This window comes from Oceanibaculum nanhaiense (assembly GCF_002148795.1).
GTDB lineage: Bacteria > Pseudomonadota > Alphaproteobacteria > Oceanibaculales > Oceanibaculaceae > Oceanibaculum > Oceanibaculum nanhaiense.
The window spans coordinates 1-115033 of sequence record NZ_MPOB01000006.1; the positions used below are offsets into that span (position 1 = coordinate 1).

Annotated in this window: 106 protein-coding genes and 2 tRNA genes (1 of these 108 cut by a window edge); 55 read left to right on the forward strand and 53 right to left on the reverse strand. The window is 65.1% G+C overall.

The features are described from left to right. On the forward strand, positions 1 to 210 hold a 210-nt coding region (locus BKM74_RS18855), incomplete at its 5' end, for a hypothetical protein (RefSeq protein WP_217895469.1). A gap of 225 nt (positions 211 to 435) precedes the next feature. On the opposite strand, the gene BKM74_RS11495 is transcribed toward BKM74_RS18855, so the two are convergent. From BKM74_RS11495 to hisG, 9 genes are all read right to left on the reverse strand, one after another. After that, a tRNA-Phe gene (locus tag BKM74_RS11495) sits at positions 436 to 511 on the reverse strand. A gap of 170 nt (positions 512 to 681) precedes the next feature. Further along, the gene (locus BKM74_RS11500; RefSeq protein ID WP_086465872.1) at positions 682 to 918 is read right to left on the reverse strand and encodes a DNA gyrase inhibitor YacG; all 237 of its coding nucleotides are present in this window, start codon (positions 916 to 918) and stop codon (positions 682 to 684) included. Between the two features lie 63 nt (positions 919 to 981). Beyond that, on the reverse strand, positions 982 to 2202 hold the full coding sequence (locus BKM74_RS11505; RefSeq protein WP_086465873.1) for a ribonuclease E/G: 1221 nt from the start codon (positions 2200 to 2202) through the stop codon (positions 982 to 984). Further along, positions 2184 to 2804 carry a Maf family protein gene (locus BKM74_RS11510; protein WP_086465874.1) on the reverse strand — a complete coding sequence of 207 codons (621 nt, stop codon included), beginning with the start codon at positions 2802 to 2804 and terminating at the stop codon, positions 2184 to 2186. Before BKM74_RS11510 ends, BKM74_RS11505 begins: the two co-directional genes overlap by 19 nt. 32 nt (positions 2805 to 2836) lie before the next feature. After that, the gene (infA, locus tag BKM74_RS11515; protein ID WP_086465875.1) at positions 2837 to 3055 is read right to left on the reverse strand and encodes a translation initiation factor IF-1; all 219 of its coding nucleotides are present in this window, start codon (positions 3053 to 3055) and stop codon (positions 2837 to 2839) included. A 152-nt stretch (positions 3056 to 3207) separates the two neighbouring features. Then, positions 3208 to 3651 (reverse strand): arsenate reductase ArsC, encoded by a 444-nt coding sequence (locus BKM74_RS11520; protein WP_086465876.1) that lies wholly within the window; start codon positions 3649 to 3651, stop codon positions 3208 to 3210. A 5-nt stretch (positions 3652 to 3656) separates the two neighbouring features. Further along, a complete protein-coding gene (locus tag BKM74_RS11525; protein ID WP_086465877.1) occupies positions 3657 to 4142 on the reverse strand; it encodes a UPF0262 family protein in 486 nt (161 codons plus the stop codon). Continuing rightward, the gene (gene hisD, locus BKM74_RS11530; RefSeq protein ID WP_086465878.1) at positions 4139 to 5446 is read right to left on the reverse strand and encodes a histidinol dehydrogenase; all 1308 of its coding nucleotides are present in this window, start codon (positions 5444 to 5446) and stop codon (positions 4139 to 4141) included. Before hisD ends, BKM74_RS11525 begins: the two co-directional genes overlap by 4 nt. Continuing rightward, a complete protein-coding gene (gene hisG / locus BKM74_RS11535; RefSeq protein ID WP_086465879.1) occupies positions 5436 to 6116 on the reverse strand; it encodes an ATP phosphoribosyltransferase in 681 nt (226 codons plus the stop codon). Before hisG ends, hisD begins: the two co-directional genes overlap by 11 nt. A 204-nt stretch (positions 6117 to 6320) precedes the next feature. Between hisG and BKM74_RS11540 the strand changes: the two genes are divergently transcribed. Further along, complete coding sequence (locus tag BKM74_RS11540; protein WP_086465880.1) at positions 6321 to 7934, forward strand: gamma-glutamyltransferase family protein; 1614 nt, start codon at positions 6321 to 6323, stop codon at positions 7932 to 7934. Between the two features lie 126 nt (positions 7935 to 8060). Further along, on the forward strand, positions 8061 to 9260 hold the full coding sequence (locus BKM74_RS11545; protein WP_086465881.1) for a PAS domain-containing sensor histidine kinase: 1200 nt from the start codon (positions 8061 to 8063) through the stop codon (positions 9258 to 9260). Positions 9261 to 9263: 3 nt separating this feature from the next. Here BKM74_RS11545 and BKM74_RS11550 read toward each other — a convergent pair whose 3' ends face one another. The 4 genes from BKM74_RS11550 to BKM74_RS11565 all read right to left on the reverse strand — a co-directional run bounded on the left by BKM74_RS11550 (position 9264) and on the right by BKM74_RS11565 (position 12555). After that, complete coding sequence (locus BKM74_RS11550; protein ID WP_086466163.1) at positions 9264 to 10475, reverse strand: MFS transporter; 1212 nt, start codon at positions 10473 to 10475, stop codon at positions 9264 to 9266. A gap of 16 nt (positions 10476 to 10491) precedes the next feature. After that, positions 10492 to 10965, reverse strand: a complete 474-nt coding sequence (locus BKM74_RS11555; protein WP_245825917.1) for a DUF2948 family protein — start codon at positions 10963 to 10965, stop codon at positions 10492 to 10494. A 39-nt stretch (positions 10966 to 11004) separates the two neighbouring features. After that, the gene (gene murA / locus BKM74_RS11560; protein WP_086465882.1) at positions 11005 to 12279 is read right to left on the reverse strand and encodes a UDP-N-acetylglucosamine 1-carboxyvinyltransferase; all 1275 of its coding nucleotides are present in this window, start codon (positions 12277 to 12279) and stop codon (positions 11005 to 11007) included. 72 nt (positions 12280 to 12351) lie between these two features. After that, entirely contained in the window at positions 12352 to 12555 is a 204-nt protein-coding gene (locus BKM74_RS11565; protein WP_086465883.1) for a hypothetical protein, read from the reverse strand. Between the two features lie 142 nt (positions 12556 to 12697). On the opposite strand from BKM74_RS11565, the gene BKM74_RS19095 reads away from it, so the two are divergent. Both BKM74_RS19095 and BKM74_RS11570 read left to right on the forward strand, forming a co-directional pair. After that, positions 12698 to 12832, forward strand: coding sequence for a hypothetical protein (locus BKM74_RS19095; protein WP_281251458.1), 135 nt, complete (start codon positions 12698 to 12700; stop codon positions 12830 to 12832). Positions 12833 to 12989: 157 nt separating this feature from the next. After that, positions 12990 to 13064: transfer RNA gene (locus BKM74_RS11570), tRNA-Thr, on the forward strand. 76 nt (positions 13065 to 13140) lie between these two features. Here the strand turns inward: BKM74_RS11570 and BKM74_RS11575 are convergent. Then, on the reverse strand, positions 13141 to 14076 hold the full coding sequence (locus BKM74_RS11575) for a fumarylacetoacetate hydrolase family protein (protein WP_086465884.1): 936 nt from the start codon (positions 14074 to 14076) through the stop codon (positions 13141 to 13143). 162 nt (positions 14077 to 14238) lie between these two features. On the opposite strand from BKM74_RS11575, the gene BKM74_RS11580 reads away from it, so the two are divergent. Further along, entirely contained in the window at positions 14239 to 16287 is a 2049-nt protein-coding gene (locus BKM74_RS11580; RefSeq protein WP_176342505.1) for a TonB-dependent receptor, read from the forward strand. Here the strand turns inward: BKM74_RS11580 and BKM74_RS11585 are convergent. From BKM74_RS11585 to BKM74_RS11615, 7 genes are all read right to left on the reverse strand, one after another. Beyond that, on the reverse strand, positions 16277 to 16984 hold the full coding sequence (locus BKM74_RS11585) for a DUF6064 family protein (protein ID WP_176342506.1): 708 nt from the start codon (positions 16982 to 16984) through the stop codon (positions 16277 to 16279). The two genes, BKM74_RS11580 and BKM74_RS11585, sit on opposite strands and share 11 nt — an antisense overlap. After that, positions 16984 to 17904, reverse strand: a complete 921-nt coding sequence (locus BKM74_RS11590; protein ID WP_086465886.1) for an aldo/keto reductase — start codon at positions 17902 to 17904, stop codon at positions 16984 to 16986. The genes BKM74_RS11585 and BKM74_RS11590 overlap by 1 nt, the downstream gene beginning before the upstream one ends. 299 nt (positions 17905 to 18203) lie before the next feature. Beyond that, positions 18204 to 19097 carry a helix-turn-helix transcriptional regulator gene (locus tag BKM74_RS11595; protein WP_086465887.1) on the reverse strand — a complete coding sequence of 298 codons (894 nt, stop codon included), beginning with the start codon at positions 19095 to 19097 and terminating at the stop codon, positions 18204 to 18206. 111 nt (positions 19098 to 19208) lie between these two features. Continuing rightward, positions 19209 to 20012, reverse strand: coding sequence for an enoyl-ACP reductase FabI (gene fabI, locus BKM74_RS11600; RefSeq protein ID WP_086465888.1), 804 nt, complete (start codon positions 20010 to 20012; stop codon positions 19209 to 19211). 73 nt (positions 20013 to 20085) lie between these two features. After that, positions 20086 to 21141 carry an HD domain-containing phosphohydrolase gene (locus BKM74_RS11605; protein WP_086465889.1) on the reverse strand — a complete coding sequence of 352 codons (1056 nt, stop codon included), beginning with the start codon at positions 21139 to 21141 and terminating at the stop codon, positions 20086 to 20088. Between the two features lie 2 nt (positions 21142 to 21143). Beyond that, a complete protein-coding gene (locus tag BKM74_RS11610) occupies positions 21144 to 22211 on the reverse strand; it encodes a hybrid sensor histidine kinase/response regulator (RefSeq protein WP_086465890.1) in 1068 nt (355 codons plus the stop codon). Continuing rightward, a complete protein-coding gene (locus tag BKM74_RS11615) occupies positions 22180 to 23763 on the reverse strand; it encodes a PAS domain-containing protein (protein ID WP_140056074.1) in 1584 nt (527 codons plus the stop codon). Before BKM74_RS11615 ends, BKM74_RS11610 begins: the two co-directional genes overlap by 32 nt. A 269-nt stretch (positions 23764 to 24032) precedes the next feature. Here BKM74_RS11615 and BKM74_RS11620 point away from each other — a divergent pair, with 269 nt between their 5' ends. From BKM74_RS11620 to BKM74_RS11685, 14 genes are all read left to right on the forward strand, one after another. Further along, a complete protein-coding gene (locus tag BKM74_RS11620; RefSeq protein ID WP_086465892.1) occupies positions 24033 to 24461 on the forward strand; it encodes a DUF2946 family protein in 429 nt (142 codons plus the stop codon). Between the two features lie 78 nt (positions 24462 to 24539). Continuing rightward, complete coding sequence (locus BKM74_RS11625) at positions 24540 to 25076, forward strand: YcnI family protein (RefSeq protein ID WP_176342507.1); 537 nt, start codon at positions 24540 to 24542, stop codon at positions 25074 to 25076. A 4-nt stretch (positions 25077 to 25080) separates the two neighbouring features. Next, positions 25081 to 27159 carry a TonB-dependent receptor family protein gene (locus BKM74_RS11630; protein ID WP_086465894.1) on the forward strand — a complete coding sequence of 693 codons (2079 nt, stop codon included), beginning with the start codon at positions 25081 to 25083 and terminating at the stop codon, positions 27157 to 27159. A gap of 87 nt (positions 27160 to 27246) precedes the next feature. Then, entirely contained in the window at positions 27247 to 28005 is a 759-nt protein-coding gene (locus tag BKM74_RS11635) for a sulfite exporter TauE/SafE family protein (protein WP_086465895.1), read from the forward strand. Positions 28006 to 28049: 44 nt separating this feature from the next. After that, on the forward strand, positions 28050 to 29039 hold the full coding sequence (locus BKM74_RS11640; protein ID WP_086465896.1) for an amidoligase family protein: 990 nt from the start codon (positions 28050 to 28052) through the stop codon (positions 29037 to 29039). Beyond that, positions 29012 to 29725, forward strand: a complete 714-nt coding sequence (locus tag BKM74_RS11645; protein ID WP_086465897.1) for a gamma-glutamyl-gamma-aminobutyrate hydrolase family protein — start codon at positions 29012 to 29014, stop codon at positions 29723 to 29725. The genes BKM74_RS11640 and BKM74_RS11645 overlap by 28 nt, the downstream gene beginning before the upstream one ends. A gap of 61 nt (positions 29726 to 29786) precedes the next feature. After that, complete coding sequence (locus BKM74_RS11650; RefSeq protein WP_086465898.1) at positions 29787 to 30494, forward strand: SDR family NAD(P)-dependent oxidoreductase; 708 nt, start codon at positions 29787 to 29789, stop codon at positions 30492 to 30494. Positions 30495 to 30507: 13 nt separating this feature from the next. Next, positions 30508 to 30657, forward strand: coding sequence for a DUF2256 domain-containing protein (locus BKM74_RS11655; protein ID WP_322096659.1), 150 nt, complete (start codon positions 30508 to 30510; stop codon positions 30655 to 30657). Then, positions 30654 to 32189 (forward strand): cryptochrome/photolyase family protein, encoded by a 1536-nt coding sequence (locus tag BKM74_RS11660; protein ID WP_086465900.1) that lies wholly within the window; start codon positions 30654 to 30656, stop codon positions 32187 to 32189. The genes BKM74_RS11655 and BKM74_RS11660 overlap by 4 nt, the downstream gene beginning before the upstream one ends. Positions 32190 to 32246: 57 nt before the next feature. Continuing rightward, on the forward strand, positions 32247 to 32453 hold the full coding sequence (locus BKM74_RS11665) for a cation transporter (RefSeq protein ID WP_086465901.1): 207 nt from the start codon (positions 32247 to 32249) through the stop codon (positions 32451 to 32453). 2 nt (positions 32454 to 32455) lie between these two features. After that, positions 32456 to 32935 carry a c-type cytochrome gene (locus tag BKM74_RS11670; protein WP_086465902.1) on the forward strand — a complete coding sequence of 160 codons (480 nt, stop codon included), beginning with the start codon at positions 32456 to 32458 and terminating at the stop codon, positions 32933 to 32935. A 388-nt stretch (positions 32936 to 33323) separates the two neighbouring features. Further along, the gene (locus tag BKM74_RS11675; RefSeq protein ID WP_086465903.1) at positions 33324 to 34943 is read left to right on the forward strand and encodes a BCCT family transporter; all 1620 of its coding nucleotides are present in this window, start codon (positions 33324 to 33326) and stop codon (positions 34941 to 34943) included. 100 nt (positions 34944 to 35043) lie between these two features. Then, positions 35044 to 35790 carry an FkbM family methyltransferase gene (locus BKM74_RS11680; protein ID WP_086465904.1) on the forward strand — a complete coding sequence of 249 codons (747 nt, stop codon included), beginning with the start codon at positions 35044 to 35046 and terminating at the stop codon, positions 35788 to 35790. A 102-nt stretch (positions 35791 to 35892) separates the two neighbouring features. Further along, a complete protein-coding gene (locus BKM74_RS11685; RefSeq protein ID WP_086465905.1) occupies positions 35893 to 36321 on the forward strand; it encodes an FKBP-type peptidyl-prolyl cis-trans isomerase in 429 nt (142 codons plus the stop codon). A 68-nt stretch (positions 36322 to 36389) separates the two neighbouring features. Here BKM74_RS11685 and BKM74_RS11690 read toward each other — a convergent pair whose 3' ends face one another. The 3 genes from BKM74_RS11690 to fsa are packed head-to-tail and all read right to left on the reverse strand — an operon-like array spanning position 36390 to position 38817. Next, positions 36390 to 37379, reverse strand: a complete 990-nt coding sequence (locus BKM74_RS11690; protein WP_086465906.1) for a tyrosine recombinase XerC — start codon at positions 37377 to 37379, stop codon at positions 36390 to 36392. Next, positions 37355 to 38107 (reverse strand): DUF484 family protein, encoded by a 753-nt coding sequence (locus tag BKM74_RS11695; protein ID WP_086465907.1) that lies wholly within the window; start codon positions 38105 to 38107, stop codon positions 37355 to 37357. The genes BKM74_RS11690 and BKM74_RS11695 overlap by 25 nt, the downstream gene beginning before the upstream one ends. A gap of 53 nt (positions 38108 to 38160) precedes the next feature. After that, positions 38161 to 38817, reverse strand: a complete 657-nt coding sequence (fsa, locus tag BKM74_RS11700; protein WP_086465908.1) for a fructose-6-phosphate aldolase — start codon at positions 38815 to 38817, stop codon at positions 38161 to 38163. A gap of 86 nt (positions 38818 to 38903) precedes the next feature. On the opposite strand from fsa, the gene BKM74_RS11705 reads away from it, so the two are divergent. The 8 genes from BKM74_RS11705 (at position 38904) to BKM74_RS11740 (ending at position 48044) form a co-directional block, all read left to right on the forward strand. Further along, positions 38904 to 41165, forward strand: coding sequence for a primosomal protein N' (locus BKM74_RS11705; protein WP_086465909.1), 2262 nt, complete (start codon positions 38904 to 38906; stop codon positions 41163 to 41165). Between the two features lie 261 nt (positions 41166 to 41426). Further along, entirely contained in the window at positions 41427 to 41975 is a 549-nt protein-coding gene (locus BKM74_RS11710) for a F0F1 ATP synthase subunit delta (protein ID WP_086465910.1), read from the forward strand. Then, the gene (atpA, locus tag BKM74_RS11715) at positions 41975 to 43504 is read left to right on the forward strand and encodes a F0F1 ATP synthase subunit alpha (protein WP_086465911.1); all 1530 of its coding nucleotides are present in this window, start codon (positions 41975 to 41977) and stop codon (positions 43502 to 43504) included. Before BKM74_RS11710 ends, atpA begins: the two co-directional genes overlap by 1 nt. A 38-nt stretch (positions 43505 to 43542) precedes the next feature. Next, positions 43543 to 44430, forward strand: a complete 888-nt coding sequence (locus BKM74_RS11720; RefSeq protein WP_086465912.1) for a F0F1 ATP synthase subunit gamma — start codon at positions 43543 to 43545, stop codon at positions 44428 to 44430. Positions 44431 to 44472: 42 nt separating this feature from the next. Next, the gene (atpD, locus tag BKM74_RS11725) at positions 44473 to 45900 is read left to right on the forward strand and encodes a F0F1 ATP synthase subunit beta (protein ID WP_086465913.1); all 1428 of its coding nucleotides are present in this window, start codon (positions 44473 to 44475) and stop codon (positions 45898 to 45900) included. A 52-nt stretch (positions 45901 to 45952) separates the two neighbouring features. Then, a complete protein-coding gene (locus BKM74_RS11730; protein WP_086465914.1) occupies positions 45953 to 46363 on the forward strand; it encodes a F0F1 ATP synthase subunit epsilon in 411 nt (136 codons plus the stop codon). Between the two features lie 255 nt (positions 46364 to 46618). Next, positions 46619 to 47455 (forward strand): acyl-ACP desaturase, encoded by an 837-nt coding sequence (locus tag BKM74_RS11735; protein ID WP_086465915.1) that lies wholly within the window; start codon positions 46619 to 46621, stop codon positions 47453 to 47455. A 124-nt stretch (positions 47456 to 47579) separates the two neighbouring features. Continuing rightward, positions 47580 to 48044 (forward strand): DUF3237 domain-containing protein, encoded by a 465-nt coding sequence (locus tag BKM74_RS11740; protein ID WP_086465916.1) that lies wholly within the window; start codon positions 47580 to 47582, stop codon positions 48042 to 48044. Positions 48045 to 48260: 216 nt separating this feature from the next. On the opposite strand, the gene BKM74_RS11745 is transcribed toward BKM74_RS11740, so the two are convergent. The 11 genes from BKM74_RS11745 to BKM74_RS11795 all read right to left on the reverse strand — a co-directional run bounded on the left by BKM74_RS11745 (position 48261) and on the right by BKM74_RS11795 (position 61796). Further along, complete coding sequence (locus BKM74_RS11745; protein ID WP_086465917.1) at positions 48261 to 49439, reverse strand: acyl-CoA dehydrogenase family protein; 1179 nt, start codon at positions 49437 to 49439, stop codon at positions 48261 to 48263. A gap of 2 nt (positions 49440 to 49441) precedes the next feature. Then, complete coding sequence (locus tag BKM74_RS11750) at positions 49442 to 50578, reverse strand: acyl-CoA dehydrogenase family protein (protein WP_086465918.1); 1137 nt, start codon at positions 50576 to 50578, stop codon at positions 49442 to 49444. Continuing rightward, positions 50575 to 52338, reverse strand: coding sequence for an acyl-CoA dehydrogenase family protein (locus BKM74_RS11755; protein WP_086465919.1), 1764 nt, complete (start codon positions 52336 to 52338; stop codon positions 50575 to 50577). The genes BKM74_RS11750 and BKM74_RS11755 overlap by 4 nt, the downstream gene beginning before the upstream one ends. After that, entirely contained in the window at positions 52335 to 54281 is a 1947-nt protein-coding gene (locus tag BKM74_RS11760) for a TRAP transporter permease (protein ID WP_086465920.1), read from the reverse strand. The genes BKM74_RS11755 and BKM74_RS11760 overlap by 4 nt, the downstream gene beginning before the upstream one ends. 79 nt (positions 54282 to 54360) lie before the next feature. After that, entirely contained in the window at positions 54361 to 55533 is a 1173-nt protein-coding gene (locus BKM74_RS11765) for a TAXI family TRAP transporter solute-binding subunit (protein ID WP_086465921.1), read from the reverse strand. Positions 55534 to 55603: 70 nt separating this feature from the next. Continuing rightward, on the reverse strand, positions 55604 to 56524 hold the full coding sequence (locus BKM74_RS11770) for an SDR family NAD(P)-dependent oxidoreductase (protein ID WP_217895470.1): 921 nt from the start codon (positions 56522 to 56524) through the stop codon (positions 55604 to 55606). A 25-nt stretch (positions 56525 to 56549) separates the two neighbouring features. Further along, positions 56550 to 57326, reverse strand: a complete 777-nt coding sequence (locus tag BKM74_RS11775; RefSeq protein WP_086465922.1) for an enoyl-CoA hydratase/isomerase family protein — start codon at positions 57324 to 57326, stop codon at positions 56550 to 56552. After that, a complete protein-coding gene (locus BKM74_RS11780; protein ID WP_086465923.1) occupies positions 57319 to 58170 on the reverse strand; it encodes a MaoC/PaaZ C-terminal domain-containing protein in 852 nt (283 codons plus the stop codon). The genes BKM74_RS11775 and BKM74_RS11780 overlap by 8 nt, the downstream gene beginning before the upstream one ends. Beyond that, positions 58160 to 60262 (reverse strand): acetate--CoA ligase family protein, encoded by a 2103-nt coding sequence (locus tag BKM74_RS11785; protein WP_086465924.1) that lies wholly within the window; start codon positions 60260 to 60262, stop codon positions 58160 to 58162. Before BKM74_RS11785 ends, BKM74_RS11780 begins: the two co-directional genes overlap by 11 nt. Beyond that, on the reverse strand, positions 60259 to 61413 hold the full coding sequence (locus BKM74_RS11790; protein ID WP_086465925.1) for a thiolase: 1155 nt from the start codon (positions 61411 to 61413) through the stop codon (positions 60259 to 60261). Before BKM74_RS11790 ends, BKM74_RS11785 begins: the two co-directional genes overlap by 4 nt. Further along, a complete protein-coding gene (locus BKM74_RS11795; RefSeq protein ID WP_086465926.1) occupies positions 61410 to 61796 on the reverse strand; it encodes a Zn-ribbon domain-containing OB-fold protein in 387 nt (128 codons plus the stop codon). The genes BKM74_RS11790 and BKM74_RS11795 overlap by 4 nt, the downstream gene beginning before the upstream one ends. 280 nt (positions 61797 to 62076) lie before the next feature. On the opposite strand from BKM74_RS11795, the gene BKM74_RS11800 reads away from it, so the two are divergent. Beyond that, positions 62077 to 62889, forward strand: coding sequence for an IclR family transcriptional regulator (locus BKM74_RS11800; protein ID WP_245825918.1), 813 nt, complete (start codon positions 62077 to 62079; stop codon positions 62887 to 62889). A gap of 1 nt (position 62890) precedes the next feature. Here BKM74_RS11800 and BKM74_RS11805 read toward each other — a convergent pair whose 3' ends face one another. After that, positions 62891 to 63904, reverse strand: a complete 1014-nt coding sequence (locus tag BKM74_RS11805) for an NAD(P)H-dependent flavin oxidoreductase (RefSeq protein ID WP_086465928.1) — start codon at positions 63902 to 63904, stop codon at positions 62891 to 62893. A 180-nt stretch (positions 63905 to 64084) separates the two neighbouring features. Between BKM74_RS11805 and BKM74_RS11810 the strand changes: the two genes are divergently transcribed. From BKM74_RS11810 to BKM74_RS11870, 14 genes are all read left to right on the forward strand, one after another. Further along, positions 64085 to 65134, forward strand: a complete 1050-nt coding sequence (locus tag BKM74_RS11810; RefSeq protein ID WP_086465929.1) for a zinc-dependent alcohol dehydrogenase family protein — start codon at positions 64085 to 64087, stop codon at positions 65132 to 65134. Between the two features lie 12 nt (positions 65135 to 65146). After that, positions 65147 to 67030, forward strand: a complete 1884-nt coding sequence (locus tag BKM74_RS18540) for a DUF4209 domain-containing protein (protein WP_140056075.1) — start codon at positions 65147 to 65149, stop codon at positions 67028 to 67030. A 123-nt stretch (positions 67031 to 67153) separates the two neighbouring features. Then, the gene (locus BKM74_RS11815; RefSeq protein ID WP_086465930.1) at positions 67154 to 67660 is read left to right on the forward strand and encodes a cupin domain-containing protein; all 507 of its coding nucleotides are present in this window, start codon (positions 67154 to 67156) and stop codon (positions 67658 to 67660) included. A 329-nt stretch (positions 67661 to 67989) separates the two neighbouring features. Beyond that, positions 67990 to 68967: a calcium/sodium antiporter gene (locus BKM74_RS11820; protein ID WP_086465931.1), complete on the forward strand. Its 978-nt coding sequence runs from the start codon at positions 67990 to 67992 to the stop codon at positions 68965 to 68967. A 140-nt stretch (positions 68968 to 69107) separates the two neighbouring features. Then, positions 69108 to 69764, forward strand: coding sequence for a PAS domain-containing protein (locus BKM74_RS11825; RefSeq protein WP_176342508.1), 657 nt, complete (start codon positions 69108 to 69110; stop codon positions 69762 to 69764). A 54-nt stretch (positions 69765 to 69818) separates the two neighbouring features. Next, positions 69819 to 70670, forward strand: a complete 852-nt coding sequence (locus BKM74_RS11830; RefSeq protein WP_176342509.1) for an aldo/keto reductase — start codon at positions 69819 to 69821, stop codon at positions 70668 to 70670. Positions 70671 to 70756: 86 nt separating this feature from the next. After that, a complete protein-coding gene (locus BKM74_RS11835; protein ID WP_086465933.1) occupies positions 70757 to 71302 on the forward strand; it encodes a PAS domain-containing protein in 546 nt (181 codons plus the stop codon). 123 nt (positions 71303 to 71425) lie between these two features. Beyond that, positions 71426 to 73237: an IlvD/Edd family dehydratase gene (locus tag BKM74_RS11840; protein WP_086465934.1), complete on the forward strand. Its 1812-nt coding sequence runs from the start codon at positions 71426 to 71428 to the stop codon at positions 73235 to 73237. A gap of 106 nt (positions 73238 to 73343) precedes the next feature. After that, complete coding sequence (denD, locus tag BKM74_RS11845) at positions 73344 to 74321, forward strand: D-erythronate dehydrogenase (protein WP_086465935.1); 978 nt, start codon at positions 73344 to 73346, stop codon at positions 74319 to 74321. Positions 74322 to 74478: 157 nt separating this feature from the next. Then, a complete protein-coding gene (locus BKM74_RS11850; RefSeq protein ID WP_086465936.1) occupies positions 74479 to 75540 on the forward strand; it encodes an ABC transporter ATP-binding protein in 1062 nt (353 codons plus the stop codon). Positions 75541 to 75777: 237 nt separating this feature from the next. Next, positions 75778 to 76959: an ABC transporter substrate-binding protein gene (locus BKM74_RS11855; RefSeq protein WP_217895471.1), complete on the forward strand. Its 1182-nt coding sequence runs from the start codon at positions 75778 to 75780 to the stop codon at positions 76957 to 76959. 93 nt (positions 76960 to 77052) lie between these two features. Beyond that, entirely contained in the window at positions 77053 to 78033 is a 981-nt protein-coding gene (locus tag BKM74_RS11860) for a carbohydrate ABC transporter permease (RefSeq protein WP_217895472.1), read from the forward strand. 25 nt (positions 78034 to 78058) lie between these two features. Continuing rightward, on the forward strand, positions 78059 to 79000 hold the full coding sequence (locus BKM74_RS11865) for a carbohydrate ABC transporter permease (RefSeq protein ID WP_217895473.1): 942 nt from the start codon (positions 78059 to 78061) through the stop codon (positions 78998 to 79000). Between the two features lie 28 nt (positions 79001 to 79028). After that, a complete protein-coding gene (locus BKM74_RS11870; protein WP_086465937.1) occupies positions 79029 to 79775 on the forward strand; it encodes an SDR family NAD(P)-dependent oxidoreductase in 747 nt (248 codons plus the stop codon). 7 nt (positions 79776 to 79782) lie between these two features. On the opposite strand, the gene BKM74_RS11875 is transcribed toward BKM74_RS11870, so the two are convergent. Together BKM74_RS11875 and BKM74_RS11880 are read right to left on the reverse strand one after the other, a co-directional pair. Continuing rightward, a complete protein-coding gene (locus BKM74_RS11875; protein WP_086465938.1) occupies positions 79783 to 80169 on the reverse strand; it encodes a hypothetical protein in 387 nt (128 codons plus the stop codon). 447 nt (positions 80170 to 80616) lie between these two features. Further along, entirely contained in the window at positions 80617 to 81471 is an 855-nt protein-coding gene (locus BKM74_RS11880; protein WP_086465939.1) for a TlpA family protein disulfide reductase, read from the reverse strand. A 211-nt stretch (positions 81472 to 81682) separates the two neighbouring features. Here BKM74_RS11880 and BKM74_RS11885 point away from each other — a divergent pair, with 211 nt between their 5' ends. Next, positions 81683 to 83116, forward strand: a complete 1434-nt coding sequence (locus BKM74_RS11885) for an NAD-dependent succinate-semialdehyde dehydrogenase (RefSeq protein WP_086465940.1) — start codon at positions 81683 to 81685, stop codon at positions 83114 to 83116. Positions 83117 to 83220: 104 nt separating this feature from the next. On the opposite strand, the gene prfB is transcribed toward BKM74_RS11885, so the two are convergent. From prfB to BKM74_RS11900, 3 genes are all read right to left on the reverse strand, one after another. Next, positions 83221 to 84340 (reverse strand): peptide chain release factor 2 gene (gene prfB, locus BKM74_RS11890; protein WP_099045578.1). Its coding sequence is split into 2 segments (ribosomal slippage): positions 83221 to 84270 and positions 84272 to 84340, totalling 1119 coding nucleotides; the frame shifts between segments, so codons are not numbered across the junction. Positions 84341 to 84394: 54 nt separating this feature from the next. Next, positions 84395 to 86806, reverse strand: a complete 2412-nt coding sequence (locus BKM74_RS11895) for a penicillin-binding protein 1A (protein ID WP_086465941.1) — start codon at positions 86804 to 86806, stop codon at positions 84395 to 84397. Between the two features lie 208 nt (positions 86807 to 87014). After that, positions 87015 to 88166 (reverse strand): N-acetylmuramoyl-L-alanine amidase, encoded by a 1152-nt coding sequence (locus BKM74_RS11900; protein WP_245825919.1) that lies wholly within the window; start codon positions 88164 to 88166, stop codon positions 87015 to 87017. Between the two features lie 654 nt (positions 88167 to 88820). Between BKM74_RS11900 and BKM74_RS11905 the strand changes: the two genes are divergently transcribed. Next, positions 88821 to 91565, forward strand: a complete 2745-nt coding sequence (locus BKM74_RS11905) for an Rne/Rng family ribonuclease (protein ID WP_086465943.1) — start codon at positions 88821 to 88823, stop codon at positions 91563 to 91565. 305 nt (positions 91566 to 91870) lie between these two features. After that, a complete protein-coding gene (locus BKM74_RS11910) occupies positions 91871 to 93880 on the forward strand; it encodes a methyl-accepting chemotaxis protein (RefSeq protein WP_086465944.1) in 2010 nt (669 codons plus the stop codon). Between the two features lie 53 nt (positions 93881 to 93933). On the opposite strand, the gene BKM74_RS11915 is transcribed toward BKM74_RS11910, so the two are convergent. Continuing rightward, positions 93934 to 95082 (reverse strand): pyridoxal phosphate-dependent aminotransferase, encoded by a 1149-nt coding sequence (locus BKM74_RS11915; RefSeq protein WP_086465945.1) that lies wholly within the window; start codon positions 95080 to 95082, stop codon positions 93934 to 93936. A 26-nt stretch (positions 95083 to 95108) separates the two neighbouring features. Continuing rightward, positions 95109 to 96701 carry a gamma-glutamyltransferase gene (locus BKM74_RS11920; protein ID WP_086465946.1) on the reverse strand — a complete coding sequence of 531 codons (1593 nt, stop codon included), beginning with the start codon at positions 96699 to 96701 and terminating at the stop codon, positions 95109 to 95111. Positions 96702 to 96776: 75 nt separating this feature from the next. On the opposite strand from BKM74_RS11920, the gene BKM74_RS11925 reads away from it, so the two are divergent. The 6 genes from BKM74_RS11925 to aat all read left to right on the forward strand — a co-directional run bounded on the left by BKM74_RS11925 (position 96777) and on the right by aat (position 102335). Continuing rightward, on the forward strand, positions 96777 to 98126 hold the full coding sequence (locus tag BKM74_RS11925) for a M48 family metalloprotease (protein WP_086465947.1): 1350 nt from the start codon (positions 96777 to 96779) through the stop codon (positions 98124 to 98126). 103 nt (positions 98127 to 98229) lie between these two features. Further along, on the forward strand, positions 98230 to 99042 hold the full coding sequence (locus BKM74_RS11930) for a DsbA family protein (RefSeq protein ID WP_245825920.1): 813 nt from the start codon (positions 98230 to 98232) through the stop codon (positions 99040 to 99042). Positions 99043 to 99126: 84 nt separating this feature from the next. Then, entirely contained in the window at positions 99127 to 99582 is a 456-nt protein-coding gene (gene aroQ / locus BKM74_RS11935; protein WP_430436788.1) for a type II 3-dehydroquinate dehydratase, read from the forward strand. Further along, a complete protein-coding gene (gene accB, locus BKM74_RS11940) occupies positions 99583 to 100038 on the forward strand; it encodes an acetyl-CoA carboxylase biotin carboxyl carrier protein (protein ID WP_086465948.1) in 456 nt (151 codons plus the stop codon). A gap of 23 nt (positions 100039 to 100061) precedes the next feature. Continuing rightward, a complete protein-coding gene (gene accC / locus BKM74_RS11945; RefSeq protein ID WP_086465949.1) occupies positions 100062 to 101411 on the forward strand; it encodes an acetyl-CoA carboxylase biotin carboxylase subunit in 1350 nt (449 codons plus the stop codon). Between the two features lie 264 nt (positions 101412 to 101675). Further along, positions 101676 to 102335 (forward strand): leucyl/phenylalanyl-tRNA--protein transferase, encoded by a 660-nt coding sequence (aat, locus tag BKM74_RS11950; protein ID WP_086465950.1) that lies wholly within the window; start codon positions 101676 to 101678, stop codon positions 102333 to 102335. On the opposite strand, the gene BKM74_RS11955 is transcribed toward aat, so the two are convergent. From BKM74_RS11955 to BKM74_RS11965, 3 genes are all read right to left on the reverse strand, one after another. Next, positions 102296 to 102670, reverse strand: a complete 375-nt coding sequence (locus tag BKM74_RS11955; RefSeq protein WP_245825921.1) for a DUF2155 domain-containing protein — start codon at positions 102668 to 102670, stop codon at positions 102296 to 102298. The genes aat and BKM74_RS11955 overlap by 40 nt on opposite strands. An 83-nt stretch (positions 102671 to 102753) precedes the next feature. Then, positions 102754 to 103275 carry an outer membrane lipid asymmetry maintenance protein MlaD gene (mlaD, locus tag BKM74_RS11960; protein WP_086465951.1) on the reverse strand — a complete coding sequence of 174 codons (522 nt, stop codon included), beginning with the start codon at positions 103273 to 103275 and terminating at the stop codon, positions 102754 to 102756. A 31-nt stretch (positions 103276 to 103306) separates the two neighbouring features. Then, positions 103307 to 103666, reverse strand: a complete 360-nt coding sequence (locus BKM74_RS11965; RefSeq protein ID WP_086465952.1) for an NADH:ubiquinone oxidoreductase subunit NDUFA12 — start codon at positions 103664 to 103666, stop codon at positions 103307 to 103309. A gap of 367 nt (positions 103667 to 104033) precedes the next feature. Here BKM74_RS11965 and BKM74_RS11970 point away from each other — a divergent pair, with 367 nt between their 5' ends. The 3 genes from BKM74_RS11970 (at position 104034) to BKM74_RS11980 (ending at position 109231) form a co-directional block, all read left to right on the forward strand. Further along, entirely contained in the window at positions 104034 to 107717 is a 3684-nt protein-coding gene (locus BKM74_RS11970; RefSeq protein ID WP_086465953.1) for a vitamin B12-dependent ribonucleotide reductase, read from the forward strand. Positions 107718 to 108099: 382 nt separating this feature from the next. After that, positions 108100 to 108687, forward strand: coding sequence for a DUF2062 domain-containing protein (locus tag BKM74_RS11975; RefSeq protein ID WP_245825936.1), 588 nt, complete (start codon positions 108100 to 108102; stop codon positions 108685 to 108687). 76 nt (positions 108688 to 108763) lie between these two features. Beyond that, positions 108764 to 109231: a RidA family protein gene (locus BKM74_RS11980; protein ID WP_086465955.1), complete on the forward strand. Its 468-nt coding sequence runs from the start codon at positions 108764 to 108766 to the stop codon at positions 109229 to 109231. A 10-nt stretch (positions 109232 to 109241) separates the two neighbouring features. Here the strand turns inward: BKM74_RS11980 and BKM74_RS11985 are convergent, their stop codons facing one another. The 7 genes in view from BKM74_RS11985 to gatA are tightly spaced (at most 52 nt apart) and all read right to left on the reverse strand, a layout consistent with a single transcriptional unit that may run on beyond the window. After that, positions 109242 to 109703 carry a hypothetical protein gene (locus tag BKM74_RS11985; RefSeq protein ID WP_140056076.1) on the reverse strand — a complete coding sequence of 154 codons (462 nt, stop codon included), beginning with the start codon at positions 109701 to 109703 and terminating at the stop codon, positions 109242 to 109244. 8 nt (positions 109704 to 109711) lie between these two features. Further along, positions 109712 to 109996: an acylphosphatase gene (locus tag BKM74_RS11990; protein WP_086465957.1), complete on the reverse strand. Its 285-nt coding sequence runs from the start codon at positions 109994 to 109996 to the stop codon at positions 109712 to 109714. Between the two features lie 31 nt (positions 109997 to 110027). Next, positions 110028 to 110726, reverse strand: a complete 699-nt coding sequence (locus BKM74_RS11995; protein ID WP_086465958.1) for an ATP12 family chaperone protein — start codon at positions 110724 to 110726, stop codon at positions 110028 to 110030. 12 nt (positions 110727 to 110738) lie between these two features. Further along, a complete protein-coding gene (locus BKM74_RS12000; RefSeq protein WP_086465959.1) occupies positions 110739 to 112739 on the reverse strand; it encodes an AsmA family protein in 2001 nt (666 codons plus the stop codon). A gap of 52 nt (positions 112740 to 112791) precedes the next feature. Continuing rightward, positions 112792 to 113469 carry an HAD-IA family hydrolase gene (locus BKM74_RS12005; RefSeq protein WP_086465960.1) on the reverse strand — a complete coding sequence of 226 codons (678 nt, stop codon included), beginning with the start codon at positions 113467 to 113469 and terminating at the stop codon, positions 112792 to 112794. Between the two features lie 5 nt (positions 113470 to 113474). Beyond that, positions 113475 to 114932: an Asp-tRNA(Asn)/Glu-tRNA(Gln) amidotransferase subunit GatB gene (gatB, locus tag BKM74_RS12010; RefSeq protein ID WP_086465961.1), complete on the reverse strand. Its 1458-nt coding sequence runs from the start codon at positions 114930 to 114932 to the stop codon at positions 113475 to 113477. Between the two features lie 4 nt (positions 114933 to 114936). Next, positions 114937 to 115033: the final stretch of an Asp-tRNA(Asn)/Glu-tRNA(Gln) amidotransferase subunit GatA gene (gene gatA / locus BKM74_RS12015; protein ID WP_086465962.1), read on the reverse strand. The gene runs 1382 nt beyond the window's last position; the window shows 97 of its 1479 coding nt (coding positions 1383-1479); the start codon falls outside the window, past its right edge; the stop codon is at positions 114937 to 114939.

Here is a 115033-nt window from a genome sequence, read left to right on the forward strand (position 1 = left end):
CTTTTTTCTGAAGCTGAAACAAAATACAACTCTCTTTATTTTACATCAATTAAAGAGGATGGAAAAATTAAAATCTCTGGGCTTGACCCTAAGGGCCCATCAAAAGAAATAAAAGAATACAAAGAAATAATAAATAACATTACAAATTCTTGTAATAATATTTCAAGAATTGTGTACTATCGCCTTAAATTAGTGCATATATCAAAATAAAACTACTATCAAACTGCGAATAACCATAGATTCGTCGCCTATCTCTAGGTCATATTGTTTAGATGGTCGTCCGTTCGTAGCGACAAGCTGACCGTCGCCTTGCAGTTAAATGCATGCAACTCCGCCAGCGGCGATTTCGCTGAACGGCCGTTCAGAGTGTCAAAATCAGTGTCAAAGGGAACAAAGGGGGTTCGCGTACGAACTATCAAACCCTTTGAAAGAAAATGGTGCCCAGGGACGGAGTCGAACCGCCGACACTGCGATTTTCAGTCGCATGCTCTACCAACTGAGCTACCTGGGCTTAGCGCCTCATCGACGCTGTGGCGATTACGCTCGCCGGGCGGGATTGGCTTATAGGAAATTCCCGGATGCCTGTCCAACATTTTCCGGCACCAATTGCCGCGAAATATCATATTTGCGTTCTTGGCCCGGCGTTCTTGACCCTAGGGGATGGGCCCGCCCTGCGCCGGATCACCCCTCGCCTTCGGGCCGGCCGCTCTCCATCATCTGCCGGGCCAGCGCCTCGATGTCGGCCTCGTCCGGCTCCTCCTCCGTCGGCAGCGCGTAATTGCCGCCGAGCCAGCGCCCGAGATCGATCTGCTGGCAGCGCTTCGAGCAGAACGGCCGGAAGGTCTCGACCGCCGGCTTCTTGCAGACCGGGCAGCCGGCCTTCTTGTGCCGGCGCGGCAGGTGGTGGATTTCGGCCATGTCTCTTCCCGTGGGCTGGTCTCGTGTTTATCCGTCCGCAGATAGGCCGGGCGGGCCGATACGTCAACCGGCCCGTAACTGTGCCAGCTGATGGGCCAGCTGATGGGCCAGCGTGTCGCGGTCGCGCGGGCGGATGATCTCGACAAGCCCGCCGCGCGTATAGCCCAGCAATTGCGTATTCACCCGGTCCCCGGCCAGGGCCGCGCGCAACTCCTCGATCAGCCGGTCGCGGTCGGCGCGGCGGTCGAGCCGGGGGAAATCCACCAGGATGAGGCCGGACAGGCTGCGCAGGCGGATCTGCCGCGCCACCTCATGCACGGCTGCGAAAGCGGCCTCGCGCGGGTCACGCTCCGCCCCGTTCACATCGATGGCGACCAGCGCCTCGACCGGGTCGATGGCCAGCGCCCCGCCGCCGGGCAGCGGCACGCTGCGCTCCAGCGCGGCGGCGATCTCCTCCTCCACCCCTTCGCGCTCGAACAGCGGATCCTGGCCGCGATAGCGCACGATATGGGGCAGCAATTCCGGCCGGTGCGCCTCGCACCAGCGGGTCACGCGCGTGTGGCCGGCGAGATCGGCGCAGAGGATGTCGGTGTCCGGCGCCAGATGCGGCAGCAGCTGCTCCAGCGCCCCCGCCGGCCGGTCGATCACGACGGGCGGCTTCGCCGGCGCCGCCCGCGCCTGGATAGCGCGCCAGCGTGCGGCCAGCGCCGCCAGCTCGGCCTGGATCGTCGCAGCATCGAGGCCGGCAGCAGCGGTGCGCAGCACGATGCCTTCCTGCGGCGGCAGGCCCAGCGCCTGGGCGGCATCCAGCGCAGCCCGGCGCAGCCGGGCGCGTTCCGCCTTGCCGGCGATGGCGCGCGAGACGGCCACGCCGGCCAAGCGCGGCGTCAGCACCAGATGGTCGCTGTGCAGGGCGATATCGGCGGACAGCACCGACCCCTTGCCGGCACTTTCGTCCTTTACCTGCTGCAAAAGATGCGTTTCGCCCTCTGCCAGCAGCCGGGCGATCGGCGTGCCGGCGGGCATCTCCGGTTTCAGCAGCCGGGCCGCGCGCGCCGGCAGGAATCCCGGCTCCGCCGCGCCAATATCGACGAAGGCGGCGTCCAGCCCATGCGAGACCTCGATAACGCGGCCCAGCAGAATCCAGCCGATGCGGCTTTCATGGCCGGCGGCCTCGACGATCAGGTCGATGAGGGCGCCGTCACGACGCAGCGCGATGCGGGTCAGGCCGGGGCCGACCTCCAGCAGCAGCGTGTCGATGCCGTCTAGCCCTGCCCGCGACATGATGCGGATTCCAGGCAGGGATAACCATTGCCGGAGAGCAGCCCGTAGGTCTCGTGCAGCGGCAGGCCCACCACATTGCTGTAGGAGCCGGTGATCTGCCGCGCGAACACGGCGGCGAAACCCTGGATGGCATAGCCGCCGGCCTTGCCCCGCCATTCGCCGGAGGACAGGTAGAAGGCGATTTCCTCCGCCGCCAGCCGCTTGAAGGCGACGGCGGTGGTGATGGCGCGCACGACATGCCGGCCCGACGGGGTGATCAGGCAGACCCCGCCGATCACCCGGTGCCGGCGGCCGGACAGCAGGGCCAGGCAGGCCCGCGCCTCGGCCTCCTGCTCCGCCTTCGGCAGGATGCGCCGGCCACAGGCGACCACCGTATCGGCGGCCAGCACGAAGCAGCCCGGATGGCGGGCGGCAACGGCCACGGCCTTTGCCTCGGCCAGGCGCTTTGCATGGTCGAGCGGCAATTCGCGGGAAAGCGGAGTCTCGTCGATCTCGGCAGGATCGACCGCGTCAGGGACGATTCCGATCTGCGCCAGAAGGTCGAGACGGCGCGGCGAGGCGGAGGCGAGTACCAGACGGGCCGATAGCGCGGGCGCGGTCATGCCCCTCCTCCCAAATCCGGCACGGGTGCCGGTTACTTGAAGCGGAAGGTGATGCGGCCCTTGGTCAGGTCATAGGGCGTCATTTCGACATTTACCCGGTCACCGGCCAGCACGCGGATCCGGTTCTTGCGCATCTTGCCGGAGGTGTGCGCGAGCACTTCGTGTTCATTGTCCAACTTCACGCGGAACATTGCGTTCGGAAGCAATTCGACGACCGTACCGGAAAATTCGATGACGTCTTCCTTTGCCATAGGCATCCCTTCTTGTGGAAAAAATCGCCCTGTTGTGGTGCCGAAACTGCCGCGAGGTCAACCTTTTTCAAGCACGGTACGCACAGGACCGCCATGAGGCCGGTGCATTTCTTGCTGCGCCCCTGTTCTGGCCCCCTGTTCTGGCCCCCTGTTCACACCGCCGGTCCGGGCGGCGGCGGGAAGCGCTCCTTGATGCGCTTCATCAGCTTGTCGCGCACATCGCGATAGGCGTTCAGCACCGCCTCGCGGCTGCCCTCGATGGCGGTGGCGTCCAGCGTAGGCCAATATTCCACATCGCAGGCCATGGTGCGGGTCATCTCCACCGCGCGATGATGCGCCTCGGGCGAGAGCGAGATCACCAGGTCGAAGGAGGTGTCGAGCAACTCGTCGAAGGTCTTGGCGCGGTGCCGCGAAATGTCGAGGCCGATCTCGCGCATCACCTCGACCGCGAAGGGATTCACCTCGGACCCGCGCACGCCGACCGAATCGACGTAGATCTGCTTGCCATGCAGCGATTTCAGCATCGCCTCGGCCATGGCGGAGCGCACCGCGTTCTGCGAGCAGGCGAACAGGACGGAGCCCGGCAGGTCACGCATCGCCCTCATCCCCTGATGTGCAGGACGCAGACGAGGGTGAACAGCCGCCGGGCGGTCTTGAAGTCGATATCGACCTTGCCGGCCAGCCGTTCGCGCAGCAGTTCGGAGCCTTCGTTGTGCAGGCCGCGGCGGCCCATGTCGATGGCCTCGATCTGCGAGGGCGAGGCGCGCCGGATCGCCTGGTAATAGCTTTCGCAGATCGTGAAATAATCCTTCACGATGCGCCGGAAGGAGCCGATGGAAAGCTGCACCTCGGCCACCCGCACCTCGTCGGTGGTGCGGATGTCCATGACCAGGCGGTTATCCTCGATAGACAGGCTCAGATGGTAGGGGCCGCCCTCGTGCCCGGCGGGCGCGAAGCTGTTTTCTTCCAGCAGATCGTAGATCGCGACCGCGCGCTCATGCTCGACCTCGGGGCTGCGCCGGACAACCGTACGCTCGTCAAGCGTGATCCTGACGAGCCGGCGCCGGTCCTGCCCCGTGTCGCTCACACCTCTGGCGCTCCGTTGCCCAGCCTGATCGAAACCGAGCGGGCATGGGCGTCCAGCCCCTCGGCCTCGGCCAGGGTTACGGCGGCGGGGCCGATCCGGCCCAGGCTGGCGGCGTCGCAGCGGATCAGCGTGCTGCGCTTCATGAAGTCGAGCACGCCAAGTCCGGAGGAAAACCGCGCCGTGCGCGAGGTCGGCAGCACATGGTTCGGCCCGGCAACATAATCGCCCACCGCTTCCGGCGTGTGCCGGCCGAGGAAGATGGCACCGGCATTGCGGATCTTCGCCGACAGCGCCTCGGGATCGGCGACCGCCAGTTCCAGATGCTCGGGCGCGATGCGGTCCACCAGCGGCACCGCGTCGGCCAGTGCCGGCACGGTGATGATGGCGCCGTGCTTCTCCCAGCTCTGGCGAGCGATGGCACCGCGCGGCAATACGGCAAGCTGGCGCTCGACGGCGGCGGCGACAGCGTCGGCGAAGCCGGCATCGTCGGTGATCAGCACCGATTGCGCATCGTCGGAATGTTCGGCCTGGCTCAGCAGGTCGGCGGCGATCCAGTCAGGATCATTGTCGCGGTCGGCGACCACCAGGATTTCCGACGGGCCGGCGATGGAATCGATGCCGACCGTGCCGAACACCTGGCGCTTGGCCTCCGCCACATAGGCGTTGCCAGGGCCGACGATCTTGTCCACCGGCTGGATGGTCTGCGTGCCATAGGCCAGCGCGCCGACCGCCTGCGCGCCGCCCAGGCGGTAGATTTCCGTGACGCCCGCCAGTTTGGCGGCGGCCAGCACCAGCGGGTTCAGCACGCCATCCGGCGTCGGCACGGTCATGACGATGCGCGGCACGCCCGCCACCTTGGCCGGCATGGCGTTCATCAGCACCGAACTGGGATAGGCGGCCAGCCCGCCCGGCACATAGAGGCCGACAGCCTCCACCGCGCTCCAGCGCAGGCCCAGCTCCACACCCTCGGGATCGGTATAGGCGAAGCCGTCGGGCATCTGCCGGCGATGAAAGGAATCGATTCGCGCGGCGGCAATCCTGAGTGCGTCGATCTGCTTCGGATCGCAGGCGGCGAAGGCTTCCTCCACCTCCGCCGGCGTCACCCGCATGGTTTCGGCGGTCAGGCTCACCCGGTCGAATTTGCGCGTATAATCCAGCACGGCGGCGTCGCCCTCGGCGCGCACGCGCTTCAGGATATCGCGCACCACGCCCATGACATCGACGCCATTGTCGCGATCCTCGGCAATGAAGCCGGCGAAATCCGCCGCGAAGCCGGCTGTGCCGGCATCCATCCTACGCGGCATCGGCCATACCCTCCGATGCCTCGCGGAACCGGTCGATCCAGTGCATCATCTGCTCCGGCCGTGTCTTCAGTGCCGCGCGGTTGACCGCCAGGCGGGAGCTGATCTCGGCGATCTGCTCCACCTCCACCAGCCCGTTGGCCTTCAGCGTCGCCCCGGTCGAGACCAGATCGACGATGCGGCGGCACAGGCCGAGGCTGGGGGCCAGCTCCATCGCGCCATTCAGCTTGATGCATTCGGCCTGCACGCCGCGCGCCGCGAAATGCCGGCGGGTGATGTCGGGATATTTCGTCGCCACGCGGACATGGCTCCAGCGGCGCGGATCGTCGCGCCCGGCCAGGTCGACCGGTTCCGCCACCGACAGCCGGCACTTGCCGATGCCGAGATCGAGCGGCGCATAGATTTCCGAATAGTTGAACTCCATCAGCACATCGCTGCCGGCCACGCCCAGATGCGCGGCGCCAAAGGCGACGAAGGTTGCCACGTCGAAGGAGCGCACGCGGATGATGCTGATCTCAGGATGGTTGGTCGCAAACGTAAGCTGGCGCGAATGCTCGTCCTCGAACGCAGCCTCCGGCTCGATGCCGGCCTTGCGCACCAGGGGCATGACCTCCTTCAGGATACGGCCCTTGGGCAAGGCCAGGACCAGCGCTTCGTTCGCGTTCGCGGGCATAATTCCGTCTTCCAGATAGGCGCTTTTCGCGCGCCGACGATACAGGATCGCTTCACCTAGGGCCAGACAGGCGAGGAGTCAACCGGCGGTTCGCCGCAGCCGGAGGCGAAGCCGCTGGCATTACAGGCAAAAAAGACTATCGTGATGCAATAACAACAGCTTCGCGCGGTTCCGCGCGGCATCATCCGAAACCGGGAGGGAAAAATGGCCGCAATCGGCAGAAGCGAACACACGCAGCGGGCCTCGGTGCGTGTGCTGGGCGGCATGGTGACGGCCGCGCATCCGCTGGCGGCCAATGCCGGGGCGGAGATGCTGCGCAGCGGCGGCAATGCCTTCGATGCCATCGTCGCCACGGCAGCCGCACTGAATGTGGTGGAACCCTACATGTCCGGCTTCGCCGGCCTCGGCATGGCGAATTGCTGGGTCGCCGCCGAAGGGCGCGCCCGCTCGCTGGATTTCCACACACCCTGCCCGGCCAATTTCCCCATCGACAGCGCCGACAAGGCGCGCATGGTGAATGGCCCGCTGGCCAGCGGCACGCCGGGCAATCTGGCCGGCTGGGCGACATTGCAGAAGACCCATGGCCGCAAGAGCCTGGCCGAGGCGCTGGCCCCGGCCATCGCGCTGGCGCGCAACGGCTACCCCATCACCGGCTTCTATCTCGACATGCTGAACGCGGTCAGCGCCCGGCCGATGAGCGATGAATGGGCCCGCGTCTATTCCTTCGGCGGTGGGGCGAAGCGCGGCATGATCCTGCGCCAGCCCGAGTTGGCGGACACGCTGGAAGCCATCGCCGCCGACGGCATTGCCCATCTCTATGGCGGCGCGCTGGGCAAGCGGCTGGCCGACCATATGGCAGGCAATGGCGGTTGCATCACACTGGCCGACCTGGAGACGGTGCAGCCGATCTGGGAAGAGACCATCCAGGCAGGCTATCGCGGCCTGACGCTGAACGTGCCGCCGCCGCCTGCCGAATCCTTCCAGTTTCCGCTGACCCTGCGACTGCTGGAGGAGACCGATTTCGCCGCCCTGCCGCACCTTGGCGCTGACCATCTGGACCGGGTGTTCCGCGCGGTGCGGATTGCCGCCGAGCTGCGCATCCGCAACAACAAGCGCACACCGGCGGACATTCTGGAACTGCTGTCGGAGGACAGCGTCGCCCCCTTGCGCGCGCTGGTCGCGGGCAAGGATCCCGTCTGGGGCCGCACCGAGCAGTTCGCCACCGGACCGCTGGCCGAGGGGCCGAAGCTGAACGAGCACACCACCTCCTTCTCCGCCATGGATAAAGAGGGCAACGCGGTGTGCCTGACACAGAGCCTCGGCTCGCCCTGGGGGTCCGGTGTCGTCATCCCCGGCACCGGCGTGTGCCTGAACAACTTCCTGAACTGGACCGACCTCGATCCGGCCTCGCCCAACCGGCTGGCGCCTGGCGCGCGCTACGCCATGTGCCTCGCCCCCACCATCGGCACGCGGGACGGCAAGCTGGCGCTGAGCCTTGGTACGCCGGGCAGCTATGGCATATTGCAGACGCAGAGCCAGGCGCTGGTGCACTGGCTGGATTACGGGCTGGAACTGCAGGCCGCCATCGACGCCCCGCGCGGCCGGCTGTTCGATGGTCGTACGGTCAATCTGGAAAGCCGCGTGGAGGCACCGGTGATGGAAGAACTGCGCAGCCGCGGGCACGATGTCACGCCGCTGGGCGCGTATTCCTGGTCCTGCGGCGGCATGCACGCGATTGCCCGTGACGCGGCCGGTGCGCTGGAAGGTGCCGCCGACAGCCGGCGCGATGGCGCCGCGATGCCGGTTCCGCTAAGGTGAGGCGCCGTTCCGCCACAGCCGCTTGGCGATAAAAAAATCGAACGCAATTTTAATAAAAGAATACTTTGTTAACAATTACTCTGGAATACTGTCGTCAGTGGACTAGCCAGAACAAGTGACAGCCGAATGGCCAGCGAACGATTGCCTATCAGCAGCATGATGACCGGTTCTTCCCCGGCGGCACCAGAGTCGCTGGCGCAGCGGCGGCAACGTAATGCCGACTACCAGTCAATCTTCGAGAATGCGACGGTCGGCCTCTATCGCTCCTCACCCGATGGAGTCGTGCTGCGCGCGAACCCGGCGCTCGTCGCCATGAATGGCTATGAGAGCGAAGCGCAGATGGTCGAGGATCTGCGCATCAACGGTAATGCCTGGTACGTCTCGCCGACCCGCCGGCACGAATTCCAGGAGGCGATGGCCGCCCACGATTCGGTGAAGGAGTTCGTCTCCGAAGTCTATCGCATGCACACGCGCGAGCGGATCTGGGTCTCAGAGAATGCCTGGACGGTTCGCGACGAGAACGGCACCGCCCTGTTCTACGAGGGCGTGGTTGAGGATATCACCAGCCGTGTGAAGGCGCAGGCGGAACTGGCCAAGGTACGGGTCGCCGCCGAGGCAGCCTCCGAAGCCAAGAGCACCTTCCTTGCCGTCATGAGCCATGAGCTGCGCTCGCCCCTGAACGCGATCATCGGCTTCTCCGAGATCATCGCCAACCGGCTCTATGGCGACAACGACCCGCGTTATTTCGATTATGCCGAGGATATCCGCGTCAGCGGCTCCCAGCTGCTGGCGCTGATCGAGGATATTCTCGACCTGTCGAAGATCGGCGCCGGCCACATGCATCTGCGCGAGGCCATCGTCGATGTCCCGAGCATCGCCATCGGCACCGTCCGGCTGTTCGCCGCCAGCGCCCAGAAGGCCGGCCTGCAGCTATCGGCCAGCTTTCCGGAAGGCTATCCGGCACTGAAAGCCGATGCCGTGCGGCTGAAGCAGGTGATGACCAACCTCGTCGCCAATGCCGTGAAGTTCACGCCCGATGGCGGCGAGGTAGCGATCGGCGGTCAGCAGACCGAGGATGGCTTATGCTTCTGGGTCGCCGATACCGGCTGCGGCATGACCGCGGAGGAAGCCGGCAGGGCGCTGGAACCCTTCGTGCAGATCGGCGACAACATGACCCGCAGCAAGGGCGGCACCGGCCTTGGCCTGCCGATCAGCAAGGATCTGGTCGAACTGCATGGCGGCCGGCTGACCATCGATAGCGAAAAGGGCAAGGGCACCCGCGTGCTGGTCTGGCTGCCGCGCGAACGGATCGTCGATCAGGATTGACGCTTACCTTGGCCTCGGGGGCCTCGGGGGCCGCGGGCTCCACAGATAGGGCAGCAGCGCCGCCAGCAGGGCGATAGCGGCGGCGGCGAAGATCCAGGCGAACACGCCAGCAGGTGCATAACCAGCCCCGGTCGCGGTCTCGGCGATCCAGCCGAAGCCTGCCGAGGCAATCGCATAGCCCAGGAACACGAAGCTGTTCAGCACGCCGAAGCCGCGCCCGCGCGCCGCTGCCGGCAGCACGCCCTTGCCCTGCGTCATCAGCAGCGGATGGATGTTGCCGATGGTGAACAGCAATGAGATCAGCCCGACGCTGACCAGCACATCGGCGGCCGGCAGCAGCGCCAGTGCCGCCGCGCCCAGAAAGGTCATCGCCAGCCAGACCGTGGCGATGGGCTTGGTGTTCCAGCGCCGCACCAGCAGCGGCACGGCGAAGGCCGACAGCAGCCCGCACAGGCTGGCAACCGTCATCGCCTCGCCGCGCGCCACCGCATCCAGCCCGAACACGTCGGACAGATACGGCCCGCCCCAGGCATTGCGGAAGGTGATGCCGGCGGCCAGCGCCAGGCAGGCCGGGATCAGCGTCCACAGGACCGGCAGGCGCAGCACAGCGAGGCAGGCCCGCGCGGTCTCCCCGGCGCTCTCCTGCGGGCCATCGCCGATCCGCCCGTCGCGCACGAAGCGCCACACCCCCAGCATCGCCAGCAGCGTCATTACCGCCGCCATCGCCAGGGCCGGGCGCCAGCCGAACAGATAGGTCGCCCAGCCCAGCGGCGCCGCCGCCATGAAGGCGCCCGCCGTGCCGATGGCGCTGGTCAGCGTCACGGTCTGCACGAAGCGCGGTTCCGGCAGATGGTTCGCGGAATAATACATCAGCGCCATGAAGATCGGCGCGCAGGCAAAGCCCAGCGCCACCTGCGCCAGCATCGCCAGCGCCGCATTCGGTGTCACCGCGAACAATGCCGCGCCGACCACGCCCACCCCGAGCAGGATTGTCGTCGGCCGGCCGACGCCATAGCGGTCGAAGGCGATGCCGACCGGAATCTGCGCCGCCCCGAACGCCAGGAAGAAGACCGAGGACAGCCAGCCGAACTGTGCCGGGGTGAGATCGAGATCGGTCATCAGCTCCGGCGCGATGACGGCAAGGAAGCTGCGGAAGAACTGGCTGAGAATATAGGCGAAGGTCAGCGCAAGGATGGCCTTGGTGCTGTTTTGCAAGGCCGGTACCGCCGCGTCAGCCGGCGGCCGGATGGCGCGGGCGGAAGATGGTTGGCCAGGGCAGGCCATAATCCTCCAGCGTGCAGTCCGGGCGCGCCACCTCCAGCCGGATCGCCTTGTCGCCGGCGAACACGAGGTCGATGCGGGCCGCCCCCTGCTCCTCCGTCGCCACGAGGGTGAGCAGGCTCAGCAGACCGTCGCGGTCGCCCTTGCGGTCGATGCCGGACAGCCTTGTGCGATGCACGCCCTGGAAGGTGATGCCGCACAGCACGCGCTCATAGCGGTCACCCTCGACCGGTTTCTCGTCCGGACCCAGCATCTCCCAGCGGAAACGCTGCGCCACCATGACGAACTCGCCGGGGGCATTCTCGCTGCCGGGCCGGAAGAGCATGTCCTCGACGGGCACCACGGCATCCTGCAGACAGGCGGCGATCACCGCCATATCCTCCGCATCCTCGCCCCGCAGCTTCAATGGCCGGAAATCCGTCACGGCCTGCCCCTTCCTTGTTTCTTCGTATGAGGTTACCGCTTATTCGCCGCCGATGCGCGCGATATCGGCACCGCAGGCGGCCAGCTTCTCTTCCAGCCGCTCATAGCCACGGTCCAGATGATAGACCCGGTTCACGATGGTCTCCCCTTCCGCCACCAGCCCGGCCAGCACCATCGAGACCGAGGCGCGCAGGTCGGTCGCCATCACCGGCGCGCCCTTCAGCCTTTCCACGCCGCGGATCATCGCCGAGGAATGGTGGACATTGATGTTCGCCCCCATGCGGCAGAGTTCCGGCACATGCATGAAGCGGTTCTCGAAGATCGTCTCGGTGATCATCGCGGCCCCCTTGGAGACCGTCATCAGCGCCATGATCTGCGCCTGCAGGTCGGTCGGGAAGCCGGGATAGGGCTCGGTCATCACATCGACGCCGTCCATCACGCCATTGGCGCGGCGGACGCGGAAACCGTCCTGCATCGTCTCGACCTTCGCCCCGGCCTCGCCCAGCAGCTTCAGCAGCGACTCCAGCAGCGTCGGGCAGATGCCGGCCAGCTCGAGATTGCCATCGGTCATGGCGGCGGCGATGGCGAAGGTGCCGGCCTCGATACGGTCGGCGACCACATGATGTTCCGCGCCATGCAGCGCCGCCACACCCTGAATATGCAGCGTGTCGGTGCCGATGCCCTCGATCTTCGCCCCCATCGCGTTCAGGCAATGGGCGAGATCGTTCACCTCCGGCTCGCGCGCGGCGTTCACCAGCGTCGTCTCGCCCTCGGCGAGGCAGGCCGCCATCAGCAGGTTTTCCGTGGCCCCGACGGAGACCTGCGGAAACACGAAGCGGCCGCCCTTCAGCCCCTTCGGCGCGGTGGCGTGGATATAGCCTTCCTCCAGCGTGATTTCCGCGCCCAGCGCGGTCAGCCCCTTCACATGCAGATCGACCGGCCGGTTGCCGATGGCGCAACCGCCGGGCAGCGACACCCGCGCCTCGCCGCAGCGCGCCAGGATCGGCCCCAGCACCAGCACCGAGGCGCGCATCTTGCGCACCAGATCATAGGGGGCGGTGGTGCTGGTGATCCGTGCCGCCGTCAGATGCCCCTTGCGCGCGGCACTCTCGCCCTCGATCCGCAGATCGACGCCATGCTGTTCCAGCAGCTTGCCCATGGTGGCGATGTCGGCCAGCGCCGGCAGGTTGGACAGGCTCAGCGTCTTGTCGGTCAGCAGCGCCGCCGCCATCAGCGGAAGGGCGGCATTCTTCGCGCCGCTGATCTGGATTCGGCCCTCTAGCGGGCGCCCTCCCCGGATACGGATTCTGTCCATCTGGTCTCTCGATATGCAGGAAGGAGGAAAGCCTTACGATACAGCCGTGTTTAACGCAGGCGAACGCCCGCCTCAACCCGACGCGGCATCAGGCTTTATCGGCAGCGTGGCTTTTTTGCGACCGGAATCGCCATTATCGGAAGTGCTGACATCGGGATCGCCGGCCTTCTCCGCCTCCGCATCGGCCACCATATCGGCCCGGCCGCGCGCCTGCTGCTTGCGGCGCAGCAGATTGTCGCGCAGTGCCTGGGCCAGCTTCTGCTTCTTGTCGTTCATTCCCGCCTCTCGGTTACGCGGCACGCCCCTCGTGCCCCCCTCATGACAGGAACAGGAAAAGGTCATGTCCGCGTCACAGGCCCGTCACGCCAGCGTCACAGGGCGGCAGTATAGTCCGCGCAATCTTACCGGAGAATGACTCATGGCCGTGATCATTACCCTTTCCCTCGCCGTTGCCGTCAGCGCCCTGATCGCCCCACCGGCGGTAAGGCTGTTCTGCCGCACCGTCGACCGTCATCTGGACGAGGCTTTCGACGCCGACCTGCGCTGGTTCTAGCGCCAGATCACACGCCCACGGTGGCGCATCTGCGCCATCGGAAAATTCCCTCACATCCCTGCTTGCATGCCCCGCCCCGCTGTGGCATGTTCCGCGCGCTTTCGGGGGGATGTCTCCCCTTCAGGGCCAGCCGGCACGTTGCCGCCGCCCTCCGGATGCTGCGGTAGCTCAGTGGTAGAGCACTCCATTGGTAATGGAGAGGTCGACAGTTCAATCCTGTCTCGCAGCACCATTCTTCCCCAAGGAAATCCAGATCGAACGAAACCGGCCCGACGTTTCCGGCAGGCCGATTATCGCGTTCGCTTCCCTCACCCCGCCTTGGAATATTTGCCGGTAAGCTGCGGCGTGTAGGGGCCATCCAGCCCCTTCTCCTTGTGTTCCAGGCGGGTGTCGCGGCCCCAGGTCCGCTTCAGCTCGTCCTGCACCTTGAAGGCGAGACGGCCCATGCCTTCCACCTCCAGCTCCACCTTGTCGCCATCCTGCAGCGAGGACAGGCCGCGATGGTTGGTGCCGGTGGCCAGGATGTCGCCCGGCTCCAGCGTCTGCACCGAACTCATCCATTCGATGCAGCGTGGAATATCGTGCGCCATGTCGCTGGTGTTGAAATCCTGCTTCACGGTGCCGTTCACCCACAGCCGCACGCGCAAATTCTGCGGATCGGGCACTTCGTCCGCCGTCACCAGGAACGGGCCGATGGGGGCGAAAGTGGCGCGCGACTTCACCTGGAAGAAGCTGTTGTTCGGCGCCGGCAGGCCACGCGCCGACCCGTCGATGAAATTCATATAGCCGAAGATATAGTCCTTCGCCTTCTCCGCCGGCACGTTGCTGGCGCGCTTGCCGATGACCAGCGCCAGCTCCGCCTCGCCCTCGAACACATGGGCCGGCACGTCCGGCAGCACCATCGTGTCGCCCTGGCCGATGATGGCGCTGGGTGTCTTCTGGAAGGCGTTGATGACCGGCTTCTCGGTCAGCGTGCCATCCTCCATGTAGTTCACCGCCATGCAGACGATGGCGCCGGGTCGCGGCAGCGGCGGCCGGATGCGCACGCTGGCCAGCGGGATGCCCTTGCCCTCTGCGGCGGCTTTTTCCAACTTCCCGCGATACTCCTCGAAGCGCTCGATCAGCCCGCGCATCACATCATTGGGGCCGGTGCGCGGAATATCCGCCAGCAGGTCGGTCACATCGACCACCGCGTCACCGCGCAGCACGCCCACGCGGAAATCGTCGAAATGCAGCAGCTTCATCCCATGCCTCGTCTGGTTTTTTCGGAAAGCCGCACAGCCGGGACCGGCCCGCAGCGTTAAGCAGATAGTACGCCTCCGCCCGATGCCCGCAATGGGTGTTGCATGATGCCGCCCGATTCTTTTATGTTACGTTATAACGTTATTAATCAGGGGCAATTTCCGATGAATATCCAAAGCCTGCGCACAGGCGTCAGCCTGCTGGCGCTGATGGCCGTGCCGTTTTCCGCATCTTCCCTTGCCGCCCAGCAGGCAGACCCCGTCACCCTACAGCCGGTGGTGGTGGAGATCGCGCCCCTGAAGAGCACGCAGGAGGAGCTGGTCGAAGGCTCCGCCGTCCTGACCGGCGACGATCTGGAGCGCCGCCGCGCGCCGACGCTGGGCGAGACGCTGGCGCGCACGCCGGGCGTCGCCAATTCCGATTTCGGCCCCGGCGCCGGGCGGCCGGTGATCCGCGGCCAAGGCGCGGCGCGGGTGCGCGTGCTGCAGAACGGGCTGGACACGTTCGACGCCTCCACCGCCAGCCCGGACCATGCCGTCGTCATCCCGATGGAATCGGCGGAGCGGGTGGAAGTGCTGCGCGGCCCGGCCTCGCTGCTTTATGGCAGTTCGGCGGTGGGCGGAGTGGTCAGCGTCACCGACGGGCGTATCCCGATGCGGCGGCCGAGGGATCTGGTCGAGGGCATGGCGCGCCTTGGCTTTTCCACCGGGTCGAGCGCACTGGAGGGTTTCGGCTCGGCCAGCCTGGCGGCGGGCAATAATGTCGTGCTGCATCTGGAAGGCTTCAGCAGCGACGCCAATGATTACCGGGTGAACGGCTATGCCAGCGACGAGGCGCGCGAGGAAGGGCTGAAGGGCAAGGTCGAGAACAGCGCGGTCGAGCGGTCGGGCGGTTCCGTCGGCGCCAGCTATCTGGGTGAGCACGGCTATGCCGGCTTCGCTGTCAGCGGCTATTCCAGCCTGTATGGCGTTCCGGGCGGCCACGCACATCATGAGGAAGAGGACCACGAAGAAGAGGACGAGGATCACGAGCACGAGCATGGCGGCGTGCGCATCGACATGCAGCAGACCCGCTATGACGCGCGCTTCGGCCTTTACGAACCGCTGCCCTTCCTGGAGGAGGCCACGCTGCGGCTCGGCCATGCCGATTACCGCCATCTGGAGCTGGAGGGCGACGAAGTCGGCACTCTGTTCGAAAATCGCGGCTGGGAAGGCCGGCTCGACCTCACGCACAAGCCGATCTTCGGGCTGAAGGGCGTGTTCGGCGTGCAGGCCAGCCGGCGCGATTTCCAGGCGGTCGGCGAGGAAGCCTTCGTGCCGCCAACGGTCACCGACAACGCCGCCCTGTTCCTGGTCGAGCGCTACGAGACCGGCCCCTGGCAGTTCACCGGCGGCGGCCGGCTGGAGACCCAGACGGTCGAGGCCGACGGGCTGCGCATGGAGCGCGATTTCACCGCCGTCAGCGTCTCCGCTGGCGCCAGCTACAAGCTGTCGCCCGACTATTCCGTCGGCCTGTCGCTGTCACGCACAGAGCGCGCGCCGAATGCGGAGGAACTGTTCTCCGACGGGCCGCATCTGGCCACCAATTCCTACGAGATCGGTAATACCGAACTCGGCAAGGAAGAGGCGCTGCACGCCGAACTGTCGCTGCGCAAGACACGCGGCCCGGTGACCGGCGGTATCAATCTGTTCGCCACGCGCTACCGCGACTACATCTTCCGCGACTTCACCGGCGGCGAGCGCGACGGGCTGGACGAATTGCGCTACCGCCAGACCGACGCCGACTTCCACGGCTTCGAGGTGGAGGCCGCCTGGGCCTTCCTGGAACGGCCGGGCCTTGCGCTCAGCCTGGATGGATCGCTCGACTATGTGCGGGCGGAAAACCGGGAGACCGGCGACGCGCTGCCGCTGATCCCGCCGCTGGGCTACAATATCGGCATCAACGCCTATACCAACCATGTCGATTACCGGCTGGAACTGGCGGGCGCCACCGAGCAGGACCGCACCGGCGCCAACGAGACATCGACGGACGGCTATGCCTTCCTGAACGCCTCACTGGCCTTCCGGCCGATTGCCGGCAGCGACGATTTCATCCTGCAGGTGCAGGGGCGCAACCTCACCGATTCGGAGGGGCGCAATCACATCTCCCTGCTGAAGGACGAAGCCCCCTTGCGTGGCCGTGAATTGCGGGTGGTCGGAACCGTCAGGTTCTGATCGGTCCAGCGTCAGCCTTGCCGCCACGCGGTGCCCCCCTTGGCGGCAAGGCCCAGGCCACTAGGCCGGCAAGCATCGCCGCCAGCGGCACCAGCGCCTGCCCCTCCCCCATCGCGTGCAGGGTGGCCGCACTCACAAGACACCAGAAGACCGGCACGGCTAGGGCGAGGCCGGACAGCAGAGTGCGCGGAAGCAGGCAGAGCAGGCCAAGCGTGGCGATGGCGGTGGGGTCCGGCGCCAGCCCAATCATCTCCGCCTGCGCCAGCGGCCGTCCAAAGACGAGCGGCAGCAGCGGATGGAGCGTCAGCGCATAGACGAACAGCCCGGCACCCGCCCCTTCCCGCAAGCGCCATCGAGCGGCGGCAGGCACGATCGCGCCGCGCCCCACCAGCAGCAGCAGGATCGCTTCCGCCAGAAACACCGGCATCAGATAGGGTGCCGCCCAGTTGATGCTGGCATAGCGCTGCCAGAAGAACAGCAGCCCCACCGCAACCCAGCCCGCCGCCAGCAGGGCGAGGCCAAGCCTGCCGGCCCTGGGCGCGCCGCGCAGCACCAGCGCCGCAACACCCAGCCCCAGCAGCAGGATGAAGGGCTGCGCCGGCCACAGCGCCGCATTGTGCAGCTCGAACAGCCGCCAATAGGCGCGCGGCGCGAACAGCAGGAAATCCTCCAGCCGGTAACTCGACCAGTCGGCCATCAGATATCCCGGATATGGGCGGCGATGCGCTCCCGCATTTTAGCATCTGGCAAAGGATCGGACGCCGCCCGCATATTCTCGCGCGCATGGTGCGGCTTGGTGGTCGCCGGGATAGCCACGGTGACAGTGGGGTGCGACAGGATAAATTTCAGGATCAGCTGCGCCCAGGTCTCCGCCCCCACCTCCGCCGCCCAGCCCGGCAGGGGCGCGCGTTCCAGCCGCCGGGTCAGCGCGCCCTGCCGGAACGGCCGGTTCACCATGACGCCGATGCCACGCTCCTTCGCCAGCGGCAGGATGCGTTGTTCCACTTCGCGGTCGAGCGGATTGTATGTCACCTGCACGAAATCGAGCTTCTGCGTGGCCATCACCCGCTCGAACAGATCATGCCGGCGGCCTTCCGAGGTGGTGATGCCGACATAGCGGATCTCCTTCGCCGCCTTCATCGCCTGCAGCGTCTCCAGATGCGCCTCCCAGCCCAGCAGATTATGCACCTGCATCAGGCTGAAGCGCGGCACGGTCCAGAGCCGCCGCGACCGGTTCATCTGCGCCCGCCCCTGATCGCCGTCGGATATCCACACCTTGTCGGCGGAGAACAGATTTTTCGGGCGGCCCAGCTTTTCCAGGCCGTGGCCGATCACCGCCTGAGCGGAGCCATACATCGGCGAGGAATCGATGACCCGCCCGCCAGCCTTGAAGAAGGACTCCATCACCGCCGCGCACTCGTCGCGCAGCACCGGGTCTTCCCCGACATTGAAGGTGATCCAGGTACCGAGGCCGACGGCGGGAATCATCTCCCCGGTCGAGGGGATCGGCCGCATCAACGGTTGCGCCTGCTGCCCCCAACTCAGGCGGGGCAGTCCAGCCGCCATCACGCCTGCCGCGGCGGCACCCTTCAGGATGCTGCGTCTGGAGGATGTCATGAGTGCTCCTTTCCTCATTGCATTTCCTCTCTATTCCCTAGATGGGGCAAGGAGACGGCAGGCAAAGGGCACATACGACGCGCAGAAACACGCCGCCTCCGATTCGCGGTTGATAGAGTGTGAAAAATTCCATACTGTGCGTTTGTCATTAAGTAATGCAGTTTTTCGACACAAAACGCATATCCGATTTGCGTCGATGCATTGCTTGGTGTCGTTTTGCTAACCAATTCCAACTCTGCTCGACCGCGATGTACCCATCCGGTCGAGTTTTTTTTATCCGAGTTTCAAAAAGTAGGGGCTTAGGGTCCGTTATAATGCACGCGCCCGAAACCGCTGACATCGTAACCGCCAAGCTGCGCCGCCCGGTCCGCGAAGTCCGGCGTACGGCAGAAGCTTAAGAAGGCCTGCACCGGCGCCGAAAACCAGCTGCGCCGCCAGACCGCGAGGTCGAAGCGTTCGCGCACCAGCGGCACGAAGCCCAGCCGGTACTGTGCCGCCACGGACGCAAGCCCGAGCCCGGCATCCGCCTGCCCTTCCAGCACGGCCAGCGCCACATCCTGTTCGCTGCGCGCCGGCCTCAGCCGCTCATAGGCGTCGGGCGCCAGCCCCGCCGCCGCCGCCAGCCGGTCGAACAGCAGCTGTGTGCCGGCCTCCGGCTGGCGCGGCACGGTACGGCAGCCTGCCAGGTCGGCGATGCCAGCGATCTTGCGGGGATTGCCAGCGGGCACGATCAGCCCGCGCTCGCGCCACGCCCATTCCATCAGCACCACCGGCATGGCCGGCATCCGCGCCTCGATCAGATGGCGATTCCAGCCCTCCGCTTCCGGCGCTGGCACATGCATGCCACACAGCACGCCCTCGCGCCGGGCAAAGCGGTCGAACCCGTCCAGACTGCCATCGAAGAAGGACGCCATACCGGAGCCCGATTCGCGCAAGGCCCAGTCCAGCAGCGGGTCATGGCTGCCCAGCGCCACCACCGGCGGGTCCGGCAGCGCCAGCCCGTCCTCGCCCAGCTCCGTCCGCCGGGACAGCCAGGAGATCACCAGCGCCTTCGGGAACAGCAGCTTGCCGGTCACCCGCGTGAAAGGCACCTCGTTGGCGGCCGCCATCTCGTAGATCTTGCGCTCCTTCACGCGCAGGATATCGGCCAGCTCCTTGGTGGTCAGGAATTCGAGCGGTTCGACGATCTTCATGCAGTCCTTCAGTTCAGACACCGGGTAGCCGCAACAGCCTTAGCCACCGACAGGCGTCGATGATCTTACCTGACCGCCAGATCGGCAAGCCAAACCGGTTCGCGCTGGACATCACCCCAGAATATTGAAGCCGCCATCGACATAATGGATGCCGCCGGTCATCGCCTTCGCACCGTCGCCGACCAGGAAGGCGGCCAGCGCACCGACATCCCCGATGGTCACCAGCGCATGCTGCGGCGCTTTCGCGGCGGCGCGCTCCAGCAACTCGTCGAACCGGTCGAGGCCGGAGGCCGCGCGCGTGCGCAGCGGGCCGGGCGACAGCGCATGCACGCGGATGCCTGACCGGCCCAGCTCCGCCGCCATATAGCGTGCCGACGATTCCAGCGCCGCCTTCACCGGCCCCATCATATTGTAATGTTCGACCACCTTCTCCGCCCCGAAGAAGCTGACGGTCAGCAGCGTGCCACCGTCGCGCATCAGCGGTTCGGCCAGACGGGCGCAGCGGATGAAGGAATGGCAGGAGACGTCCATCGCCATGGAGAAGCCGTCGCGTGAGCAGTCGGTGACACGGCCGTGCAGATCCTCGCGCGGCGCATAGGCGATGGAATGCAGTACAAAATCCAGCCCGCCCCAGCGCTGGCCGATAGCCTCGAACACCGCTTCAAGCTGGCCGTCCTCGCGCACGTCGCAGGGCAGGTAGATGTCGGCGCCCAGCGCCTCGGCCAGCGGTGCGGTGAAGTCGCGCGTGCGCTCGTTCAGATAGGTCAGGGCCAGGTCGGCGCCCGCCGCGCGGAAGGCTGCGGCGCAGCCATAGGCGATGGAACTGTCATTCGCCACGCCCAGCACCAGGCCACGCTTACCTGACAGTATATTTTCGGCGGGCAATGCGCCCGGATTGCCATTCTGCTCGGTCATCAGACCACCCTTCCGGTTCCGTTACCGAAGGCTAGCAGATTCATCCGACCGAAAAATGACGCAACGCAAAAAATTAAGGGAGAGGGTGTTCGGCGCGTATCTGCATGATCTCCGGCAGGGCATCCATGAACACGGCCAGCAATGCCGGATCGAAATGCGCCCCGGCCTGATTTTGCATGTAGTCCACAGCCGCCTCGACCGGCCATGCCTTCTTGTAGGGCCGTTCCGAGGTCAGGGCGTCGAACACATCCGCCATCGCCACGATGCGGCCTTCCATCGGGATCGCCTCCCCGGCAAGGCCATTGGGATAACCGGAACCGTCCCATTTCTCGTGATGGCTGAGCGCGATGGAGCGTCCCAGCACCAGCAGGTCGGTATCGCTGTCCGACAGGATATCGGCGCCGATATCGACATGGGTCTTCATGATCTCCCACTCCTCGGGCGTGAGCTTGCCCGGCTTTAGCAAAATCTGGTCGGGAATGCCGATCTTGCCGATATCGTGCATCGGGCTGGCATGCAGCATCAGCTCGCAATCCTCCGACGCCCAGCCGATCCGCTCAGCCAGCAGCGCCGATATCTTGCTCATCCTGAGGATATGATTGCCGGTCTCGTTGTCGCGGTACTCCGCGGCGCGGCCCAGCCGGCGCACCACCTGCAAGCGGATCTGATTCAGTTTCGTGGTGCGCTCCCGCACGATTTCCTGCAGCACGCGCTGCTGTTCGTGGGTAAAGCGAAGCGCGAGATGCGCCTCCATCAGGTTGCGCACCCGGGCCATCAGCTCGGCCCGCTCGAACGGTTTGGTCACATAGTCACGGGCGCCGGCCTTGAAGGCGCGCAGCATGAATTCCTGCGAGGATTGCGCGGTCAGCACGATGATCGGCGGCAGCAGCGGGTCTTTCAGCGCCTTCAGCGCCGCCATCACCGCATAACCATCCATGCTCGGCATGTTGATATCGAGCAGGATCAGCCCGGGACGGTTCGCCTTGTAGGCCGCCACCGCCTGCGTCGGGTCATCGAGCAGCACCAGCCCGCCATAACCCTCGCCGCGTAGCATTTTCTCCAGCAGCTTCAGGTTGGTCGGCTCATCGTCGATGGCCAGGATCGGCATCACCTTCAAATTAGAAAGCATCTTCACGACGCACTCTCCTTTTTTCCGAGCCAACGCCCGAGCGTTTCCAGCAATGAATTGATGTCGATAGGCTTCGTCAGATACTCCTCGAATCCAGCGCCTCTGCCACGCTGGACATCCTTCTCCATCGCCGCCGCCGACAGGGCCAGCACGGGAATATCCTGCGTCGCCGGGTCGGCCTTCAGCCGCGCCAGAACCTCCAGCCCGTTCATGCCGGGCATATTGATATCGAGCAGGATGACATCCGGCAGATGCACCTGCGCGAGATCGAGGCCGAGCGAGCCATTATAGGCCTCCAGCAGCGTCACCTGCGGATGCCGCACCAGCGCCTGGCGCACCAGCTTCAGATTGGCCGGATTATCCTCGACATAGAGCACCGTGCCTTCCGGCAAAGCCCATTGCCGGCGCGGACTTTCCTCCAGTGATTGCGCCGCCGGCGGCTGTGCCGCCGCCAGTTTCGCCCCGGGCAGTTCGAACCAGAAGGTCGAGCCTGCCCCCGCACGGCTTTCCACGCCGATGCGACCTCCCATGCCCTCGATCAGACGCTTGGCGATCACCAGCCCAATACCCGTGCCCTCGATCTCGGTATTCTCCGCGCCCAGCCGGTTGAAAGGCGTGAAAAGCTGGTCCAGCTTCTCCGCCGGAATGCCGGCACCGGTATCGGCAACGGCAATCCGGATCATGCCATCGCCACCCGGCAGCGCGGTCACCACGACGCTGCCCGAGCGGCGGTTATACTTCACCGCGTTGCTCAACAGATTGACCAGCACCTGATTCAGCCGCGTGCGGTCGCCGCGCACGGCGATGGCGGACGGCTTGCGCGCGAATTGCACCGCGACATCCCGGCCCGCCGCCAGCGGCGTGACCAGCGATCCGCTTTCCGCGAACAGCTCGGCAAGGCCGACATCCTCGATCGACAGTTCGAGACGCCCGGATTCGATCCGTGCCAGATCCAGTATCTCGTTAATAAGTTGCAGCAGATGCTGGCCGGACTTGCGGATCGTCCGCACGCTGTCCAGCTGATCCTCGGTCAGCCCTTCATCGATTTCCAGCACCTGGGCGAACCCCATGACCGCGTTCAGGGGGGGTACGCAACTCGTGGCTCATGCTCGACAGGAATTCGGACTTGGCGCGGCTGGCCGCCTCCGCCTGCTCTTTCGCGCGCACCATGTCGGTGACATCCTGGACGATGCCGACCGCAAACAAGGAGGTTCCATCCGGGGCAGGCTCGAAACGCGCCCGTTCGTGCACATGGCGTACCATGCCATCGGGCAGTACGATGCGGTGCACCATGTCGTAGGTGCCAGTTTCCCTTGCCCTGGCAATGTGCCGCTTCAGCGCCTCCAGATCGTCCGGATGGACCATCTCGTAGAAATTCTCGATGGTCGGCCGGAAGGTCCGCGGATCCTTGCCGAAAATCTCGTACACGACCGGCGACCAGTAGATCGATCCGTCATTGCTGGCGATCTCCCAATTGCCGAGGCGGGCGATCTCCTGCGCCTGGCGCAGCAGGCCGCGCTCCTTCTCAAGAATGCGCTGGGCGTCTTTCCGCTCGGTAATGTCCCGCAGCACGCCGACGAAGTGCGCTTCCTCGCCGATCCTGATCTCCGTCACCGTGATTTCCAGCGGGAAGACTGACCCATCCTTGCGCAATCCCGGCATTTCCAGGGAGCGGCCGATGATCTTTTCATGACCGGTTTCGGCATAGCGCCGCAGGTACCCATCATGGTGCTTGCCGTGCGCTTCCGGCATCAGCATTCTGACATTCCCGCCGAGCAGTTCCTCCTGCGCGTAGCCGAAAATCTGCTGCATCGCCGGGTTGATCTCGATGATGCATCCGCGCGCATCGATGACCACGACGCCGGAGACAACGGAATCCACGATATCCTTGAAAGACTTCAGCTTTTCCTGCAGCGCCCGGCGCCGGGTTATGTCCTGGATCGCCCCCATCAGCCGGCGCGGCTTGCCGGTGTCATCCCGCACCACATCCGCCTTGGCAAGAATCCAGCGAACGGTTCCGTCCGGCCAGATACAGCGATGCTCGATATACAGCGCCTCGCCCCTGGAAATGCAGTTCCGGACCGCCGCAAGCACCATCTCGCGGTCGTCGGGATGGATCGCCGTCAGAAGATTGTCGTAGTTCGCCTCGAGCGACCCGTAGGGATGGCCAAACAACTCCGATACATTGGGTGTCCAGAACATCTCGCCGGTTTCCAGGTCGCGGTCCCAGTTGCCGATATTCGCCTTTTCCAGGCCGGACTGTAGGCGCTGCACCGCCCATTTCAGATGGCTTATATCCGTTCCGACAGACAGAATGCGATGGCCCTGTTCCGGGTCGCCCTCGTAAGAGAGGATGGCGCAGTTCAGCCAGAGAGGGTTTCCATCCTTCTTTCGGATACAGATTTCGCCGTGCCAGCTTTCGCCGGCAGCGACCTTGTCCCGGATCTGCCGATACAGGGTTGGGTGTTCTCCGGATATGAACGTCTGGAAATTCCGCCCCAGCAGTTCCTCTTGGGCAAAGCCGCTCGCCGCGCAGAATCTGTCGTTTACGTCGATGATGACGCCATCACGGTCCGTAACGCTCACCAGCGCATGCATGTCCAGCACGTGGGATACTTGCACATGCTGCTGGTGCGCAAACGGGGATACCGCCAAAGCTGGAGACACTGCATCGCCCCCATCGCACCAATCGCTCTCACCAAGACGGGCCACGGCCACACCTCTTCAAATTTCATAAAAAGCAATATGATCTTTGGACATTAAAAATCGATTAAGCCCACAGCGGATTACCGCTGGCCCGAAAATGCATTGAGAAAATGCGTCGGGAATTTCGTTTGGCAAGGTGGACCACCACCTCTAGAGTGCGCCGGCGTTTGCGGGGAAAGACCGGCTTGAACAAGGGCTTGCAGAACAGAAAAGCACGTGCCGACCAGCCGTGGCGGTTGCTGACCGCCGCGCTGCTGGTGGTGACGCTGTTCACGCAGTCACTGCTGCCCTTCTTCTATGCCGCCGAGGCCAGGGCCAGCCAGCTGGAAGGGCGGGCAAGCGTCGCGGGACAGACGCTCATGGTCTGTACCGCCGAGGGCTACAAGCTCATCCGCGCCGGCGATGCGGCTGACCCCGGCGACAGCGGCAGCGTTCTGCACTGCCCGCTCTGCCTTGGCGCGCAGCACCTCGCCATTCTGCCGCCGCCGTCCCCGAACGCCCTTCCCGCGCTTAGCGAAACCGCGCTCCGGCTGCGCCCGGCCCCTGAGGCCGGCCGCCCTGCCGATATCGCGCTGCGTTGGCCGGAAGCCCGCGCCCCGCCCGCCATCGTCTGATCGACATGAACATCACAACAAGGCGCCGGCTTCGATAAAGCCGCGCGCCGTCGATCTCATACGATGGAGTTAATCCTCATGCGTAACGCATTCCGCGTCGCGGCACTCTGTGCTGCGACCGCCGCCGGTATTTCGGCGGCATCTGCTCATGCCGTGGTGGAGCCGAAACAGGCGCCCGCCGGCAGCTACCAGAAAGTCACTGTCCGCATCACCCATGGCTGTGACGGCGCCGCGACCAACAAGATCATCGTCGTGCTGCCCGAGGGCATCCTGACCGCCCGCCCGCAGGCCAAGCCGGGCTGGCAGGTCGAGTTCCTGAAGGAGAAGCTGGCCGAACCGGTGCCCGCCGGCCACGGCAAGATGCTATCCGAACGGATCGTGCAGGTGATCTGGAGCGGCAACAGCCTGCCGGACTGGCAGTTCGATGAGTTCGCCCTCTCCGTAAAGCTGCCGGCCGGTACAGCCGGCACCCCCCTGCCCTTCGTGACCGTCCAGGAATGCGATGGCGGCAAATCCTGGCACTGGAGCGCCGAGCCGGGCACCCACACCCATTCGCATGGCGAACACATGCAGATGGGCCCCGCCCCCGTGCTGCGCCTGACAGAAGGCAAGTAGGATCATGAACCGCACTTACCGCAGCCTCCTCCTGGCCGGCGCGATGGCGCTCGCCGGGACCGAAACGCTCGCCCAGACCCAGACGCAGACCCAGACCCTGTCGCCCATCCGCATCGAGGTTCCAGCACCTGCCCAGCGCCTGACCCAGCCGTCGGCGGAACAGGCAAGGCAGAAGATTGAGCAGGTACCCGGCGGTGTCGATCTGGTGCCCGCCGAGGAATTCCGCGAAGGCCGCGCCGCAACGCTGAAGGATGCGCTGGACTATGTGCCGGGTATCTTCATCCAACCCAAGTTCGGCGAGGATTCCCGCCTGTCGATCCGTGGCTCCGGCCTTGCCCGCAACTTCCACCTGCGCGGCGTGAAGCTCCTGCAGGACGGTGTGCCGGTGAGTCTGGCCGACGGCAGCGGCGACTTCCAGGAGATCGATCCGCTGAACATCGACTATATCGAGGTGTTCAAGGGCGCCAACGCGCTGCGCTACGGCTCGACGGCGCTGGGCGGGGCGATCAATGTCCACACCCCCACCGGCCGCGACCTGGCCAACACCAAGGGGGGTGTGCTGACCCGTGCCGAGATCGGCAGCGATGGCTATCGCCGGGGCCAGATTGCCGGCGGCAAGTACGGCGCGGACTGGGACGCCTATGCCACCCTCACCACCATCCAGCAGGATGGCTACCGCGACCATACCGAACAGAACAACATCCGCTTCAACAGCAATATCGGCCTGCGCCTGTCGGACCGCGCCGAGACCCGGTTCTTCATCGCCTATAACGATATCGACCAGCAGATCGCCGGCTCGGTCTCGCGCGACCAGGCGCTGAACGATCCCCGGCGTGCCGCCGCCGGCAATCTGGCGCTGGATTACAAGCGCGACATCGAATCGATCCGGCTGGGCAACCGGACGTCCATCGCGCTGGAGGACGGCACCGCCAGCTTCGGCGGCTACGTCGTCAGCCGCGAGCTGATCCACCCGATCTTCCAGGTACTGGACAACACTGTCCTGGATTACGGCGTGTTCGGCGAATACGAGACCGACGGCCAAGCCTTCGGCATGAAGCAGGAATATCTGGTCGGCCTGCAGCTCGGTCGGGGCACCAACGACAATCTGCGCTACGCCAACGTCTCCGGCCAGAAGGGCGCGCTGCGCTACCAGTCCGAGGATACGGCGCAAAATGCCGACCTGTATGGCGAGGCCCGCACCTGGGTGCGCTCCGACCTTGCCGTCATCCTGGCGGCGCAGGCCGGCTATGGCACGCGCGAGGTTGAGGACAAGTTCCTCTCCGACGGCGATGCCAGCTTCGACAAGAGCTTCACCAGCTTCAACCCGCGTCTCGGCCTGCTGTGGCAGGCAGCACCGGACTGGCAGCTCTTCGGCAATCTGTCGCGCAGCACGGAACTGCCGACGCTGAGCGACCTCAGCCCGACCGCCACCGCGCAGATCGGCGCTGTCGATCCGCAGACCGCCGTGACGCTGGAGATCGGCACCCGCGGCAGCCATGGTCGCCTCACCTGGGATGTGGCGGTCTATCGCGCCTGGATGAAGGATGAAATCCAGTATTTCACCGCACCGAACGGCCAGAGCTACGCCCAGAACGCCGACAGCACCATCCATCAGGGGCTGGAGCTGGGGCTGGATGTCCGCCTGCTGGACGATCTGTTCGCCCCCGCCGGCGGTGACAGCCTGACCCTGCGCCAGGCCTATACCTTCAGCGACTTCCACTTCGACGGCGACGCCGTCTATGGCGACAACAAGCTGCCGGGCGCGCCGCGCCATTATTATCGGGCGGAGCTGCGCTACGACCATCCGGCGGGATTCTATGTCGGGCCGAATGTCGAATGGGTGCCGGAAGCCTATTACGTCGATAACGCCAACACGACCGAGACCGTATCCTATGCGCTGCTCGGCCTGAAAGCGGGCTACAACGACCCGGCCGGCTGGTCGCTGTTCATCGATGGCCGCAACCTGACCGACGAACGCTATATCGCCTCGGCCAGCGTCTCGACCACCGCCACCCCCGCCTCGGCGGTGTTCGAGCCGGGCTTCGGCCGGGCCGTCTATGCCGGCGTGCAGGTGCGCTGGTAACTCGTCCATGCTTCGGCCGTCCCCGAACCATCGGGGGCGGCCAGGCCTCTATTGTAAGACGGATTTTGCCGCTACAGTCCGTCTCCCATGCTTTCCGATCTTTCGTCCCACGCCCCCGAAATCCTGATCGTCGCCGCCGTCTTCCTGCTGGCCGGCGCGGTGAAGGGCGTCATCGGCATGGGGCTGCCGACCATTGCCCTTGGCCTGCTGACCGCCGTGGTCGGGCTGGAATCGGCCATGGCGCTGATCCTGGCCCCGGCCATCATCACCAACATCTGGCAAGGCTTTGTCGGAACCCATGTGCGCGAGGTGTTCCGGCGGCTCTGGCCGTTTTTCGTGCCGGCGACCCTGACCATCTGGCTGGGCGTGGCGCTGGCGCAGATCTGGCCGGCGGCACTGCCGGTGGCGCTGCTGGGCGGCGTGCTGATCGCCTATGGCGTGCTCGGCCTCGCCAAGCCCACCCTGCACCTGCCGCCGCGCCAAGAAATCTGGGTGGGTCCGCTGGCCGGCGCGCTGAACGGAATCTTCTCCGGCCTGACCGCCACTTTCGTGATTCCGGGCCTGCTCTATCTGCAGGCGCTGAATCTGAACCGTGACCAGATGGTGCGGGCACTCGGCCAGCTGTTCGTGTTCTCCACCGCGATGCTGGCCCTGGCGCTCGCCTTCTTCGGGCGGCTGCCGCCCGAGGCCAGCCTCGCCTCGCTGCTCTCGGTGCTGCCGGCCATCGCCGGCATGGTCGCGGGCAGCTGGCTGCGTCGCCGCCTGTCGGAAGCCGCCTTCCGCCGCGTGTTTTTCACCGCGCTGATCGGCCTCGGCACCTATCTGCTGCTGCCGGTGCTGCTCTAGCAGCCGGTATGGACCCGGCTGGGCGGGACGGGTAGAACAGACCTATGACAGCCAGCAATGAACTCTTCCCGATGCCACCCGCGATGCACACCGACAAGGGCGATATCCGCCATGTCGGCGTCGAGCTGGAGATGAGCGACATCGACATCGACACGCTGTCCCGGCTGGTGGCGGACCATGTCGGCGGCACGGTCGAAAAGCGCAGCCGCTACGTCCATACCGTGACCGGCGACACCGCCGGCGACTGGGAGGTCGAGCTCGACTTCGCCTATCTGAAGAACAAGACGGAGGCGCCCGCCGACGAACTTGCGGAACTGGCTGAGGATATAGTGCGCTTCGGCGCGGAGCAGATCGTGCCGCTGGAGATCGTCAGCCCGCCGCTGCCGGTTGACCGCCTGCCGGAGGTGAACGAGCTGATCCGGAAGCTGCGCGAGGCCGGGGTAAGCGGCACCGGCGGCGGTCTTTCCTACGCCTTCGGCCTGCATCTGAACCCGGAATTGCCGGCAACCGACGCTGCAACGATCACCCGCCATCTGCAGGCCTTCCTGTGCCTCTATGAATGGCTGAAGAAGCGCGCGCGCGTCGATCTGACCCGGCGGCTGACCGCCTATATCGCCGCCTATCCAGCGGATTATGTGCGGCTGGTCGTCGATCCCGCCTACACGCCGGACATACCCGACCTGATCGACGATTACCTCGCCTTCAACCCGTCGCGGAACCGGGCGCTCGACATGTTGCCGCTGTTTGCGCATCTGGACGAAAAGCGGGTGCGCGCCAAGGTGCCCGACAAGCGCGTGAAAGGGCGGCCGACCTTTCATTACCGCCTGCCCAATTGCGAGATCGACCGGCCCGGCTGGGGCATTCACGAGAGCTGGACCGACTGGGTGATGCTGGAGCGGGTGGCCGCCGAGCCGGAAAAACTGGCCGCGCTGTGCGGCCTCTATCAGCGCTATCTCGACGAGCCTTTCGCCGTCTTCAACGATAGCTGGACAGAACGTGTGGACCGGTGGCTGAGCGAAAACTTTCCCCGCTGATCGCCGTTACCGGACCGCGGCGCGGCGGCAAGGCGCCACGCCTGATGGTGCATCTGGCGATCCGGCTGGCCGGCGGCCGGCCTGTACATCTGCGCCCGGGCGGCCCGCACAGCCATGACATGGCGGATTATGACGGCGTGGTCATCACCGGCGGGCATGACATCGACCCGGTGCTTTATGCCAGCCAGTCCGAAGTTGTGCCGAAATATGATGCGGAGCGCGACGCGCTGGAATCCGCCGTGATCGACGATGCGCTGATGCGCGGCCTGCCGTTGCTGGGCATCTGCCGGGGGGCGCAGCTGCTGAATGTCCGGCTGGGCGGCACACTGTTCCAGGAACTGCGCTCGCGCCGCAAGAACACCTCGAACCGCTGGACCATCCTGCCGCTGAAGACGCTGCTGGTCGAGGCGGAGAGCTGCCTGCGGGAATTGCTGGACGGGCAGCGCGTGAAGATCAACAGCCTGCACAATCAGGGCATCGACGAACTGGGCGGCGGCCTGATCGTCTCCGGCCGCGATCTCGACGGCATCGTGCAGGGCATCGAGGCGCCCGGCCACGCCTATCTGATCGGCGTGCAATGGCACCCGGAATTCCTGATCTTCCAGGCCCGCCAGCGCCGCCTGTTCAAGGCTCTGGTGGAGACGGCAAGACAGCGCAGGGAACGCACCACGAAGCGCCTGGGCTGAACCGCCAGGGCGGGCGTTACGTATAGAGAGCTGTTCCCCGCCCGCAGAAGACAGGCATATCATGTCCGAGGAGCTTCCCGAGAACGCTATCGCCGTGGTGATCGGCGCTGGCGGCGGCATTGGTGCCGCCGTGCTGGACCAGCTGCGCCAGCGCGGCAGCTTTGCCCTGGTGCTGGGCTTTGGCCGGCACAGCGATCCTGCGCTCGATTTGCTCGACGAGGCCAGCATCGAAAAGGCGGCCCGCCATGTCGCGACGCTTCCCGGCGAATTGCGGTTGCTGTTCGACGCCAGCGGCTTCCTGCATGGCCATGGCTTCCAGCCGGAGAAGAGCTGGCGCGATCTCGACCCGGCGCATCTGGCCCATAATTTCGCGGTGAACGCCATCGGCCCGGCGCTGCTGATGAAGCATTTCCTGCCGCTGCTGCCGCGCAACGGCAAGGCGGTCTTCGCCACCCTGTCGGCCAAGGTCGGCAGCATCGGCGACAACCAGCTGGGCGGCTGGTACGGCTATCGCGCAGCGAAGGCGGCACTGAACCAGCTTGTCCATACCGCCGCCATCGAGCTGAAGCGCAGCCGCCCGCAGGCAATCTGCGTGGCGCTGCATCCGGGCACGGTGGACACGCACCTTTCCGCCCCCTTCGCCAAATCCGGCCTTGCCGTCCGCCCGCCGGAAGAAGCCGCAGCCGACCTGCTGGCGGTGATCGACGGGCTGAAACCGGAACAGACCGGCAGCTTCTTCGATTATCGCGGCGCCCCCCTGCCCTGGTAGCACCATGCCGCGCATGCGTAAGAAAGCCGACCTGCCGTCGAAGCTCTGCCAGGCCTGCGGCTGCCCCTTCGCCTGGCGCAAGAAATGGCGCACGGTCTGGGACGAGGTGAAGACCTGCTCCGACCGCTGCAAGTCAGAACTTCGCCAGAAAGGCAGATCATGAGCGGAAGCCTGCGCCTCGTGCTGGGCGATCAGCTGAGCCGGGACCTCTCCGCGCTCGACGGGCTGGACCTCGCCCGCGACGTGGTGCTGCTCACCGAGGTGGCGGATGAGGCAACCTATGTCCCGCACCACAAGCAGAAGATCGCCCTCATCTTGTCGGCCATGCGGCATTTCGCGGCGGAACTGCGGGCAGAGGGGATCGCGGTCGATTATGTGACGCTCGACGATCCGCAGAACACCGGCAGCTTCACCGGCGAGGTGACGCGCGCGGCGGCGCGACACAAACCGGCGCGGATCATCGTGACGGAACCCGGCGAATGGCGCGTGCTGCAGGCCATGCGCGGCTGGGAGGCTGAGACGGGCATACCGGTCGAAATCCGCGAGGATACCCGCTTCTTCGCCAGCCGCCGGCGCTTCGCACGCTGGGCCGAGGACAGGCGGACCTACCGCATGGAGTTCTTCTACCGCGAGATGCGGCGCGAGACCGGCATCCTGCTGACATCGGACGGCGAGCCGGAAGGCGGACACTGGAACTACGATGCCGAGAACCGCAAGCCGCTGCCCAAAGACTTCACGCCGCCGCACCGGCAGCGGTTCGAACCAGACGCGACGACGCGAGAGGTGCTGGATCTGGTCGCGCGGCACTTCCCCGACAATTTCGGCGATCTGGAACCGTTCGGCTGGACGGTGACGCGGGCGGGCGCGCTGGCGGCGCTGGCGGAGTTCCTCAGCCATTGCCTGCCCCGCTTCGGCGATTATCAGGACGCGATGAAGCAGGGCGCGCCCTTCCTGCATCACGGGCTGATCGCGCCCTATCTGAATATCGGCCTGCTGGGCCCACGCGAAATCTGCGCCGCTGCCGAGGCGGAATACCGGGAGGGCCGCGCGCCGCTGAACGCGGTGGAGGGCTTCATCCGGCAGATTCTCGGCTGGCGGGAATATGTGCGCGGCCTGTACTGGCACCGCATGCCGGCCTATGCGGAAACCAACGCGCTGGACGCGCACCGCCCGCTGCCCTGGCTCTACTGGGGCGGCGAGACCAAGATGAACTGCTTGCAGGAGGTCATCGGCCAGACCCGGCAGCATGCCTATTCCCACCATATCCAGCGGCTGATGGTGACCGGCAATTTCGCGCTGCTGGCCGGTATCGATCCGAAGCAGGTCGAGGAATGGTATCTGGCCGTCTATGCCGACGCCTTCGAATGGGTGGAACTGCCCAACACCCACGGCATGGCGCTGTTTGCCGATGGCGGCATCATGGCCAGCAAGCCCTATGCGGCGTCCGGCGCCTATATCGACCGCATGTCGGATTTCTGCGGCACCTGCGCCTACAAGGTGAAGGAGAAGAGCGGCCATGAGGCCTGCCCCTTCAACTATCTCTACTGGGCCTTTTTGATCCGCAACGAAAAGGCGCTGAAGGGCAATCCCCGCATGGCCATGCCCTACCGCACCCTGGCCAAATGGCCGGAGGACCGCCGGCAGGCCATCGCCCGCGAGGCAGAGAACTTCCTGGACAGTCTCGCCGCCTCTTGACCTTCCGGTAGCTGGAAGCCCTATCTCGGGGATATCCGACAGGAAAGGAGAGTCAGAATGGCGTTGTTCAAGGTAACCGGCATGAGTTGCGGCCATTGCGTGAAGGCTGTCGAGAATGCGGTGCACGAGGCCGCACCACAGGCAAAAGTCACCGTCGATCTGGCCGCCGGGACGGTGCGCACTGACGGCATCGCCCCCGATGCCGCAAAGACTGCCATCGAAGAAGCCGGCTATGAAGTGACGGACACGCTGGAAGCGGCGTGACAATGAAGCGGACTCGCTGGATCGCCCTCGGCGTCACCCTGCTTGCGGCGGCCGGCGGTGGTGCCGCCTGGCAGTTCGCCGCCCCTTCTCCAGCGTCTGGCGCCATACCGCCCATCGATCCCGGCAATACTGAACAGGTGGCGCTGGGCAGGGATATCTATGCCGCGCAATGCGCTGCCTGCCATGGCACCCGGCTGGAAGGCCAGCCGGACTGGCAGGTACGCCTGCCTGACGGGCGCCTGCCCGCCCCGCCGCACGATGCCAGCGGCCATACCTGGCATCATCCGGACAGCCAGCTTTTCGCCATGACGAAATACGGCATCGAGCCTTTCGCGCCGAAAGGCTATGAGAGCGATATGCCGGCCTTCCGGGACATCCTCACAGATACCGAGATCGCCGCCGCGCTGGCCTACATCAAGAGCCGCTGGCCGCAGGATATCCGCCAGCGCCACGACGCCCTGAATCGCACCGCAAAGAAATAAAAAATTGAATATAAATTTCCGTCAGTGAAATACACAAAATAATAATACGCAATTTTATTTCATAATTCATTATTAAAATTTCGCGTTACTGTATTTTCAAATAAATCCCAAAGCCACAAATCCCCGGACATATTGTTGACATTATTCATCATATCTGCATATATCGGGGCGTATATATCTGAGGTCATCCTCTTTATAAGATTTAATTCTGCAAATCCGCCATCGTCTGGCGGATTTATTTTTAACGCTACTTTCAGGGTCCTGCAGTCAGAAGCACGCGCGGCACGGGGCCGCGCCAGCCAATCGGGAGGGTACGCCCCTGTACCCTCTGTCGCCCCAGACGCGACAAGCCACCGATCTGACCAGGACTCGACAAAAAGGAGGGGCAATGAGCAACGAATCCTACGAAACGCCACCTGATGGCGAAGTCCAGGCGATCGAGACCGACTACGAGGTCGGCCAGGACAATTATCAAAGCAAATTCGGTCCGTTCGGCCTGGATATCCACAACCCGGTCTTCATGATCTCGGGCCTCACCATCGTGGCCTTCGTCTTCCTGGCGCTGGCGCTGCCTGGCCCGGCCGCCGATTTCTTCGGCTGGCTGCGTCCGGCCATCACCTCGACCTTCGACTGGTTCTTCCTGCTGTCGGCCAACATCTTCGTGCTGGTCTGCCTGGGCATCGTGGTCTCGCCGCTGGGGCGGGTGCGCATCGGCGGCACCGAGGCGACGCCGGATTATTCCTATGCCACCTGGTTTTCGATGCTGTTCGCCGCCGGCATGGGCATCGGCCTGATGTTCTTCGGCGTGTCCGAGCCAATCTCGCACTTCACCTCGTCCTTTGCCGAGGGGGCCGGCTCCGCCGACAGCTGGGCACCGCTGGCCGGCGCCGCCGGTGATGCGGTCGAGGCACAGCGTCTCGGCATGGCGGCCACCATCTTCCATTGGGGCCTGCATCCCTGGGCGATCTACGCCATCGTAGCATTGGCGCTGGCGCTGTTCAGCTTCAACAAGGGCCTGCCGCTCAGCATGCGCTCGATCTTCTACCCGATCTTCGGCGAGCGGGTGTGGGGCTGGACCGGCCATATCATCGATACCCTCGCGGTGTTCGCCACCCTGTTCGGCCTCGCCACCTCGCTGGGCATCGGTGCGCAGCAGGCCAATGCCGGCCTGGAATTCCTGTTCGGCATACCGGATGGCGACACCTCCAAGGTGCTGCTGATCATCGGCATCACCGGCATCGCCCTGCTCTCCGTGCTCGCCGGCCTCGACAAGGGCGTCCGGCGGCTGTCCGAGGCCAACATGATACTGGCGGCATTGCTGCTGCTGTTTGTTCTGTTTGTCGGCCCGACGACGGTGATCCTGTCGGACTTCTTCGGCAATCTCGGCGCCTATGCCGAATATCTGCCGGCGCTGTCCAACCCGTTCGGGCGCGAGGACGCCAACTTCAGCCAGGGCTGGACCTCGTTCTACTGGGCCTGGTGGATTTCCTGGTCGCCCTTCGTCGGCATGTTTATCGCCCGGGTGAGCCGCGGCCGTACGGTGCGCGAATTCATCATCTGCGTGCTGATCATCCCGTCGCTCGTCTCGGTGCTGTGGATGACCGCCTTTGGCGGCACCGCCGTGCATCTGATCGTCGATCAGAACTATCAGGCGGTGGCTGATGCGGCGCTGGAGCTGAAGCTGTTCGTGATGCTGGAAGCGCTGCCGCTGACGGCAATCGCCTCCTTCATCGGCATCGTGCTGGTGATCGTGTTCTTCGTCACCTCGTCGGATTCCGGCTCGCTGGTGATCGACACCATCACCGCCGGCGGCAAGACCGACGCGCCGGTGCCGCAGCGCGTGTTCTGGTGCACCTTCGAGGGGCTGGTGGCGATTGCGCTGCTGCTGGGCGGTGGCCTTACGGCGCTGCAGGCAGCCGCGGTTTCGACCGGCCTGCCCTTCACGCTGGTGCTGCTGCTTGGCTGCTACGCCCTGATCAAGGGGCTGATAAGCGAGCCACGCGGCTGACCCCGGCTGAACCGTGACGACAAGCCCCCGTCAGGCAGATGCCTGGCGGGGGTTTTCGTTTGCGCTGGGATATGGGCCAAAACAGCCTATTTTCTGCGCCATGAAAATCGCCAGCGCCCTTGGACTCGCCCGGTCTGTCCTGCATTACCGGCTGAACCTGCCGAAGCAATACCGGCTGCGGCTTCTGTACAGCCAGTTCGTCCGGCCGGGCGACCTGGCCTTCGATGTCGGCGCCCATCTCGGCGACCGGACATGGGCCTTGCGCGCGCTGGGCTGCCGGGTGGTGGCGGTAGAGCCGCAGCCATTGCCCGTCCGCTTCCTTGAATGGCTCTATAGCGCGGCATCGGATGTCGCTCTGGAGAGCTGCGCGTTGGGGGCCGGACCGGGCACGGCGGAGCTGCTGGTCAGCAGTCGCCACCCGACTGTCTCCAGCCTGTCCGCCAGCTGGGTCGAACAGGCATCTGCAAGCGATGAGTTCAGGACCGTTACCTGGGACAGGCAGGTTCCGGTCCGGATCGATACGCTGGACGGGCTGATCGCACGCCATGGCCTGCCCGCCTTCTGCAAGATCGATGTCGAGGGCTTCGAGCGCGATGTGCTGCGCGGCCTCAGCCAGCCGATCCCGGCCCTATCCTTCGAATTCCTGACAGCGCGGCACGACCTCACCCTGGAGTGCCTGGCCGAGGCGGCCCGCATAGCCCCATACCGCTGCAACATCGCCTATGGCGAGAGCCTGCGGCTGGCCCTGCCGGACTGGCGGGATATCGGGGATTTCCAGGCGTTACTCCGCGCGGTGCCGGCCGGAATTGCCTCGGGCGATATCTACCTTCAACTGCCCCGGACATAAAAAAAGCCGGCCCGGCATGGCCATTTCCGGCCAAAACCGTTAGGCTTGGCCTCAGCACGCTGCGTCATGCGCAGATCGACAGACGATACCAGGAGTGAATAGATGAGTGCAGCGAAATCCGGCGACACGGTTCGCGTCCACTATACCGGGACGATTGCCGACGGATCGACCTTCGACAGTTCGGTCGGTAACGACCCGATCCAGTTCATCATCGGCGAGGGCCGGGTAATCCCCGGTTTCGAGCAGGCCGCCGTCGGCCTGGCGCCGGGCGAAAGCCGGACCGTCACCATTCCGGCGGGCGAAGCCTATGGCGATCACCGCCCCGATCTGGTGCAGGAGATCGAACGCGCGTCCCTGCCGACGGAAATCGAATATGCCGAGGGGCTGCAGCTTCAGGCCCGCGGGCCGGACCAGCAGCCGCTGATGCTCACCGTGACCTCCGTCACCGAAGATACCATCACGCTGGACGCCAACCATCCGCTGGCCGGCAAGGATCTGACCTTCGACATCGAGCTGGTCGAGATCGTCTGATCCCGTCTTCCAGCGACGACCCCGAAGCCCCGGCCCCGCGCCGGGGCTTTTTGTATCTGCCGGTCCCCCTACCGCCCTGCCCGGGGATGGGCCATACGGTGCACCGATTGCAGCCGCGCGGCATCGACCTCGGTATAGCGCTGGGTGGTGGAGAGCGAGGCATGCCCCAGCAATTCCTGGATCGCCCGCAAATCGCCGCCGCCGGCCAGCAGATGCGTCGCGAAGCTGTGGCGCAGCGCATGCGGCGTGGCCGTTTCCGGCAGCCCAAGCGCCAGCCGCAGCTTCTGCATCAGCCCCTGCGCGATGCGGGGGTTCAGCGGCCCGCCGCGCGTGCCCAGGAACAGCGGTGTCGTCGCGTCGCCGGCATGCGGGCAAAGCGCGAGATAGGCCGATATCGCCTCCGTCACCGCCGGCAGCACCGGCACGATGCGCTGCTTGTTGCCCTTGCCGGTCACCCGCATGATGCCGTCCTTCGGCACCGAGCCACGGGTCAGCGACAGCGCCTCGCCGAGGCGTAGCCCGCAGCCATAGAGCAGCGTCACCAGCGCCGCGTCGCGCGCCAGCACCCAGGCCTCCGCATCGGCCAGGGCCACGATGTCCGTCGAGTCGATCAGTAAGGCGGCCTCCGCCTCACTCAGCGCCTTGGGCACCGCATGCGGCAGTTTCGGCGTGCGGACATTATGGATGGCGGCACTGGCCAGCCTGCCGTGGCGTTCCATGAACCGGAAGAAGCCGCGCACCACGGAAAATGCCCGCGCCGTCGAGGTGCGGGCATAATTGTCGTTGCTGCGGGTGGCCAGATAGGCACGGAAATCGGCGGCACGCAGCGCCGCCAGGTCGCTCAGGCCAACGGCGCCGCCCAGATGCCCCGACAGAAAGCCGATGAAGACCGCGAGATCGCGGCCATAGGCCTCAACCGTATGCGGCGAGGCGCGCTTTTCCTCACACAGCCATTGTTGCCAGTCGGCGATGGTGGCGGCGAGGTCCGGTGCCGCGCTGAACCCGGTTCCAGCGGCCGCAGGGGGCGCCGGGGCTATTCGGCCGGCAGGTCGAGCCATAGCCGCACACACCCTGCCAGCGCCCGCGACAGGAACAGCAGCAGCTCCGTCCCCAACCCCGGATAAAACGCGTCCGGATCGCGCGCGCCCAGCACCAGCAGGCCGTTCGGCGCCTTGCTGGAGAAATGCAGCCGCACCATCGCGTCGGACCGGATCAGACTGGCCAGCCCGCCAAACACTTCGGGATCGCCCTCGATATCGTTGCGCAGCCGCACCGGCTGGCCGCTGCCCATCAGTTCGTCGATCGAGCCCTCGGCGAGGATGCGCACGCCGGCCATGCGGTCGCCCGCGAGCAGGAAGCCGTTGGTCTCCACGCAAAGCGCCACCGCATCGACATTCAGCATGATGGCGAGGTCGCTGGTGACGATCTCGATCAGATGCTCGAAGCTGTTGGCGCTCATCATCGCCAGCACCGCCTCATGCGCGCGGGCCTGATTGGCGGCATTGGCGCGCACTGTCGTGATCAGCTGGCGGTGCTGCTCGGCCAGCCTGGCGATGTCACCGCGCTGGCGCTGAACCAGGAAATATTGCAGGTCCACCACCCCGTCCCCATTATCCCGCGTCGGCGGCGTCAGCACGTTCGCCAGATGCGGATGCTGGGCAAGGAAATCGGGATGAGCCTTCAGATAGCCATCGACCTCGGCGGCCGATAGCGGGCGCGGCCCGACCGGCACCGCTTCGGGCGAAGCGGTACTGGTGCTGCGGGCGGTACGACTATCCTCGGTCATCGGGCCTCCGTCATCGGGGCTGGTGTTCCCTGGCAATGGATCAGAGCAACGGATCAGAGGATCGACTGGCCGGTCTTCTTCCAGTCGGCAAGAAAGGCCGCGAGGCCCTTGTCGGTCAGCGGATGGTTAAACAGTTGGCGCAGCGTCGAAGGCGGCACGGTGCAGACATCCGCCCCCATCTTGGCCGCATCCACCACATGCACCGGATTGCGGATCGAGGCAACCAGCACTTCGGTGGTGAAGGACGGGTAGTTGGCATAGATCTGAACGATGTCGGCGATCAGCTCCATGCCGTCCTGGCCGATATCGTCGAGCCGGCCGACGAAAGGCGAGACGAAGGTGGCCCCCGCCTTGGCGGCGAGGATCGCCTGCGCCGCCGAGAAGCACAGCGTGACGTTGGTCCTGATGCCTTCGTCGCTGAAAGTCTTGCAGGCCTTCAGGCCGGCCGGGGTCAGCGGCACCTTCACCACCACATTGTCGGCGATGCCGGCAAGATAGCGGCCCTCGGCGATCATGCCGTCAGCCTCGGTGGCGGTGACTTCGGCGCTGACCGGGCCGGGCACGATGGCGCAGATCTCGGCGATCACATCGGCCATCTTCCGGCCGCTCTTGGCGATCAGCGAGGGATTGGTGGTGACGCCGTCCAGCAGGCCGCTGGCGGCCAGCTCGCCAATCTCGGCGGTATCGGCGGTATCGACGAAGAATTTCATCGAGTAAGACTATCCTCAACATCGGAAATGACTTTATGGGACGGGCAATGCTCGCGTCCGGCCCTGCTCAACGCTAAACCTACCTCATGACGAACAAAACGGCTAGGCCCGCCGCCGCACCGCAGCACGACCTTTTACCGCTCCCCGACCGGCGAGCGGATCGCGTAACCGTGCTGCTGCCGCTGCCTGTGCCCTTGCCCGTGGGCGAGGGCTATGACTATCGCGTGCCGGCCGGCATGGATCTCCGCGAGGGCGACATCGTCGAGGTGCCGCTGGGCAAGCGCCATATGGTCGGCGTGGTCTGGCGGCTGGGCGGCAGCGGCGAAGTGCCGGAGGCCAGGCTGAAGGATGTGGTCGCGAAGCTGGACGCCCCGCCCCTGCCGGAGGGGCTGCGCCGCTTCGTCTCCTGGGTCGCCTCCTATACCCTGGCACCGCCGGGCGCCGTGCTGCGCATGGCGATGAGCGTGCCGGCAGCGCTGGAGCCGCCCAAACCTGTCGTCGCCTATGAATGCGCCCCGGATTTCGATGTGGAGGCCCTGCGCCCGACGCCGGCGCGCCGGCGCGTGCTCTCCTTTCTGGCCAATACGCCGCCGCTGCCCGCCGCCGAGATCGCGCGGCAGGCCGGTGTCTCGGCGGGCGTGGTGAAGGGACTGGCCGAGGCCGGGGCGCTGCGCCCCGTGCTGCTGCCCCCGGCACCGCCGCCGCCGCTGCCCGATCCCGACCTGAAACGCGCCGACCTCGCCCCCGATCAGGCGGCCGCCGCCGCCGCCCTGGCCGAAGCCGTCGGTCAGGGCTACCGCGCGACGCTGCTGGACGGGGTCACCGGCTCCGGCAAGACCGAGGTTTATTTCGAGGCTATCGCCGCCGCGCTGAAGGCCGGCGAACAGGTGCTGGTGCTGTTGCCGGAGATCGCGCTGACACCGCATTGGCTGGAACGCTTCGAGGCCCGCTTCGGCTGCCGCCCGACCGAATGGCATTCGGAGCTGACGCAGGCCCAGCGCCGCGACAACTGGCGCGCCGTGGCCGAAGGCAAGGCCGGCATCGTGGTCGGGGCACGCTCCGCCCTGTTCCTGTCCTTCCCCAATCTCGGGCTGATCGTGGTGGATGAGGAGCATGAGAGTGCCTTCAAGCAGGAGGAAGGCGTTACCTACCATGCCCGCGACATGGCGGTGGTGCGCGCCTATCTGGCGAAAATCCCCATCGTGCTGGTCTCCGCCACGCCCTCGCTGGAAACCATGGCGAATGTGGAGAATGGGCGCTATCAGCGGGTCAGCCTGCCCGACCGTTTCGCCGGCGCCGCCCTGCCGATGATCCAGGCCATCGACATGCGCGCCCACCGCCCGCCGCAGGGCCGCTGGCTGTCGCCGCCGCTGGTCGAGGCGGTGCGCGGCACCCTGGCCGCCGGCGAGCAGGCGCTGTTGTTCCTGAACCGGCGCGGCTATGCCCCGCTGACGCTGTGCGGTGCCTGCGGCCATCGCCTGGCCTGCCCGAACTGCACCGCCTGGCTGGTCGAGCACCGGCTTGCCGGACGGCTGCAATGCCACCAGTGCGGCCATACCGAAAAGCTGCCGGACCATTGCCCGGCCTGCGACAGCGACGAGGGCTTCAAGGCGGTCGGCCCCGGCGTGGAACGCATCGCCGAGGAGGTGATGCAGCTGTTCCCCGACGCGCGCTTTGCGCTGATCGCCAGCGATACGCTGGGCGGGCCGGCGGCGGTCGCCGAGATGCTGCGCAGTGTCCGCGACCGCGAGGTCGATATCCTGATCGGCACCCAGATGGTCGCCAAGGGCCATCATTTCCCGATGCTGACGCTGGTCGGCGTTGTCGATGCCGATCTCGGTCTCGTCGGCGGCGATCTGCGCGCGGCCGAGCGTACCTACCAGCTGCTGCATCAGGTCGCCGGGCGCGCCGGCCGCGCCGAACATCCGGGACGCGTGCTGCTGCAAACCTACGATCCCGGCCATAAAGTCATCCAGGCGCTGGTCGAGGGCGACCGCGACCGTTTCCTGGAAGCCGAGGCGGACGACCGCCGCCGCGCCGGCATGCCGCCCTTTGGCCGGCTGGCGGCGCTCATCATTTCCGGGGCGGATAAAAATCTGGTGGAGGCGGTGGCGCTGCGGCTTGGCCGAAGCGCGCCGCGCAACCTTCCCGGTCAAACCGAGGTGCGCGTCCTCGGCCCGGCCCCCGCCCCGTTCGCCGTGCTGCGCGGGCGGCACCGCTTCCGGCTGCTGCTGCAGGCACCGCGCGGGGTGAACGTCCAGGCGCTGCTGCGGCACTGGCTGGCGCAGGCGCAGATACCGCACGCCGTGCGCGTCACGGTCGATATCGACCCTTACAGTTTTCTCTGATTTACGCGCATTCAAACTGATCGCGCGCCAGGCTTTCCGGCGGTCCGAAAATGATTGTCGAAATGCGCATCATTAGTGCCGCGCTACGGCTTGCACACCCCATACGACTATGTTAGACAACGCCCGGCCTTGGGGGGAGGGTTGCCTTCCAACGAGGTTCGGTATTGCTTCCGCTCCGTGGCTTTCTTTGCCATTGGGCGTGCGACACTCACACTTAGGTCATCCTCATCAGAAGTGGGAGCTTCCCAGTTGGCGAAAGGGATGCAAGGCCTGTCAGCGATCGCCCAGCGTTATGCAACGGCACTCTACGAGCTGGCGGACACCGAAAAGACACTCGACGACGTTGCCGCCGATCTGCGCGATCTGCGACAGATGCTGGTCGACTCGGAGGATCTGGCGCGGCTTACCCGCTCGCCTGTCCTGTCGCGTGACGAGCAGTCGAAGGCCATCGCGGCCGTCCTCGACAAGGCCGGCGCGAAGCCGCTGACCAAGAAATTCGTGGGCACGCTGGCGGTAAACCGCCGGTTGTTCGCCCTGCCCGGTATCATCAATGCCTTCCTGAACGAGCTTGCCCGGCGGCGTGGCGAGGTCACGGCGGAAGTTTCTTCCGCCAAAGCCCTGACCAAGACCCAGGAAAAAGCGCTTACGGACGCATTGAAAAAGGCGATCGGTTCCACCGTCGCCGTTGAAACGAAGGTCGACCCTGCCTTGATCGGCGGGCTGATCGTCAAGGTTGGATCACGCATGATCGATAGTTCGCTGCGCACTAAGCTGCAGCGGCTGCAGCTCGCGATGAAAGGGACTGCTTGATGGACATCCGCGCCGCCGAGATCTCCTCTATTCTGAAGGACCAGATCGCCAATTTCGGCACCGAAGCCGAAGTGGCCGAGGTCGGCACCGTTCTGTCAGTCAGCGACGGTATTGCCCGCGTCTATGGCCTCGACAAGGTCGAAGCCGGCGAAATGGTTGAATTCCCCAAGGGTATCCGCGGGATGGCGCTGAACCTCGAGACCGACAATGTCGGTGTCGTGATTTTCGGCGACGACCGCGATATCAAGGAAGGCGACACCGTCAAGCGTACCGGCACCATCGTCGATGCGCCGGTCGGCAAGGGCCTGCTGGGCCGCGTCGTTGACGGCCTGGGCAACCCGATTGACGGCAAGGGTCCGCTGAAGGACGTGAAGCGCACCCGCGTCGAGGTGAAGGCCCCCGGCATTATCCCGCGCCAGTCGGTGCACGAGCCGATGCAGACCGGCCTGAAGGCCATCGACAGCCTGATCCCGGTTGGCCGCGGCCAGCGCGAGCTGATCATTGGCGACCGCCAGACCGGCAAGACCGCGGTGGCGATCGACACGATCATCAACCAGGCCTCGATCAACAAGGGCGACGACGAGTCGAAGAAGCTGTACTGCATCTATGTTGCGGTCGGCCAGAAGCGCTCCACCGTCGCGCAGATCGTGAAGACCCTGGAAGATTACGGCGCGATGGAATATTCCATCGTCGTCGCCGCGACGGCCTCGGAGCCGGCGCCGCTGCAGTTCCTGGCGCCCTATACCGGCTGCGCCATGGGCGAGTTCTTCCGCGACAATGGCATGCATGCGCTGATCATCTATGACGATCTGTCGAAGCAGGCCACCGCCTACCGCCAGATGTCGCTGCTGCTGCGCCGCCCGCCGGGCCGTGAAGCCTTCCCGGGCGACGTGTTCTATCTGCATTCGCGCCTGCTGGAGCGCGCCGCGAAGATGAACGAGGAGCATGGCTCCGGTTCGCTTACCGCGCTGCCGATCATCGAGACCCAAGCTGGCGACGTGTCGGCCTTCATCCCGACCAACGTGATTTCGATCACCGACGGCCAGATCTTCCTGGAAACCGGCCTGTTCTATAAGGGCATCCGCCCGGCAGTGAACGTCGGCATCTCGGTCAGCCGCGTCGGCTCCGCCGCGCAGATCAAGGCGATGAAGCAGGTCGCCGGCTCGATCAAGCTGGAACTGGCACAGTATCGCGAGATGGAAGCGTTCGCGCAGTTCGCCTCCGACCTCGACGCCTCGACCCAGCGCCTGCTGGCCCGCGGTTCGCGCCTGACGCAGCTGCTGAAGCAGCCGCAGTACAGCCCGCTGCCGGTCGAAGAGCAGGTCGCCGTGATCTATGCCGGTGTGAAGGGGTATCTCGACAAGGTCGCCCTTGATCAGGTCAACAAGTATGAGATCGGCCTGCTGGCTGAGCTGCGTGGCAAGGGCAAGGATATCCTGGCTGCCATCCGCAAGGAGCAGCAGCTGACCTCGGAGATCGAGGGCAAGCTGAAGGATCTCCTGGAGACCTACTCCAAGACCTTCGCCTGATCGCCTAGCGGACCCGGCAGCAACCAAGGCGAAAGCGGATGCCCAGCCTCAAAGACCTAAGAAATCGGATCAAGAGCGTCCAGTCGACGCGCAAGATCACCTCGGCGATGAAGATGGTCGCCGCCGCGAAACTGCGCCGCGCGCAGGAGCAGGCCGAAGCCGCCCGCCCCTACGCCGAGCGCATGGAGCGGATGCTGGCCTCGGTCGCCGGCCGGCTGCAGGGCGCCACCGGCGCCCCGAAGCTGGTTGCCGGCACCGGCAAGGATGATGTGCAGCTGGTGGTTGTCGCAACCGCGGACCGCGGTCTTTGCGGCGGCTTCAACACCAACATCGTGCGCGCCGCGCGGATCCACATCCGCAAGCTTCTCGCCGACGGCAAGACGGTGAAGATCCTGTGCGTCGGCCGCAAGGGGCGTGACGTGCTGCGCCGCGAGTTCCGCGACAAGATCGTCGATCTGATCAGCTTTGCGGGCCAGAAGCGCCTCGCCTTCTCCGATGCCGACGGCATTGCCGTTCGCCTGCTGGAGATGTACGAGGCCGGCGAGTTTGACGTGGCGACGATCTTCTATGCGCGCTTCAAGTCGGCGATCTCGCAGATTCCGACGGGACAGCAGCTGATCCCGGTCGCCTTGCCGGAAGCCGGCGAGGAGAAGACGGAAAATGCCTCCCAGGCGCTCTATGAATATGAGCCTGACGAGGAGCAGATCCTGGCGGCGCTGCTGCCGCGCAACCTTGCGGTGCAGATCTACAAGACGCTGCTTGAGAACGCCGCCGGCGAACAGGGTGCCCGCATGTCCGCGATGGACAGCGCCACCCGCAATGCCGGCGAGATGATCGACAAGCTGTCCCTGACGTACAACCGCCAGCGCCAGGCGAACATTACCAAGGAGCTGATCGAGATCATCTCCGGCGCGGAAGCGCTGTAACGGACCGGCGCGGCAATACGGATTGAAAGAGTGGAGTAGGCCATGGCGAAGAAAAATCTCGTTGGCAAGATTACGCAGGTGATCAGCGCCGTCGTCGACGTTCAGTTCGACGGTGACCTGCCGGCCATCCTTAACGCACTGCATGTGAAACTGGGCGACAGCACCCTGGTACTGGAAGTTGCCCAGCATCTGGGCGAAAACACGGTGCGCACCATCGCCATGGACACGACCGATGGTCTGGTCCGCGGCCAGGAAGTGGTCGATACCGGCGAAGCGATCTCCGTGCCGGTCGGCCCCGAGACGCTGGGCCGCATCATGAACGTGATCGGCGAGCCGGTGGACGAGCGCGGCCCGGTCAAGTCCAAGAAGAGGATGCCGATCCATCGCCAGGCCCCGGCCTTTGTCGATCAGTCGACCGAGACCGAGCAGCTGATCACCGGCATCAAGGTCATCGATCTTCTGGCCCCCTACTCCAAGGGCGGCAAGATCGGCCTGTTCGGCGGCGCCGGCGTCGGCAAGACCGTGCTGATCATGGAGCTCATCAACAACGTCGCGAAGGCGCATGGCGGCGTGTCCGTGTTCGCCGGCGTCGGCGAGCGCACCCGCGAGGGTAACGACCTCTATCACGAGATGATGGAATCGGGCGTCATCAAGCTGGATGGCGAAGGGTCCAAGGTGGCGCTGGTCTATGGCCAGATGAACGAGCCCCCGGGAGCCCGTGCCCGCGTCGCGCTGACCGGCCTGACCCAGGCCGAGTATTTCCGCGACGAGGAAGGCCAGGACGTGCTGTTCTTCGTGGACAACATCTTCCGCTTCACCCAGGCCGGCTCGGAAGTGTCCGCGCTGCTCGGCCGTATCCCGTCTGCGGTGGGCTATCAGCCGACGCTGGGTACCGACATGGGCGGCCTGCAGGAGCGCATCACCTCCACCAAGAAGGGCTCGATCACCTCGGTGCAGGCGATTTACGTACCGGCCGACGATCTGACCGACCCGGCGCCGGCCACCTCCTTCGCCCATCTGGATGCCACCACCGTGCTGTCGCGCCAGATCGCGGAGCTGGGCATCTACCCGGCCGTCGATCCGCTGGACTCCAACAGCCGCATCCTCGATCCCCGGATCATCGGCGAAGAGCACTACAACGTCGCCCGCGACGTGCAGCGCATCCTGCAGACCTACAAGTCGCTGCAGGACATCATCGCCATTCTGGGCATGGACGAGCTATCGGAAGACGACAAGCTGGTCGTCGCCCGCGCCCGCAAGATCCAGCGCTTCCTGTCGCAGCCCTTCCACGTCGCCGAAGTGTTCACCGGCACGCCGGGCACGCTGGTCAGCCTGGAAGACACGATCAAGGCCTTCAAGGGCATCTGCGCCGGCGAGTATGACGACCTGCCCGAGCAGGCCTTCTACATGGTCGGCACCATCGACGAGGCCATTGCGAAGGCGAAGAAGATGGCGGCGGAGGTGGCCTGAGGCCACCCCCCGCTTTCCTGAATCGCACCCGCTGACGGGAGAAGGCTGACAAATGGCCGAAACCACGAACTTCGAGCTGGTCTCGCCGGAAAAGCTGCTGGTTTCGCAGCCGGTTGAGATGGTTGTGGTGCCGGGCGCCGAAGGGTATTTCGGTGTCCTGCCGCGCCATGCGCCCTTCATCTCGACCCTCATTCCCGGCGTCATCCAGATCTATGAGGGTGGCCAGGTGAAGGAACGCATCTTCGTCGCTGGCGGCTTCGCCGAGGTGACCGAGGATCGCTGCACGGTGCTGGCCGAAACGGCGATTGCGCTGGGCGAGATCGACCGCGCCGCGGTGGAACAGACCCTGAAGAATCTGGCCGAAGACCTTCAGGCGGCCAAGGACGACAGCGAAAAGGCCGCCGTCCAGAACAAGATCGACGTGGAACAGGCCAAGATCAGAGCCCTCGATACCGGGCATTGATTGCCGCTTTCCCCACGCCGCAGGACAATGAGACGGGACCCCAATGGGTCCCGTTTCTTTTTTGCCGGCCGGCCGATTTTCCCGGAACATTGCCAGCCCCCGCAACATTTACGTAATATAGGGGTAATTTCGCGCTACCCCTTTGATCTTGTTCCCAGCTTCCTTAAATAGGATGCTGCGATCCGGTGGAGATACACGCCACAAAGAAGGGGAGCGTCTGATTTCGTACCGAACGGGAAAGGACGCCACAAGCCGATGAAACATTGGAACCTGGACGATATCGACTGGAGCCTTTTCGATCGAACCAGGATCGACGATGAAATCGTGCCGATCGTGAAGGCGGCCAGCATGGTCGAGTTCAATGGCGGGGTTTACGCCGACTATCTGTGCAACATCTTCCACGATGACGAGGCCTTCAAGGAAGCCGCGCGCAACTGGGCGCAGGAGGAGGTCCAGCATGGCGAAGCCCTGCGCCGCTGGGCGGAATTGGCCGATCCCTCCTTCGATTTCGACGCCAGCTTCAAGCGTTTCGCCGACACCATCACCCTGCCGATGGATATTGACCGGTCGGTGCGCGGCTCGCTGTCGGGCGAGCTGGTGGCCCGCTGCGTGGTGGAGATCGGCACCAGCTCCTATTACAGTGCACTCGCCGATTCGACCGACGAGCCGGTGCTGAAGGAAATCTGCCAGCGCATCGCCGCCGACGAGCTGCGCCATTACCGGCTGTTCTACCAGCATCTGAAACGCTATCAGGACATCGAGCAGCTGGGCGTGCTGAAGCGGCTGCGCGTGGCGCTGGGCCGTATCGCCGAGAGCGAGGATGACGAGCTGGCCTTCGCCTATTACGCGGCGAACGACAATGGCCAGGGCTCGCACTACGATCGGGATTTCTGCTGCCAGGCCTATCAGCGGCGGGCCTTACGCTTCTACCGACCGCACCATGTCGAGCGCGGCATGGCGATGATGTTCAAGGCCATCGGGCTGAAGCCGCACAGCCTGCTGAACCGCGTGGTGAACCGTATCGCCTGGTGGATGCTGACCCGCAAGGCCAGCCGCATCAAAGCGGAACCCGAGGCCACGCAGGCCGCCTGACGCTGCCCCTCCCCCTCCGGCATATCAGCCCCGGCGCATACGGCACTGGAGCATTGATGATCCAGACGGCATGCTGTTCCGGACAGGCGTAAAGCCTTCGGAAAACAATGGAACGGGGATAGCAATGGCCGAGATCAAGACGCAGTTCGTCATGGACATGCACCTGCAGGTCGAAATGCCGATGACCCTGCTGGGCGACACGCAATATGGCGAACGCCGCATCGCCAAGGTGCTGGGTGGCAGTTTCGAGGGACCGCGCCTGAAGGGCAAAGTGCATCCGGGCGGCGGCGACTGGATCCTGAACCGCATCGATGGCGTCACCCAGCTCGATGTACGCCTCACCATGGAAACCCATGACGGCGCGCTGATCTACATGATCTATCGCGGCCTGCGGCACGGTCCGGCGGACGTCATGGCAAAGCTGAATGCCGGCCAGCCGGTCGATCCCAGCCTGATCTATTTCCGCACCACGCCCTATTTCGAGACCGCCAAGGACGGCCCTTACGCCTGGCTGAACCGGTCCTGCTTCGTCTCGCTCGGCCGCCGCGAGCCGACCGGGCCGATCTATCAGGTCTTCGAGGTGCTGTAGGTCTGTTTTTTGGATCACTCTCAAGCTTGATCTGGCGCCGTTAATTCCAAGACTTTCACCCCCGGGCTTGACCCGGGGGTCCAGGAGCCACGGCCTGAGACGATGCCGGCAGGGCACCGCCCCTGGATGCCCGGATCAAGTCCGGGCATGACAAACTGAAAATTGCCAAAGTCGGGTCAAGCCCGGCAATGACAGGCGAGAGATAGATCCAGCCCCCTACCGCCGGGGCAGGCCAAGCACCTGCTGGGCGATGATGGTGCGCTGGATCTCGTTGGTGCCGCCATAGATCGTCGGCGGGCGCGATTTGTAGAAGCTGGCCAGCACATCGATCTCGCTGTTGCCGATACCGACCTCGCCATTGATCGCGGCGAACGGTCCCGCCGTCTCCACCACCAGATCGGCGATGCGCTGGAAGGTCTCGCTGGCCCAGATCTTCAGGTAGGAGACGTCCTGCCCCAGCTGCTCGCCACGCACGACGATGCCGGTGAAATGGTTGTAGGCGTCGGTCAGATGCGAGACATCCAGCTTCAGCGCGACATATTTCTCGCGGAACACCGGATCGTCCCACACGCCCTGCGCCTGCGCCACGCGCTCCAGCACGGTCAGGCCATATTCCGGCATCTTCGGGCTGCCGATATGGATGCGCTCGAAGCCCAGCAGCGACTTGGCGACGGTCCAGCCCTTGTTCAGCTCGCCCACCAGATTGCTGGCCGGCGTGCGCGCCTCGTCGAGGAACACCTCGCAGAATTCCTCATGCCCGGCGATGTCGCGGATCGGCCGCACGGTCACGCCCTTCTGCGCCATGTCCAGCAGCATGAAGCTGATGCCTTCCTGCTTCTTGGCGTCCGGGTCGGTGCGCACCAGCACGAACATGTGCGTGGCGTCCTGCGCCAGCGTGGTCCAGATCTTCTGCCCGGTGATGACGAACTCGTCACCATCGCGCACCGCCTTCGTCTTCAGGCTGGCGAGGTCGGAGCCGCTGCCCGGCTCGGAATAGCCCTGGCACCAGATCGCCTTGCAGGCCAGCACATCGGGCAGGTATTTCCGGCGCTGTTCCTCGGTGCCCCATTTCATCAGCACCGGCCCCAGCATCAGCGTGCCGTGATCCTGGTAGCGCGCGATGCCCCAGCGCTCCGCCTCCTCCTGGAAGATCAGCAGCTTCTGCACCGACAGGCCCATACCGCCATATTCCGCCGGCCAGTTGGGCGCGATCCAGCCCTTCTCCGCCATGCGCAGATACCAGCTGCCATTCTCCTCCCAGCGCAGCCGGCGCGGCGGATAGCGCAGATCGGCAGGGTAATGCGTTTCGAACTCGTTGCGCACGATGCGGCGGAATTCCGCGTCGGACAGCGCGTTCCAGTCCTGTTGCTGCGTAACGCCATACTGGAAGCTCATGGTCAGGCTCCTTCGCTCAGATCGCCGAAGCGGCGCCGGTGCCAGGCAGCATTGCCCAGCAGGGCCGCCAGCCGCACCGTGCGGTTCATATAGAGGCCGAGGTCATATTCGTCGGTGAAGCCGATGGCGCCGTGCAGCTGGATCGCCTGAGTGCCGATCAGCATCGCCGCCTGCCCGGCCCGCGCCTTGGCGCTGGAGGCGGCCAGCGACAGCGCCTTGCCGGTGGCGCCCTGCTCCGCCTTCTGGACGGCGGCGTCGGTGGCGTGGCGCGCCAGCTCCTGCTGGATGAACAGATCGACGGAGCGGTGCTGCAGCGCCTGGAAGCTGCCGATGGCGGCACCGAACTGCTGGCGGGTCTTCAGATACTCCAGCGTCATCTCCAGCGAGCGCTGCATCAACCCGCACAGCTCCGCGCATTGCGCCATGACCGCAAGATCCAGCGCTTCCCGCAGCGCCGCCGACGCCGCGGCGCCGGACAGCAGCACGGCATCCGCCGGCACCTTCACCTCCGACAGGCTGAGCCTGGCACTCGCCACACCGTCCGGCCCCGGTTCCAGCGTGCGGCCCGCCGCCAGCACCTTTGCCTCAACCAGTGCCAGCAGCGGCCCGTCAGCACCTTTCGCCAGCACCAGATAGGCATCCGCGAGGGCCGGCACGACGAAGCGGCACTGACCGGACAGCACGACATCCCCGCCCTGCGTACGGGCGGTAACTTCCGCCTTGTCCGGATCGAGAGAGCCGCCGGCCGGCTGCCAGGCCAGGGAGACCAGAAGGCCACCCGACAGCACGGCCGGCATCAGGCCCTGCTTCTGGGCCTGATTGGAGGATTGGGAGAGGAGATAGGGCGTCAGCAGCCCGGCCATGACGAAAGGCTCCGGCGCGCAGGCAGCCCCCAGCCGTTCGGCCACGGCAGCCGCTGCCGCCATGCCAAGGCCGAGGCCGCCCTCCGCCTCCGGCACCAGGATGGAGAGCCAGCCCTGTTCGCCCATGGCGCGCCAGAGGCTGCGGTCGAAATCCGGTGCAGCACCTCGAAGGTTGCGGATGCGCTTGCCGTCGAACGGCACCGTGCCGCTGACGGAATCGCGCAGCAGGCTGATCGTCTCGCTGTTGTCGCTGGTCATCTGGGTCACCGCATTCATATGTTTGTCCCGGCGATTGCCGCCGCCTCCTTCATCGCAACCGGCCGGTCGGACAGCAGCAGGCCGGCGATGCGTTCCTCCGCCGCCCCTGCCTGCAGCGCGAACGGATCCCCGGCCATAAGCTTGTGGTCCAGCACCAGCCGGGAGAGCAGCAGCCGGCGCGCATCGCCGCGCCGCGCATGCACACGCGACGCCTCCCAGGCCAGTGTCACGGCGCTGGCGACGTGATAGAGCGTGCTGGTGGCGCGCCGGGAGTCGGCCTCGTGCTCGTCGCGGGATGCAACCTCGCGGGCGAAGCCTATCACCTTGTCCACCAGCCCCTTCAGCCGGTCGCGATAGACATCGGGCACGCCATCCATCTCGCCGATGCGATGATGCAGATCGTCCGCCATGGCGCTTTCCGCCCCATGCCGACCGACGGCGCGGCGCAGCGCATCCAGCGCGATGATGTTGCCGGTGCCTTCCCAGATCGAGCCCAGATGCGCATCGCGCAGCAGCCGGGGGGTGACGAATTCCTCGACATAGCCGATGCCGCCGCGCATCTCCATGGCGTCGCCGCACATCTTGCGAGCATCGCGGGTGGAACGGTATTTAAGCACCGGTGTGAGGATGCGCAGCAGCGCCGCGGCTTCCTGGCTACCGCCCTGTTCCGCCCGGTCCAGCGCATCGGCGGTCACGAAACACAGCGACAGCGCCTGCTCCAGCGGCAGCATCAGCTTCAGCAATTGCCGGCGGGCCAGCGGATGCTCCGCGATCAGCTTGCCGAACACCACGCGGTTATGGGCAACGGTCATCGAATCATGCAGCGCCCGGCGCATCAGCGCGGTCGATTTCACGCCGTTGGACAGGCGCGACCAGTTCACCATCTCCGCCATCTGCACGAAGCCGCGGTCGAGCTGCCCGACATGATAGGCGACAGCACCCTCCAGCTTAATCTCGCCGGACGCCATGGAGCGGGTGCCCAGCTTGTCCTTCAGCCGCACGATCCGGTACTGGTTCGGACTGCCATCGTCGAGGAAGCGCGGCATCAGAAACAGGCCGACGCCGCGCGTGCCCGCGCCCGCCCCTTCCGGCCGCGCCAGCAGCATCGCCACCTTGGCGTCGGCGTTGGAGCAGAACCATTTGTCGCCGTAGAGCCGCCAGTGATCGCCCTCCGGCACGGCGCGGGTGGTCAGCTTGCCGACGTCGGAGCCGCCCTCCTTCTCCGTCATGAATTGCGAGCCCTGGGTCAGCCGCGTCATGTCGGTGGTGGTCAGCCCGTCCAGATAACGCGCCTTCAGCGCATCGCTGCCATAGCGGTCGAGCAGCATGGCCGCGCCATCGGTCACGTTGATCGGGCATCCCATGCCGAATTCGGACTGGTTGAACAGATAGGTGAAGGCGTGCTTCGCCGCCGCCGGATAACGGCCTTTCCAGCCGAGGATGCCGTCGCGGTGCGACATCGCATGGATGCCGTAACGGCCGAAGGCGGCCTCCTCAAGCTCCCGGTAGGCAGGGTGGTATTCGATGCTCTGTACATCGCGGCCGAAGCGGTCGCGCTGGTGCAGGATCGGCGTGTGCCGGTCGGCCAGCCGCCCGCATTCGTCCAGCCGCCCGCCGGCCTCCGCCCCCAGCGCCGTCAGATGCGGCTCGATATGGGCACGGATATCGGCGGGCAGATGGATGTCCAGCAGGTCGGACAGCGACGGATCGGCCGCATAGAAGTTCATGCCCGTCGTGTCCGGCGCGATGGCCCCGGTGGATGCGGTCTTGTCGCTCATCGGATCACCTTTCCTTCAGTCAGCCGCTTGCCGACCAGGGCCGCGATCCCGGCGGCGACCGCCAGCAGCAAGCCCATCAGGTCGGTCAAGCCTTCCGGCACGAACAGCATCAGCCCGCCAATGCCGAAGCCCAGACGCGCCCAGACCGGCAGCCGGCCCAGCCGCCACAGATAGCCTTCGAAGGCGGCGGACAGCAGGATGACCGCCATGGTCGCGGTCGCCGCCGACTGGATCACCAGCAGCGTGTCGCCCTTCAGGATAAGCGCCGGCTGCAGCACGAACAGCACCGGCAACAGCAGCAGTAGGCAGCCGATCCGCAGTGCCTTGAAACCGACCCTCATCGCATCGGCCTTGGCGATCGAGGCAGCGGCGATGGCGGCCAGCGCCACCGGCGGCGTGATGAAGGAGACCATGCCCCAGTAGAAAATGTAGAGATGCGCCGCCATCGGATCGATACCGACCTGCACCAGCGCCGGCGCCAGCACGATGGCGAGGAAGATGTAGCAGGCCGAGGCGGTCATCCCCATGCCGAGGACGAAGCTGGTCACCGCGCCCGCCGCCAGCAGCAGGGCCAGATTGCCGCCGGCATACTGCACCAGTTCGCGCGAGAAGGAATTGGCGACGCCGGTGATCGACATCGCGCCGATGATCAGGCCGATGCCGGCGATCAGGCAGACCAGCTGCGCCACCGCCTGCCCGGTATCGACGACAAGCTGGCAGAAGGCCCGGAAATCGAAGCCGATGGCCTTGCGGCGCAGAACCGCGACAGACAGCAGGAACAGCGAGATCCAGAATGGCGCCTCGCCCTCCATGCGCCACATCAGCAGCAGCAGGGTGAGGCCGACCAGGGCCATGATGTAGTACCAGCCCTCGACGAAGGTGGCGAACAGGCGCGGCACCTGGTCGCCCGTCATGCCGAGCAGACCCTTGCGCGCGGCATAGAGGTCAGTCTGCAGCATCAGCGCCAGATAGAACAGCACCGCCGGCAGGAAGGCGGCGGTCACCACCTCGGCATAGGGCACGTTCAGGAAGCTGGCCATGATGAAGGCGGCCGCCCCCATCACCGGCGGCATCAGGCAGCCGCCGGTCGAGGCACAAGCCTCGACGGCGCCGGCATAGACCGGGTCGTAACCGCTGCGCTTCATGGTCGGGATGGTCAGCGTGCCGGTGGTCAGAACGTTCGAGGTCGGGCTGCCCGACAGCATGCCGAACAGGCCGGACGACACGATGGCGACCTTGGCCGGGCCGCCGCGCGTGCGCCCCATCAGGGCAGAGGCGAAATTCATGAAGAAGCTGCTGCCGCCGGTATTCGCGAGCACCACGCCGAACACGATGAAGCCGATCAGCGTATCGGAGACCACCTGCATCGGGATGCCGATGATGCTCTCCAGCCCATAGACATGCTCGGTCACGGTCTGGGCAAGGTCGAGCTGCACGCCCCACAGGAATCCCGGCATGGATCCGGCATAGAGCGGATAGGCGGCGAAGACGATGCAGAAGGCGAACAGGATGAACTCGCCGGTGCGCCTGAGCGCCTCCAGCGCCAGCGCGACATAGAGGCCGGCAACCAGCGTGGCTTCCAGCGGTGCCTCCAGGTTCCAGCCCCGGTCGATGATCTGCTGCGCGCGGCTGGCGAGCCAGATCGAGCTGCCGAGCCAGGCCGCCGTCAGCAGCCAGTCGTACCAGCGCACCCTGGTCTCGCCCTTGCGCGCCGGGAAGGCGAGGAAGCCCAGCCCGCCGAACAGGCCGATGATGAGATAATAATAGCCGGTGCTGACCGGGCGGAATCCGCCCAGCCCCAGATTGAACATCTGGTTCACGGTAATGAACAGCGCCACCACCGTCATCGCGAAAGCCGCCCAGAAGGGAGCACCCGTCAGGCGCTTCGAGCGGGCCTCCGGATCGGCCGGGGAATCGACGGACCTGTCGGTCTCGGAACTCATGCTGGCTGCCCTGAAAAAAGAGGCCAGAAAAGGGGGAAGCCCGCCGGGAACCGTGAGATTCCCGGCGGGCCTCGGCGGATCAGAGCGACTTCAGAACATCCGCCCGGATCGGGTACCAGATCTTCTGCAACGCCTCCGGATCGGCGGACTTGGCGGCGGAATCCTTCGCCATCATCTCCAGCCAGGCCTTCTGCAGCTTGGCATGCCGGTTCAGCGTGGCGTCCTGCCAGGCCTGATGCTCCGGCTTCCAGATGCCGGCTTCCTTCAGATACTTGACGGCGCCGTCATGGAAGGCGGCATCCATCGGCGGCGTGCCGGCCTTGGCGGCCTCCCAGCGTGCCATGACGGGGCTGGCATCCTTGTAGCCGTCGAAAGTCTCGGCGACAGCCTTGGTCATGGCATAGACCTCGTCCACACCGGCATCGGCGGAGACGGTGATGATCGGATAGCGGTAGCCCATCATCCACACCGGGTTGTCCTTCGAGAGGCCGGCGCCGATGCTCTCCTGGAACGGCTCGACGAAGGGCACGGCCTTCTGCGCGCGCGCCCAGCCCTCCTTGTTCGAGGGGTCGAGCGCCACCCAGCCGATGCCGTTCGGGCTGGCCTCCAGCTCGCGCAGCGTTGCCGCCGCCGGGGCGACGCCGGCGCAATCGGCCTTGCCCTCGATCAGCCCCTTCATGGTCGCGCCGTAGCTGGGGAATTCCACCAGCTCGACATCGTCCCAGGTCAGGCCGGCGAAGGCCAGGATCGGCTCCACCTTGATATTGACCGAGCTGTTGGCGCGCGCGATGGCGAAGCGCTTGCCCTTCAGATCCTTCGGCTCCTTGATGCCGCTGACCTTGGTGGCGACGACCGAGAAGGCGTTGGTGCGGCCCATAAGGGTGCGCAGATTCTGCGGCCCCCAGTCCGCCGCGCAATATTCGTGCAGCCCCTCGACCGAGAAGAACAGCTCGTTCGCCAGCCAGCCATAGGAGGCGCGGCCATCGGTCAGCGGCTTCACGCGGCCGATCGCGCTGCCCGAGGGCTGCAACCGGACACGGGTGCCGTATTTCTTGCCGAAGGCGTCGGCGACAGCGGACGCCTCGACATAGCCGGTGGAGCCGACATCGTAGGTGCTCCAGATCATCGTCGAACCGAGGTTCGGCAAGGCGGTCTGGGCGCTGGCGGCGCGGATGATGGCGGGAGCGCCCAGCATGCCGGCGGCGGCGAGGCCGGCGGTGCCCTTCAGATAGGTACGGCGGGTGATACGCATCTTAGTTTCCTCCTCAGTTGGTGACGACCGCGTTGCTTGCGGTTTCTCGTCGGTGGTTGTGAAGCCCGGCTCAGACCGGGTCCCAGGAAAACACGTCGGGGCTGCGGTCGAGCGGCAGCAGCGAGGCCTTCAGCGCCGGCATGCCGTGCTCGGCGATCAGGTCCGGCGTCCAGCCCTCGGACCGGTGGACGGAACGGATCGGCCGGCTCTGGCTCATCAGGAAAATCTCGTTCATGCGGGCGGCGAAGACCTGCCCCGACACATGCGACGCCGCATCGGAGGCGAGATAGACCGCCAGCGGCGCGTTCTTGTCCGGCGTCATCTGCTGCAGCTTGGCGACGCGGGCCTTCTGCTCCGGCGTGTCCGCCGGGATCGAGCTGGTCATGCGGCTCCAGGCGAAGGGCGCGATGCAGTTGGAGCGCACATTGTAGCGCGCCATGTCCAGCGCGATGGACTTCGACAGCGCGGTGATGCCCAGCTTCGCCGCCGAATAATTCGCCTGGCCGAAATTGCCGACGAGACCCGAGGTGCTGGTCATGTGGACGTAAGAGCCGCTCTCCTGCTTGCGGAAATGCTCCGCCGCCGCCCGGCTGATGAAGAAGCTACCATTCAGATGCACGTTGATGACCGCCAGCCAGTCCTCCGGCGACATCTTGTGGAAGATCACGTCGCGCAGGATGCCGGCATTGTTCACCACGATGTCGATGCGCCCGAAGGCATCCAGCGCGGCCTCGACGCTGCGCTTGGCCGAGGCCCATTCGGACACGCTCTCGGTGCTGATGGCGGCCCGGCCGCCGCGCTGCTCGATGATCTGCTTGGTCTGCTCGGCCGGTGAGCCGGAGCCACCCTCGCCGGTCAGCGAGACGCCGATATCGTTGATCAGGATGTCGGCCCCGGCGGTCGCCATGGCGACGGCGATCTCGCGGCCGATGCCGCCACCCGCCCCGGTCACCAGCGCCACCTTGCCGGCCAGCATGTTGGAAGTCTGCATGGTCTTTTCCTCGTTCTCTCTTCGCTCAGCGGCCGGCAAAGCGCGGCGCGCGTTTCTCCAGGAAGGCATTACGGCCTTCCGCATGATCCTCGGTGGTCATCAGGGCGGCCTGGGCCTCGCGCTCCCAGTCGAGCGCCTCGTCCAGCCCACGCCACAGATATTGCCGGGTCAGCTGCTGCGGCAGCGGCGCGGCGGCGGCCAGCAGCCGGGCGCGCTCCAGCGCCGCTTCCAGCACGCCGCCATCGGGGGCGAGCCGGTCCACCAGTCCGGTGGCCAGCGCTTCCCTGGCCTCCATCGCCTCGCCATAGAGCAGCATCTGCCGCGCCCGGCCCTCACCGATGCGGCGCGGCAGCGTGTGCAAAAGGCCGAGATCGGCAATCAGCCCGACCTTGCCGAAGGGGGCCGAGAATTTCGCCCCCTCGCCCGCCACCACGCTGTCACAGAGCAGCGCCAGCGACAGGCCGGCGCCGGCGGCCCAGCCCTCCACGGCGGCGATGCTGGGCTTGGAACAGCGCACCAGCAGCCGCACCATCTCGTGCGTCATGCGGAAGCGCTCCCGCCCATCGGCAAGGCTGCCGGAACCCTGGCCGGCGATATCGCCGCCGGCACAGAAATGCCCGCCCGTGCCGGTCAGCACCAGGGCGCGCACATCCGCATCGCCGTCCAGCCGGCGCAGCGCCTCGGTCAGCTTCAGCCGCATCTCCAGCGACAGCGCGTTGCGCCGGGCCGGATTGTCGAGCGTCAGGATGGCGATGTCGCCGTCGCGGCTCTCGCGCAGCACTTGTGCCTGTTGCTCAGCCATGAATCACCGCCTTGCCGTTGTTCACAACCACCACATCGCGTTCCAGCAGACGGGCGCGGAAAGCACCGTCGCGCCAGATTTCCGTGCGGATCGTCTCGCCCGGATAGACCGGTGACGAAAAGCGCAGGTCGAGCGATTTCAGCGCCGTCGAATCATACTCCGCCAGCGCGCGGATCAGCGCGTGGGTGACAACGCCCAGCGTGCACAGCCCGTGCAGGATCGGCCGGGGAAAGCCGGCCTTGGCCGCCACGGACGGGCTGGCATGCAGCGGGTTGTCGTCGCCGTTCAGCCGGTAATACAGCGCCTGCTCCGGCCGGGTGGTCAGATCGACCACCATATCCGGCTCGCCTTCCGGCACCGGATGCGGCGGCTTCACCGGCCCGGATGGGCCGCCGAAGCCGCCATCGCCGCGCAGGAAGGTGGTGGAGCGGGTGGTGGCATAGAGCGTGCCGTCGGCCCCGCACACCTGCTTCTCGGAATACAGCAGCGCGCCCTTGCCCTCGCCCTTATCGACAATGCCGGTGACACGGGTGGTGCCGATTATCTCGCCCTCGACCGGCAGCGGCCTGTGGATCTCAATGCCCTGCTCGCCATGCACGACACGCACCGCATCGACGCCGGTCTCATGGTTGCGCAGCCAGAAGCCCGGATGACCCAGCACCACCGCCATCGACGGCATCGCCTTCAGGGCGCGGTGATGATCGACGAAATCGAGCTGGCGCTCGTCCATCGGGTCCATGCCCAGGCCGATGGACAACGCATAGAACACGCTGTCGCGCCTGGTCAGGGTCTGGCGGACTTCCGGGATCGGGAAGTTCAGCAGCTTCTCATAGTCAATGGCCATCGCCGCCCCCGATTTCGATCACCGCATCGACGGCATAGGCGCCCTCGCCCTCCGGCATGACGATCACCGGGTTGAGATCGACCGATTGCAGGCTCTCGCCGGCCTGATGCGCCACGACCGACAGGCGGGACAGCATTTCCGCCAGCGCCTTCACATCGGCCTTGGGCCGGCCGCGCGCGCCCTGCAGCAGGGAGAGACCCTTCAGCGAGCCGATCATCTCCTCCGCGACATCGACCCCAAACGGGCAGCGGCGGAAGGCGACATCCTTCACGATCTCGACGAACACGCCGCCGAGGCCGACCATCGCCACCGGCCCGAACACCGGGTCGCGGTGGATGCCGAGAATGCATTCAACGCCGCCCTTCAGCTGCTTCGCCACCAGCACGCCCTCGATACGGGCCTTCGGCGCATGCTGCTTCGCGCGCTCGATCAGCGTGGCGAAGCCGGTCTTCACGGCGGCCTCGTCACCCACGTCCAGCAGCACGCCGCCGATCTCCGTCTTGTGCAGAATGTCCGGCGAGACGATCTTCAGCACCACCGGATAGCCGAAACCGGCGGCCGCCTTCGCGGCCTCCTCCGGCGAGGTGCAGACCTGCTCCGGCGCTGCCTTGATGCCGGCCTGGCCGAGCAGGCGCTTGGCCTCCGCCTCGGTCGGCGTGGCGTCGGGAAGTGCTATGGCCGGCACGGCGGGCGGCTGCTGCCCCGGCTTGCGCGCGAAGGCCTTGCCGAACCGGCCCATCGCGTCGATGGCGACGACAGCGCGGGTCGGGTCCTCGAACACGCTGAAGCCGTCGCCCTCATATTCCGCGATGCGGTCGCGCCCGGCGACGATGGACAGCACATAGAGCCTGTCGGGGTGCTTGTCCTTCAGCAGGCGCAGCTGTTCGCGCAGGCGCGGCGACAGGGTCGGCGAGCCCGCCGTATAGGTCAGGAATCCCAGGATCGAGCTGTAGCCGCCCTCGGTCACCACCGCGTCGGCGAACTGACCCATCAGCGACAGATCGTTCAGCACCTGCGCGGTGCAATCGACCGGGTTGCGCGGCGCCGCATAGGGCAGGATCGCCTTCAGCCGCTTCTGCGATTCCTCCGGCATTTCCGGCATGGCGAGGCCCAGCTCCTCCGCCGCGTCGGAGACGACGACGCCGGCCCCGCCGCTGACGGTGATGACACCCAGCGTGTTGTTCACCGGGTAGATGCGCCGCGTCGCCAGCTGCGCGATATCCAGCATCTGGTCGGTGGTGTGCGCCTGCACCGCGCCGAATTCCGCCAGCACAGCGCTGGTCACCGTGTCGTCGCCGGCGATCGAGGCGGTGTGCGACTTCGCCGCAGCACCACCCAGCGCGCTGCGCCCAACCTTCATGACAACGACCGGCTTGCGCGCCTGGCGCGCCGCTTCCAGCGCCGCCACGAAGCTGTCACCGCGGTTGATGCCCTCGGCATAGACGGCGATCACGTCGATGCCGTCATCGATCACCATATGGCCGATGGCATCGCCCAGCGTCACATCGCCTTCATTGCCGGTCATCACGCCGGCGGCGATACCGAGACCGCGCGCCCGCATGACGCTGACCAGATGGCCGCAATAGGCGCCCGACTGGCTGGCGATGCCGATGCGCCCGACCGGCGGCATGCCGCCGTCGAACACCGAGGTGAAGCTGCCGTAGAAGCTGCTGCGCAGATCGAACAGGCCCAGCGTATTCGGCCCCAGCACGCGCATACCATGCTTGCCGGCGGCGGCGATCATGCGGTCCTGTTCGGCGGCGCCATCCTCGTCCATCTCGGCAAAGCCGGAGCTGAACACGATGGCGCCCGCCGTGCCGCGCGCGGCCAGGGCCTCGATGGTCTCCGTCACCAGCTTGGCCGGCACGGCGACGATGGCGACGTCCGGCACTTCCGGCAGATCGGCGACCGAGGCATAGGCGGTCAGCCCCTGCACCTCCGGCCGGTTCGGATTGACCGGCAGGATGGTGCCCTTGTAACCGCCCGCCAGCATGGAGGCGATGGGCCGCCCGCCGATCCGGCTGGCATCGCCGGACGCCCCGATGATGGCGACCGAGCGCGGCGCGAACAGGCGCGACAGCCGGTCGCTCACAGTGCCGCCTCCGATCCCAGCAGCGCCGTCACCTGGCTGGACAGCACGCCGCCATTGCCGTGGCAGATCGCGACATCGCAGGTGTCGAGCTGGCGTTCGCCGGCCTGGCCCCGGATCTGCGTCACCGCCTCCAGGATCAGGAACAACCCGTACATGCCGGGATGCACGCAGGACAGGCCGCCGCCGCTGGTGTTCACCGCCAGCGAGCCGCCGGGGGCGATATTGCCGTCCTGCACGAAGCGGCCGCCCTCGCCCTTCGGACAGAATCCGAGATCTTCCAGGAACAGCAGGGTGGTGATGGTGAAGGCGTCATAGAGCATGACGAGGTCGCAGTCGGACGGCTTCAGCCCCGCCATCTCGAAGGCGCGCGGGCCGCTTTCGGCAGCCACCGTGCGCGTCAGATCGGCCATCTGGGTGATCGAGCGGTGCGAATGCGCGCCGCCGACGCCCAGCACATAGGCCGGCTTGTGCTTCATGTCCTTCGCCCGGTCGGCACGGACCATGACGCAGGCCGCGCCGCCATCGGTGACCAGGCAGCAATCGCGCGTGGTCAGCGGGTCGCTGATCATGCGGGCGTTCAGCACATCCTCGCGGGTCAGCGGGCCGCGCGCGAAGGCGCTGGGGTTCTTGTTCGCCCATTGCCGCGCAGAGACGGCGATATCGGCCAGCATCTCCCGCGTGGTGCCGTATTCATGCATGTGGCGCTGCGCCGCCAGCGCATAGGCGGTCACCGGATGGCGCGGCTTGAACGGCGCTTCGTGCCATTGCGGCTCGCTCATCGACACCAGCCGGCCGCCGGCCGTGCGCTGGTTGGAGCCGTAGCAGATCAGTACCGCGTTGCAGATGCCGGCCTCAAGGGCCAGCGCCGCCTGCAGCAGATGCATCTCGAAGGACGAGCCGCCGATATTGGTGCCGTCGAAGAAGGCCGGCTTGATGCCGAGATATTCCGCCACCGACAGGGTCGGGAAGGCGTGCGTGCTGGTCGCCGCGCACAGCCCATCGATATCCTTCAGTTCCAGCCCGGCATCCTTCACCGCGGCGATCGCCGCCTCGCCCAGCAGCTCGATGGCGCTGCGGCCGGGTGCTTCGCCCCAGCCGACCCCGCCAACGCCGACGATGGCCGTGCGGCCGCGCACATTCATGTTGCTCATGCCGCAGCTCCCTTTTCCGCGAGGTCGAACAGGATGACCTTCTCGCCCTCCAGCTCCGCGATACGGGCCTTCACCCGTGTGCCGATGGGGGCGGTTTCCACCCCCTCGATGCGGGTCATCAGGCGCGGCCCCTCGTCGAGCTGCACCAGCGCAATGTTGAAGCTGCTGTCACGGCCGCGGTTCACGGTGATGGAATAGATTGTGCCGAGGCCCGACGCCTCGACCCATTCCAGATCCATCGCGCCGCTGCCCGGTGCGGCGACGCGCGGATAGAACACATGCTCGCCGGTGGAGGCGCTGCGCTGGATCATGAAGCGGCCCTCGTCCAGGAAGGCGCGGTACTGCGCTTCGGGGCCGGGGCCTTGGCTCTGTGTGGGGATCATGCGTTTCCTCTGTCTCGCTTGGCGTCGCAATAAACGGGACGGCGCCGGCTGGCGCGAGAGCGAGGAACGGGCGGATTCCAAAATCGAAAGGCATTCCAGTTTTTCGAATGCCGTCGCTGATTTCGCCGGAAACATCCTTTCGGGAAAAATTCCGAAAAGCCGCACAAAATCAGACTATATCATTGGAATACCGCTATTTTATCCTCCCGCATCGCGCCTGTGGCGTCTCGTTGGGAAGCCATGGTACATTCTGTATTCAGAATTGCAATCGGAGTGTTGAATGGCAGACACGATTGAAAAGCATATGGGGGAAAAGCATAAGGATGTCGGCGCCGTCGTGCATGCGCTGCGCATCCTGCAGCATCTGGCCGACGCGCCGGGGCCGCTGGGCGTCGCCGCCGTGGCGCGCGCGACCGGCATCAGCCCCAGCACCTGCTTCAGCATCCTTCGCACCATGGCGCGGGCGCGCTTCGTCAGCTTCCACGAGACCGACAAGACCTACACGCTGGGGCTGGCGGTGGCGGAGCTGGCGACTGGGCTGATCGGCACCAGCTATCTGGACCTGATCCGGCCGGAGATCGAGCGGCTGGCGCTGAACCACAACATGCTGATCGCGCTGTGGCGCGTCACCGAGGACGGCCATATCGTCGTCATCGACCGGGCTTATGGCGAGCATGTGGTGCGCGTCGATATGCGGGTCGGATCGCGCCTGCCCTTCCTGATCGGCGCGGTCGGGCGCTGCGTCGCGGCGCATCTGCACCTGCCCCCGGCGGAGCTGCGGCGGCGCTTCACCACGCTGCGCTGGCAGAACCCGCCCAGCTACGAGCAGTATGAATCGGAAGTGGCCGAGGCCGGCCAGCGCGGCTGGACCAAGGATGTCGGGCATCTCTATCGCGGCATCACCACGGTGGCGAGCGCGGTGGCCGATCAGGCCGGCTCGCCGCGCTTCGGCATCAGCGGCATCGCCATCCAGGGCCAGCAGACACCGGAACAGATCGACCGGCTGGGCGAGGAACTGCGCGACGTCGCCGCCTATCTCGGCCGCGCCCTGTTCGCGCAACGCCAGCCGGTCGCGATCGCCGCCGCCTCTTAACTTAAGCGGGCTGTAGCCCTTCCAGCCGGCCAGCCGTGGCGCGCAGCCGCGCCAGCGCGTCGGCTTCCAGCCGCTCCAGGATCGCCGCTGCCGGCTCCAGACGGTCGCACCAGGCCGCCGCCGGCCCCAGCGACAGCACGCCCTTGGTCCAGTCCCCGGTCTCGTAGGCCACCTTCTGGATCGGCCCGCCGACCAGCGGCCCCAGCACCGCATAGTCGCTCTGCCCGCTGGCTTCCAGCCGCGCCACTTCCGCCGCCGTCTCGTTGGCGAGGCAGCGATAGGTGTTCTTGAGGCTGCGCAGCACGGTCGTCGAGCAGGTCTCGTCCAGCCCGAGCAGATGCTGCTTGTAGAGCGGATGCGCCCAGATCTCGTCGGCCACCAGCATGCGGCTGCCCAGCAGCACGCCATCGGCGCCCATCGCCAGTGCGGCGGCAATCTGCCGGCCGGAGCCGATGCCGCCGCCGACCACCACCGGCACGTCGAGGCTCTCCAGCGCGCGCGCCGCCAGCAGCATCGCCGGCAGATCGCCCAAGCCCGGATGGCCGCCGCATTCCGCCCCGATCAGCGCCACCGCATCGACGCCCGCCGAGGCCGCCTTGGCGGCGTGGCGCACCGTCGTCGCCTTGTGCAGCACCGTGCAGCCGGCCTCCTTCAGGCGCGGCAGCAGTGCTTCCGGGCTGTAGCCCGCCGTCTCGATGCGGGTCACGCCCTCCTCGACCACCACATCGACATAGGCCTTCATCTTCTCATTCTCCGCCGGCCGGGCGGAGATATAGAGGTTCACGCCAAACGGCCTGCCGCCGGTCATTTCCCGGCAGCGCCGCACGGCATCGCGGAAGGCATCGGCATCCGGGTAGGAGCGCGGGGTGATGAAGCCCATGGCCCCGGCATTCACCACGGCGGCGACATATTCCGCCGTCGCCAGCCACATCAGCCCGCCGCACAGGATCGGCTTGTCGATGCCGAACAGATCGGTCAACCGGGTCGGCAGCTTGGGGGAGGACGGGGTCGGCATCGGCGCGCTCCTGCTTGGAATAGGCGCATCAGCAAAGGCGGGCTCGGCGAGGTTGTCAACGGCCCTGCTTGTCAAAGCACCGGAACCGGCAGTAGCGTCATGGTTGAAAAAGCGGGAGCGCACAACAAGCAAGCCCCCCACAAAACGAACGGGCAGAACAAAAGGGAGAGGACACGCGGCATGAAGGGCATCGTCTTTCTGGGCGACCGCAAGCTGGAGCTGCGCGACTTCCCCGACCCCACGCCCGGCCCCGGCGAGGTGGTGCTGGAGATCAAAGCCTCGGGCATGTGCGGCAGCGACCTGAAATTCTACCGTACGCCGGGCGGGGCGAAGGCGCTGGGCTTCAAAATGCAGGACGGCCCGATCATCGGCGGGCACGAGCCCTGCGGCGTGGTGGTCGCGGTCGGTCCTGGCGTACCGGAAAAGCAGGCCCGCATCGGCATGCGCGCGATGCAGCATCATTATCGCGGCTGCGGCGTGTGCCCGCATTGTTCGACCGGCTGGATGCAGCTCTGCGTCGAGGGCGTGGCGGAGGTCTATGGCGTCACCGGCCATGGCGCGCACGCGACCTACATGAAATGCCCGGCGCGCACGCTGGTCGAGCTGCCGGACGAGCTGTCCTTCGCCACGGGAGCGGCGATCTCCTGCGGCACCGGCACCGCCTGGGGTGCGCTGCAAAGGCTGGGGCTACAGGGCGACCACAGTATCGCGATCTTCGGCCAGGGGCCGGTGGGCCTGTCGGCGACACAGCTGGCCAGCGCGCTCGGCGCGCGCGTCATTGCGCTGGACACCAGCCCGGAGCGCCTGGCCCGCGCGCTGGAATTCGGCGCCGATGCGGTGCTGAACCCCGCCGAACTTGACGATGTGGTGGGCGCGATCCGCGAGCTGACGCATGGCCTCGGCGCGCATCTCTCGCTTGATGCTTCCTCTTCGCCGCTGGCCCGCGCGCAGGCGGTGAAATGCCTGCGCACCTGGGGCAAGGCCTGCTTCGTCGGCGAGGGCGGCGAGGTGACACTGGATGTCAGCAACGATCTACTGCGAAGGCAGGTGACGCTGATCGGCTCCTGGACCTTCTCGACCATCGGCCAGGCCGACTGCGCCCGCTTCGTCGCCGACCGCGGGATCGATGTGGATGCGCTGTTCACCCACCGCTGGCGCCTCGACGAGGCCGAACCCGCCTACCGCCTGTTCGACAGCCAGACCACCGGCAAGGGCGTGTTCTTGATGTGAGGGGAGGTGGTTATGTCTGAACAAGAAAGCCCCCCGAGCATTCAAACTCCCGGTGTGAATTTTGTTGTTCCATTACAGTCGTTTTTAAGAGAAGCGGTTCTAGCGGCTGTCGCAGCTTCAAAAATAGCAGATAGCAATGATGCCTATGGTCGCATCGAAGCGGCTGTTGCCAATGCAAAAACTGCCAAAGACACTGAAAGCGAAAGGGCATTAGGGATTCTGAGCCAGATTTCAGGTTACCACTTTAAACCTGATGACCGAGCCGAACCATTTGGTCCTTTGATGGTAATGGGTGGCCGTCGTTCTCAAATTCCGTCTGACCTTCTGGGAGATCAAGTCGAAATACTGTCGAGATTTGCCTCAGACGTCGCTCACCCATCATTCCGTGCCAGACTTTCTGATGTCTGCTGGCTCTTAAACAAGAAAGACGTAACGTCAGGATTGCGAGCGGTATCTAGTTATGTCGAATGCGTAAAATTGGTACTGAATGGCGAATCTCAGTTCGACTTCGATGAAACTAACCCGGCCAGCGTTCCGGGCACTGAATACCTGACTCGAGCCGCTACCATCGCGCGAGCCATGGGTTGGCTACGTAACGACTTCGATCCACTACGCCAGATCATCGCGGAAGTTTCCCAGAACGCCTTGGATAAGGACGACGGATGGGGGTTTATCCACATCGGCCCCATCAATCTAAGCAATCAGGTCTGGGAATCGGCTCAAATCGCAACAGCGGCCGAAAATCTCGCCAAAAGTGACAAGCTTGCACAGGACCATCCGGGCAGAAGAGAACTCTGGGAACTCGCCGCTCACGCCTATCACCGTGCTAAGGACTCCGACAATAGCAATAGGTGTTCGATTGAAGCAGCTGAAACATATGTTTCAGATGCTAACAACAAGACAGATTCAGCCTTTGCCCAAGTACACTTCCTAAATCAAGCCATTCAAGCCTTGAGATCAACACCCAAAACAGTAGATCGGCGGCAAGAAATACAAAACCGGATAAGTTCAATTCAGCACAGCATTCTAGACGAAATGTCCAGTTTTTCGCACGAGGCGGATATTACAGAACTGGTAGAGACAATCGAATCCGTAGTGCGAGGAAAAACGCTTTCCGAGACAATTCTTAAACTATTTACATGCGAAAGTTCACCTGATCCTAATAACTTACGCGATGAGGTTTTGAGCACAGCTTACGGAAATCTATCAGCGATGATCTCGACGACTGTCACGGACAGGCAAGGTCGAATTCGTTTCATTACCCCCGGTCTGCCTCCCGTTGGCTCGCCTGATGAGAACCAAGTCCGTTTTCTAATAAATCGGCATGATCAATTTCGACGCAGCCTTGTCGTTTCATCTAAAATAAATACTATTCGACGCGTCCTACAGGAAGAACACTCCGTATCTGTCACTGCTCTGTTGCCATTAATGCAAGCAAGCCCCTTTGTACCGCCCAGTCATGAATACACGTTTGCGAGCGGTGCAGCACACTTTATTGGGGGAAACGAAATTGAGGCTGCACATCTAATTTTACCAAAACTTGAAAACTCTCTTCGGCACATCCTCAGTTTAGCCGGCGTTGACACGAATCGTATGAATCAGGATGGCACTCAGGAAGAGGCAATGCTCAGCCGCATACTGGAAGACTTCAGAGAACCTCTACTGCGCCTCGTACCTGCCGCGCTTGTTCAAGAAATAGAGCTTCTGTTCAATTTTCGAGGCGGACCATCAATACGTCACGAACTCGCCCATGGAAAAATGACGGACAAAGAATTTTGGAGTCCCGATGTAACCTATTCGGTATGGCTAGTTTTAAAATTAGTTACGCTCTCAGTCCTGCGGCATTGGGACGAGGTTGCTGCTCATATATCAAGACGCTCACCTCGGGCGCTTTAATGTACAAGTGACAGCTTTCGAATAGTTGAGGGTAGAGAGGCTCCCCTCTCCCCTTGGCGGCGGGGCGAAACCCTCCTAACCTATCCGTCTTGCTGACAAATAAACGCCCTGGAGGATGCCCCCATGTCCTATACGCTGCATGAGTTCGCCGCCGATATCCGCGCGGCGCTGACCGCCGATCCCGGCCCGGCGGGCCAGGAGAAGGTACGCCTTCTGACCGAGAAGGCCCTGCGCGACACGGATTTCATGGCCGCCTGCTTCGGCGTGCCCGCGCCCAAGGAACGCGAAGTGCTGTACGAGGATGCCGATCTCGGCTTCGCCATCTGCCGCCATGTCTATACGGGTGCGAAGGATTCCGGCCCGCACGATCACGGCCCCACCTGGGCGATCTACGGCCAGGCCGAGGGCGAGACCGACATGACCGACTGGCGCATCGTCACCCCGCCCTCTGGCGGCAAGCCGGGCCGGGTGGAGAAGACGCGGACCTACCGGCTGACGCCGGGCGTGGCGCATCTCTATCTTGCCGGGGACGTGCACGCGCCCTACCGCGCCGGCCCCACCAAGCTGATCCGCATCGAGGGCCGGAACACCGACAAGATCAGCCGCACGCCCCTCGAAGCGGCGGCGTGAGGTAATACTCAAACCGTCATTCCCGGGCCACCCTCTGGCTTGACCAGAGGGACCGGCAATCCAGGGTTCAGCTTACTCGACCGACGATCCAGCGAGCGGAAGCCTGGCCCCCCGCAACAAGTGCGGGGGTGACGAGGGTGGGCATGCGGGCAGCAAGTGCATAAAGCGGCGGCGCGCCGGTCTCCCCTCACCCAGCCCCCGCCGCCCTGAAAAACCCCGCATAATCGCGGTGCCGGGGTTGCGTTCGCGCGCGGCGGGCCAATATTAGGGGCCGCCGGGCGGTCCCGCCCGTTTTCGCGTGCCCGCCCACAACCTGGTCCTTATCTCCCATGCTTCTCGATTTCGGAATGGTTGCCGCCGGCCTTGTCCTTCTGTTCCTGGGCGGCGAAGGGCTGGTGCGCGGCAGTGTGGCCATCGCCACGCGGCTGGGCATCTCCAAGCTGGTGGTCGGCATGGTGATCGTGGGCTTCGGCACCTCGGCGCCGGAGCTGGTGGTGTCGCTGCAGGCCGCATTGGCCGGCTCCCCCGATATCGCGCTCGGCAATGTCATCGGCTCCAACATCGCCAATATCCTGCTGATCCTGGGCATCGCCGCGCTGCTGACGCCGCTGGCCAATGAGGATGGCGGCATCAAGCGCGAGGCGCTGGTCATGCTGCTGGTCGCCGCCGCGCTGGTGGCCGCGCTGTGGTATGGCGAGCTGAACCGCCTCATCGGCTTCGCGCTGCTGGCCGGCCTTGCGGTGCATCTGACGCTGGCCTTCCTGAAGGAGCGCCGCAGCCGCGCCGATATCGCCGAAGGTGCTGCTCCAGAGGGCGCTCACGAGCATGAGGCGGACGAGGTCACCGACATTCCGCTGAAGCTGCCCATCGCCATCATCGCCACGCTGACCGGGCTGGGGCTGCTGGTGGTGGGCGCGGAGCTGATGGTCGAGGGTTCAACCGCGATTGCCCGCGATTTCGGCGTGTCGGAGGCGGTCATCGGCCTGACCATCGTTGCTGTCGGCACCTCGCTGCCGGAGCTGGCGACCGCCATCGTCGCCGCGATCCGCCGGCATTCCGATGTGGTGCTGGCCAACATCGTCGGCTCCAATATCTTCAACGTGCTGGCGATCCTGGGCATCACCGCCACCATCGCGCCGATCGGCGTCAGCGAGCGGTTCCTGCTGATCGACGGGCCGATCATGCTGGTGGTCACGCTGCTGGCCTTCGTGATCCTGCTGCGCGCCCGCACCGTCTCCCGGCTGATCGGCGGCGGGTTCCTGGCGTCCTATTGCGGCTATATCCTGTTTCTTGCCAGCATGGGCTGAGCCGGCAGGGAGCCAAGCGGGAAGAGGTTATTGCGGCTCGCTATTTTCAGCTTGATCGTTAATAAAAACAAAAGACCTTTAGGATAATGTTCCGGCAAAATGCCGGATCAGAACCCGGCCAGAACTGGATCAGACCGAATATGAGCGTGCCTCCCGAGGCCCCCTGGACCGACCCGACGGACGCCGATGTCGAGCGTGCGGCAGACCGGATTCTGGCTGCCGATACCGAGGTGCCGGCGGCGGAGCTGCGGACGATCAGCGATTGCACGATACGGGTTTCCTGGATTTCCGAGTCGTCCCGCATCGGCGAGCCGACCCTCGCCTTCCTGTTCGATTACTGGCGCGGGCTCGACGCGGCGCAGCCGGATGGCGTGCCGTTCGCCGCTGAGGTCGATGGCATCGACCTGATGCCGGCGCTGGGCAACATCATGCTGCTGGATGTGGAGCGCGACGGGCTCGACGCGCGCTACCGGCTCTATGGCACCAAGGTCGCCAGCAAGGCCGGGCGCGACTGGACCGGCTGGCTGGTCTCCGAAATGGGCCGCACCACGCAAACCCCGGCCACCCTGCTCTACCGCGCCGGCTACCGGGCCGTCTTCCAGCGGCGCGCGGCGCTGTTCACCGAGCATAACTCGCCCCCCTGGGTGGCGGCCGAGGCCTGGCGCCGGCTGATCCTGCCGCTGTGCGACGAGACCGGGAACTGCATCCGCTTCCTGGTCGGCAACATGGCCGTCGGTCACCGGCTGATGAGCGAGGCGCAGATCGAGGCGCAGCAACGCCACCTGCGCAAGCACTGAGCTTTCATCCGACCGCCAGGTTAGGGTAACCTGCTGCGCGGAAAGGGAGAACTCATGCTGGAAATTCCGAAGATTGCGCTGCCCGGCGGCGAAACCGTGCCGATTCTGGGCCAGGGCACCTGGGGCATGGGCGAGGATGCGCGCCGCGCCGGGCAGGAGGCGGACGCGCTGCGGCACGGGCTCGACCTCGGCATCAACCTCATCGATACGGCGGAGATGTACGCCGATGGCCGCGCCGAACAGATCACCGGCGAGGCGATCAAGGGGCGGCGCGAGGCGGTCTTCCTGGTCAGCAAGGTGCTGCCCGGCAATGCCAGCCGTGCCGGCACCATCGCCGCCTGCGAGCGCAGCCTGAAGCATCTCGGGACCGACCGGATCGATCTCTACCTGCTGCACTGGCGCGGCCCGCATCCGCTGGCCGAGACGCTGGCCGGCTTCGAGGAACTGCAGCAGGCCGGCAAGATCCGCCATTGGGGGGTCAGCAATTTCGACATGGAGGATTGCCGGGAGCTGGACAGCCTCGCCCCCGGAATCAGCCCAGGAAAGGCCGCGACCAATCAGGTGCTGTTCAATCTGATGCGCCGCGGCATCGAATACGACCTGCTGCCCTGGTCACGCGAACGCGGCATGCCCGTCATGGCCTATTCGCCGATCGAACAGGGCCGGCTGCTGAAATATCCGGCACTCGGCAAGGTGGCGGAACGCTATGGCGCCACCCCCGCGCAGGTCGCGCTGTCCTGGCTGCTGCGCCAGCCCGGCGTGATCGCCATACCGAAAGCCGCGCGCGCCGCCCATATCGAGGAGAATCTGGCAGCGCTGGACATCAGGCTGGACCGCGACGATCTGGCCCTGCTCGACCGCACCTTCCCGCCCCCTGCCAGCGCCCGGCCGCTGGAAATGCTCTGACACAAATAATTCGGGATTTTCATGTTGCTTGGCGCGCATAAAACATAGAAATTTAGATAAATAAATCACCCTGAACGGGTACGGCCATGAGCGACAATCCCGACATCATCCACCCGCGCGGACGTTCGTTCGGCGCGTACTGGATGTGCTTGCCGAAACGCGATTTCCTGCCGGACCGTGACCAGATCGATCTGGCGCAGCTGAAGGAAATCCTGCCCTCCTTCGTCATCCTGCAATATGAATCGCCGTCCATGATCCGCTTTCGCCTGGCCGGCACGGATGAGGTGAAGCGCTATGGATTCGAAGTGACCGGCAGGAACTACCTGGATTTCGTACCGGACGAACGCAAGGCAGAAGCCCTGCAGACCTTCGAAACCATGCTGCGGCACCCCTGCGGCTCGCGGAACCTGATCGAGACCGTCACCTCCTCCGGCCGCATCGTGATAAACGAGGCCATTGGCTATCCGATGCGGGGCAGCGACGGGCGCGCCGACCAGCTGATCTTCCAAAGCAACGATATCGAGGGCAAGCTGGAACCTTATCAGCGCAGGGATGTGGTGGCGCAGCACCGCCGTTTGCGCGAACGCCGCTTCATCGATATCGGCGCCGGGCTGCCTTCACTCACCGTCTGACGCCTGCCTTCCCCAACTGCCGGTCAGACCTGATCCAGCGGCGTTTGCTTTCCCAACAGCGAAGCCTCATACTGCGCGGCAAGGCTGAGAAAATCAGCAAATGCAAACGCTTGGGAGGGTTCTATGAGTCATGGCAGCCAGCCTTCAGCCGGCACGCGCCGGCTTCGTTCGCAACTCTGGTTCGACAATCCCGACAACCCCGCCATGACCGCGCTCTATCTGGAGCGCTACCTGAATTTCGGCCTGACTCGGGCGGAACTGCAATCCGGCAAGCCGATCATCGGCATCGCCCAGACCGGCTCCGATCTGTCACCCTGCAACCGGCACCATCTCGACCTCGCCAAGCGCGTGCGCGAGGGCATCAATGCCGCCGGCGGCGTGGCCTTCGAATTTCCCGTCCACCCGATCCAGGAAACCGGCAAGCGCCCGACCGCGGCCCTGGACCGTAACCTGGCCTATCTGGGGCTTGTCGAGCTGCTGTACGGCTATCCGCTGGACGGCGTGGTGCTGACCACCGGCTGCGACAAGACCACGCCGGCCTGCATCATGGCCGCGGCCACGGTGAACATCCCGGCCATCGTGCTGTCCGGCGGGCCGATGCTGAATGGCTGGTGGAAAGGCGAGCGCACCGGCAGCGGCACCATCGTCTGGAAGGCGCGCGAGCGCCATGCGGCCGGCGACATAAACTATGACGAGTTCATGGATATCGTCTCTTCCTCCGCGCCCTCGGTCGGCCATTGCAACACGATGGGCACGGCCTCGACGATGAACGGGCTGGCCGAAGCGCTGGGCATGTCGCTGCCGGGCTGCGCCGCGATTCCCGCCCCCTACCGCGAGCGCGGGCAGATCGCCTACGAGACCGGCCTGCGCGCGGTGGAGATGGTATGGGAAGACCTGAAGCCGTCGGACATCCTGACGCGCGAGGCCTTCGAGAACGCCATCGTGGTGAACTCCGCCATCGGCGGATCGACCAACGCGCCGATCCATATCAACGCGATTGCCCGGCATATCGGCGTCGAGCTGAACAACGATGATTGGGAGAAGATCGGCTACGACATTCCGCTGATCGTGAACCTGCAGCCCGCCGGCAAATATCTCGGCGAGGAATTCCACCGCGCCGGCGGCATCCCGGCCGTGGTCAACGAGCTGATGAAGCACGGTAAGATCCGCGAGAATGCCATCACTGCCAACGGCAAGCCCATCGGCGAAAACTGCCGGGGCCGCGAGGCGGAGGGCGACGATGTCATCCTGCCCTATGAAAAGCCGATGGTGGACAAGTCAGGCTTCCTGCATCTGCGCGGCAATCTGTTCGATTCGGCGATCATGAAGACCAGCGTGATCTCGCCGGATTTCCGCAAGCGCTACCTCTCCGACCCGCAGGACCCCAACGCCTTCGAGGGCCGCGCCATCGTCTTCGAGGGGCCGGAGGATTACCACCACCGCATCGACGATGCGTCGCTGAAGATCGACGATTCCTGCATGCTGTTCGTGCGCGGTACCGGCCCCATCGGCTATCCCGGCGGCGCGGAGGTGGTGAACATGCAGCCGCCGGCAGCGCTCATCAAGCAAGGCATCCTCGCCCTGCCCTGCATCGGCGACGGGCGGCAGTCCGGCACCTCGGGCTCGCCCTCGATCCTGAACGCCGCCCCCGAGGCGGCATTGAATGGCGGCCTCGCCATCCTGCAGACCGGCGACCGAGTGCGCATCGACCTGAACAAGCGCACCGCCGATATCCTGATCCCGGCTGAGGAATATGAGAAGCGCAAGGCCGACCTCATCGCCAAGGGCGGTTTCCCCTATCCCGATCACCAGACGCCCTGGCAGGAAATCCAGCGCGGCATGGTCTCGCAATTCGACGAGGGCATGGTGCTGAAGCCGGCCGTGAAATACCAGCGCGTTGCCCAGACCAAAGGCGTGGCCCGGGACAATCACTGAGGACGGAAGAGGACACATCCCTCGCCCCGGATGGGGAGAGGGAAGAGAGAAAAGAGCCGCTCCACGAAGAGACGGCGACTGAAACAAAAACAGGGAGAGAAGCTTCATGCGGATACTGATTATCGGGGCGGCCGGCATGATCGGCCGCAAGCTGACGCAGCGTCTGGTCGCAGATGGAACGCTGGGCGGCACGCCCATCGGGCACCTGCATCTGGTCGATGTGACGACACCCGAAAAGCCGGACGCCCCCTTCGCGGTGGAGGTGGAGCCGGCCGACCTGTCGCAGCCAACCGCCGCTGCCCGCCTGACCGCCAGCCGACCGGATGTGATCTTCCATCTGGCGGCCATTGTCTCCGGCGAGGCGGAGGCGGATTTTGAGAAGGGCTACCGCATCAATCTGGACGGCACGCGCTACCTGCTGGAATCGATCCGCCGCACCGGCGGGCAGGATTATTGCCCGCGCCTTGTCTTCACCTCCTCCATAGCCGTGTTCGGCGCCCCCTTCCCCGAGGCCATCGGCGACGAGTTCCTGTCGGCGCCGCTGACCAGCTACGGCACGCAGAAGGCCATCGGCGAGCTGCTGCTGGCGGATTACACCCGCAAGGGTTTCGTCGATGGCATCGGCATCCGCCTGCCCACCATCTGCGTGCGGCCGGGCACGCCGAACAAGGCGGCGTCGGGCTTCTTCTCCAACATCATCCGCGAGCCGTTGGTGGGCAAGGAGGCGGTGCTCCCGGTCTCCGAGGATGTGCGGCACTGGCACGCCAGCCCGCGCGCGGCCGTCGGCTTCCTGCTGCATGCCGCAACCATCGATGGCGACAAGGTCGGCCCGCGCCGCAACCTGGCCATGCCGGGCCTCTCCACCACGGTCGGCGAACAGATCGAGGCGTTGCGCAATATCGCTGGCGACAAGGCGGTAAAGCTGATCCGCCGCGAGCGCGACCCGATCATCGAGACCATCGTCGCCGGCTGGCCGCGCAATTTCGAGGCAAAACGCGCCACCGCACTGGGCTTCAAGGCCGAAAGCAGCTTCGAGGAGATCATTCGCATCCATATCGAGGACGAGCTGGGCGGCCGTCTCTGATACAGGGCGCGCTTTGTAAATTCAGACTATCTTATTCAACCTAAAAAGGAATCTAAGAGGCCGTCACACCTATCCCCTTGCGCTAATTAGAAACCCCTTCTATGTTTTTTCCTAATAAAACAAAGCCCGCCTCGATGCGGGTGTTGGGAGGGAAAGCATGGCGTCCGTGCAAATTCGGGACGTGCGCAAGGCCTTCGGCCCGGTCGAGGTTCTTCATGGTGTGTCGATCGACATAGACGATGGAGAATTCGTCATCCTCGTCGGTCCGTCGGGTTGCGGAAAATCCACATTGCTGCGGATGATCGCCGGGCTGGAAGGCATTTCCGGCGGCGATATCCTGATCGGCGAGCGCGTGGTGAACCATGTGCCGCCCAAGGAACGGGACATCGCCATGGTGTTCCAGAATTACGCGCTCTACCCGCACATGACGGTCGGCGAGAATATGGGCTTCTCGATGAAGCTGCGCGGCGCGTCGAAGGAAGAGTTCGACAGCCGGGTCCAGGTCGCTGCTGAGATATTGGGGCTGACCCAGCTGCTGGACCGCTATCCGCGCCAGCTCTCCGGCGGCCAGCGCCAACGCGTCGCCATGGGCCGCGCCATCGTGCGCGACCCGCAGGTCTTCCTGTTCGACGAGCCGCTGTCCAACCTCGACGCCAAGCTGCGCGTTGCCATGCGCACCGAAATCAAGGCGCTGCACCAGCGGCTGGCCTCCACCACCGTCTATGTGACGCATGACCAGATCGAGGCCATGACCATGGCCGACAAGATCGTCGTCATGCATGACGGTATCGTCGAGCAGATCGGCGATCCGCTGGGCCTGTACGACCGGCCGGACAATCTGTTCGTCGCCGGCTTCATCGGCTCGCCCGCCATGAACATGCTGAAGGGCCGGATCGAAGCGAACGGCCAGCTTTCCTTCGTCAGCGATGGCGGTGTGCGCCTGCCGCTGTACGACGCGCCTTCGGCATCGCATGGCAAGGCGGTGGTCTACGGAATCCGCCCGGAACATATGGTGCTGGCCGATGACGGCGCCGAGGCGACGGTGACCGTGGTCGAGCCGACAGGCTCCGAAATCCAGGTGGTGGCGGATATGGGCGGCACCGAGATCATCGTGGTGTTCCGCGAACGCCATGCCTTCCGGCCGGGCGAGCGCATCAAGGTGGCGCCGACGCCGGGCTACATACACCTGTTCGACGCGGAGACCGGCAACCGCCTCTGACGGACGGTTTGCCACTGGCCCGGAAAAGGGCCGAAAACGGCCGGCAAACAAGCCGGACCGACAAGCAAGCAAGGGAGGAATGGGCAATGAGTTTTACCAGACGCGATCTGTTGAAGAGCAGCGCCGGCGTCGTTGCCGGTGTGGCCGGGGGTGCGGCGGGTGCCGGGCTGATCCGCCCCGGTGGGGCTGCCGCCCAGGATATGAAGCTTCAAGCCGGAAGCCGGCGCCACCCTGCGCGTGCTGCGTTGGCGCCGCTTCGTCGCCGGCGACGAGGAACAGTGGGTGGCCAACACCAAGAAATTCACCGAGAAGACCGGCGTCGAGGTGCGCATCGACAATGAAAGCTGGGAGGATGTGCGCCCGAAGGCGGCGGTCGCGGCCAATGTCGGCTCCGGCCCGGACATCATCATCGGCTGGTTCGACGATCCGCACCAGTATCCCGACAAGCTGGTCGATGTCAGCGATGTCGCCAACTATCTCGGCAAGAAATATGGCGGCTGGTATCCGGTGGCCGAACAATACGGCAAGAAGGACGGGCGCTGGATCGGCCTGCCGCTGGGGGCCGCCGGCGCCTGCATGGTCTATCGTCGGAGCTGGGTGCAGGAGGCTGGATTCGAGAAGTTCCCGCAGGATTACCGCGAAGTGCTGAAATGCGCCAAGGCGCTGAAGGCCAAGGGCCATCCGATGGGCATGGCGCTGGGCAATGCGGTCGGTGACGGCAATGGCTGGGTGCACACCATCCTCTGGGGCTTCGGCGGCAAGATGGTGAACGACAATAATGAGGTCGTCCTGAACAGCCCGGAAACGGTCGCCGCGCTGGAATATGTGAAGGAACTGTACGAGAGCTTCATCCCCGGCACGCTGTCCTGGCTGGATTCCAACAACAACAAGGCCTTCCTGGCCGGCGAGATCGGCGCCACCAACAACGGCATCTCGGTCTATTACGCCGCCAAGACCTCCAAGGATGAGGCGATGAAGGCGATAACCGCCGACATCGAACATGTGAACATGCCGATCGGCCCGGTCGGCAAGCCGACCGAACTGCACCTGTTCACCCAGGCGATGCTGTTCAAGCACACCAAATACCCTAATGCGGCGAAGGAATATCTCCGCTTTATGTGGGAGAAGGAGCAGTACGAGCCTTGGCAGCAGGCAGCCATCGGCTACATCACGCACCCGCTGGCGGCCTACGAATCGAACCCGATCTGGACGGTCGATCCGAAGCACACGCCCTACCGCGACTGCGTGAAGAACATGCTGTCGAACGGCCATTCCGGCGATCTGGGCTATGCCTCGGCGGCGGCGATGGCGGACTACATCATCGTCAACATGTTCGCCGAGGTGTGCGGCGGCAACCAGACGCCGAAACAGGCGGCCGAGCGCGCGGCCAAGCGCGCCGAACGCTATTACCGCGTCTGATTCGTGACGGGGACGGCGCCATCCTTCGGGGTGGCGCCGGTCTCCCGCGATAAACCCTGACGACCAGTCCCAGCCCCGACGAACGGAGTCCGCATGGTCGCCGAAACGCCCGCCGAAACGCCGACCAAGGCGCGCCCGGCCCGGTCCGCAAAAACCGAAGCCTATGTGGTGCCGCTGACGGCGCGGCTGATGAACAACCGCAACTTCCTGGCGATCTGGTTCATGCTGCCGGCCGCCGCGATCCTGCTGCTGTTCCTGGCCTGGCCGCTGATTCTCGGCATCTACCTGTCGATGACCGATACCACCATCGGGCGGCGCGGTGTCTTCATCGGGCTGGAGAATTTCGAGCTGCTGGCCGACGACCCGGTGTTCTGGCTGTCGGTCTATAACACCTTCCTCTACACGCTGGTCGCCAGCATCCTGAAATTCGTGCTGGGGCTGTGGCTGGCGCTCATCATCAACGAGCACCTGCCCTTCAAGGCCTTCATCCGCGCCATTGTGCTGCTGCCCTGGATCGTGCCGACCGTGCTGTCGGCCATCGCCTTCTGGTGGATCTATGACGCGCAGTTCTCGGTGATCTCCTGGTCCCTGCAGCGCATGGGGCTGATCGACGAATACATCAATTTCCTGGGCGACCCGAACAATGCGCGGGCCAGCGTGATTGCCGCCAACACCTGGCGCGGCATCCCGTTCGTCGCCATCACCCTGCTGGCCGGGCTGCAGACCATCCCGCAATCGCTGTACGAAGCCGCGACCATCGACGGCGCCAGCGCCTGGCAGCGCTTCCGCTTCGTCACCTTCCCGATGCTCACGCCGATCATCGCGGTGGTGATGACCTTTTCGGTGCTGTTCACCTTCACCGACTTCCAGCTGATCTATGTGCTGACCCGTGGCGGTCCGCTGAACGCGACGCATCTGATGGCCACGCTGGGGTTCCAGCGCGCGATCCCCGGCGGCCAGCTGGGCGAGGGTGCGGCCATCGCGGTCGCCATGATCCCGTTCCTGCTGGCGGCCATCCTGTTCAGCTATTTCGGCCTGCAGCGCCGGCGCTGGCAACAGGGCGGCAAGGATTAGGGCGGCAAGGATTGAGGGCGACATCATGAGCACCGTAACGAACCGCCACGCCGACAGCGCCGGCACCGATATCGAGGCCCGCGAGGGTGGCCGCTCCCGTGGGCCGGCCCCCGATGACGGGATGCGCTACCTCTCCTCCATCCCGCGCCGGGTGGTGACGGTCTATATCCCGCTGGCGATCTTCCTGTTCGTGCTGCTGTTCCCGTTCTACTGGATGGCGATCACCACCTTCAAATCGAACGAGGAACTGTATAATTTCCGCGATTTCAGCCCGTTCTGGGTGGTGAACGCGACGCTGGCCAATGTCGAGAAGCTGTTCTTCGAGACCAGCTATCCGACCTGGCTGTGGAACACCATGCTGGTCTCCACCGTGGCGACCTTCCTGTCGCTGTTCTGCGCGGTGGGGGCCGCCTACGCCATCGAGCGGTTGCGCTTCACCGGTGCGCGCGCGGTCGGGCTGGCGATCTTCCTGGCCTATCTGGTGCCGCCCTCGATCCTGTTCATCCCGCTGGCGACCATGGTGTTCTCCTACGGGCTGTTCGACACCAGCTGGGCGCTGATCCTGACCTACCCGACCTTCCTGATCCCGTTCTGCACCTGGCTCCTGATGGGCTATTTCCGCTCCATCCCCTACGAGCTGGAGGAATGCGCGCTGATCGACGGCGCGTCGCGCCTGCAGATCCTGGTGCGGATCATCCTGCCGCTCTCCGTGCCGGGGCTGATCTCGGCGGGTATCTTCGCCTTCACCCTGTCCTGGAACGAGTTCATCTACGCGCTGACCTTCATCTCGTCCTCGGAGAACAAGACCGTGCCAGTCGGCGTGGTGACGGAGCTGGTGGAGGGCGATGTCTATCACTGGGGCTCGCTGATGGCGGGCGCCTTGCTCGGATCGCTTCCTGTCGCCATTCTGTATTCCTTCTTCGTCGAGCATTACGTCTCCTCGATGACGGGTGCGGTGAAGGAATAAGAACAGCGACAACGGAGGACGCCATCCCATGAACCAGATCGACCTGAAGGGCCGCCGGGCGGTAGTCACCGGCGGCGCGCAGGGCATCGGCCTTGCGATCACGAAGCGCCTGCTGCTCTCCGGCGCTTCGGTGGCGGTCTGGGACGCCGATGCGGGGGTGACGAAGAAGGCGCTGGAGCAGCTTTCCGGCCACACCATCGGCGTGCCCGTGGATGTGACCGATTACGACGCGGTGGCCGAAGCCGAGAAACAGACCGTCGCGGCGCTGGGCGGCATCGACATATTGGTGTGCAACGCCGGCATCGCCGGCATGAACACGACCATCGCCGAGTATCCCATCGAGGAATGGAAGCGGGTTCTCGATATCGACCTCAACGGCGTGTTCCATTGCTGCAAGGCCGTGGTGCCCGGCATGGTCGCCCGCGGCTATGGCCGCATCATCAACACAGCCTCCATCGCCGGCAAGGAAGGCAACCCCAATGCCGGCGCCTATTCGGCGGCGAAGGCCGGCGTCATTGCGCTGACCAAGTCGCTGGGCAAGGAGCTGGCCGGCCACGACATCGCGGTGAACTGCATCACCCCGGCCGCCGCGAAGACGCGCATCTTCGACCAGATGACCCAGACCCATATCGACTACATGCTGCAGAAGATCCCGCGCGGCCGCTTCGTGCAGGTGGAGGAGATCGCCGCCATGGTCGCCTGGCTGGCCTCGGCGGAGAATTCCTTCACCACCGGCGCGGTGTTCGACCTGTCGGGCGGCCGGGCGACGTATTAGCAGCCTTTTAGAATTCCATTCCTGATTTCAGCCCGGGAGCCTCCGCCCCGGCGGCAAGGGCCGTAATGGTAGCAGCCAGGCTGTCGACATCGAAAAGCTGCCTGCCGTCCCAATCCCGCATGACGCCAAGTTCATCCGGGCGTATTCCGAGATTCACCAAGAAAACCGCCAGTGCCTGCACATCTTCAGGATAAGCGTGTAGAACCTGAACCCATTCTTCGTCTTCGGAAGCGGCAAGAAGGCCGCATGTTGCCTTATCGATATCGGCACCGCCAAACAGCAAGGCAATGTCGCCCCCGGCCTCAAGCTTTCTTGCCAGCCCAAGGGAGGGGATATACCGCTCGAATCCGGCTAGCGGCCTGTGAACGAAGACGTTCGTTTCCTTGACGCTCATGTCGCACCCGCCTTCCAAAGGCTAAAGGCAAATGTACTACGTTAAATAACCCTGATGCACGATCTTATATATGGTAACTGCCAGCGCGATTGTCTCGTCATCCTCGCGCCGGAGACCTTCCACGGGTAAATCTTCCATACGCCAATGCGCTATTCCACCTGGACTTATACTAGGGCGAGCGACCGCCATGAACTCGATGCCATCGGAATCGTCGCAATCCGCTCCAGCTGGCTCGCCCAGGCAAAGCGGCTTCTTATAGGCCCTCACCGTCGGGAATAGCCCGTTAAGTCTCCCGGGCCTCCCCCATATCTCGCCTGACCGCTTCTGTATCTGAGCTATTTCGAAGGTTTGCGTTGGGGATTCCTTTCGATGAAATGGGCCGTACATTACCACCCCTACAATACCAACCCGCGATAGCGTTCAGTATAAGGTAACAATTTTTAAACTTCACTCCCCCCGTGCCAGCTGCTTCAGCGCGTCGGGGATATCGTCCCAGCCGTCATAGGTGCCGTCCTTGAAGAAGGCGACCACGCCGTTGCGGTCGATAATGAAGGTGGTGGGGGTGCGGGCGCGCAAGCTCTGGCCGTCAGCGAAGGTGATGCCGTGATAGGCGTTGGCATCATAGACCGGGATATCGATCTTCTTCGACTTCAGCCAGTCGCGCGTGACCGAGGCATCCTCGCGGATCGGGATCAGGAAGAAGGCGATGGCGGGATCGTCCTTCACCTGCCTGTAGGCCGCGTGCACGCGGGAAATCTCACCCTGGCAATAGGGGCACCAGGTGCCGAACTGTTGGAACAGCACGGCCTTGCCGCGCATCCCTTCCAGCGTCAGCTTGTTGCCGGCTTCGTCGGTGAGGTCGAGGTCGGGAATCGGCTCGCCGACAGCGATGCCGCGCTTCACCCCGTCCGAGGGCGGGCTTGATGTGCGCAGGGCCAGCGCCGCGCTGCCGGCGGCGGCATATTTCTCGGCCAGTGCGGCATCGTCCGGCTGCGGTTCGAACACCACGTTACGGTCGCGGGCATAGATGCGGCAGGGCGTGCGCGCCCGCTTGTTGCAATAGGAGAGTGCATACTGCTCCGCCTCGTAGGCGCTGCCGCCGCGCCCCCAGCCCCAGCCGCCATCGGGCGACAGGGCGAACACGTAATCGCGCCCCGGTTCGTCCCGCACCTTGTCGAGATAGGCTTCCCACCCCTTCAGCCCGCTGGCATGCAGGAAGGGCGGCGCCTCGGCCAAGGCCGGCCCCGCCGGCAGGAGCAGCGCCAAAATCGCAAAGAAGACATTCCGTACAGACCGCCGCATCTCACACCTCCGGCTTTTCTCTACAGCGGTAAAATAATGCCATGGCCGTGCGGCGCTGCCGACAATTTTTAGATGACAAAAGCGTGATGGACGATTTGTCCCCAGCCATGCGTCAGCCTTGACCCTTGGCTTCGCCTGTCAGGGCTACTAACATCCGCGCCGAAGTCCGACATAACAGTTGCGACCGATCCGAATCACAGGAGAAACGCCAATGTATCCCGAGGTTTCCCTCTATATTGACGGCAAATGGTGCAAGGGCGCCACGGGCCGCAGCGAGCCGATCCTGAACCCGGCCACCGAAGAGGAAATCGGCACCGTCCCGCATGCCGACAAGGCGGACCTCAACCGCGCGCTGGCCGCCGCCGAGAAGGGCTTCGCGCAGTGGAAGCACGTCTCCGCCTATGACCGCTCGAAGATCATGCGCAAGGCCGCCGACCTGCTGCGCAGCCGCGCCGACGCCATTGCCAAGGTGATGACGCTGGAGCAGGGCAAGCCCGTCGCCCAGGCCAAGGGCGAGACGATGGCCGGCGCCGACATCATCGACTGGTTCGCCGAGGAAGCGCGCCGCACCTATGGCCGCGTCATCCCGGCCCGCGCCGACGGCATCTACCAGCTGGTCATCAAGGAGCCGGTCGGCGTCGTCGCCGCCTTCACGCCGTGGAACTTCCCGATCAACCAGGCGGTGCGCAAGATTTCCGCCGCCCTGGCCGCCGGCTGCTCGATCATCATCAAGGGCCCGGAGGAAACCCCGGCTGCCTGCATGGAACTGGTCAAGGCCTATATCGACGCCGGCGTGCCGGCGGGCGTCATCAACCTGGTCTATGGCGTGCCGTCCGAGGTGTCGGAATATCTGATCCCGCACCCGATCGTGAAGAAGGTCACCTTCACCGGCTCCACCGCCGTGGGCAAGCAGCTCGCCGGTCTGGCCGGCCTGCACATGAAGCGCGTGACGATGGAGCTGGGCGGACACGCCCCGGCCATCGTGTTCGAGGATGCCGACCTCGACACCGCCGTGAAGATTCTGGGCGTGAACAAGTTCCGCAATGGCGGGCAGGTCTGCGTCTCGCCGACCCGCTTCCTGGTGCATGAATCACTGTACGGCAAGTTCGTCGATGCCTTCACCGACATCGCGAAGAACACCAAGGTCGGCAACGGCCTGGAAGACGGCGTGGAGATGGGGCCGCTGGCCAATGGCCGCCGCGTCACCGCCATGGAGGCGCTGGTCGCCGACGCCGTGTCCAAGGGTGCCACGGTGAAGACCGGCGGCAAGCGCATTGGCAACAAGGGCTATTTCTTCGAGCCGACGGTGCTGACCGACGTGTCGGACGATGCCCGCATCCTGCATGAGGAGCCGTTCGGCCCGGTCGCCCCGATCATGCCGTTCAGCAGCTTCGACGAGGTGGTGAAGGAGGCCAACCGCCTGCCCTACGGCCTGGCGGCTTATGCCTACACCAACTCCGCCAAGACTGCGAACGCCATCGGCGCCGCCGTCGAGAGCGGCATGGTATCGATCAACCATCACGGCCTGGCCCTGCCGGAAGTGCCGTTCGGCGGCATCAAGGACAGCGGTTATGGCAGCGAGGGCGGTTCGGAAGCCATTGAGGCCTATCTGAACACCAAGTTCGTCACACAAGCCGGCCTGTAAGGGGCTGGCCTGTAAGCCGGTCCTGCCGACAAGAAAAAAGGCCGTCACCCTCGCGGGTGGCGGCCTTTTTCGTGTCGTGCGGCAAGAAGATCAGGCGGTCTGGCCTAGGCGGTCTGCCCGGCCCCGTCGCCCAGCTTGGAGGCCAGCGAGGCTTCCAGGAAGCGGTCGATATCGCCATCCAGCACGGCGCCGGAATTGCCGGTCTCAACCCCGGTGCGCAGGTCCTTCACCATCTGATAGGGCTGCAGCACATAGGAGCGGATCTGGTGCCCCCAGCCGATGTCGGTCTTGGCGTCTTCCTGCGCCTGCGCCGCCTCCTCGCGCAGCTGCAATTCCCGCTCATACAGACGCGCCTTCAGCATCGAGAAGGCGGTAGCGCGGTTCTTGTGCTGCGAGCGGTCGCTCTGGCACTGCACCACGATGCCGGTCGGGATATGGGTGATGCGGATGGCACTGTCGGTCTTGTTGACGTGCTGGCCGCCGGCCCCCGAGGCCCGGTAGGTGTCGATGCGCAGGTCCTTTTCCTCGTATTCCACCTCGATCTCGTCATCGACCACGGGATAGACCCACACCGAGGAAAAGCTGGTGTGGCGCCTGGCCTGCGAATCGAACGGCGAGATGCGCACCAGCCGGTGCACGCCGCTTTCATGCTTCAGCCAGCCATAGGCATTCGGGCCAGTGATCTTCAGCGTGGCCGATTTCAGCCCGGCTTCTTCGCCGGCGCTTTCTTCCAGCCATTCGACCTTGTAGTCATGCTGCTCGGCCCAGCGTGTGTACATGCGCGACAGCATCAAGGCCCAGTCCTGCGCCTCGGTGCCGCCAGCGCCGGCATGCACTTCAAGATAGCAGTCATTGCTGTCCGCCTCGCCCGACAGCAGGCTTTCCAGCTGCTTCTTGGCCGCGATCTCGCGCAGCCGAGCCAGTACCTTCTCGGCCTCGGTGACGACATCCTGGTCGCCCTCCATCTCGCCGAGTTCGATCAGTTCCAGCGTATCGTTCAGCTCGCGCTCGATGGCGCGATAGCCCTCGATGCCCTTTTCCAGCTGGGTGCGCTCGCGCAGCAGCTTCTGCGCCTTGTCGCTGTCGTTCCACAAATTGGGATCGGCCGTGAGGGCATTCAGCTCGTCGAACCGGGAAACCGCACGATCCCAGTCAAAGATGCCTCCTCAGCAGCGCCAACGAGTCTCTGATCTCGTCGGCGACCGCTTGAATTTCCGCGCGCATCGCGTCTCTCCAAATCCAGTCAGGTTGCCGGCGGCATGCCGGCAGGAAGCGCCCTTAATACAGGCCGCCGAGCCCGGTCGCAACCGGCGCCCTTTCATCTCCGGTCGTGGTATCGCCGATGGAAGGCGGCATGTCCGCCTGCCCCGGTTCCGGCGCCGTGCCGGGCCGGAACGCTTCCAGGATCACCGCACCGCCATCGCCGGACCGCGCCAGCTGGCCCGTGGAGGCGTCGATGCGCACGAACTGCACGCCGGGCGGCACACGGAACGGGACCGAGGGCTCGCCTTCCAGCGCCTCGGCCATGAAGGCCTTGAAGATCGGCGCCGCGACGGTGGAACCCGACTCGCGCCCCCCCAGGGTGCGGGGCTGGTCGAAACCGACGAACACGCCAACCGCCAGATCCGGCGAAAAGCCGACGAACCAAGTGTCCAGACTGTCGTTGGTGGTGCCGGTCTTGCCGGCCAGCGGGCGGTTCAGCTCGGCGATCCGGCGGCCGGTGCCACGCAGGACCACCCCCTGCAGCATGGAGGTCATCTGATAGGCCGTCACCGGCGCGACCACCTCCTCGCGCAAATCCGGCACCCGGGGGACGCTCTGCCCGTCCCAGACATCGACGAGGCAGTCCTCGCAGGGCCGCACATCGTGACGGTACAGCGTCCGGCCGTTGCGGTCCTGGATGCGGTCGATCAGATGCGGGGATATCCGCTTGCCGCCATTCACCATCATGGCGTAGCCGGCGGTCATCCGCATCAGCGTGGTTTCCCCGGCGCCCAGCGACATCGACAGCAGCGGCTGCAGATCGTCCATCACCCCGAAACGGCGGGCATACTCCACCACCTTCGGCATGCCGACCATCGCCGCCAGCCGCACCGTCATCAGGTTGCGCGACTTCTCGATGCCGACGCGCATCGGCTGCGGGCCATAGAATTCGTTGGAATAGTTGGAAGGCTTCCATTTCGGCAGCCCCGGCCCCTGGTCGAGAACGATGGGGCCGTCGATGATGACGGTGGCCGGCGTGAAGCCATTATCCAGCGCCGCCATATAGACGAAGGGCTTGAAGGAGGAACCGGGCTGCCGGTTCGCCTGGGTGACCCGGTTGAACTGGCTTTCGTCGAAGCTCCAGCCACCGGTCATCGCCAGCACGCGGCCGGTATGCGGGTCCATCGCTACCAGCGCACCTTCCACATCAGGCACCTGACGCAGAGCGAAATTCCCCTCCGACGACAGCGCCTCGACAGCAATCACGTCACCGACCGCCAACACATCGCCGGCGCGGCGCACCTCCGCCCCCAGCTTCTGATCCTCCTGCCAGGGCCGCGCCCAGCGCAGCTCAGCGAAGGGCACGGTACCGCGCGCGCCATCGGTCAGCCCGACACGGACCTGATCATTGGCGACCTCCAGCACCACGGCCAGCCGCCACGGCGCCAGCCCGGCCGGCGTCTTCACCTGCGCCAGCGCCACCCGCCAGTCGCCGCCCACATCGATCCGGTCGATGGGGCCGCGCCAGCCATGCCGCCGGTCATAGGCGACCAGGCCGTCGCGCAACGCGCGGTCGGCAATAGCCTGAAGTTCTGGCGAGATCGATGTCCGAACCGACAGGCCGCCGCCATAGGCGCCATCCTCGCCGAAGCGGTCAACCAGTTCGCGGCGCACTTCCTCGGCGAAATAATCGGCGACGGTGAACTGCTCCGAATCGCGGCGTCGCATCATCAGCGGCTCGGCCATCGCCATATCGGCCTCGGCGGCCGAGATATGGCCGTTTTCCAGCATGCGCATGATAACCCAGTCGCGCCGCGCCTTGGCGGCGTCGCGATGCCGTACCGGATGGTAATTGCTGGGCGCTTTCGGCAGCGCCGCCAGATAGGCCGCCTCGGCGATCGTCAGATCGACCAGCGACTTGTTGAAATAATTCAGCGCCGCCGCCGCCACGCCATAGGCGCGGTTGCCGAGGAAAATCTCGTTCAGATAAAGTTCGAGGATGCGTTCCTTGCTGAACGCCTTCTCCATGCGGAAGGCGAGCATCGCCTCCTTGATCTTGCGGTCGATGGAGACCTCGTTGGTCAGCAGGAAATTCTTCGCGACCTGCTGGGTGATGGTGGACGCCCCCACCGGGCGCCGGTCGGAGCCGAATTGCTGCAGGTTCTGCACCACGGCGCGCAGGATGCCCTGGACGTCGATACCGGGATGCTCGAAGAAATTCTTGTCCTCGGCCGACAGGAAGGCATTCACCAGCCGCTTCGGCATCGCCTCATAGGGCACGAAGACGCGGCGTTCGGTGGCATATTCGGCCAGCAGCCGACCGTCACCGGCATGCACGCGGGTCACCATCGGCGGACGGTAGTCCGCAAGCTGCTTATAATCCGGCAAATCCTGGCTGTAATGATGCAGCACGAAAGCCACACCGGCGACCCCGACAATCGTCAGAAGCAGCAAGAGTCCCGCCAGATATCCAAGAAACCGAGTCATTTTCCTCCGAAACCCGTCTGATCCGCCGGGAAGCCCGCAATGCGATGGCCAGCCCCGTTTCCAACCCCGTGCTCAATCCCTTGAGCAGCATCACCATCCTGTCACAACGTCACCACCATGGCAGCCGTTCCCAAAGAAGGGGATGCCTGCCGATGGTCCGTCCGCCCCAGATCAGGCCCCAGATCAGGCCCCCAGATCAGGCCCCTGGTCAGGAACGGCTGACGCTATCCTTGAAAGCGAAAAAAGCGTCAATGCCGCTGGCGATCCCGCGGGCCAGCTTGTCGCGATGGCGGGCATCGCGCAGATGGCGTTCGTCGGTCGCGTTCGACAGGAAGCCGAGTTCCACCAGCACCGAGGGTACGTCCGGCGCTTTTAACACGGCGAATCCGGCAAAACGATGGCTGCGGCGCAGCAGCGGCGTCACCGGGTCCAGTTCCTTCAGCAGCATGGCGGCGAACCGGGCGCTGTCGTTCATGGTTTCGCGCTGCGCCAGGTTGATGAGGATGTTGGTGACCTCGGGACTTTCCGTGGACAGGTCGATACCGCCGATAAGGTCGGCCTTGTTTTCCTTCTGCGCCAGCGCCTCGGCCTCGGCGTCAGAGGCGGTTTCCGACAGCGAATAGACCGACAGACCACGCAAATTCTTGTTCTTGATCGCATCGGCATGCAGCGAGATGAACAGTTCAGCCCCCTCGCGCCGGGCGATGGCGAAGCGTTCGCGCAACCGCACGAAGATGTCGCGCTCGCGAGTCAGCAACACATGGTACTTGCCGGTACGCTCCAGCACCTGCTTCAGCTGCTTGGCCATCGCCAGCGTGATGTCCTTCTCATAGACTCCACTGGTGCCGATAGCGCCCGGATCGACGCCGCCATGCCCCGGATCGATCGCCACCACGCGCTTGCCGTCGGCGCGGCGTGGCGTTTCGGCGAACGGAACCAGCGGCTGCCCCCGCGGCGGTGCCGGTGCCAGGCTGCGCCGCACCGCCATGCTGGTACGCGAGGCGGCCATGAACTTCGCCGGCGAACTTGCGGCAACATCGATCACCAGCCGGTAATGCGGCGTCTCGCCCGGCGGCAGCAGGAAAGCCTCCTGCACCTCGAACGGACGCGCCATGTCCATCACCACGCGCGACACGCCGGGCTGGAACAGGCCGTAGCGCAGGCCCTGGACCTGCCCGTCCCTGCCCGCGGCCATCTCCTCATCCAGCCGCCATTCGATCTCCGGCAGGTCGATGACCAGCCGATAGGGATCGGGCAGCAGGATGATCTGGAACTCGACCGACTGGCTGATATCGAAGACGATCCGGGTCTTGTCCGGGTGCTGGCCGACCCGCATGCCGGTCACGGACGGTTCGGCCACGGCCGCGTTCGTCAGCCCCAAAAGGAGAAGAAAAACTAGCAGGGACAATAATTTAGGAAACGCGGATTGCACCGCGCGGCGGCTTCCGGCGGCGGCAAGGGAGATCGGTCGAAGGGGTCCTGCCAGCTTGGCGAACATCTAGCGCCTCAGCGTCAATTCGCCACAAAATCTACATCAACTCTATCCGAAAGATCAATTCAAAACGCCAAATTTCGTTATTTTTTCGTCGCTTGCGGGATTTTCTTACAGTAGCGACAATTACGTTGTGGCGGACCCGCCCCCGGATTATGGTGTACACGCAAATTCCCGCTGTCTGTCGCACCCCTTCTAAAATTATCTTGGGCGCGACGGCGTCGCGATTGAGTGGTCAGGTAGAGTTTCTTGCTCCATCGGCTCCGATGCGAGGCGCTCAGGACAAAAAAGCGGAGAAAATGTGGAACCCTGGGGCCCCCGCCCTTGCCCTGCCAAGCGCAGGCAGGACGGGTTGGCCGACCGGCTATCCTTCATACTGGCCGCTTCACAGCGCCGTTCGGGATAGGGATGGCCCAGGCTGGCCCCGCTGATTGACCCGCAAGGGTCAGACTTTATTGCCGCGCCGGCGCCGCTGACCTTGAAACGGTTACGGTTAGCCTAGGCGCGCCCGGAGAAGGATATATGACGAAGCGTATGCTTATCGACGCGACCCATTCCGAAGAAACGCGGATGGTCGTGCTAAACGGCAATCGTCTTGAAGAGTTCGATTTCGAAACTGCCGCCAAGCGCCCCCTGAAGGGCAATATCTACCTCGCCCGGGTCACCCGGGTCGAACCCTCGCTGCAAGCGGCGTTCGTTGAATATGGCGGCAACCGCCACGGTTTCCTCGCCTTCAACGAAATCCACCCCGACTATTACCGCATCCCCATCGCCGACCGCGAAGCGCTGGTCAGCGAGATGGAAGCCGAGCGTGACGAAGGCGCCAATGGCAATGGCGATTCGGTCGAGGTGCTGGGCGGTGACGATGTCGAGGAAGTCCAGCGCCGGCGGCCCAACCTGTCGCGCCAGTACAAGATCCAGGAGGTCGTGAAACGCCGCCAGATCATGCTGGTGCAGGTCACGAAGGAAGAGCGCGGCACCAAGGGTGCTGCCCTGACCACCTTCCTGTCGCTGCCCGGCCGCTATTGCGTGCTGATGCCGAACACCGCGCGTGGCGGCGGTGTTTCGCGCAAGATCACCAACGTCAACGACCGCAAGCGCCTGAAGAAGATCGTCGAGGAGCTGGAGCTTCCCACGGGCATGGCGGTCATCGTCCGCACCGCCGGGTCGGAGCGCACCAAGGCCGAGATCAAGCGCGACTTCGACTATCTGATCAAGCTGTGGGACGACATCCGCGAACTGACGCTGCAGTCCAATGCGCCGTCGCTGATCTATGAAGAGGGCAACCTCATCAAGCGCGCGCTGCGCGACATCTATGACAGCGAGATCGAGGAAGTGCTGCTCGAGGGTGATGAAGGCTACAAGAGCGCCAAGACCTTCATGAAGGACCTCATCCCCAGCCACGCCAAGAAGGTTCAGCAGTACAAGGATCCGGTGATCCCGCTGTTCCAGCGCTATCAGGTGGAAAGCCAGCTGGACGCGATTCACAGCCCGACCGTGCAGCTGAAGTCCGGCGGCTATATCGTGATGAACCAGACCGAGGCGCTGGTCGCCATCGACGTGAATTCGGGCCGCTCCACGCGCGAGCGCAATATCGAGGAGACGGCCTACCGCACCAATCTGGAAGCCGCCGAGGAAGTGGCGCGCCAGCTTCGCCTGCGCGACCTGTCGGGCCTGATCGTGATCGACTTCATCGATATGGAGGAGAATCGCAATCAGCAGGCGGTCGAGCGCAAGCTGAAGGAGTCGATGAAGAACGACCGGGCGCGCATCCAGATCGGCCGGATCAGCCATTTCGGCCTGCTGGAACTGTCGCGCCAGCGGCTGCGCCCCAGCGTGTTCGAGACCGCCAACCAGCCCTGCCCGCATTGCGCCGGCACCGGCTATATCCGGTCCACCGACACCACGGCGCTGCATGTGCTGCGCGCCATCGAGGAAGAGGGTATCCGCCAGCGCGCGTCGGAGATCGCCGTCTATGTGCCGACGCAGATCGCCCTCTATATCCTGAACCAGAAGCGCGCCGCGCTGGCGCTGATCGAGGCGCGTTACAGCTTCGAGGTTATCATCGGCAGCGACGATACGCTGATCCCGCCGGCCTTCCGGCTGGAACGGCTGCGGCAGCGCAGCGCCGAGGAGCAGGCAGCCCTTGAAGCCGCAGCACCGGCCCGGATCGAAGCCCCGGTCGAGATCGACGAGGACGAGGACGAGATCGAGGAAAGCGTCGTGCAGGGCGACGCGGGCGATGCCGAGGACGCCCCCCGGGGTGGCGACGATACCCAGGATGGCGAAGCCCGCGAGGGCCGCCGTCGGCGTCGGCGGCGCCCGGGCCGTGGTGGCCGCGATGGCGAGCCGCGTCCGGTGGCGTCGGACGATCAAGCCGACTCCGCCGACAGCGACGATGACGCGCCTGCCGATGCCGAATCGGAAAGCACTGGCGAGTCCCATGCCGGTGAAACCCTGAGCGCCGAAGAAGAAGAGCGGCAGCGCAAGCGGCGTCGGCGCGGCCGGCGTGGCGGGCGGCGGCGGCGGCGCACGCAGGAGGAGCAGGACAGCCTTGCCGCCTCCGGCGAAGCGACTGAGTCCGATGCCGATACCTATGCCGACAGGGATACCGGTACGGATGCAGCCACCGAGGCGCAGCCCGCTGCTGAACCAACGGATGCAGAGAAGCCCAAACGCTCCCGCCGTGGCCGTGGCCGTGCCGCCAACCAGGAAGCTGTGGAAGTGACCGCCGAGGCGCCTGCAGCGGTAGTTGAAGCCGCGCCGGAAGGCGTTATGGAGACCGAGGCGCCGGCCAAGCCGAAACGCCCCAGCCGCCGCAAGCCCAAGGCCGAAGCTGCAGCTGCCGTGACAGACGAGGCGGTGACGGCGGAAGCGGTAACCCCAGAAGGCGTAACGGTCGAAGTGATCACGCCGGAATCCGTTGCCGCTCCCGAGGCTGGCGAGGAAAAGCCGAAGCCGGCCCCACGCAAGCGGGCGCCCCGCAAGGCAGCGGCGAGCACGGAAACCGTGGAGGCCGAAAAGCCGAAGCGCGCCCGCGCGCCCCGCAAGCCGAAGGCACCTGCGGCAGCAGAAACCGTTGATGCGGCAGCAGAGACGGTTGATATGGCAGCAGAGACGGTTGATATGGCAGCAGCGGAAACCGCAGCCAGCCCGGTCGTGGAGACAATCATCGTCAAGGCGGAGCCGGCAGCGGCCAAGCAGCCAGAGGGCGAGCCGGACAAGCCGGCAAAGCGCGGTTGGTGGAGCCGTGCAGTCGGCCGCTGACCTGAAATAGATACAAGTTTAAGACAAAGACCCCCGAGACAAAACTCGGGGGTCTTTTTATTGTTTATTTCAAATTTTCGGAAAATAGACCTTCGATATAACAAGAAATATATGACCATTGCTTCAAAATAAGCCGCCCATTAATAATTCATCAATCATTTCGCTGAAACATGAGGGCACGCCAGATAGAAGGCGCACCAACCAATAACCTGCCCCTCCAGTAATCTGCCCCTCCAGCAATCTGTCCTGTCGTCCCACCAGCCGGCCCCTCCCCCTCCGCCGTCATCGACCGAAGAGCCAGAACCATGAAATTCCTCGACAACCTGAAGGTTTCGACCAAGATTTCCACGAATTCCGGCCTTATCTTGCTCCTGCTTCTCGTTTGCAGTGGCGTGACAATCTACGGGCTGGAGACGGCGAAGCAGTATTTCGCCGATTACCGCAGCCTGACCGTGCAGACGGTAAGCGCCGCCGAGGTGCAGACGAACATGCAGAGCGCGCGCATCGGCGTTACCGGCTTCATCCTGAACGGCAACCGGCAGGCCGCCGGAATCGTGGTCGAGAACGTGACCCTGGCGCAGGAGAACATCCAGCGGATCCTCGACCAGATCGAAGATCCCGCCATCACCGCCCGGATGGAGGGCGCTGCCAGTCAGATCCGCGCCTATAACCAGACCTTCCAGTCGTTGCTTCCCATGCAGGAGCGCCGGGAAGAGCTGATGGGCAAGATGATCGCCCTGGGTGAGGACTCAAGCGCCGCCCTGAACGGGCTGATGACCGGCATGCAGCAGGAATTCAACACGGACGGTGTGTTCATGGCCGGCCAGGCGATGCGCCAGCTCATGCTGGCGGAAATCCAGGCCACCCTGTTCCTGTCGGAGAACGGCAGCAAGCAGGTCGATGCCTTCGCCGACCATATCAGCCAGTTGAAGGAGATGATGGTGGGGCTGGACGTGATCGTATCCAGCACCGAGGGGCGGCAGCATGTCGATACGCTGACCACCGCCATCCCGCAATATGAGACACTCTTCAGCGAGGTCGTCGGCATCATCCTGCGGCGCAACGCCACCGTCTCGCACCGGCTGGACCGGATGGGCCCGCAGATCGCCAACGATCTCGATCAGATCAAGGGCGACAATGCAGCACAGATGCGGGAGATCGGCGAGGCCGCTTTTATCGCCATCGACCGCTCCTTCATCATCGGCGCCGGGGTTTCGGCCTTCGCCCTGCTCGCCGGCATCGCGCTGTCGGTCCTGATCGGACGCGGCATCGCCAGGCCGATCATCGGCATGACGCAGGCGATGACGGCCCTGGCCGGCGGCGACAAGGAAACCGAGATTCCCGCACAGGACCGCAAGGATGAGGTCGGCCAGATGGCCGGCGCCGTCCAGGTGTTCAAGGAGAACATGATCCGCGCCGATGAGCTCGCCACCCAGCAGGCGGTGGAACAGCAGGCCCGCGAAAAGCGCGCCCAGGCCATCGAGCGGATGACCCAGGATTTCGACGCCGCTGTTGCAGGTGTGCTGGCCCAGGTCGGCGCCGCCACGGCCCAGCTGCAATCGACCGCGTCCTCCATGTCCGCCACCGCCGAGGAGACCAACCATCAGGCCGGCGCCGTCGCCGCCGCGTCCGAACAGGCCGCCGCCAATGTCCAGACGGTCGCCGCCGCCTCGGAAGAGCTGTACAGCTCGATCCAGGAGATCGGCCGTCAGGTCAGCCAGTCGTCGACCATCGCCGACAAGGCCAGCAAGGACGCGCGCAAGACCAACGAGCAGGTCGAGGCGCTGGCCCTGGCCGCGCAGAAGATCGGCGAGGTGGTCCGGCTGATCCAGGACATCGCCGAGCAGACCAACCTGCTGGCGCTGAACGCCACCATCGAGGCGGCCCGTGCCGGGGAAGCCGGCAAGGGCTTCGCCGTGGTCGCGTCGGAGGTCAAATCGCTCGCCACCCAGACCGCGCAGGCGACCGAGCAGATCGGCCAGCAGATCGGCAGCATCCAGACCGAGACGACATCGGCCGTCGCCGCCATCCGCGAGATCGGCGATACCATCTCCGAGATCAACGACATCGCTGCCAACATCGCCGCCGCGGTGGAAGAACAGGGAGCGGCGACGCAGGAAATTTCCCGCAATGTGCAGGAAGCGGCGAAGGGCACGCAGGAAGTCTCGACCAACATCGTCGGCGTGACCCAGGCCGCCGCCGAGACCGGTCAGGCCGCCGATCAGGTGACCCACTCCGCCGGCAATGTCGCCAACCAGTCGGAAGAGCTGCGCCTTGCGGTGGAAAACTTCCTGAAAGGCGTGCGCGCCGCCTGATAGGGATGCCCCATAAAAAGAAAAAGGCGCCGGTGACGGCGCCTTTTTTCGTATCAGCTCAGGAAATTCCCGATCCGTTCGGCCGCCTTCGCCACATCCTCCGTCGCACCGGCATAGGACAGGCGGACGAAGCGATTGCCCCGATCCGGGTCAAAATCCATGCCGGGTGTCAGCGCCACCCCGGTTTCGGCCAGCAGGCGGCGGCAGAATTCCGCGCTGTCATTGGTGAAACGCCCGACATCGGCGTAGATGTAGAACGCGCCATCGGCCCGCGAGAACTCCGTGATACCGGCTTTCGGCAGCGCCGCCAGCAGAATGTCGCGGTTGCGCCGGTATGTCGCGACCAGCGCGTCCAGCTCCTCCGTACAATCAAAGGCGGCAACCGCGGCGTGCTGCGACAGGGCGGAGGCGGAAATGAACAGATTCTGCCCCAGGCATTCGACCGGTCGGATCATATCCTCCGGCAGCACCAGCCAGCCCAGCCGCCAGCCGGTCATCGAGAAATATTTCGAAAAGCTGTTCACCACAACGGCACTGCTGGAGCTGGCCAGCGCCGTTGCCGCCTGCGCCTCGAACTCGATACCATGATAGATCTCGTCGGAGATGAGCCGGATGCCTTCTTCGTCGCAATAGCGGGATATCTCCGCCAGCCCCTCGGCGGAGACGATGCTGCCGGTCGGGTTGGCCGGGCTGGCCAGGATCAGCCCGTCGATGCGGCCGGCACGCTGCATCTCGCGCAGCAGCGGTACGGTCGGCTGATAGGCGCTGTCCGGCCCGGTCGGAATCTCCACCGGCTCCAGCCCCAGCGCCACCAGGATATTGCGATAGGCGGGATAGCCGGGGGCGGCCAGCGCCACGCGGTCGCCCGGCTCGAACGCCGCCAGGAAGGACAGGATGAAGCCGCCCGACGAGCCGGGCGTCACCACGATGCGCGCCGGATCGACCGACACGCCATACCGCGCGCGGTAATGCCCGGCCAGCCTTTCCCGCAGGGGCAGGATGCCGAAGGCCTCGGTATAGCCCAGCAATTCGCTGTCGATGGCGCGCTTCGCGGCTTCCAGAACCCTGGACGGCGCGCCGGTCGAAGGCTGACCGATCTCCAGATGCAATACATCGGCGCCGGTGGCCGCGCGTTCGTTGGCGGCACGCATCACATCCATGACGATAAAGCCGGGAATTCGCCCGCGCTTTGCGATCTTCATACTCTCTTCCTCAATGTATCGGTCTGTCAGTCGCCGCTGGCGGCAAGCCCATAGCCACGCGGATCGGTGGCGCGGACGCAGAGCGGATTGCCCGGCAAGCCTTGCGGGCAGTGCGCCGCCTGCACCCGGCCGAAATGCCGTCCCTCCTCCAGCCGGTAGCCGCGTGCCGCAAGATCGGTACGCACCGCCTCCGGCATGGACTTTTCGTACCATAGCGTATCGGCGGTACCCCCCAGATGCAGGCGCGGCGCGGCGATGGCCTGATCCAGCGGCACTTCCGCCGCCGCCGCGTCAAGCGCCACGCGGACCAGCGCGCTGGTGGCGGAAAAACCGCCGCTGCCGGTGCCGGTGAAATAGACATTCTTGCTGTTCTCGTTGAACACGATCAGCGCATGGCCGACCGGTCCCAGCTGGCCGGCGGGTGCGGGCGGCGGCGCCACGATGAAGCCGAGGCCCGGCACCTTGCGCAAGGTGCCGAAGGGCGTGTTCATGGTGAAGCTGCAGGCCACCATCTGGCCGGTGCCGTCATAGGTGGCAATGCCGGCCGCCCCCGGCCCGCCATGCGCCGGCGCGGACAGCGGCAGCGCCGCCGAATCGCCGGAAGCCTTCGCCCGGTCGTGCCCACGCATCGCGGCTTCCGCCTCTTCCTTGCCAAGCGGCCGGACCTTGCCGTCCGCGCGAATCTGGTCGGCGACGGCCTGGTGTGCGCGCAGGCTGGCATCCGCCAGTAGATGCGGCCGGTCGGCAGGGCTTGCAGCGGCATAGGACCGCCCGTCGGTCAGCAGCCGCCACAGGCTGCCGGCAATCGCGCCATTCACCGCATCGGTGCTGGCCAGCGCCACCTTGTGCACGCCCAGTTCCAGCCCGTCATGCGGCCGCCAGCGCGGCACATAGGCCTGCAGCGCCGCCTGAGGCAGGCTGCCGCCGCTCTGTTCGATGGCGGCGGACAGCTCACGCGCCAGCCGTCCGGTGTAGAGATCGCCGATTCCGGCCTGCCGCAGCCGGCCCAGCGTGGCACCCAGATCGAGATGGGTCATCGGGTCGCCTTCGCGCACCAGCCGCCCCTGGGTGACGAAGCTTTGCCGCATATCGGGAATCTGCGCGATGGCGCGGCCGGCGAAGGCCACATCCTCGGCCAGCGCGCGCGAAACTGGCTCGCCGAAACGCGCCAGCCGCTCGGCCGGCAGGATCAGCTGGTCGATGGGCATACGGCCATAGCGCGCATGCAGCGCGAACACGCCACGCGGCGCGGCGGGGATCGCCACGGCGTTCGATTCGGTGCCGGACGCGACCGCCGGGAATTCGAGAATCTCGCCGACATTGCTCCGCCGGTCATAGACCGCGCAGGCACCGCCGCCGCCAAGCCCGACTGAAGAGGGCAGCGTCACCGACAGCGCGAAATAGCCTGCAACCGCCGCATCGGCAGCCGTGCCGCCCGCCGCCAGCACGTCGCGCGCGACCAGTGCCGCCCTCGGCTCCCCGGACACGGCGCCACCGACGAAGTCCGGCGCGATGAATTGCGTGGACTCCGTGCTGCCGCAACCGGCGAGAACGCCAAGCGAGCATGCAATGCCCATCGCCGCCGCTATCGGATGACGCCAGGCGGTCAGTGACTGCATAATCTCGAAAACCTTTCATTGACGGGAGAGACTGCCCCACTTACTTACCAAAGCGGGGCGAGGAGAGACGCTATAGTGCTTCAGAAATTTCGCGTTCTGGTCGCCATAATCCTGTCGGTCGTCATTGCAGGCTCGCCGCTGCCGGCGATGGCAGCGGGCATGAGCCTGATTCGCGATACGGAAATCGAAAATACCATCCGCGACTATGCGACGCCACTGTTCGCGGCGGCAGGGCTGCAACCGGACAATATCCGCATCTTCATCGTCAATGGCGACGATATCAACGCCTTCGTCGCCGGCGGGCAGAACCTGTTCCTGAATTCCGGGCTGCTGGTGCGCTCCGACAACCCCAACCAGATCATGGGGGTGATCGCGCACGAAACCGGCCATATCGCCGGCGGCCATCTGGCGCGCCTGCAGGACGAGCTGCGCCGTGCAAGCATCGCGCAGATCCTGTCGATGGTGTTGGGCGCCGTCGCCGTCGCCGCGTCCGGCCAGGGCGAGGCCGGTATGGGCGTCATGGTGGGCGGGTCGGAAATGGCGCGCCGCGTGCTGCTGCAATATAACCGCAACCAGGAACAGGCGGCCGATCAGGCCGGCGTGAAATACCTCGATGAGATCGGCCAGTCCAGCCGCGGCATGGTGGAAATCCTGGAAAAGCTGAGCGGCCAGGAAATGCTGCTGGCGAGCCGCCAGTCGCCCTATGTGCGCAGCCATCCGCTGACCAGCGAGCGCATGAATTTCGTGCGCAACCACTTGGCCAACTCGCCCTATGCCGACGCGCCGCCGCCCGAGGGCTTCCCGATGCGCCACAAGCGCATGGTGGCAAAGCTGCACGGCTTCATGCAGCAGCCCGGCAAGACGCTGATGGATTATCCCGCAAGCGACACCAGCCTTCCGGCGCGCTATGCAAGGGCCATCGCCTATTACCGCATCCCGGACATGAACCGCGCCGTGCCCGCCATCGACGCGCTGATCGCCGATCATCCCGACGATCCCTATTTCCGCGAGCTGAAGGGGCAGATGCTCTATGAGAATGGCCGCGTCGCCGAGGCGCAGAAAGCCTATGCCGAAGCCATCAAGCGCCTGCCCGACGCGCCGCTGGTCCGCGCCGCCCATGCCGAGACGCTGCTGGCCCTGAACAAGGAGGACGACACCCGTTGGGCCCTGGCGGAGCTGCAGGAATCGGTGCGCCAGCAGCCGGAAAACAGCCGGGCCTGGCGCCAGCTTGCCATCGCCCATGGCCGGCTGGGCGATACCGGCCTCGCCGCCCTGGCGCTGGCCGAGGAGGCACTGCTGACCGGCCAGCGGCAGACCGCCCGCCAGCAGGCGCGCCGCGCCCAGGCGCAACTCCCCACCGGATCGCCGGGCTGGCTGCGCGCCGAGGATATCGAGACCACGACACGGCGCGACGCCGAGCGCTGAGCGCGCGCCGCCATTCCGGCCGTGGACACCACACCGTGGACAGGCCGGTCCCTGCCCCGCATAGTCTGCACGCCATCACCAAAGGCAAAAAGGAGAAAGCCCGGTGGGTCGATATACGGCGAACCCTCTTTCCGCGCTGGCGCTGGCCGGTACGATGATCTTCCTGGCAGGGCTTCCCGCCCTGGCCGATACGCCGAAGACGGAAACCGCGCCCGCGGCGACACCCCCGGCGGCTCAGGCGCCGGCCGGCTTCGACGAGCCCCAGAAACAGGCGATCGAACAGATCGTCCGCGACTATCTGCTGGCCAACCCGGAAGTGCTGCGCGACGCCCTGATCGTCCTTGGCAGCCGCGAGAAGGCCGCCGCCGAGGGCCAGCGCAAGCAGCGCATAGAGGCCCTGCGCGCCGAGCTGGAGCACCAGCCTGACGATCCGGTGCTGGGCAATCCAGACGGCCGGATCACCATTGTCGAGTTCTTCGATTATCAGTGCGGCTACTGCAAGGCGATGAAGCCGGCCATGCAGAATATCCTGGCCAGCGAGAAGGATGTCCGCGTGGTGATGAAGGAATTCCCGATCCTCAGCGAGGTCTCCACAATCGCCGCCCGCGCCGCGCTGGCCGCCCAGGCGCAAGGCAAGTACGCGGTATTCCACGACCGGCTGATGGGGCATCGCGGCCGGCTGAGCGAGGAGGCGATCTTCGCCGCCGCCCAGGAGGTTAGCCTCGATGTCGAGCGCCTGAAGGCGGACATGCAGGCCCCGTCGGTGGAGGCGGTGCTGAAGCGCAACCACATGCTGGCGGAGCGGCTGGAGATCAGCGGCACCCCCACCTTCATCGTCGGCGAGACGCTGGTTCCCGGCGCGGTGAACGAGGAAGGGATGCGCAAGCTGATCGCCGAAATGCGGGCAAAGCTGTAGCGCGGCTCGCGCACCTCCGTTGCCTCTGGCGACGGGCATGCTATAAACGCGTCAATTCAGAAACAGACGAGAGTAGCCGCGCGCGTGACCGACCGCCCCGAGATCATGATCCTGAACGGGCCGAACCTCAACATGTTGGGGGTTCGCGAACCGGCGATCTATGGCCGCGAGACGCTCGGCGATATCGAGGATGCCTGCCGGGCCATGGCCGAAGATATCGATCTCGGCATCGATTTCCGGCAGTCCAACCACGAGGGCGAGCTGGTCTCCTGGATTCACGAGGCGCGGGACAGCGCGGACGGCATCATCATCAATGCCGGTGCCTATACCCATACTTCGGTTGCCATCCTGGATGCGCTGACCCTGGCCGAACTGCCGGTCATCGAAGTGCATCTTTCCAATATCTACAAGCGCGAGAGCTTTCGCCATCACTCCTACATTTCGCCTGTCGCCCGCGGTGTCCTGTGCGGGTTCGGCGGCCAGGGCTATGTTCTGGCAATGCAGGCGATGGCACGCATCATCGGCCAAACGGACGAGTAAATGTCTAAGGAAAAAGAGAAGATCGACGCGGCCATGATCCGCGAAATGGCCGCCCTGCTGGACGAGACCGGGCTGGGCGAGATCGAGTACGAAACCGACGAGGTGCGCATCCGCGTCGCCAAGCCGGGCGCGCCCATGACCTCGGTCATGGCGGCACCGGCGCTGGCCGCCAGCGCTCCGGTCGCAGCCAGTCCCGCGCCAGCGGCCCCGGCCGGCGACCTGCCGGGCACCGTGCCCTCGCCGATGGTCGGCACGGCCTACCTGACGCCGGAGCCGGGGGCCGAGCCCTTCGTGCGCCAGGGCGACGTGGTGCGCAAGGGGCAGACCATCGCGATCGTGGAGGCGATGAAGGTGATGAACCCGATTCCCGCCCCGCGCGACGGCACAGTGACCAAGATCATGATCAGCAACGGCCAGCCGGTTGAGTTCGGCGAGCCGCTGATGGTCCTTGAATAAGCACGGCGGATAGCTGGGCAGAGATGTTCGAAAAAATCCTGATTGCCAATCGCGGCGAGATCGCCCTTCGCATCCACCGCGCCTGCCGCGAGATGGGCATTCATACCGTCGCCATCCATTCGACGGCTGACGCCAACGCCATGCATGTGCGGCTTGCCGACGAGAGCGTGTGCATCGGCCCGCCCCCGCCGAACCAGAGCTACCTGAACATCCCGGCGATCATCTCGGCCGCCACCATAACCGGCGCCGACGCGATCCATCCGGGCGTGGGCTTCCTGTCGGAGAATGCGGGCTTCGCGGAGATCGTGGAAGCGCACGGCTTCACCTTCATCGGCCCCTCGCCCGACCATATCCGCATGATGGGCGACAAGATCACCGCCAAGCGGGCGATGATCGAGGCCGGCGTGCCCTGCGTGCCCGGCACCGATGGCGCGATCAGCGGCCCTGACGAGGCCCGGAAGATGGCCGCCAGCATTGGCTATCCGGTGCTGATCAAGGCAACCGGCGGCGGCGGCGGGCGCGGCATGAAGGTGGCACGCGACGAAAGCCAGCTCGCCCAGGCGCTGCAGCTCGCCAAGTCGGAGGCCAAATCCGCCTTCGGCAATGACGAAGTCTATATGGAGAAATTCCTCGATAAGCCGCGGCATATCGAGGTGCAGGTTCTGGCCGACAGCCACGGCAATGTGGTGCATCTGGGCGAGCGCGACTGCTCGTTGCAGCGCCGCCACCAGAAGGTGCTGGAAGAAGCCCCCTCCCCGGCGCTGAACGCGGAAGCGCGCGAGCAGCTCGGCATAATCGTCGTGAAGGCGATCGAGAAGCTGGGCTACCGCAGTGTCGGCACGCTGGAATTCCTCTACGAGAACGGGGAATTCTATTTCATCGAGATGAATACCCGCCTGCAGGTTGAGCATCCGATCACCGAGATGATCACCGACATCGACCTGGTGCGCGAGCAGATCCGGGTGGCGTCGGGCGCGGCGCTGGGATTCGAGCAGAAGGACATCAAGTTCTTCGGCCATGCCATCGAATGCCGGGTGAACGCGGAAGACCCGGTGACCTTCCAGCCCTCGCCGGGCAAGGTCACCGACTATCATGCGCCGGGCGGCCTCGGCGTGCGCGTCGATTCAGCCCTCTATGCCGGCTACTCCATCCCGCCCTATTATGACTCGCTGGTGTCCAAGCTGGTGGTGCATGGCCGCAACCGCGCGGAATGCATGATGCGGCTGCGGCGGGCGCTGGAGGAGTATGTGATCGGCGGCATCAAGACGACGATTCCGCTGCATCGCAAATTGTTGACGGAAAAGTCGTTCATCGACGGTGATTACGACATTCACTGGCTCGAACGCTGGATGGACGGCGGCAAGCGGGAGTAACCCCGTGGTCCCACAAGAGCCATTCTCTCTTTCATGGAAGCGTCTGCGCCGGACGGGGATGTGGCTTGACCAGGAGAAGGGTGCAGCGCGTAGCGGGGCTACGGACAAGCCCTTCGACGCCGACAGGGCACATCTCCCCGTTCGGCCCTCCGGGTTACCGGGCGCGGGGCACCGGGTTCGTTGCGCCGCTCGGCCGATGGCCCCGCATCGCCCTTCCCGGCGCGCCTGCCCGGACACCACCGCGCACGGCAACGCAGCGTTTCCATGAAAGAGAGAGTGGCTCTAACGCCGGAACTTGTCCTGCAGGCCTATGCCATCGGCGTGTTTCCGATGGCGGAGACGCGGGACGATCCGGAGCTTTTCTTCGTCGACCCCAGCAAGCGCGGCGTCTTGCCGCTCGATCATTTCCATATCCCGCGCAGCCTCGCCAAGACCGTGCGCAGGGGCGTTTTCGAGATGCGCTGCAACAGCGATTTCGAAGGCGTTCTGCAGGGCTGTGCAGAACCGGCGGAAGGCCGCCCCGACACCTGGATCAATGACGAGATCGTCCGGCTGTTCCTGGAATTCCGCCAGATGGGCGTCGCGCATTCGGTGGAAAGCTGGCGCGACGGCAGGCTGGTCGGCGGGCTGTACGGCCTGGCGCTCGGCGGCGCCTTTTTCGGCGAAAGCATGTTCAGCCGGGAAACCGACGCCTCCAAGGTAGCGCTGGTCGATCTGATCGCGCGGCTGCGGCTGGGCGGTTTCGTGCTGCTGGACACCCAGTTCGTCACCAGCCATCTGACGCGCTTCGGCGCCCTGGAAATCCCGCGCGAAGAGTACAAGATCAAGCTGGCCGAGGCGCTGACCGTGGCCGCACGGTTTCCCACCGGCGATGTGCGGCACGCCTATTCGGAGGTCTTGCAGTCCAGCAGCCAGACGTCATAGACCGGGTGTTGCAGCCCGTTCAGCGCCGGGCTTGAGGCGAACATCCAGCCGGTGAACTGCTGGCTGGCCGCCTCGCCAGGTTTCTGTTCGGTGATCTCCAGGAAAGCCGCACTCTCCGGCGGCTCCTCCGGCGGGCGCTTCTGGCAGGTCCGCACCAGGATGTGCAGTGAACCGAAGGTGACTTCCTGTTCGACCGGCACCTCGAAGGTCGATATCCGCGCGGTGATCTTGTCCAGCCCCTGCAGCACCGCCACCGGATAGGGAGTGAAGGTCGGCCGGTCCTGCGCGCCTGCCGGCCGCGCCATGACAAGGGCGATGCCCGCCATGATCAGCATGGCAGGAAGCAAGTGGCGACAGACGGCGGGGAGAGAATGGTTCGACATGCGCTGGATAACGATGCGGTGCCCCACCGGTTCCGCTATTTCAGCGGCGCGGTGGTTTCGGGCTTGTTTCCGCCGGACTGGTTACCCCCGGACTGATTGCTCCCGCCGCCCCCGCTCTCGGCGGCGGTGAAGACGAAGCGGCCCAGCAGATCCATCAGATCGACGGAGGATTGCGTGTAGGTGATGCGGCCGCCCGGTTCGATCATCTGGTCGTCACCGCCGGGGATCAGCTGCATGTAGGTGCCGCCCAGCAGCCCTTCCGACGCCACCTTGGCGATGGTGTCGCGCGGCAGCTTCACCGCCGGATCGATGCTCAGCGTGATCCGCGCCAGATAGGTCTCGGGATCCAGCTGCTGGTTGATCACAGAGCCAACCTTGATGCCGCTGATGCGCACATCCGCCCCGCTGTTGAGGCCGGTCGTCTGCTCGAAGGAGGCGGTCACCGGATAGCCGCCAACCGCCCGCAGGTCGGCCGCGGAAAAGGCGAAGACGACGAACAGGCCGGCAACCACCAGCACGACGGCGCCCATCACGGTCTCGATCAGGCTGCGATGCATCGGCGCGCTCCCGCTTTATCGGTTGTCGCCCTCATTCCGGGCGCCAGGCCTCGTAATCGCCAGTCGCCTTGTCGCGTTGGCCGCCCTGCAGCACATGGCCGGGCGGACGGTAGGCGAGGTCGGTGCCGCTCAGGTTCGGCAGATGCTCCTTCTGCCAGGGCTTCGCCATCTGCTCCGCCCCTGTCGGCAGGGTGTTGACCGTATAATGCAGCCAGGCGTGCCAGGACGAGGGCACCTTGGATGCCTCCGGCTCGCCCTTATAGACCACCCAGCGCTTCTCGCGCGGGCCCTTGGCCGCCTTCTTGCCGCGATAATAGATGTTGCCGAACTGGTCCTCGCCGACCTTCTCGCCGTTCAGCCACGTGTACAAGCGGGTGCCGATATCCGCCATGATCTGGGTCCGTCCTTGATGCAAGGCAACGTAGTGCCTGGGTTGCAGGCAACGAAGTGCCCGGAATATTGCACCCTCGCGGCCATTCGTCCAGCCCGGCGGGCGCCGCACAGGGTGATTATCCGCCCTTCCCCAGTGCAGGAAAACCACGTGATGTGGCTAAATTCTGTCAACCCACAAAATGCAGTTGAACACGCCACCACTTGTGGCACACTTGCTCTCCGCCGCTAGATATAGGGTGCCTCGCATCCGGCGACGAGGCGATCGAAACCGTCGGTCGCCACTCAGGACGACAGATCATACGGCCTTGCAGCGATTCCAGGCACGGAGAAGCGGTGCGGGCGCCGAGGGGACCGAGGGGGACAGAATGAAAATCGAGCGTCGCTTCACCGAGGCCGGCAAGGATGCCTATGCCGCGCTTTCCTTCCGCAAGACGACCAGCGAGATCCGCAATCCGGATGGCTCCGTCGTCTTTCAGCTGAAGGACATTGAGGTGCCGGCCAGCTGGTCGCAGGTCGCCTGCGATATCCTGGCGCAGAAATATTTCCGCAAGGCCGGCGTGCCGGTGGCGCTGAAGCCGGTCAAGGAAGAGAATGTTCCGTCCTGGCTGTGGCGCAACGCCCCCGACGCCAAGCGGCTGGACACCCTCGCCCCCGCCGACCGCACCACGCATGAGGAGAGCGCCAAGCAGGTGTTCGACCGGCTGGCCGGCACCTGGACCTATTGGGGCTGGAAGGGTGGCTATTTCGACGCGGAAGAAGACGCCCGCACCTATTTCGACGAGATGCGCTTCATGCTGGCCGCGCAGATGGCGGCGCCGAATTCCCCGCAATGGTTCAACACCGGCCTGCACTGGGCCTATGGCATCGACGGCCCGGCGCAGGGCCATCACTATGTGGACTTCAAGTCCGGCAAGCTGGTGAAGTCGAATTCCGCCTACGAGCACCCGCAGCCGCATGCCTGCTTCATCCAGTCGGTCGGCGACGATCTGGTGAATGATGGCGGCATCATGGATCTGTGGGTCCGCGAGGCGCGGCTGTTCAAGTATGGCTCGGGCACCGGCACCAACTTCTCGAAGCTGCGCGGCGAGGGCGAGCGCCTGTCCGGCGGCGGCAAATCCTCTGGCCTGATGAGCTTCCTGAAGATCGGCGACCGCGCGGCGGGCGCCATCAAGTCGGGCGGCACCACCCGGCGCGCCGCCAAGATGGTGACGGTCGATATCGACCATCCCGACATCGAGGCTTATATCGACTGGAAGGTGAATGAGGAGCAGAAGGTCGCCTCGCTGGTGACCGGCTCCAAGATCAACCAGAAGCATCTGGCCACCGTCATGGCCGCCTGCCAGGACGGTGAGGGCGAAGCGCGCTTCGATCCGAAGCAGAACCGTGCGCTGAAGAAGGCGATCTTCGAGGCACGCACCGCGATGGTCGCCGAGAACCTGATCCAGCGTACCATCCAGTTCGCGCGCCAGGGTTTCAGCGCCATCGAGTTCCGCACCTACGACACGGACTGGGATTCCGAGGCCTACCTGACGGTTTCCGGCCAGAATTCGAACAATTCCGTGCGCCTGACCAATGAATTCCTGCGCGCGGTCGAGACCGATGCCGACTGGGATCTCATCCGCCGCACCGACGGCAAGCTGCACAAGCGCCTGAAGGCGAAGGAGCTGATGGACCGCATCAGCTACGCCGCCTGGGCCTGCGCCGATCCCGGCATCCAGTACGACAGCACGATCAACGAGTGGCACACCTGCCCGGAAGGCGGGCGGATCAACGCCTCCAACCCGTGCTCGGAATATATGTTCCTCGACGATACGGCCTGCAATCTGGCGTCGCTGAACCTGATGACCTTCCGCAAGGAAGATGGCAGCTTCGACATCGCCGGCTACGAGCATGCGGTGCGGCTGTGGACGGTGACGCTGGAAATCTCCGTGCTGATGGCGCAGTTCCCGTCCAAGGAAATCGCCAAACTCTCGTACGAATACCGCACGCTGGGCCTGGGTTACGCCAATATTGGCGGCCTGCTGATGTCCATGGGCCTCGGCTATGACAGCGACAAGGGCCGCGCGCTGTGCGCCGCGCTGACCGCGGTGATGACTGGCCGCGCCTATGCCACCTCCGCCGAGATGGCGCAGGAGCTGGGCGCCTTCCCCGGCTACAAGAAGAATGGCGCGCACATGCTGCGCGTTATCCGCAACCACCGGCTGGCCGCGCATAGCGCGACCGAAGGCTATGAGGCGCTGGAAGTGGCGCCGGTGCCGCTGGATGCCGCCAACTGCCCGGAACAGGCGCTGGTCCGGGCGGCCAGGCTGGCCTGGGACGATGCGCTGGCGCTGGGCGAAGCCTATGGTTTCCGCAACGCACAGACCTCCGTCATCGCGCCGACCGGCACCATCGGGCTGGTCATGGATTGCGACACCACCGGCATCGAACCGGACTTCGCCCTGGTGAAGTTCAAGAAGCTGGCCGGCGGCGGCTATTTCAAGATCATCAACCGCATGGTGCCGCAGGCCCTGAAGGTGCTGGGCTATGACGAGGCCACGGTCGAGAACATCGTGCGCTATGCGGTCGGCCATCAGAGCCTGAAGAACGCGCCGGGCATCGACCATGCGAAGCTGAAGGAAAAGGGCTTTACCGACGAAGCGCTGGAAAAGCTGGAGGGAAGCCTCGCCAGCGCCTTCGACATCAAGTTCGTATTCAACAAATGGACCTTCGGCGAAGAATTCTGCCGCGACATGCTGGGCCTCGACCAGGCACAGCTCGACGACATGAATTTCGACATGCTGGCGGCGCTGGGCTTCTCCAGGGCCGATATCGAGGCGGCCAACACCTACTGCAGCGGCGCCATGACGCTGGAAGGCGCGCCGGGCCTGAAGGACGAGCATCTGTCGGTGTTCGACTGCGCCAACCCGTGCGGCCGCATCGGCAAGCGCTTCCTGTCGGTGGAGAGCCACATCCGCATGATGGCGGCGGCGCAGCCCTTCATCTCCGGCGCCATCTCCAAGACCATCAACATGCCGAACAACGCGACGGTCGAGGATTGCGCCAACGCCTATGTCCTGTCCTGGAAGCTGGGCATCAAGGCAAACGCGCTGTACCGCGACGGTTCCAAGCTCTCCCAGCCGCTCTCGGCCGCCCTGCTGGACGCCGAGGATCTGGAGGAGTTCGAGGAAATCGTCGAGCAGCCGGCCGCCGCGCGCGCACCGGCCATCGCCGAGAAGATCGTGGAGCGCATCATCGAGCGCGTCATCAACCGCGAGAAGCTGCCGGGCCGCCGCAAGGGCTATACCCAGAAGGCAGTCGTCGGCGGCCACAAGGTCTATCTGCGCACCGGCGAGTACGAGGATGGCCGTCTGGGCGAGGTATTCATCGACATGCACAAGGAAGGCGCCGCCTTCCGCTCGCTGATGAATAATTTCGCCATCGCGATTTCCATTGGCCTGCAGTACGGCGTGCCGCTGGACGAGTATGTCGATGCCTTCACCTTCACCCGGTTCGAGCCGTCGGGCATGGTCGAGGGCAATGACGCGATCAAGATGGCGACCTCCATCCTGGACTATATCTTCCGGGAACTGGCGATCAGCTATCTCGGCCGCACCGACCTCGCCCATGCGGAACCCGCCGACCTCGCCCCCGATACGGTGGGACGCGGCACCGGCGACGCCACCCGCACCAATGACGAGGCGCTGGCCGCCGTCGAGCGGGTGACCAGCCGCGGCTTCGTGCGCAACAACCTCGTGGTGTTCACCGGCGGCCTGACGGAAACCGCCAAGGCCAACGGCACCACCGGCTATCACGCGCATGCCGATGCCCATGGCCACAATCATGGCGGGCACGATCATGGCCTCGCCACCACGACCACCCGCACCACGGCGGTTGCCGTCAGCCAGCAGGTGGTCGAGGCGGTGGACGCCAAGTTCGACAGGATCCGCGAGGCACGCATGAAGGGCTATGAAGGCGACAGCTGCCCGGAATGCGGCAACTTCACGCTGGTGCGGAACGGCACCTGCCTGAAGTGCGACACCTGCGGCGGCACCACCGGCTGCTCGTAAGGCCGAAGAGTTTTCCGGCGACGCAGCAGCCCCTTTATTGCCTCCTCTGTCGTCACTGGATGGGGGCCGCCAGAATGGCGGCCCCCTTTTTCGTTTGCCGGGTATGGGGCCGCGTTATCGGCAGTTTTTCTTTTTATCCCGCGCCTTAGCCGCAGGCACTTGATTCTCAAGCCAGTTTCCGCATGACGGAATTATCTTGCGCGCGCGCCCTCGAATCCGCCATTGCGCAAGGCTGCGGTTTCCCTATCTTGAAGAGAGCTATCGAAAGAGCACTGCCGGAAAATCTGGTATCTCGCAGGGGAGTCGTGTCCTGAAAGTCAGGCGCAAACAGGGATGGTTTGCTGGTTTTCTGCGCACTGCGCGGATGAAACTGGTCGTGCCTATGAAACGTGTCGGCTCCCAGCATCCGCCCGAATATACGGCGCGGGCTGTCGGCGTGGGTCTTGCCTGGGCGTTCACCCCGCTGGTCGGCGCACAGATGGTGACGGTCTTCCTGACATGGCTGATCGCCAGGCGCTTCAAGTGGGACTTCAGCCTGATCGTCTCCGCCGCCTGGACCTGGATCACCAATGTGGCGACGCTGGTGCCCTCCTATTACCTGTTCTATGTGACCGGCGAATTTCTGCTCGGCCGCGACGGGCACACCACCGGCTACCACAGCTTCGCCCGGCAATATGAAACCGAGGCCGCCGCGACCGCCACAAGCTGGTGGGATTCGGTGCTGGGCTTCGCCGACATGATGACCAGCTGGGGCCAGTCGATGCTGGTTGGCTGTATCCCCTACGCCATCTTCTTTGGATTTGTCGGCTACAAGCTGTCGCTGATCTTCGTCGTGCGCCACCGCACCGCCAAGAAGGAACGCCAGGCGCAGCGCCGCAAGCGCCGGCTGGAGGCGGTGAAGGATACCGTCGCCAGCACACTGGAAGCGCGCGGCAAGAGGGATTATGGTCCCGTCCATAACGAGCAGTAACGGCAGACGCCGCGACTGTCCCTGAACGCCATTAACGAACCAACATAACAACGACAGAAACGAACGAGGATTTGCCATGTCCGGACGTATCGACGCCCGCCTGAAGGAACTCGGCATCGAACTGCCTGCCGCCGCGGCGCCCGCCGCCAACTACGTGCCTTTCGTGGTCAGCGGCAAGACCATCTTCGTCTCCGGCCAGATTCCGATCCTGAACGGCGAGATCAAGTTCAAGGGCAAGGTCGGCACCGACATCACCGTCGAAGAAGGCCAGAAATCGGCCCGGCTGTGTGCGCTGAACCTGATCGCCCAGGCCCGCCAGGCCGCCGGCGGCGATCTCGACCGCATCGTCCGCGTGGTGAAGCTCGGCGGCTTCGTCGCCTGCGAAGCCTCCTTCACCGACCAGCCGGAGGTCATCAATGGCGCGTCCGACCTGATGGTCCAGGTGTTCGGCGATGCCGGGCGGCATGCCCGCTTCGCGGTCGGTGCCAATGTGCTGCCGCGCAATGTGGCGACCGAGGTCGAGGCGATCTTCGAACTCGCCTAATTCTTCCCGGTTACCCCTTCAGGGCTTTAAATAACAACTCCACGGCCCGCCGCGCCTCGGCTTCGAGGCGCGCGCGGTCCTGCGTCTGGTCGCGGACGGTAAGGGCCGTCCGCCCCTCCTCATGCACCAGATCATTGCGCCGGTTGCGCAGCCAGACATAGTCGCGCCCGAAGCGGATGTCGTTCAGGGCAATTCCCGTCTCTTCCCCCGCAAGCTCGCGGTCAGCCAGATCCGCGTCCAGCGCGGTCTGGGCCAGGATGACCACCGCCACCCAGGCGCCGGCGCAGAAGGAAAGCTGCAGATCGACCAGCAACGCCTCCGCCTGTTCGCCGATGGCAGTGGGCGTCTCGCCGCGCATATCGTCCAGCCGGCGCTGGAACCAGCCCTGGCGTTCCATCCAGAGGCGTTGCGACGGGGCCGCAAGCAAGGACTGGGCAGGCAGGGTCTGGACAGGCCGGGTCTGGACAGGCATGCGGGCACCTATGCAGTCGGTAATTGCTCGAACCCGGCACCGACACCGGTCGGCGCCGTATCGCTGATCAGCACCTCATCGACCCGCGCGGCCGGCGGGCCTTTCCGGCAGGCCTCGATCATCGCCTCGACGGCGGGTGCCGGGCCGACCAGCACCGCCTCGACCGAGCCATCCCGGCGGTTACGCACCCAGCCGCGCAACCCCCGCGCCTCGGCCTCGCGGACTGTCCAGGCGCGATACCAGACGCCCTGGACCCGGCCTAGAATGGATAAGCGGACTGCCTGCTCACTCATGACCTGTTCCGAATATTCCGACTGTCCTGGGTCAGCTCAACCGGCACAGGGACAGGAAACCCGACGCCGCTTCGATATCACGCATCAGCAGCGCGCGCCGTTTCCTCGCCTCCTCGTCCTCGCCCCATTTCTCGATCTGGAAGCTTTCGTCGAGCTGGGAGACCAAGAAGGCCTCATCGGCTGAAATCCGCCCATGCCGCACCGCCAGCGCCACGATCAGCGAGCCGCAGCACGCGCTGAGGCTGGCCAGTGCCGTCAGTTCCAGGTCGGACAGCGTTTCCAGCGCCCGGCGCACGCCACGCAGCGCCGGTTCGGGCTGGCGCGTCGGCATGATGCCGGCGGTGACCTGGAACGGCGCCTCGAAGGTCTCAGCCGCCCAGTCCAGCAGCGGCTGCCAGGCGGCCATCTGGCGGACGATCAGATCCTCGGGCTCTTCGGCATGGTAGCAGAGCAGGTCGGTCTCGGCATAGCCGATCAGCTCCTCGATCACCGCCTCGCGTGCCTTGGCAACACGATCGATCGCGGTCGCGGCGAGCTGCGTCAGCGGCATGTCGTCGGGCTTGATCTCCTCACCCTGCGCCTGCCATTCGGCGGCAACCGCTTCGGCCAGCGCAGCCGCCGGCAACAGCATCTCCGCCTTGCCCGGCGTGCGGATCGGCTTGCCATCCAGCGTGACGCGATGGCCGTCCGTTGCCGAGGCAATGCCGGCCTGCTTGTAGAAACGCTTCACGAGACCGTCTCCTTATCGGCCGAGCAAATTCTTGAACAGTCCGGGAATGCTGCCCGGCTGTTGCTCTTGCTGTTGCCCCTCAGGCGTCCCCTGGGGCGCCTTGGCATCTGGATTGTCCAGGCTAGCGATGGCCTGTGCGCAGGGGTTCTCTTTGCTGCCGGCCGACAGGAACGGCACCAGCAGCCCCAGCGGGTTCACGATCGTCCCCGCCACCGCGCCGGCCACGCCGGTCGCCAGCGCCACCGGGTCCGGCGCGAAGCTGGGCTGGGCGAAGCTGCCGCGGATCAGAATCGGCGTCGCCAGGCTGAGCAGGCTCTGGTCCTTCGGCGAGGGGGTCAGCTTCATGTCCAGCTGTTCGGTGCCCAGATTGGCCGTCCCGGTGCCGAGGATGGTGATGCGGCTGGTATCCAGCAGCATGACACGATTGGTTGCCACGCCCCTGGCGATGTCGATGCGGGTGACGATGCAGTTCAGGTTCGCTTCCTGCGCGGTGTTGCCGGGCAGCAGCTTAGGCACAAGGTCGGCGGCGATCAGCTCGAAATACTTATTATTGACCGTACCGCCCTGCAGGATGGTGCGGACCTGCCCGTCCAGGCTGGCGGCGATGGCGCGCGGGCTTGCCCCGCGGCCGGCAAGCTGCCAGCTGGCATCGGTGTTGGCTGACAGCATGTCGCTGTCGGCGGCGGCTTTCAGCAATGCGCCCATATCCAGCTTCTCCACCTTGCCCTCGGTGGAGAATTGCGGCGTCTGGCCGGACGCGTTCAGCCGCAGATTCTGTTCGATCTTCCCACCGAAGGCAGTCAGCACCAGCGGCTTCAGGTTGAGATCGCCGTTAGCGAGCGTCAGCTTCGCCGACAGGTCGGTCATCTCGCCATTCTGAAGCAGCACCTTGGCCGCCTTGTAATCCAGAGTGGCGTCGAAGGATTTCAGCGCATCCAGCGGCAGCGGATCGTTCGGGATGACACGGCCGTCCGCGCTGCCGGCGACAGGCGTACCGCCCCCGCCGCCCCCCGTGTCGCCCATGAAGGGGGCAAGGTCCAGCGCATCGCTGGCGAGCGACCCGGTAATCGCGGGGCGGACACCGTCCAGCGTCACCGACAGGTTGCCGGCCAGGTCGGTGCGGCCCAGCTTAAGCGACAGCGGTTCCAGCTTCAGCGCCTTGCCGTTGCCTGAGACCTGCGCCTTCATATCGAACGCGCCAAGATCGGGCAGGTCGCCCGCTACCGGCTTCAGCCCTGCGAAATCCTTGCCGCTGGCGGAAAGCGACAGGTTGAACGGCCCGTTCGGGCTCGCCGCCGCCGTGCCCGAGAGCACCAGATCGATGCCCAGCGCGCTGCCTTCCAGATCGACCGGCACGGGACGCCCCGTGGTCAGCGCGTCGATGCTGCCAACCGTGCCGGACAACACCGCCGCCATATCCTGATACTGGATGTCGAGGGCAAGCTTGTTGAGATTGCCGGCCGGCTCCAGCGCCAGCCGGTTCACCGTCAGCTTCTGTTCGGTGCCGGCGGCGGCATCCTTCAGCACCAGCACGCTGCGTTCGATGGTCAGGTCGCGAAAGGCGATGGCCGCCCCGCCGCTGCCAGACGCAGACTCACCGGCCTGCCCCGCCGGCTTCGCCGCGCCGAATTCCCAGTTGCCACGCCCTTGGCGGTTGGTTTCCAGGAGGATGTCGGCGTCCCGCACCGTCAGCTCGCGGATATCGACCTGGCCGCTGATCAGCGGCAGCAGCGCCACGGAAACCTGCAATTCGCCGATGCGCGCCATGTCCGGGCGGCTACCCCAGTCGGCGTTCGAGAAGGTCACAGATTTCGCGCTCAGCACCGGCGTCAGCGAGATGCCGACATCGAGATCGCCGGCGATGGTCAGGGTCCGTCCGGTGGATGCGGAAACCTGTTCGGCGATCTGCCGCTTCACATCCTCGGAATCGATGGATTTGACGACGACCACCACCGCGACGACGATCGCGATGAGCAGAACGCCGACGATCTTGGCGAGGGTTTTCAGACGCATGGTCAATCCTCCTCCCGGGCAAAACGGGTGGCCGGGTTAGACGGGTGCCCGGTCAGCAGGGTGTCCGGGTCAGCAAGGTGGCGGCCAGCGTGGGATAATCATGCACCAGATGGTGCGCCCCGGCGGCCTGCAACATCTCTATCGGATGGTACCCCCAGGATACGCCGACAGCCAGCGTCCCGGCGGCGCGCGCCATTTCGATATCGAAACTGGTATCGCCGATCATCACCGTATCGGCCGGCTCCACGCCGATCTCCGACATGGCGGAGGTCAGCATGAAGGGGTGCGGCTTGCCCGGCCCGTCATCGGCGGTCCGCAACACCACGAACCGGTCTTTCAGCGCGTGCATGTCCAGAACCGCCAGCAGCCCGCGCTTCGCCTTGCCGGTGGCGATGCCGAGCAGCCAGCCGGCCGCCGACAGTCGGTCCAGTGTTTCAACGACTCCGGGATAGAGCGGTTCCCAATGATCGGGCTGCTGGCGCATGGCGGTATAGACCGCCTTGTAGGTATCGGTCAGGCTGTCATGCAGCGCAGCGTCGCCATCCGGCGCCAGCCGGGACAATGTCTGGTGCAGCGGCAGGCCGATTCCGGTGCGCACCAGCGCGGCGGCCGGCGGCGGCAGATCGTGGCGCCGCCAGGTCTCCACCACCGCCGCCACGATGTGATGCTGGCTGTCGACCAGCGTGCCGTCGCAGTCGAAGACCGCGAGCTTCAGGCCGGAAGCGGTCATCGCCGTCAGGCCAGCTTGCTTTTCAGCAGCTCGTTCACCATCCCCGGATTGGCCTTGCCCTGGCTGGCCTTCATCACCTGGCCGACGAAGAAGCCGAACAGCTTGTCCTTGCCCGACTTGTATTCCGCCACCTTGTCCTGGTTGGCGGCGATCACCTCGTCGATCACCTTCTCGATGGCGCCGGTGTCGGAGACCTGCTTCAGCCCCTTCTCCTCGATGATCGCATCGGCGTCCTTGCCGGTCTCGAACATCTCGGCGAACACATCCTTGGCGATGCGGCCGGAGATCGTGCCGTCCTTGATGCGGGCGATCATCTTGCCCAGCGCCGCGGCCGAAACCGGGCTGTCGGCGATATCCTTGCCGGCATTGTTCAGCTGGCCGAACAGCTCGGTGATGACCCAGTTCGCCGCCAGCTTGGCATCGCCGCTAGCCGTCACCACCTTCTCGTAGAAGCCCGACGTCTCCTGCTCCGCCACCAGCACGCCGGCATCGTAGGCCGACAGGCCATAATCCTGCATGAAGCGCTGCTTCTTGGCGTCCGGCAGTTCCGGCAGGCTGGCCTTGATCGTCGCGATACGCTCCTCGGTCAGGACCAGCGGCAGCAGGTCGGGATCGGGGAAGTAGCGATAATCATGCGCATGCTCCTTGGAGCGCATGGAACGGGTGACACCCTGGCGCGAATCGAACAGGCGGGTTTCCTGGTTGATCGTGCCGCCCTCCTCGATCAGTTCGACCTGGCGGCGCGCTTCATATTCGATGGCCTGCTTCACGAAGCGGATCGAATTCACATTCTTGATCTCGCAGCGCGTGCCCAGAGGATCGCCGGCCTTGCGCACCGACACGTTCGCGTCGCAGCGCATGGAGCCTTCTTCCATGTTGCCGTCGCAGGTGCCGAGATAGCGCAGGATGGCGCGCAGCTTGGTCAGATACGCCGCCGCCTCGTCGCCGGAACGCAGATCGGGGCGCGAGACGATCTCCATCAGCGCCACGCCGGAGCGGTTCAGATCGATATAGCTGCGGGTCGGGTGCTGGTCATGCAGGCTCTTGCCGGCATCCTGCTCCAGATGCAGCCGCTCGATGCCGACTTCCTTGGTCGTGCCGTCCGGCAGATCGACCAGCACGATACCCTCGCCGACGATCGGCTTCTCGTACTGCGAGATCTGATAGCCCTGCGGCAGATCGGCATAGAAGTAGTTCTTGCGGGCGAACACGCTGGTCCGGTTGATCGCCGCGTTCAGGCCCAGGCCGGTCTTGATCGCCTGATCGACGCAGACTTTGTTGATGACCGGCAGCATGCCGGGCATCGCCGCATCGACGAGGCTGACCTGGCTGTTCGGCTCCGCGCCGAATTCCGCCGAGGCGCCGGAGAACAGCTTGGCGTTGGAGGTGACCTGCGCATGCACTTCCAGGCCGATCACGACCTCCCAGGTGCCGGTGCGTCCCTCGATCAGCAATCCGCTCATGCTCTTATTCTCCCGCCAGGAAGGACGGACGGGCGCTGAAAGCCGCCGCCTTCTCGATCACCCGGCCGACTTTCAGGACCGTCTCCTCATCGAACGCCTTA

Coding starts and splice junctions, on each gene's coding strand:
- BKM74_RS11500 (WP_086465872.1), bottom strand. CDS start 918: ATGGCCGAAATCCACCACCTGCCGCGCCGGCACAAGAAGGCCGGCTGC.
- BKM74_RS11505 (WP_086465873.1), bottom strand. CDS start 2,202: ATGTCGCGGGCAGGGCTAGACGGCATCGACACGCTGCTGCTGGAGGTC.
- BKM74_RS11510 (WP_086465874.1), bottom strand. CDS start 2,804: ATGACCGCGCCCGCGCTATCGGCCCGTCTGGTACTCGCCTCCGCCTCG.
- infA (WP_086465875.1), bottom strand. CDS start 3,055: ATGGCAAAGGAAGACGTCATCGAATTTTCCGGTACGGTCGTCGAATTG.
- BKM74_RS11520 (WP_086465876.1), bottom strand. CDS start 3,651: ATGCGTGACCTGCCGGGCTCCGTCCTGTTCGCCTGCTCGCAGAACGCG.
- hisD (WP_086465878.1), bottom strand. CDS start 5,446: ATGCCGCGTAGGATGGATGCCGGCACAGCCGGCTTCGCGGCGGATTTC.
- hisG (WP_086465879.1), bottom strand. CDS start 6,116: ATGCCCGCGAACGCGAACGAAGCGCTGGTCCTGGCCTTGCCCAAGGGC.
- BKM74_RS11540 (WP_086465880.1), top strand. CDS start 6,321: ATGGCCGCAATCGGCAGAAGCGAACACACGCAGCGGGCCTCGGTGCGT.
- BKM74_RS11545 (WP_086465881.1), top strand. CDS start 8,061: ATGGCCAGCGAACGATTGCCTATCAGCAGCATGATGACCGGTTCTTCC.
- murA (WP_086465882.1), bottom strand. CDS start 12,279: ATGGACAGAATCCGTATCCGGGGAGGGCGCCCGCTAGAGGGCCGAATC.
- BKM74_RS11565 (WP_086465883.1), bottom strand. CDS start 12,555: ATGAACGACAAGAAGCAGAAGCTGGCCCAGGCACTGCGCGACAATCTG.
- BKM74_RS19095 (WP_281251458.1), top strand. CDS start 12,698: ATGGCCGTGATCATTACCCTTTCCCTCGCCGTTGCCGTCAGCGCCCTG.
- BKM74_RS11575 (WP_086465884.1), bottom strand. CDS start 14,076: ATGAAGCTGCTGCATTTCGACGATTTCCGCGTGGGCGTGCTGCGCGGT.
- BKM74_RS11580 (WP_176342505.1), top strand. CDS start 14,239: ATGAATATCCAAAGCCTGCGCACAGGCGTCAGCCTGCTGGCGCTGATG.
- BKM74_RS11585 (WP_176342506.1), bottom strand. CDS start 16,984: ATGGCCGACTGGTCGAGTTACCGGCTGGAGGATTTCCTGCTGTTCGCG.
- BKM74_RS11590 (WP_086465886.1), bottom strand. CDS start 17,904: ATGACATCCTCCAGACGCAGCATCCTGAAGGGTGCCGCCGCGGCAGGC.
- BKM74_RS11595 (WP_086465887.1), bottom strand. CDS start 19,097: ATGAAGATCGTCGAACCGCTCGAATTCCTGACCACCAAGGAGCTGGCC.
- fabI (WP_086465888.1), bottom strand. CDS start 20,012: ATGACCGAGCAGAATGGCAATCCGGGCGCATTGCCCGCCGAAAATATA.
- BKM74_RS11605 (WP_086465889.1), bottom strand. CDS start 21,141: ATGCTTTCTAATTTGAAGGTGATGCCGATCCTGGCCATCGACGATGAG.
- BKM74_RS11610 (WP_086465890.1), bottom strand. CDS start 22,211: ATGGGGTTCGCCCAGGTGCTGGAAATCGATGAAGGGCTGACCGAGGAT.
- BKM74_RS11625 (WP_176342507.1), top strand. CDS start 24,540: ATGCGTAACGCATTCCGCGTCGCGGCACTCTGTGCTGCGACCGCCGCC.
- BKM74_RS11630 (WP_086465894.1), top strand. CDS start 25,081: ATGAACCGCACTTACCGCAGCCTCCTCCTGGCCGGCGCGATGGCGCTC.
- BKM74_RS11635 (WP_086465895.1), top strand. CDS start 27,247: ATGCTTTCCGATCTTTCGTCCCACGCCCCCGAAATCCTGATCGTCGCC.
- BKM74_RS11640 (WP_086465896.1), top strand. CDS start 28,050: ATGACAGCCAGCAATGAACTCTTCCCGATGCCACCCGCGATGCACACC.
- BKM74_RS11650 (WP_086465898.1), top strand. CDS start 29,787: ATGTCCGAGGAGCTTCCCGAGAACGCTATCGCCGTGGTGATCGGCGCT.
- BKM74_RS11655 (WP_322096659.1), top strand. CDS start 30,508: ATGCGTAAGAAAGCCGACCTGCCGTCGAAGCTCTGCCAGGCCTGCGGC.
- BKM74_RS11660 (WP_086465900.1), top strand. CDS start 30,654: ATGAGCGGAAGCCTGCGCCTCGTGCTGGGCGATCAGCTGAGCCGGGAC.
- BKM74_RS11665 (WP_086465901.1), top strand. CDS start 32,247: ATGGCGTTGTTCAAGGTAACCGGCATGAGTTGCGGCCATTGCGTGAAG.
- BKM74_RS11670 (WP_086465902.1), top strand. CDS start 32,456: ATGAAGCGGACTCGCTGGATCGCCCTCGGCGTCACCCTGCTTGCGGCG.
- BKM74_RS11675 (WP_086465903.1), top strand. CDS start 33,324: ATGAGCAACGAATCCTACGAAACGCCACCTGATGGCGAAGTCCAGGCG.
- BKM74_RS11680 (WP_086465904.1), top strand. CDS start 35,044: ATGAAAATCGCCAGCGCCCTTGGACTCGCCCGGTCTGTCCTGCATTAC.
- BKM74_RS11685 (WP_086465905.1), top strand. CDS start 35,893: ATGAGTGCAGCGAAATCCGGCGACACGGTTCGCGTCCACTATACCGGG.
- BKM74_RS11690 (WP_086465906.1), bottom strand. CDS start 37,379: ATGGCTCGACCTGCCGGCCGAATAGCCCCGGCGCCCCCTGCGGCCGCT.
- BKM74_RS11695 (WP_086465907.1), bottom strand. CDS start 38,107: ATGACCGAGGATAGTCGTACCGCCCGCAGCACCAGTACCGCTTCGCCC.
- fsa (WP_086465908.1), bottom strand. CDS start 38,817: ATGAAATTCTTCGTCGATACCGCCGATACCGCCGAGATTGGCGAGCTG.
- BKM74_RS11705 (WP_086465909.1), top strand. CDS start 38,904: ATGACGAACAAAACGGCTAGGCCCGCCGCCGCACCGCAGCACGACCTT.
- BKM74_RS11710 (WP_086465910.1), top strand. CDS start 41,427: ATGCAAGGCCTGTCAGCGATCGCCCAGCGTTATGCAACGGCACTCTAC.
- atpA (WP_086465911.1), top strand. CDS start 41,975: ATGGACATCCGCGCCGCCGAGATCTCCTCTATTCTGAAGGACCAGATC.
- BKM74_RS11720 (WP_086465912.1), top strand. CDS start 43,543: ATGCCCAGCCTCAAAGACCTAAGAAATCGGATCAAGAGCGTCCAGTCG.
- atpD (WP_086465913.1), top strand. CDS start 44,473: ATGGCGAAGAAAAATCTCGTTGGCAAGATTACGCAGGTGATCAGCGCC.
- BKM74_RS11730 (WP_086465914.1), top strand. CDS start 45,953: ATGGCCGAAACCACGAACTTCGAGCTGGTCTCGCCGGAAAAGCTGCTG.
- BKM74_RS11735 (WP_086465915.1), top strand. CDS start 46,619: ATGAAACATTGGAACCTGGACGATATCGACTGGAGCCTTTTCGATCGA.
- BKM74_RS11740 (WP_086465916.1), top strand. CDS start 47,580: ATGGCCGAGATCAAGACGCAGTTCGTCATGGACATGCACCTGCAGGTC.
- BKM74_RS11745 (WP_086465917.1), bottom strand. CDS start 49,439: ATGAGCTTCCAGTATGGCGTTACGCAGCAACAGGACTGGAACGCGCTG.
- BKM74_RS11750 (WP_086465918.1), bottom strand. CDS start 50,578: ATGAATGCGGTGACCCAGATGACCAGCGACAACAGCGAGACGATCAGC.
- BKM74_RS11755 (WP_086465919.1), bottom strand. CDS start 52,338: ATGAGCGACAAGACCGCATCCACCGGGGCCATCGCGCCGGACACGACG.
- BKM74_RS11760 (WP_086465920.1), bottom strand. CDS start 54,281: ATGAGTTCCGAGACCGACAGGTCCGTCGATTCCCCGGCCGATCCGGAG.
- BKM74_RS11765 (WP_086465921.1), bottom strand. CDS start 55,533: ATGCGTATCACCCGCCGTACCTATCTGAAGGGCACCGCCGGCCTCGCC.
- BKM74_RS11770 (WP_217895470.1), bottom strand. CDS start 56,524: ATGCAGACTTCCAACATGCTGGCCGGCAAGGTGGCGCTGGTGACCGGG.
- BKM74_RS11775 (WP_086465922.1), bottom strand. CDS start 57,326: ATGGCTGAGCAACAGGCACAAGTGCTGCGCGAGAGCCGCGACGGCGAC.
- BKM74_RS11780 (WP_086465923.1), bottom strand. CDS start 58,170: ATGGCCATTGACTATGAGAAGCTGCTGAACTTCCCGATCCCGGAAGTC.
- BKM74_RS11790 (WP_086465925.1), bottom strand. CDS start 61,413: ATGAGCAACATGAATGTGCGCGGCCGCACGGCCATCGTCGGCGTTGGC.
- BKM74_RS11795 (WP_086465926.1), bottom strand. CDS start 61,796: ATGATCCCCACACAGAGCCAAGGCCCCGGCCCCGAAGCGCAGTACCGC.
- BKM74_RS11800 (WP_245825918.1), top strand. CDS start 62,077: ATGGCAGACACGATTGAAAAGCATATGGGGGAAAAGCATAAGGATGTC.
- BKM74_RS11805 (WP_086465928.1), bottom strand. CDS start 63,904: ATGCCGACCCCGTCCTCCCCCAAGCTGCCGACCCGGTTGACCGATCTG.
- BKM74_RS11810 (WP_086465929.1), top strand. CDS start 64,085: ATGAAGGGCATCGTCTTTCTGGGCGACCGCAAGCTGGAGCTGCGCGAC.
- BKM74_RS18540 (WP_140056075.1), top strand. CDS start 65,147: ATGTCTGAACAAGAAAGCCCCCCGAGCATTCAAACTCCCGGTGTGAAT.
- BKM74_RS11815 (WP_086465930.1), top strand. CDS start 67,154: ATGTCCTATACGCTGCATGAGTTCGCCGCCGATATCCGCGCGGCGCTG.
- BKM74_RS11820 (WP_086465931.1), top strand. CDS start 67,990: ATGCTTCTCGATTTCGGAATGGTTGCCGCCGGCCTTGTCCTTCTGTTC.
- BKM74_RS11825 (WP_176342508.1), top strand. CDS start 69,108: ATGAGCGTGCCTCCCGAGGCCCCCTGGACCGACCCGACGGACGCCGAT.
- BKM74_RS11830 (WP_176342509.1), top strand. CDS start 69,819: ATGCTGGAAATTCCGAAGATTGCGCTGCCCGGCGGCGAAACCGTGCCG.
- BKM74_RS11835 (WP_086465933.1), top strand. CDS start 70,757: ATGAGCGACAATCCCGACATCATCCACCCGCGCGGACGTTCGTTCGGC.
- BKM74_RS11840 (WP_086465934.1), top strand. CDS start 71,426: ATGAGTCATGGCAGCCAGCCTTCAGCCGGCACGCGCCGGCTTCGTTCG.
- denD (WP_086465935.1), top strand. CDS start 73,344: ATGCGGATACTGATTATCGGGGCGGCCGGCATGATCGGCCGCAAGCTG.
- BKM74_RS11850 (WP_086465936.1), top strand. CDS start 74,479: ATGGCGTCCGTGCAAATTCGGGACGTGCGCAAGGCCTTCGGCCCGGTC.
- BKM74_RS11860 (WP_217895472.1), top strand. CDS start 77,053: ATGGTCGCCGAAACGCCCGCCGAAACGCCGACCAAGGCGCGCCCGGCC.
- BKM74_RS11865 (WP_217895473.1), top strand. CDS start 78,059: ATGAGCACCGTAACGAACCGCCACGCCGACAGCGCCGGCACCGATATC.
- BKM74_RS11870 (WP_086465937.1), top strand. CDS start 79,029: ATGAACCAGATCGACCTGAAGGGCCGCCGGGCGGTAGTCACCGGCGGC.
- BKM74_RS11875 (WP_086465938.1), bottom strand. CDS start 80,169: ATGAGCGTCAAGGAAACGAACGTCTTCGTTCACAGGCCGCTAGCCGGA.
- BKM74_RS11880 (WP_086465939.1), bottom strand. CDS start 81,471: ATGCGGCGGTCTGTACGGAATGTCTTCTTTGCGATTTTGGCGCTGCTC.
- BKM74_RS11885 (WP_086465940.1), top strand. CDS start 81,683: ATGTATCCCGAGGTTTCCCTCTATATTGACGGCAAATGGTGCAAGGGC.
- BKM74_RS11895 (WP_086465941.1), bottom strand. CDS start 86,806: ATGACTCGGTTTCTTGGATATCTGGCGGGACTCTTGCTGCTTCTGACG.
- BKM74_RS11905 (WP_086465943.1), top strand. CDS start 88,821: ATGACGAAGCGTATGCTTATCGACGCGACCCATTCCGAAGAAACGCGG.
- BKM74_RS11910 (WP_086465944.1), top strand. CDS start 91,871: ATGAAATTCCTCGACAACCTGAAGGTTTCGACCAAGATTTCCACGAAT.
- BKM74_RS11915 (WP_086465945.1), bottom strand. CDS start 95,082: ATGAAGATCGCAAAGCGCGGGCGAATTCCCGGCTTTATCGTCATGGAT.
- BKM74_RS11920 (WP_086465946.1), bottom strand. CDS start 96,701: ATGCAGTCACTGACCGCCTGGCGTCATCCGATAGCGGCGGCGATGGGC.
- accB (WP_086465948.1), top strand. CDS start 99,583: ATGTCTAAGGAAAAAGAGAAGATCGACGCGGCCATGATCCGCGAAATG.
- accC (WP_086465949.1), top strand. CDS start 100,062: ATGTTCGAAAAAATCCTGATTGCCAATCGCGGCGAGATCGCCCTTCGC.
- aat (WP_086465950.1), top strand. CDS start 101,676: ATGAAAGAGAGAGTGGCTCTAACGCCGGAACTTGTCCTGCAGGCCTAT.
- BKM74_RS11955 (WP_245825921.1), bottom strand. CDS start 102,670: ATGCTGATCATGGCGGGCATCGCCCTTGTCATGGCGCGGCCGGCAGGC.
- mlaD (WP_086465951.1), bottom strand. CDS start 103,275: ATGCATCGCAGCCTGATCGAGACCGTGATGGGCGCCGTCGTGCTGGTG.
- BKM74_RS11965 (WP_086465952.1), bottom strand. CDS start 103,666: ATGGCGGATATCGGCACCCGCTTGTACACGTGGCTGAACGGCGAGAAG.
- BKM74_RS11970 (WP_086465953.1), top strand. CDS start 104,034: ATGAAAATCGAGCGTCGCTTCACCGAGGCCGGCAAGGATGCCTATGCC.
- BKM74_RS11975 (WP_245825936.1), top strand. CDS start 108,100: ATGAAACGTGTCGGCTCCCAGCATCCGCCCGAATATACGGCGCGGGCT.
- BKM74_RS11980 (WP_086465955.1), top strand. CDS start 108,764: ATGTCCGGACGTATCGACGCCCGCCTGAAGGAACTCGGCATCGAACTG.
- BKM74_RS11985 (WP_140056076.1), bottom strand. CDS start 109,703: ATGCCTGTCCAGACCCGGCCTGTCCAGACCCTGCCTGCCCAGTCCTTG.
- BKM74_RS11990 (WP_086465957.1), bottom strand. CDS start 109,996: ATGAGTGAGCAGGCAGTCCGCTTATCCATTCTAGGCCGGGTCCAGGGC.
- BKM74_RS12000 (WP_086465959.1), bottom strand. CDS start 112,739: ATGCGTCTGAAAACCCTCGCCAAGATCGTCGGCGTTCTGCTCATCGCG.
- BKM74_RS12005 (WP_086465960.1), bottom strand. CDS start 113,469: ATGACCGCTTCCGGCCTGAAGCTCGCGGTCTTCGACTGCGACGGCACG.
- gatB (WP_086465961.1), bottom strand. CDS start 114,932: ATGAGCGGATTGCTGATCGAGGGACGCACCGGCACCTGGGAGGTCGTG.